Below are 112492 nucleotides of genomic sequence, written 5' to 3'. Positions count from 1 at the left end.
GCACTTCCGGTTCAGGCCGCGGTGCCGCGGGCTTGGGCTGCGGGCGCGGCGCGCGCGCGATCGGTCGTGGCTTGGGCGGCGCTGGCGGCGCCGGCGGCGGCAGCAGCACGGCTTCCAGCGTGGGGGTGTCGCTGACGTCGACCGGGATCAGCGGCCCGGGCATGCGCACCAGGCCCACCACCGCCAGCAGGTGGACCAGCAGCACCAGCGCAATCACAAAAATCCAGCGGCGCCGGCGCCAGACGCGGGGATCCGCGCCGCGCCGGGCATCAGGTTCAGGCGTGGCCGGTTTGTCCGGCCGGCGTGGCGGCACCAAGGTAGCCGAGTTCCGATGAGAGCTGTTGGGCGATGGCGCGCACGCGGCGATCCATCGTACCGCCCCATTCTGCATCGAATATGCTTTGCGCGCCCAGCACGATCAGGCCCATGGCGAGATGGCCGTTGGCGTCGAACACCGGCATCGAGAACGCGTTGATGCCCGGCAGCACGCCGCCGAGCGTGCGCGCGGCGCCGTGCGCGCGCACCTCGGCGCAGATCGCGTCGTAGTCGGCCAGCGTGCGCGGCATGTCGGGCACGCCGTCATGGCCGCGCGCGCCCAGTTCGCGCTCGATCAGCGGCAGGGTCTGCTTGCGCGGCAGGTAGGCGCCGTAGAGCCGGCCGGTGGCGGAGTTCAGCATCGGCATCACGTCGCCGAGGCGCAGGCTGACGGTCACGGGATGGCTGGACTCTTCCCAGTGCACCACCGTGGGACCGTGGTTGCCCCACACCGCGATGCCGGCGGTCAGGTCCAGCTCGTCGCGCAGCTGCGACAGGATCGGGCGCGCCTTCTTGACCGGGTCGAGGCGGTTCAGCCCGGCCAGCCCCAGCTGCAGCGCGAACGGACCCAGGTCATAGCGCCCGCTGACCGGGTCCTGCGCCACCGCGCCGAGCCGCATGAAGCTGACCAGGTAGCGGTGGGCCTTGGCCGGGTTCATGTCGGCGGCGGCGGCCAGGTCGCGCAGCATCATCGCGCGCGGCGATGCCGCCAGCGCCTGCAGCAGCCTGAAGCCCACCTCGATGGACTGGATGCCGGAACGCAGCTTGGCGTCTTCTTCTTCGATCTCTGACATGCGGGTGGCAGGGCGTGTGCTTGGTGGCTTGGGGGGAGCGAAAAATCCTAGGTAAATTTACTATAGCGAAATCGATTTACCAATTTTTAAGCGCTCGGTAGACTTTCTTCGCTACAGACCTGGCCGGCGGGCGCACGTGCAGCCCGCCATACCGGGCCCCGTTTTACCATGGAGACCCCCGATGCGCCCCACTGGCTACTTCCGCCCCGCCCTCGCCGCCCTTGCCGTTGCTCCCCTGCTTGCCGTGCTGTGCATCGCCAGCGCGCCCGCGCGCGCCGACAACTGGCCGTCGCAGCCGATCCGCTGGGTGGTGCCCTACCCTGCCGGCGGCGGCACCGATGTGGTGGCGCGCACCGTGGCCCAGGCGATCACGCCGGCACTGGGCAAGCAGGTGGTGATCGACAACCGGCCAGGCGCCGCCACCATCGTCGGCGCCGATGCAGTGGCGCATGCCAGGCCCGACGGCTACACCGTGCTGACCGCCGATACCGCCACGCTGGCCGCCAATCCGTCGCTGTACAAGAAGCTGCCGTACAACGCCGACAAGGACTTCGTCTATATCGGCCAGCTGGCGCGCTTCCCGCTGGTGCTGGTGGCCAACCCGAATTTCCCCGCGCGCACGCTCAAGGAAGCGATCGACTATGCGCAGAAGCATCCGGGCAAGGTCAACTTTGCCTCGCCGGGCGCCGGCAGCCCGCACCATCTGGCGATGGAGCTGTTCATGGACCAGACCCGGGTGAAGATGACGCACGTGCCGTACAAGGGCGCCGCCCCCGCGGTGCAGGACCTGCTCGCAGGCCAGGTCGACCTGATGTTCCTGGACCTGGCCTCGGGCCAGCAGAACGTGCAGGCCGGCAAGCTGCGCGCGCTGGGCGTGGCCACGCCCAAACGGCTCACCGTGCTGCCGAGCGTGCCGACCGTCGCCGAAGGCGGCGTGGCCGGCTTCGAGGCCTACGCCTGGCAAGGCATGGTGGCGCCGGCCGGTACGCCCAAGGCCGTGGTCACGCGGCTGAACGCCGAGCTGGTCAAAGCACTGAAGACGCCCGAGGTGCAGAAGAAGCTGGAAGGCGTGGGCGTCGAAGCGGTGTCGAGCACGCCCGAGGAATTCGCCAGCTACGCGCGTGCCGAGGCCGAGCGCTGGGGCAAGCTGATCAAGGCCAAGGGCATCACGGTCGACTGAGCGGCGCGCGCGCCGCGTTAGACTAGCGCCCACACTAGCGCCCATCGCGCCTGCCCGGCAGGCGCCCCCGATCCCTACGTATCCCATGAAACTCGCAACCCTGAAGGACGGTTCGCGCGACGGCCAGCTGGTGGTCGTGTCGCGCGACCTGAAGACCGCGCACTTCGCCACCGACATCGCCGGCAAGCTGCAGACCGTGCTCGACGACTGGCAGTTCTACGCACCGCAGCTGCAGGACCTGTACGACGCGCTCAACGGCGGCCGTGCGCGCCATCCGTTCCCGTTCGCGCCCAAGGACTGCATGGCGCCGCTGCCGCGCGCCTACCAGTGGGCCGACGGCTCGGCCTACGTCAACCATGTCGAGCTGGTGCGCAAGGCGCGCGGCGCCGAGATGCCGCCCGAGTTCTGGACCGACCCGCTGATGTACCAGGGCGGCTCCGACGATTTCCTCGGCCCGCACGACGACATCGTCTGCGCCAGCGAGGCCTTCGGCATCGACTTCGAGGCCGAGGTGGCGGTGATCACCGGCGACGTGAAGATGGGCGCCACCCCGGAACAGGCCGGCGAGGCCATCCGGCTGGTGATGCTGGCCAACGATGTCTCGCTGCGCAACCTCATTCCGGCCGAACTGGGCAAGGGCTTCGGCTTCTTCCAGAGCAAGCCGGCGACGGCGTTCTCGCCGGTGGCGGTGACCCCCGACGAGCTCGGCGAGGCCTGGCGCGAGCGCAAGGTGCACCTGCCGATGACCGTGCACTGGAACAGCAAGAAAGTGGGCCAGCCCGACTGCGGCACCGACATGGTGTTCGACTTCGGCCAGCTGATCGCGCACATCTGCAAGACCCGCAACGTGCGCGCCGGCAGCATCGTCGGCTCGGGCACGATCTCCAACGTGGATCGCAAGAAGGGCTACTGCTGCATCGCCGAGAAGCGCATGCTCGAGACCATCGACGAAGGCAAGCCGGTGACCGAATTCATGAAGTTCGGCGACGCGGTCAAGATCGAGATGTTCGACGCCCAGGGCCATTCGGTGTTTGGTGCGATCGACCAGCTGGTGGCGGCCGCCTGAGGCACGCCGGGCCGGGGGCGCAGCCGCGCGCCGGATTTGCATATAATTAACCGACCGATCAGTCGGCAAATTAATCGTGCTTCCGGCGCTCGCGCTGGCATCCACTTCAAAGGCCCTCATGACCACGTCCTCCGCAGACACCTCTACCCTTTCGCCGCGCTACGAGCGCTACCGCGCGCTGACCCTGCGCCGCCACGGCCCGATCCTGGAAATCGTCATGGGCGCGGCCCAGTCGGCCAACCAGAAGCTGGCCACCGCCGACGCCAGCATGCACCGCGAGCTGGCCGAGATCTGGCGCGACGTGTCCGCCGACCCCGAGGTGCGCGTGGCGCTGATCCGTGGCGAGGGCAAGGGCTTCTCCGCCGGCGGCGACCTGGCGCTGGTCGAGGACATGGCCAACGACTTCGACACCCGCACGCGCGTCTGGCACGAGGCGCGCGACCTGGTCTACAACGTCATCAACTGCGACAAGCCGGTGGTCTCGGCGATGCACGGGCCGGCGGTCGGCGCCGGGCTGGTGGCGGGCCTGCTGGCGGATATCTCGATCGCGGCGAAGACCGCGCGCATCGTCGACGGCCATACCCGGCTGGGCGTGGCCGCCGGCGACCATGCCGCGATCGTGTGGCCGCTGCTGTGCGGAATGGCCAAGGCCAAGTACTATCTGATGCTGTGCGAGTCGGTCAGCGGCGAAGAGGCCGAGCGGATCGGCCTGGTCTCGCTGGCGGTGGATGAGGACGAACTGGTGGCACGCGCGTTCGAGGTGGCCAACCGGCTGGCGGCAGGGTCGCAGAGCGCGATCCGCTGGACCAAGTACGCCCTCAACAACTGGCTGCGCATGGCCGGCCCCGCTTTCGATACCTCGCTGGCGCTGGAATTCATGGGTTTTGCCGGCCCCGACGTGCACGAAGGCATGGCGAGCCTGCGCGAAAAGCGGCCGCCTCAGTTCAGGTAACGACGACGCAGCCGCGCTCCCGGAGGTCCGGGCACCGGGCTGCGCCGCACACGGAGCGCGCGACCATGTTCGGACAGATTCCCGATTTCACCAACGGCTTCGACTTCATGCGCCGGCTATGGGGCGGCGGCGCGGGCATGCCTGCCGGCCTGATGCCCGGCCTGCAGGCGATGACGCCGCCGATGGACCTGGAAGACCTCGACAAGCGCATCGCCGACCTGAAGGCGGTGGAAAGCTGGCTGCAGCTCAATACCAACCTGCTGCGCACCACCATCCAGGGACTGGAAGTGCAGCGCGCCACGCTGGTCGCGCTGCAGACCTTCGGCAACGCGCTGTCGCCCGAGGCGATGCAATCGGCGATGGAGAACGTCGCGCGCGCGGCCAACGCGCCCAGCGCCGAGGCGCCGCAACGCACCGGCGCGGATACCGGCGCCGGTACCAGTGCGGACACGGGCAGCGCCGCGCAGCCCGAGCCGCCGGCCGCCGAGCCGGCGCAGGCAGCCTCCAGCGACGCCGATGCAGCCCAGGCGCCCAACGCCGCGCTGTGGTGGGACATGCTGCAACAGCAGTTCAACCAGATTGCCAGCAGCGCCGCGGCGGCCAGCATGGTGCCGTTCGGCATGGGCGGCTTTGGCGCCGCCGCGCCAGCTGGCACCACCCAGTCCGGCGCAGACCAAGCGAAGACCGCGGCAGCCGGCAAGTCGCCTTCAACAGGTACCGCCAGCCCCGCCGCGAAGCAGGCGCCGGCAAAGAAAGCGCCGGCGAAGAAAGCGGCTGCCAGGAAGCCGCCCAAGGCCACGCCGGCGCGCGAGACCGAGGATGGCAATGGCGGCAACGGCAAAGGCGGTGGCAGCAACGGCACCGGCGGCAGCGTCACCAACTGAGCCTGCCGCTGCCTGACGCCCCTATCCAGCCATGCATCGCGATTCGCTGCCGCTGCCCCCTGCGGCGCCCGCTTCCGCGCCGAACCCCGCTGCCACCGCGCTGATCCTGATGGGCGGCGGCGCGCGCGCCGCCTACCAGGCCGGCGTGCTCAACGGCGTGGCGCGCATCGCCGCGCGCCATGGCAAGGCGCAGGCCGCGCTGCCGTTCGGCATCATCGCCGGCACCTCGGCCGGGGCCATCAACGGCGCCGGCCTGGCCATCCATGCCGGCGACTTCGAGGCCGCCACGCAGAGCCTGGGGGCGCTCTGGCACAGCATCCATGCCGACGAGGTCTATCGCACCGACGTGCTGCGCGTGGGCGTGTCCGGGGCGCGCTGGCTGTCGACGCTGGCGCTGGGCTGGGCCACGCAGCGGCGCGCGCCGCGCGCGCTGTTCGACAACACCCCGCTGGGAAGCATGCTTGGCGAGCTGTTCGAGCCCGCGCGGGTGCAGGCCAGCCTCGACAGCGGCGCGCTGCAGGCCTTCGCGGTGACGGCGCTGTCGTACAGCACCGGGCGCCATGTGACCTTCTACCAGTCGCACCACCGCATCCATCCGTGGCACCGCAGCCAGCGCATCGCGGTGCCGGCGCAGATCACGGTGGACCATCTGCTGGCCTCGTCGTCGATCCCGTTCCTGTTCCCGGCCATGCCGCTGGAGCTGGACGGCCACCATGAGTGGTTCGGCGACGGCACCATGCGCCAGATGTCGCCGCTGTCGCCGGCGATCCACCTGGGCGCGTCGCGCATCCTGGCAATCGGCGCGGCCTCGCGCCAGCGCTCGGGCTGGTTCGACACCATGCCCGGCGGCGGCTATCCGTCGCTGGCGCAGGTGGGCGGCCAGGCGCTGGCCAGCATCTTCCTGGACGGCCTGAACGCCGACCTGGAGCGGCTGCTGCATATCAACCGGCTGCTGGCGCGCATGCCCGAGGTGGCCGGCGACCGCGAGGGCTGGCGTCCGGTGCAGGTGATGACGGTGGCACCCAGCGAGCCGATCGAGGCCATCGCCGCCGAGCACCAGAAGCAGTTGCCGCGCACCGTGCGCGCGCTGCTGGCGCCGCTGGGCGGCACCGAGGCGCGCGGCGCCGCGTTCGCCAGCTACCTGCTGTTCGAGCCGGCCTTCACGCAGGCGCTGATCGCGCTGGGCGAGCGCGACGCCGAAGCCCAGGCCGACGAGCTGGCGGCCTTTCTCTACGGCATCGTCCCAGGCACGGCGCCGGCCCCGCCGGGCACGGACGACCACGCGGCCGCGCAGGCAATCTCCCCCTGAGTTGCCGCCGTCACATGACGGTCTCAGAGGCGCCCGCGCTGGCACTTTGACGCGCCGCCGCGGCGCTGATCGCCCGGAAAAATGCAGAAGACGCCGGCAATCCCCGCGGAGCGTTGCATATTTGCCCCGATCCGGCCTAAAAAAGGAGAGAAGAGAATAATTCGCATCTGGTAGAATCTGCCCGTAATTTCAAAGGCTTACCATGCTCTACCCCGAACTGTTCAAATCGTTGGAAGCCGTCCGCTGGCACATGGACAAGGACATCCCCTGGGATACTTTCGACGCCAGCATGCTGACGGACGACCAGGCCAAGACCATTCGCATGAATGCGATCACGGAATGGTCCGCCCTGCCCGCGACCGAGATGTTCCTGCGCGACAACCGCCACGACTCGGACTTTTCGGCGTTCATGAGCATCTGGTTCTTCGAGGAACAGAAGCATTCGCTGGTGCTGATGGAGTACCTGCGCCGCTTCCGCCCGGACCTGGTGCCGACCGAGGAAGAACTGCACGCGGTGCGCTTCGAGTTCGACCCGGCGCCGCCGCTGGAAACGCTGATGCTGCATTTCTGCGGCGAGATCCGCCTGAACCACTGGTACCGCCGTGCCGCCGAATGGCACACCGAGCCGGTGATCAAGCATATCTACCGCACCCTGTCGCAGGACGAAGCCCGCCATGGCGGCGCCTACCTGCGCTACATGAAGAAGTACCTGGCGCAGTTCGGCGACAGCGCGCGCGCGGCCTTCGCCAAGATCGGCGTGCTGATGGCATCGGCGCGCCGTACCGAGAAGCCGCTGCACCCGACCAACCTGCACGTCAACAAGGCGCTGTTCCCCAACGACACGGTGCAGTCGCGGCTGCCGGACCCCGACTGGCTCGAGAAATGGCTGGACGAGCAGATCCGCTTCGACGAAGGCTGGGAAAAGAAGGTCATCGAACGGATCCTGCACAACATGTCGCTGCTGTTCGAACGCACCTTTGAAAGCGTGCAGGACCTGAACCGCTACCGCAAGGAGCTGAACGCCAGCCTGCAAGGCGCCGGCGCGCCCCGCCCCGCGCAAGCCTGAGCGGCCCGGTCCGGATAAAAAAATGCCCCGCCGAAGCGGGGCATTTTTTTGCCTACTTTTTTACCTTCACGCATTCCCGACAAATGCGGCCCGCGGCGGCGCGCCGGATCGGGTCCGGCCTGGCGGGTGGGGTACAACGCCGTTTTCCTGTTCCCGGAAATACGGTGCCGCGGATGATAAGCGCGCCAGCGGCTGCGCAGGTAGTAGCCGGTTACTACATCCTTGCCTGGCCGACGCCTGTGCCGTGCCGCGACGGCATCAGCCAGCGCGGCAAGAACAGGTACCATTCGGGCAAGCGCGCCGGCTCCGCCATGGTGCCGGCCTCCACCTATCCCATGTCCCGATCCATGTCCGCACCCGCCTTCGAATCCAAGCTGACTCCCCCCGACGACACCGCCGCGCTGGCCGCGCGCATCGCCACACTGCCGCGCCCGCTGGTATTTACCAACGGCGTCTTCGACATCCTCCATCGTGGCCATGCGACCTACCTGGCGCAGGCGCGCGCGCTCGGCGCGAGCCTGGTGGTCGGCGTCAATAGCGATGCCTCGGTGAAGATGCTGGGCAAGGGCGACGACCGCCCGCTCAACCATGAGTCGGACCGCATGGCGCTGCTGGCCGCGCTGGCGTCGGTCGACCTGGTGGCCATGTTCCGCGAACAGACGCCGGTGGAGCTGATCCGGCTGGTGCGCCCCGATATCTACGTCAAGGGCGGCGACTACGATATCGACACGCTGGAAGAAACCCGGCTGGTGCGCAGCTGGGGCGGCCAGGCCTATGCCATCCCCTTCCTGCACGACCGCTCGACCACCAAGCTGCTGACCAAGGTGCGCCAGGCCGGCTGAGCCGCCGCGCCTGCATTATTTGGCCCACTAAGCGCCCGGCGCCGACGCCGGCGTGGCCGGCGGCGGTTGCAGCCGCATGCGCTCGCCCCGCACCTGCTGCTCCAGCCGGTGCGGCTCGCGCGGCGATTCGAACCAGCCCGACAGCGGCTGCGCGCCGAACGCGCCCAGCACCGCGGCCAGCAGCACGGCGTTGGCGAGCAGCAGCAACAGCAATGCGATGCGCAGGGAGCGGGGGATCATGGGGAATCGGATGGAGGTGAGGACGTAGCGTCGGCCATCGCCATCGCATGCAGGCCGAGCAGCACCAGATTATCGTGCATGTCGAATGGCACCGTGAGCGCCCCGGCCAGCGCGTCGCGGGCACCGCCGGACAGCAGGCAGCGCGGCGGGCGCGCAGCATCGCCGCGCTCGCTTAGCGCGCGCCAGGTGCGCTCGATGGCGCCGGCCTGCGCCGCCAGGCAGCCGGCGGCAATGGCGTCGTGGGTGTTGTCGGCCCAGCGCCGCTGCGCGCCCGCCACGCTGCCGGCCTCACCGACATCCAGCGCCGGCAGCTGCGCCGTATTGCGCGCCAGCGTGCCCAGCATCAGCGCCAGCCCCGGCAGGATCAGCCCGCCTTCGAAGCGCGCGCCATCGTCGGTCACGGTGACGATATCGAGCGTGGTGGCGGTGCCGGCGGTGACCACCAGCAATGTCTCGCGCGGCAGCCAGCGGTGCGCGCCGACCGCGCCGGTCCAGCGGTCGACGCCCAGCTGGGTGGGTTCGCGATAGCCGTTGGCAAGGTCGCCATGGGCGGCGCTGCTGCGTACCCACTGCACCGGCGCGCAGCCGCCGAAGGCGTCGGCCAGCGCGGCATCGACGGCGACGGCAATCACCGGCCCGGCCACATTGCTGATCCACACCGACGGCATCGGCCCGCTGGCGCGCAGCGCGCGCAGTTCGGCGGCCAGGGCCTGCAGCGCGCCGTCGTCGGCATGCGCGACCGCACCGGCGTGCTGCCACGGCGTCGGCAGCGCAGAGATGCCAGCGGTGGCGGGCAGCGCCGCACCGGCGTCGCACCACGCCCACTTGAGCCGGGTATTGCCGATATCGACCAGCAGGCGCGGCGCGCTCATGCGTGTCCTTCCTGGCCGGGGACGGGCCGCAGCGACAGCTCGCCGCTGGCGATGCGCTCCAGGCCGGCGGGTGTTTCCAGCAGCAGGTGGCCGGCCTCGTCGACGCCGCGCGCCATGCCTTCGGCGATCACCTGCCCGTCGTGCAGCAGCCGCACCGGCTGGTCGCGGTAGGCATCGGCGGCGGACCAGCGCCGCGCCATCGGCCCGAAGCCATGCGCGAGGAAGTCCGCACGCATCGCCGCCAGCCGCTCCAGCACCGCAGCCAGCAGGCGCGGCGCATCGCGCCCGGCATCGAAGCCGGGCATGGCCTCGGCCACGCCGGCCAGTTCGCGCCCCAGCGCGGCCTCCATCTGCGCATCGCGCACCAGGTTCAGGCCGATGCCGATCACCGCCCAGACCCGCTGCGGCCCCGCCGGCACCGATTCGATCAGGATGCCGGCCAGCTTGCGGCCGTCGATCTGCAGGTCATTGGGCCATTTCAGGCCCACCCGCGCGCCCAGTGCCGGGGCCAGGTCGCCCAGGGCCTCGGCCAGCGCCAGGCCCACCGCCAGGCTCAGCCCGCTCAGCTGCGCCGGCGCCAGCGCCAGCGGCAGCGCCACGGAAAATGTCATGCCGGCCTGCCCCTGCCACGGCCGGCCCTGGCGCCCGCGCCCGGCGGTCTGGCGATAGGCCAGGCGCAGCGTGCCGGCGTCGGACCACGGCGCCTGGCGGCAGCGCGCGGTCAGGTCGGCATTGGTCGAGCCGGTTTCCTCGACCAGTTCCACGGTCCAGTCGCGCAGCGCGGGCGACAGCATGGCGCGCAGCGCGCCGGCATCGATGCGCCACGACGTGACGGTGGAAGGATCGGGCGGAGTCGGAGGAACGGGGGACATGCGCGGCAATGGACTGGGATGAGCGGGATCGCGGTCGGCACAGGCGGGATTCCGGCGTGTAACCGGCGTCCGCGGCAGATGCCGCATTGTAGCCGTGCCGCGCGCCAGGGCATGCGACCGGCACGGCGTAGGTCGCGCCAGCCGGGCGCGTGGCTTAGAATCGAGACTCGGCCATCACATCGCTAGCCCTTGGAACGCCAGACGACGCCAGACTTCCAGATCACGCGCGGGGACGGAACCGTCAGCGTACAGCTGCGTGGCGACTGGACCGCGCTCGCGCTGGCCGGCTGCCGGCAGGCGCGGCAGCTGCGTGCGCAGCTGCACGAGCTGGCGCAGGCCCCGGATAACGCGCAATGGTCGCTGGCCGGCGTCGAGCGCCTCGACCATATCGGCGGGCAGCTGCTGTGGCAGGCCTGGAACGGCGCGCTGCCGCAACGGCTCGAGGCCAGCGAGGGCCAGCGCCGCGTGTTCGAGCGCATCGCCGCGGTGCAGGACGAGGGCTGGAAAAAGCACATGGTGGACCGCTTCAACCCGGTCACGCTGTTCGGCGCCAACGTGCTGTCGTTCGGCGCGCAGCTGGGCAACGGCATCACCATGCTGGGCCAGCTGGCGTTCGACCTGCTGCGCTTCGCGCGCATGCCGCAGCGCGGCCCGTGGCGCGAGATCTCGGCCAACATCTACAACGTCGGCTACAAGGCGCTGGGGATCACGGCGCTGGTCGGCTTCCTGATCGGCATCGTGCTGTCGTACCTGTCGGCCAACCAGCTGCGCACGTTCGGCGCCAGCACCTTCATCGTCAATATCCTGGGCATGGCGGTGATCCGCGAACTGGGGCCGGTGCTCGCCGCAATCCTGATCGCGGGGCGCTCGGGCTCGGCCATCACCGCGCAGATCGGCGTGATGCGCGTGACCGAAGAGCTGGACGCGATGCGCGTGATGGGCATCTCGCACGGCTTCCGGCTGATCATGCCACGGGTGATCGCGCTGGCCATCGCCATGCCGCTGCTGGTGGCGTGGACCGACGTGATGGCGCTGGCCGGCGGCATGCTGGCCGCGCGCATGCAACTGGGCATCAGCGCCACCTTCTTCCTGCGCGAGCTGCCCGATGCGGTACCGGTGGCCAACCTGTGGCTGGGGCTGGGCAAGGGCGTGGTGTTCGGCATCCTGATCGCGCTGACCGCGTGCCACTTCGGGCTGCGCATCAAGCCCAACACCCAGAGCCTGGGCGAAGGCACCACCGCCTCGGTCGTGACCGCGATCACCATCGTGATCCTGGCCGACGCGATCTTCGCCATCCTGTTCAAGGACGTGGGCCTGTGAACGCGCCAGCGAACCAAACCCCGCCAGGCGCGCCGCCACCCGCGCCGGAGCGCACCCCGGTGATCGAGGTCCGCAACCTGGTCAAGCGCTTCGGCAAGGCGGTGGTGCACGACCATGTGGACCTCGACGTCTACCGCGGCGAGGTGCTGTCGATCGTCGGCGGCTCGGGCAGCGGCAAGACCGTGCTGCTGCGCCAGATCGTCGGGCTGGAGCGCCCCACCTCCGGCACCATCAAGGTCTTCGGCGAAGACCCGGCGCGGCTGCGGCCGGCCCAGCTGCAGGCGCTGCGCAGCCGCTGGGGCCTGCAGTTCCAGCGCGGCGCGCTGTTCTCGGCGCTGTCGGTGATCGACAATATCGCGCTGCCGCTGCGCGAACTGCGCGCGCTGCCCGACAACCTGATCTGCCAGGCGGCGCTGCTCAAGCTGCAATTGGTGGGGCTGTCGGCGCGCGACGCCGACAAAATGCCGTCGGACTTGTCCGGCGGCATGATCAAGCGCGTGGCGCTGGCGCGCGCGCTGTCGCTGGAACCCGAGCTGCTGTTCCTGGACGAACCCACTGCCGGCCTGGACCCGATGGCGTCCGACGACTACGTCGCGCTGATCCGCGAGCTGCGCCGCGAGCTGGGCCTGACCGTGGTCATGATCACGCACGACCTCGACACGCTGGTGGCGCTGTCCGACCGCGTCGCGGTGCTGGCCGACCACAAGGTGATCGCGGCCGCGCCGATTGCGCAAGTGGTGGAGGTGGACCATCCCTTCATCCGCGAGTATTTCCTGGGCGAGCGCGCCCAGCGCGCCCTGCAGGCGCTGCCCCAGCCCGGGCAGCCCGCGGCGCCGCCCCCTGGAGAAGCATGATGGAAAACAAGTCCCACGCCTTCCTCGCCGGCGTGTTCACCATCGGCCTGGCCGTGCTGGTGCTGTTCGCGATCTTCTGGTTCAGCAGCGACCACGCGGTGCGCGTGCCGTACGACCTGATCACCCGCTCGACCGTCAACGGCCTCGGCCCGCAGGCCGACGTCAAGTACCGCGGGCTGGCGGTGGGCAAGGTCGAGTCGATCAAGTTCGATCCGCAGGTGCCGGGCCAGATCATCGTGCGCGTCAACGTCAACCGTGAAACGCCGATCACGCGCACCACGTACGCCACGCTGGGCTTCCAGGGCGTGACCGGGATCGCCTACGTCCAGCTCGACGACTCCGCCGCGCACGATGGCACCGCCGCCTCGCCGCCGCTGCCGACCTCGCCGCGCGCGGTGGCGCGCATCGCCATGCGGCCCGGCTTCTTCGAGGAACTGGAAAAGCGCGGCGATTCGCTGCTGACCCAGGCCGAGACCCTGATGGGCTCGCTCAACGACATGTTCCGCGGCGCCAACCGCGACGAGCTGATGGCGGCGATCCGCTCGGTGCGCAAGACCGCCGAAGATTATTCGCGGCTGTCCGATTCGCTCGCTCCGGCCGCGCAGCGCCTGCCGAAAGTGGCCGAGAACCTGAACGCGACGCTGGAATCGACGCGGCGGCTGACGCAGGAACTGGCCAACCCCAACGGCACCGTGATGCGCACCGTCGACAGCGTCGGGCGCGACCTGCAGTCCGCTTCCGCATCGGTGCAGTCGGCCGCGGGCACCTTCAGCGAAGAGACCCTGCCGCAGCTCAATGGCCTGGCCCGCGACGCGCGCCAGACCGCGCGCAGCTTCGAGCGCGCCGCCGGCCAGTTCAACGAGAGCCCGAGCAGCGTGCTGTTCGGCGGGCCGGCGCCCACGCCGGGCCCCGGCGAGCCGGGCTTCAGCGCGGCGCCGTAGCGCGTCCGGCCTGCGACAAAGCCCGCCCCATCGATCACGCCACACGCCAACCGCGAGAATCCGCCGTGAACCCTGCAACCGAGATGCCACGCTTGCTGCGCTCCGCGCCCGCCCGCCTGCGCGCGGCCCTGCTGATTTTCTCCGCCGGCCTGGCGCTGTCGGGCTGCGCGCTGACGCGCGGGGAACCGACCATCACCTATGACCTGGGCCCCGCCCTCGCCGCCGGCGCGGCCTCCGGCAGCGGGAACCCTGCGCCCGCCGCGCTGCCCAAACTGCGCGTGGCGCAGACCGACGGGCCCAACTGGCTGGAAGGCAATGCGCTGTTCTACCGGCTCCAGTACGCCCAGGCGCAGCGCCTGCAGGCCTATGCCACGCAGCGCTGGGTGATGTCGCCCACGCGGCTGTTCGACGAGCGCCTGCGCGAGGCCGTGGCCGCGCGCGGCACGCTGGGCTGGTCCGGCGACAGCAGCGTGCCGGCGCTGAAGGTGGACTTGCTGGAGTTCGACCAGGTGTTCGACAGCGCCACCACCAGCGAAGGCGTGGTGCGGCTGCGCGCCACCGTGTACCGGCACGGCATGCTCGGCCAGCAGACCTTCGAGGCGCGCCGACCCGCGCCCAGCGCCGACGGCGCCGGCGGCGTCAAGGCGCTGGCCGAAGCCAGCGATGCCGTGATTGCCGCGCTGCTCGACTGGATCGGCACGCTGCCGCTCAAGTAACGCCACAGGAGATTTGCCATGGAGCCGGCTCCTCCGCCGCTCTCCGCGCCGCCACCGGCGGCTCAGCCCACGCCGGCCGCCACCGGTCCGCAGCACTCGCCGCTGGCGCGCGTGGGGCTGCTCTGCTTCACGCTGCTGGTGATCTATGCCAGCCTGTACCCGTTCTCCGGCTGGATCGACAACGGCATCTCGCCCTTTGCCTTTGTCAGCGCGCCCAAGCCGCGCTATATCACTGACTTCGACCTGCTGACCAACGTGCTGGGATATTTCCCGTTCGGCGCGCTGGTGGTGCTGTCGCTGCATCCGCGCGTGTCGGGCGGGCGCGCCACGCTGGTGGCGCTGGTCGCCGGCGCCCTGCTGTCGGCGTGCATGGAGGCCTTCCAGACCTGGCTGCCCAGCCGGATATCGTCCAACATCGACCTGATCACCAATGCGCTGGGCGCGCTGCTCGGCGGTGCCGTGGTGGCGCCGTTCACGCGCGCGCTGATCGATGATGGCCGGCTGACGCGGCTGCGCCATGCGTGGTTCGAGCCGCATGCCAGCTTTGCCATCATCCTGCTGCTGCTGTGGCCGTTCGCGCAGGTGTTTCCGCAGGAGCACCTGTTCGGCATGGGCGGCATCGTGCGCGAATGGCTGACCGACCCGGAATCCTGGCCGATGCAGGTGCTGCAGATGGTGTTCCCGCAGCTGGAGGCGTGGCAGGACCATATCGGCCTGCGGCCCGAGGACATGCAGAGCCAACAGTTGCTGGAATCGCTGGTGACCGCCAGCAGCTGGGTCGGCACCGGCCTGTTCGCCTCGGTGGCGATGCGCCGCAGCGCGCCGATGCTGCGCATCCTGGCCGGGCTGCTGGCGGCGGCGCTGCTGCTCAAGGCGACCGCGGCCGAGCTGCAGTTCCCGACCGAAAGCGCCTTCGTCTGGCTGTCCGAGGGCGGGCGCTTCGCGCTGCTGACCAGTTCGCTGGTGCTGGCGCTGCTGCTGTACCTGCCGCGCTGGCTGCGCGCGGTGTTGGCGATGGCGGCGCTGATCGTGCTGGTGGCGCTGACCAACGTGCTGCCGTCCAACCCCTATGCGTGGATCTCCGAGCAGGGCTGGCGCATGGGCCGCTTCATCCACTTCAACAGCCTGGCGCAATGGCTCGGCTGGCTGTGGCCGTTCCTGGCGTTCTGCTATGTGATCTGGCGCTTCGAGCAGGTCAGCCTGCGCCGCCATGCGATGAAGAAAGCCGCGGCGCGCCGCGAGGCGGCCGCGGCCAACCTGCAGGAGTAAGCTGGCGCCGAATTGCGCGCCGACATGCGCGCCGGTGCTCAGTGCAGCTGCCCGCCCTGTTCGCGCACATCGGCGCGGGTCGACAGCGCCGTCGCCACCGCGGTGCGCAGGCCCTTCACCAGCGTCTCGTGCGCCAGGCTCGGCTGGCCCGGATGGCGCGCGGCCTGCTCGGGCAGATACGGAATGTGGATAAAGCCGCCGCGCACCGCGCCATCCGGCTGCCGCGCCAGCCGGTGCATCAGCCCGTAGAACACATGGTTGCAGACGAAGGTGCCCGCGGTCTGCGACACCGACGCCGGCACGCCGGCCGCGCGCATGTCGCGCACCATCGCCTTGATCGGCAGCGTGGCAAAGTAGGCGGCCGGGCCGTCGGCGACGATGGCGGTGTCGATCGGCTGCGCGCCGGCGTTGTCGGCGATGCGCGCATCGTCGACATTGATCGCCACGCGCTCGACCGACATCTCGGCGCGCCCGCCGGCCTGGCCGACGGCGATCACCAGGGTCGGCCGCAGCGCATCGAGCAGTTCGGCGATCGCATCGAGCGCCGCGCCGAACACGCACGGCAGCTGGCGCGCGACAATCACCGCGTCGCCGACGCGCTCGCCGTCGAGCGCGCGCACGGTTTCCCACGACGGGTTGACCGGTTCATCGTCGAACGGCTCGAAGCCGGTCAGCAGCACGGTTGGCATGGCGGGTCTCCTGCGCTTACATCAGCCAGTACAGCAGCACGATATTGGCCGCCAGGATCGCCAGCGCGGTCGGCACCTGCGCGCGGATCACGGCGTTCTTGTCATCGAGTTCCAGCAGCGCCGCCGGCACGATATTGAAGTTGGCCGCCATCGGCGTCATCAGCGTACCGCAATAGCCCGAGAACATGCCGATCGCCGCCATCACCGCCGGATTGCCGCCGAACATGCCGACCAGGATGGGCACGCCGACACCGCCGGTCATCACCGGGAAGGCGGCGAAGCCATTGCCCATGATCACCGTGAACAGCGCCATGCCGACGCAGTAGACCGCCACCGCCACCAGCTTGTAGTCCAGGTTGATATAGGCGGTGGTCAGGTGGGCCACGGCCTTGCCCACGCCTGCGTCGGCAAACACCAGCCCCAGCATCGCCAGCATCTGCGGCAGCACCAGCGCCCAGCCCAGCGACTCGGTCAGCCGGCGCGATTCGCGCAGGCCCTGCGCCACAGTGTCGCGCGTGAGCCAGCACACCACCGCCAGCGAGATCAGGCAGCCGATCCCCAGCGAAACGAAGGTCACGTTCTTGGGATCGAGCAGCGGCACGCCGGCGATCCTGACATCCTTGAACAGCATGGTGCCGATCACGGTCACCAGCGGGATCAGCAGCGCCGGGATGAACAGCTTGTTGCCGAGGCGGCTCGCACTGGCGCGGCGCTCGGCCTCGGGCAGGCTTTCGTGCTTGCCGTGGCCGACGCCGCCGAAGCCCGCGATCAGCGCCATCACCACCGCGCCGATGCCGACCGCTGCCGGCGGCAGACGGTCGCCGGCCAGGAACACGATCGCATATAGCAGCCAGAACAGGCCGGTGCTGAGGCGGCGCGGATGGGCGCGGTCGGTGAAGGTCATCAGCGCGGTGATGGCCAGCACCAGGCCGGCGAGCCAGTACAGGTATTCGATCGAAATAATCATGGCGCGTTCCTTACTCGGCGCTCTGCGCGGGCATGGCGGCGCGGGCGGCGCGGGCGGCGCGGGCGGCGCGGGCGGCGTTCGGGCCCAGCTCGCGCTCGAGCCAGCCGTCCAGGCGCTTGAGGCGCACGGCATGGATCAGGAAGGCGCAGATCGCGGTGGGGATGCCCCACACGGCGATATGCAGCGGCTCGACCTCGATGTTCGACGACAGCAGGAAGGTATGCATCAGCGCGATCGCGCCGAACGCGACGAAGATGTCCTCGCCGAAGAACAGGCCGACGTTGTCGGTGGCGGCGCAGAAGGCCAGCACGCGCTGGCGCACCGGCTCGGGCAGGTGGCCGAAGCGGTTCTCGGCCGCGCCCTCGGCCATCGGTGCCAGCAGCGGGCGCACCATCTGCGGATGGCCGCCGAGGCTGGTCAGGCCGATCGCCGCGGTCAGTTCGCGCACCCCCAGGTAGACGATCAGCAGGCGGCCGACCGTGGCCGAGGCAATGCGCGCGATCCACGCCTGCGCATGCTCGCGCAGCCCGTGGCGCTCCAGCAGGCCGATCACCGCCAGCGGCAGCAGGATGATCAGCGGCAGGTTGCGCGCTTTCACGAAGGCGGTGCCGATCGCGGAGAAGATCTGCATCAGCGGCATCGGCGCGGCCAGCCCGGTGGCCAGCGCGGCGAGCACCACCACCAGCATGGGATTGAAGCGCAGCACGAAGCCGACGATGATGACGCCGACCCCGACAAGGGGCCAGAGATTGACTGCCTGTTCCATGGAAACACCAAACGAAGATAACGAAGGCGCGCGGACAGCAGCCGTCGTGACGCGTGACGGGGCAGGCCGCGTGGGGGAAATGCCGGCGTGAAGGCGCGGGAACGCGCTCAGTCGCCGGCGCGGATCGCGATGCCTTCCGCGCCCAGCCGTTCCCGGATGCGGCGCGCGAAGGCCAGCGCGTGGGCGCCGTCGCCGTGCAGACACACGGTTTCGGCCTGAATCGGTACCCAGGTGCCGTCGATGGCGCGCACGCGCCGCTCGCGCACCATGGTCAGGGTCTGGGCGAGGGCAACTTCTTCGTCCTCGTGCAGCGCGCCGGGCGTGCCGCGCTTGACCAGCGTGCCATCGGGGTTGTAGCCGCGGTCGGCAAAGACCTCCTGCCTGACGCGCAGGCCGGCCTCCCTGGCCACGTCGATCATCTGGCTGCCGGCCAGGCCGAAGAACACCAGGTCGGCATCGAAGTCGCGCACTGCGCGCACGATCGCACGCGCCAGCGCCGGGTCGCGCACGGCCTGGTTGTACAGCGCGCCATGCGGCTTGACGTGGTGCAGCACCCCGCCCTGCGCGCGCACGATCGCATCGAGCGCGCCGATCTGGTACAGCACGTCGGCGTAGACGTGCTCCGGGTCGCGCTGCATCTCGGTGCGGCCGAAGTTATCGCGGTCCGGGTAGCTCGGGTGCGCGCCGATCGCCACGCCATGCGCCAGCGCCCACTGCACCGTCTGCACCATGGTGGGGGCGTCGCCCGCATGCCAGCCGCAAGCGATATTGGCCGAGCTGATCAGCGCCAGCAGCGCCTCGTCATTGCCACAGCCTTCGCCAAGATCCGCGTTCAAATCGATCTGCATTGCCATTCTCCTGTGCGGCGCCCGGGCGCCTTGCTCATGCGGCCGCCCGCGTGCGGGTCCGCCGGCGCGCGGCAATGGGCATGCCATCGCCCTGCCACTGCAGCGCCTGCTCGATCTGCCGCAGGTAGCGCGACAGCTCCTCCTGCGCCGCCTGCGCCTGCGCCAGCGTGACCTGCACGAAGCGCACCGGCGCGCCCAGCGGCACCTGCGCCAGCCGCCATAAATCCGCTTCGATCACCACGCCGATCTTGGGATAGCCGCCGGTGGTCTGCGCATCGGCCATCAGCGCGATCGGCTGGCCGCCCGGCGGAACCTGCATCACGCCCGGCATCACGCCGTGCGAGAGCAGGTCGGCGCTGCGCTCGGGACGCCGCGCCAGCGCCGGGCCGGCGAGGCGCAGGCCCATGCGGTTGCTGTTGGGCGTGATGGTCCAGTCGGCCTGCCACAGCGCGGCCTGCGCGGCGGCGTCGAAATCCTCGTATTCCGGCCCCGGCAGCATGCGGATCGCCGTGGCCTTGCCGTCGACCGCGGCGGGCAGCGCCCACGCCGGCGCCTGCACGCCGATCCAGTCGGTCTCGGCTTCCAGCCCCGGGCGTCCTGCGGGCAGGCGGTCGCCCTCCTGCAGCGCGCGGCCGCCCAGCCCGCCGAAGCCCGACTTCAGGTCGGTGCTGCGCGAACCCATCACCGGCTCGACCGCAATCCCGCCCGCCACGCACAGGTACACGCGCGTGCCGCCGCGCGTCGACGGCAGCGTCAGGGTCTCGCCCTTGTGCGCGTCGAACGCATGCCACGACCACACCGGCATGCCGTCCAGGTTGGCGCCGCATTCGGCGCCGGCCAGCGCCACGCGCATATCGGCATGGAAGCGCACCGCGGCGCGTCCCAGCGTGAATTCAATGGCCGCGCAGCCGGGCGCATTGCCGAGCAGGCGGTTGCCGACTTCCACCGCCAGCATGTCCATGGCGCCGCAGCGGCCCACGCCAAAACGGCGGAAGCCGGTACGGCCCAGGTCCTGCACCGAGGCGAGCGCGCCCGGACGAAGGATCTCGATCACGCGATGATTTCCTCGGCAACGAAGCGCACGGTATCGCCGGGCGCGAACAGGGACGGCGGATCGCGGTCCGCCACGAACAGCTCGGCGTCGGTGCGCCCGATCAGCTGCCAGCCGCCCGGCAGCACCGCCGGATAGATGCCGGTCTGCTCGCCGCCGATGCCGACCGACCCGGCCGGCACCGCCACCCGCGGCTCGCGCCGCCGCGGCGTCGCCAGTTCCGGCGCCAGCCCGCCCATATAGGCGAAGCCGGGCTGGAAGCCGAGGAAGTAGACCACGTACTCGCCCGCCGCATGGCGGCGCACCACTTCCTGCGGCGTCAGGCCGGTATGCGCGGCGACGTCGCCCAGGTCCGGGCCATGCTCGCCGCCGTAGCGCACCGGGATCTCGACCAGCTTGCCGGTCGCATTGCGCGCCTCGCCCGAGGCCCACGCCAGCTTCAGGTTGCGCTCGAGCGCGTCGACGTCGGCACTGCCGTCGAAGATCACGGTCAGGTTGTTCATGCCGGGCACCACGTCGACCACGCCGCGCCAGTCCGCGGCACGCGCGGCCATGGCCCAGATGCGGCGCTGGACTGCCAGCGATGCGGGCGGCGCGACGCTGTACAGCAGCGCCTGCTCGGCAAGTCGGTGGACGGTGCAGTTCATGAGATTCCCGGTAGCGCACTAGCTACCCAGTGTAGGCAGACAAGCCGGAATGTGACGTCTTTGTATTTCATCGATAATTTATCGATGAATTCATCATATCGAAATGGACCGGGCGGGGACAGTCGGGGTTGACCCTAGGAGGGCACAGGTCGGCGGGTGGACGGCACCAATCGACGCGAGTAGGATTAAATCCTACCGATGGGAGATCGTCATGCGAACCACGCAACAATTGAGCGTCACGCTGCCGACCGAGATGGCTCAGGCGGTCAAGGACAAGGTGCGGTCGGGCGAATACGCCAGTGAAAGCGAGGTCATTCGCGATGGCCTGCGTGCGCTGCTGGCGCGTGACCGGGCCGTGGACGCGTGGCTGCTGCAGCAAGTTGGCCCTGCCTACGATGCGCTCCAGACCGATCCGTCCCGTGCCGTGACCGCAGATGACGTTCGTGCTCGTCTGGCAGCCAAACAGGCTGGGAAAGCCAAAGGCCGATGAGAACCTATCCCGTCGTCTTTGCGCCGGAGTTTGTGGAGCAACTTGAGAGCTTGTACGACTATATCGCCGAAGAAGCGTCGCCCTACATCGCGGCCCGGTACACATGCTGAACGAGTCAGATTGAGTCGACGATGTCCAATGGCGCCTGGCAACGAGGCGGGCACGAGCGAAAACAAAAACGGCCGGGGAAATCCCCGGCCGTCTTCTTATTCCCAACCAACCCGCTCAGGCAAACCCCGCCTGATGCGCCTGCTGGTCGGCATGGTAGGAACTGCGCACCATCGCCCCCACCGCAGCGTGGGTGAAGCCCATCTTGTAGGCCTCTTGCTCGAACATCTTGAAGGTGTCGGGATGCACGTAGCGCAGCACCGGCAGGTGGTGGTTCGACGGCGCCAGGTATTGGCCGATGGTCAGCATGTCGATGTCGTGCGCGCGCATGTCGCGCATGACATCCAGGATTTCCTCGTCGGTCTCGCCCAGGCCGACCATCAGGCCGGACTTGGTCGGGACGTTGGGATTGCGGCGCTTGAATTCCTGCAGCAGCTTGAGCGAGTGCGCGTAGTCGGCGCCCGGGCGGGCCTGCTTGTACAGGCGCGGCACGGTTTCCATGTTGTGGTTCATCACGTCGGGCGGGCACGCCTGCAGGATGTCCAGCGCCTTGTCCAGGCGGCCGCGGAAGTCGGGCACCAGCACTTCGATGCGGGTGTCGGGCGACAGCTCGCGCGTCTGCGAGATGCAGTCGACATAGTGCTGGGCGCCGCCGTCGCGCAGGTCGTCGCGGTCGACGCTGGTGATCACCACGTAGTTCAGCTTGAGCTGGGCGATGGTGCGGGCCAGGTTGCCCGGCTCGTTCACGTCGAGCGGATCGGGGCGGCCGTGGCCGACGTCGCAGAACGGGCAGCGCCGCGTGCACTTGTCGCCCATGATCATGAAGGTGGCCGTGCCCTTGCCGAAGCATTCGCCGATATTCGGGCAGCTGGCTTCCTCGCACACCGTCACCAGGTTGTTGGCGCGCAAGATGTCCTTGATCTCATAGAAACGCGAATTACCGGTGGCGGCCTTCACGCGGATCCAGTCCGGCTTCTTGAGCTTCTCGGCCGGCACGATCTTGATGGGGATGCGCGCGGTCTTGTCGGCCGACTTCTGCTTGCGGGTCGGGTCGTACTGCTCCGCGGGGGACTGCGGGGCTTCGCTGGAAGAGGCGTTCGGGGCGATCAGTGCGTCGCTCATACATTTCTCCGCACGCGCTCGGCGTGCATTTCGCTTTTGACTAGGAGGCCAGGGCCGGGGCGGCAGGTTCTTCAGCCGCCAGCACGCGAGCCTCGTGCGCTGCCAGCACCTCGCACAATGCAGCCGCCAGGCGCTGTGCGATCTCGGGTTGTGTTGCCGCGGTCACGGGCACCGGAGCGCCGTCGGCATCCGCCACCGGGCAGGTGGCGCCCGCGGTGGCCATGTCGACCGTTTCCAGTCCGGCATAGCCGCAGGGATTGATGCGCAGGAACGGAGACAGGTCCATCTGCACGTTGAGGCTGACGCCGTGGTAGCTGCAGCCGTTGCGGATCTTGAGGCCGAGCGCGGCAATCTTGGCGCCCTGGTGCGTCCCGCCGGACAGGTAGATGCCGGGGGCGCCGGGCTTGCGTTCGGCTGCGAGATTATACGCCGCGAGCGTGTCCAGCACGGCCTGCTCGATGCCGTGCACCAGCTCGCGCACCATCAGCCGGCGGCGGCGCAGGTCCAGCAGCAGGTAGGCCACCACCTGCCCCGGGCCGTGATACGTGATCTGTCCGCCACGGTCGATCTGCACCACCGGAATCCGCTCGTCCGGGGCCAGCAGATGCGCGGGGTCGCCCGCCTGGCCCAGCGTGTAGACCGGCGGATGCTCGACCAGCCAGACCTGGTCGGGCGTCTCGGGGGTGCGTGCGGCGGTGAAGGCGCGCATCGCGTCGAAACACGGCTGATAGTCTTCGCGGCCGCGTTCGATGACTTGAATCGGATGCATGGCGAGAGTGTAACGAAAAGGGCCGGCTTGCGCCGGCCCCGACTTGGCCCATTCAGCGTGCCCCAGGCGGGCAACCGTCCGATGCGTCACGCGACCAGACCAGGCGCAGATGGCCCCGGTCCCGGTGCGATACGGACGTTGTCCCGCCCGGCCCCGCTTCAGGAGGCGGTGACCCGGTCCTGGTTAGGCGTCCACTCCGTGCCTCGAACCAGCCGGCGCAGGCTGCGGTACACCAGGTGCGGCAGGTCGGCCAGCGTCAGCGCCGGGCGGCGGGCCTCGGCAATCAGCGCCAGGCGCACCGGATGCAAGGCGCGCGGGTCGATGCTGAGCACCACCTCGTCCCCGGCACGCAGCAACAGGCTTCCGCCACAACGCAGCCAGTAGTCCTCCGAATCGTTCTCGCGGGTCAGCCAGACATCGGTACCACGGGCCTCGGCAATATGGAGGCGCTGGGCCGCATGCACCGACAGCGTGGTGACTTCGCCAGGATTCAGGGTGAACTCGGTCGTTGTGAGCACGGTTTTCATGGTGGTTCTCCGTTCAGCCGGCCCTGGCGGGGATACGCCAGACGCAATACGGATTCACGGCGAGTCGCGGAAATTGGCCCGGCAAGGGGACCAGGCCAGTTAAATCCTGCGAACATCGCTGCGAAGACGGGGGCAACTGCGGGGGCCGGTGATGGAATATTAGTGATTGCCCGACCACTATCAAAACGATATATTTTCTTTGTTCTTGTTAGCCAATCTCACATAACCCCGATCGTCTGGAGGCGGCCATGGCCTGGAAAAGCGCCTGGGAGAAAGACCTGCCGCGCGGCTGGCACCGCGAATTGCCGCGCCTGCCGGCGCTGACCGCGCTGCGCGCGTTCGAAGCCGCGGCGCGGCACGAGAGCTTTTCGCGCGCCGCTACAGAGCTGTTCGTCACCCACGGCGCGGTCAGCCACCAGATCCGCGCGCTGGAAGAGGAACTGGGGATGCCGCTGTTCGAGCGCCACGGCAAGCGCGTGGCGCTGACCCCGGCGGGCCGGCTCTATGCCGAGCGCGTGCGCGACGCGCTGCTGCAGATCGCCGATGCCACGCGCGCGCTGCAGGCCGGCAACCGCGACAAGCGCCTGACCATCAGCACCATGCCGTCGTTTGCCGCGCGCTGGCTGACGCCGCGCATCGGCAGCTTTATCGAGCGCCACCCGGAACTCGATGTCGAACTGCTGTCGTCGAACACGCTGGTCAACTTTGCCCATGAAGAGGTCGATATCGCGCTGCGCATGGGCAGCGGCGACTATCCCGGCCTGTATGTGGAGCGGCTGCTCGACGACGTGTTCTTTCCGGTGTGCAGCCCCGCCTTCAACGGCGGCCGGCTGCCGGAACGGCCGCAGGACATGGCGGGCATGCCGCTGCTGCGCGGCGAAGGCGATCCGTGGAAGCCGTGGTTCGAGGCCGCGGGGCTGGACTGGCCCGAGCCGCGCAAGGGCCTGCTGCTGGAAGATTCGTCGCTGCTGCTGCAGGCCGCCTCGGAAGGCCAGGGCATCGCCCTGATCCGCTCTTCGCTGGCGTATAACGACCTGCTGTCCGGGCGCGTGGTGCGGCTGTTCGACGTCAGCATCCCGTGCCCGTGGCTGCTGTACTTCGTGTGCGCGCCAGGTTCGCTGAACCTGCCCAAGGTGCAGGCGTTCCGAGGCTGGCTGCTGCCCGAGATCGAGCGCTTCCGCGAGGTGCTGGCGCAGTGGGAGTGAGTCAGTCTTCGGGGTTGGCGTCGATCTGCGCCGCGCTGGCGGCGGCATCGGCCGCCGTTTTGGCGCGCGCGCGGCCGGCACGCGGGTGGGCCTTGTCGTAGACCTTGGCCAGGTGCTGGAAATCGAGCGCGGTGTAGACCTGCGTGGTCGAGATGCTGGCATGGCCGAGCATCTCCTGCACCGCGCGCAGGTCGCCGGAAGACTGCAGCATGTGCGTGGCGAAGGAATGCCGCAGCATATGCGGATGGACGTCGGCCGGCACCCCGGCGCGCAGCGCCTGCTGCTTGAGCCGCAGCTGCACCGTGCGCATCGACAGGCGCCGTCCGCGCGGGCCGAGGAACAGGGCATTGGCGTCCTCGGGCGCGGCGCCCGGCCGCAGCAAGCCGTCGCGCACCGCAAGCCATGCCTGCAGCGCGGCGATGGCCTTGCTGCCGACCGGCACCGAGCGCCGGCGCGAGCCCTTGCCGGTCACGGTGACCTCGGCGCCGGCCAGGTCGAGCCAGCCGCTGGAGCGGTAGCCGTCGGCATCGGCATAGCGCAGGTCCAGCTGCACCAGCTCGGACAGCCGCAGCCCGCTCGAGTAGAACAGTTCGTAGACGGCCAGGTCGCGCAGCGCCTCGGCATCGGTGCCGGCAGGGTGCGCCACCAGCGCCACCGCATGCTCGACCGACAGCGCCTTGGGCAGCGCGTGCCCGGAGCGCGGCGCGCGCACGCCGTCGACCGGATTCACGGTCACGCCATGGCCATGGCGCGCCGCCCAGAGATAGAAGCCGCGCCATGCCGACAGCGCGCGCCCGATGCTGGTGCCGACCAGCCCGGCGGCATGCAGCCGTGCGGCGAAATGGCGGATATGGTGGGTCTGCAGCGCCAGCAGCGCGACGCCCGGCGCATGCTGCGCCGCATGTGCCTGCAGCACGCGCAGTTCGCGCGCATAGCCCGACAGCGTGTGCTCGGCCAGCTTGCGGCTGCCGCGCAGCCAGTCGAGGTAGCGCGTGACCAGCGGGTCTTGTGGCGGCGCTTCGGCGCCGGCTGGAGCGGGCGGCGCGACCGCGTCGCGCGGCGGCCGGCGTGCAGTCATGCCGAGAGCCGCGGCTTCAGTCGCGCAGCCGCTTCAGCGCGGCACCCGCGACCTCGCCGATCTGCGACAGGTAGGCGGTGCCCATGCCGTCGTGGAAGCGGCGCGGGTCGGGCGAGCCCAGCACCAGCAGGCCAAAGGCGGCGCCACGCACGTCGGCGCCGGCCTCGGCCTTGCCGGCGGGCAGCGGCACGCGCAGCGTCACCATCGCCAGCGAAGTGATATCGTCGCGCTCCAGCAGGCTGGCCGCCTCGAAGCCGCTGTTGCTTCCGCAGTACGGTGCGCGCAGGCCTTCGGCAAAGATGCGCAGGTCTTCGCTGGCGCCCTGCGCGACTTCCATGTGCGCGTACTGTTCGGCGACATCCCACATCTTGAGCGCCACCGCCGGCACGTCGAACACCTGCTGCAGGCCGTCCTGCACCGCATACGGCAGCGCGTGCGAATCCGCCTCGGCCAGCAGGCGCAGCTGCCAGTCGTGCAGGCGCTGCTGGGTGCGGTCGTTCTCGTGGCCATGGCGGACCAGGTCCGCCAGGCGCAGCTCCAGGCCCTTGTTCTTCTCGCGCAGGATTTCCATCTGGCGTTCCTGCAGCGACACGGCACGATGGCTGTGCGGGCTGGTCAGCTGCACCGCGGCCAGCAGCTCGGCATGCTCTTCGAAGAATTCAGGATGGCTCTGCAGGTAGGCGGCGACGTCTTGGGCGTTCATGGGGCGTGGACCGGTAGAGGTAAAGTGGGTGGCAGTTTAGCAAAGCGGTCGTGACGGGCGCGGCGAAAGCGCTCAAGCCCGCCTCAGATTCCACCTAGGTCTGGATCAGCCGCTTCTGCCGCGAAATGCTCATCAGGATGCCGATGCCCGCGCCCAGCGTCACCAGCGCGGTGCCGCCGTAGCTCAGCAGCGGCAGCGGCACGCCCACCACCGGCAGGATGCCGCTGACCATGCCCATGTTGACGAAGGCATAGGTGAAGAAGATCAGCGTGATCGAGCCCGCCAGCAGCCGCGAGAACAGCGTCGGCGCATTGGCGGCGATAAAGAGCCCGCGGAAGATCAGCAGCAGGTACAGCACCAGCAGCACCGCGTTGCCGATCAGGCCGAACTCTTCCGAGTACACGGCGAAGATAAAGTCGGTGTGCTTTTCCGGGATGAACTCCAGGTGGGTCTGCGTGCCCTTGAGCCAGCCCTTGCCCTCGACCCCGCCCGAGCCGATCGCAATGATCGACTGGATCGTGTGGAAGCCCTTGCCGAGCGGATCGCTGGTCGGGTCCAGCAGCGTGCAGACGCGGTGCTGCTGGTAGTCGTGCAGCACCGGCCAGTTCACGCCCGGCGCGCACATGTCGTTCTGGAACGTGATCAGCAGCGTGATGGCGACCACCAGGATCCCCATCAGCGGCAGGATCAGCTTCCACGACAGCCCGGCGAAGTAGATCACGTACAGGCCCGCGGCCATCACCAGCAGCGCCGTGCCCAGGTCGGGCTGCTTGGCGATCAGGCCGACCGGGATCAGCAGCAGGCCCAGCGCGACGATGAAGTCGAACCAGCGGATCACGCCCTCGCGCTTCTGGAAGTACCACGCCAGCATCAGCGGCATCGAGATCTTCATGATCTCGGACGGCTGGATCACCATGCCGACATAGAGCCAGCGGCGCGCGCCCTTGCGGATCAGGCCGAACATGGCCACCGCGATCAGCAGCGCCACCCCCACCGTATAGATCGGCACCGCCACCCGCATCAGCGTCTGCGTCGGCAGGTAGGCGATCACGAACATCACCACGTACGACAGCAGGATGTTGCGCAGCTGGTCCTCGACCCGGCCCGGCATATCGATGGCGGCCGAATACAGCGCCACGATGCCGGTGGCGAACAGCAGGAACACGATCAGCGAGAGCGGCTTGTCAAAACCGGTCAGCGCGGTCTTGACCAGGGACATGACGCGGCGTCGATCCATGCGCGTCTCCTTCAGCGAGTGGCGTCGGCCCCGCTGGCTGCCTTGGCAGCCACGGGCCTGACGCGTGGTTTGGGTGCGGGCGCCTTGGCCGGCACGGCCGCAGCCGAGGCCGGCGCGGGGGCCTGCGGCTTGCTGTGACCCAGCGCCTGCAGCATGCGCTGGTCCAGCGTCTGCACCGCCGAGGCCGGGGCGATGGCGTCGGGGTCGAGCATCGCGGCGATCGCCTCCGGCGTCGGCACCTGCGCGGCCGAGGCGGCCGCCACCGCGCTGGCGTCAGCGCCGCTGGCCGGGGCGCCGCCGCTGGACATCACCGTGGCGCTGGCAATGCTGGCGGTCTGGCCGGTGGTGAACACGCTCGGCGTATCCACCGGCGCGCGGCCGGCCACACGCTCAGCGGCGGGCGGCGCGATCGCCTCGAGCTCGGCGGGCCACTTGCCGGTCAGGTAGTAGTCCATCACCTTGCGCGCGATCGGCGCGGCCACCGCGGCGCCGAAGCCGGCGTTCTCGACGATCAGCGCGATCGCGATCTTGGGGTTGTCGGCCGGCGCGAAGGCGGTGTACAGCGAGTGGTCGCGCTTGTGCTCGGCGAGCGCGTGGTGGTTGTACTTCTCGCCCTTGGACAGGCTGTAGGTCTGCGCCGTGCCGGTCTTGCCGGCGGACTCGTAGGCGGCACCGGCAAACACGCGCGCAGCCGTGCCCGAGTGCGTCACCGCCACCATGGCGCGCTTGATCACGTTGATGTCGGCCTGCTTGAACGGAATGGTGTAGCTTTCCTTGGGCACCGTCAGCGTGCGCTTGCGCGTGACCGCGTCTTCGATGGCTTTGACCAGGTGCGGCTTCATCACCTTGCCGTCGTTGACGATCACCGAGGTCGCCTGCGCCAGCTGCAGGATGGTGAAGCTGTTGTAGCCCTGGCCGATGCCCAGCGAGATGGTCTCGCCCTCATACCACTTCTGCTGCTCGGGCTTGCGGTAGGCCTTGCGCTTCCACTCGGTCGACGGCAGGATGCCGCGGCTTTCGCCCTCGATGTCGATGCCGGTGATCTGGCCGAAGCCGAGCGGCTTCATGAAGTCATGGATGCCGTTGACGCCCATGTCGCGCGCCAGCGCGTAGTAATAGGTGTCGCACGAATGCACGATCGAGCTGTGCATGTCGACCCAGCCGTGGCCTCCCGGCTTGTCGTCGCGGAAGGTGTGGTTGCCCAGCGTGAAGTAGCCCGGGTCGGACATGCCCCACGCCGCGGTGCGCTTGCCGGTGGTCAGCGCGGCCAGCGCCATGAAGGGCTTGTAGGTCGAGCCCGGCGGATAGGTGCCCCTGAGGGGTCGGTTCAGCAGCGGCTTGTCGGGCGAGCCGTTGAGCTCGTTCCAGGTATTGGTGTCGATGCCCTCGACGAACAGGTTAGGGTCGAAGGTCGGCTTGGAGACGAAAGCCAGGATGTCGCCGGTGGACGGCTCGATCGCCACCAGCGCGCCGCGGCGGTTGCCATAGAGCGCCTCGGCCAGCTGCTGCAGGCGGATGTCGAGCGACAGGATCAGGTTGTTGCCGGGCGTGGCGGGCGAGGTCGACAGCGTGCGGATCGGGCGCCCGCCCGCGCTGACTTCCACTTCCTCGAAGCCGGTCAGCCCGTGCAGCTCGCTCTCGTAGCTCTGCTCCAGGCCGATCTTGCCGATGTAGTTGGTGCCCTTGTAGTTGTCGGCATCCTTGCGCGGGTCATACTTGGCGCCGTCGGCATCGTTGGCCACGTCCATGGCCTCGATGCGCTCCTGGTCGCGCTGCGAGATCCGGCCCAGGTAGCCGATCACGTGCGAGGCCGACTCGCCCAGCGGATACTGGCGGAACAGCCGCGCGCGCACGTCCACGCCGGGAAAGCGGAAGCGCTGCGCGGAAAAGCGCGCCACTTCCGCGTCGGTCAGCTGGCTGCGGATCGGCAGGCTTTCGAAGCTGCGCGACTCTTCCATCAGCCGCTTGAAGCGGCGCCGGTCGCGCGGCTGAATGTCGACCAGGCTGGACAGGCCCTCGATGGTGTTGTCGAGCGTATCGGTCAGCTTGGACGGGGTGATCTCGAGCGTGTACGCCGAATAGTTGCGCGCCAGCACGATGCCGTTGCGGTCCATGATGATGCCGCGGTTGGGCTCGATCGGCGCGACCGAAATACGGTTGTCCTCGGCCTTGGCCGAGTACTGGTCATGCTTGTACCACTGCAGCCACAGGAAGCGCGAGAACAGCAGGCCGAAGCACACCACCGTAAACAGCGCCGCGGCCGCCACGCGGATGCGGAAGCGGCCGATTTCCAGTTCGACGTTGCGGATTTCGGTCATGGTACTGCTCAGCCTGGGAGAAATCGGTGGTGGGCGATGGCGGCGTCAGATCGGCCGGGTCTCGTCGACATCGGTCGAGCGGCGCTGCGGCGCCAGCAGCAGGCTGGTGGCGAGCGGCCACAGCAACGCCTCGATCGCCGGCGCCAGCAGCAGCGGCCAGCCGGGCAGCGGCGCGCCCATCGCCAGCCGGATCAGCACCGGCACCGCGTGCGCGATGAACAGCAGCGGCAGCACATGCAGCGCTTGGGTATAGACCGTGAACCACAGCACGCGGCGGTGGATGGTGATGGCGAAGTAGGCCAGCAGCGTGTACGCCAGCGCATGCTCGCCCAGCAGCCGGGCATCGTGCACGTCCATCAGCAGGCCCAGCAGGAAGGCCACGCCCATGCCGACCTTGCGCGGCTGGTGGATGTTCCAGAACACCAGCACCAGCGCCACCATGTCCGGGATCCACAGCGTGGTGCCCCACGGCATCAGGTTGAACAGGAACGCCAGCACGAAGCTGAAGGCGATGAAGGCCGGGTTGACCGGCCGCAGCAGGTATTGGGGATTGGTCACCGTGGTGCCTCCTTGGCGGGCGCGGCCTTGTCGGCCGCGGCGCTGTCGGCGGCGGCGCGCGCCGCGGCGGACTTGGCGCCCTTGACCGGCGCCTCGGGCCGGGCCTCGACCGTTTCACGCGCCGGAATGGCGGCGTCGTAACGCACCACCAGCAGCTGGCGGTGCGCGCGCACGCCGGCCACCGGCTCGCAATAGACGCGCGAAAACGCGGTATCGGCCTTGCGCTCGATCTGCACGATCTTCGCCACCGGCAGGCCCGGCGGATAGGTGCCGTCCAGGCCCGAGGTCACCAGCAGGTCGCCCTGCTGCAGGTCGGCGGCGGCGGCCATGAAGCGCAGGTCGAGGTGGCCCGCGCGCGCGCCGCCGAAGGCCACGCTGCGCAGGCCGTTGCGCACTACCTGCACCGGAATCGCCTGGTCCTTGTCGGTCAGCAGCGTCACCTCGGACTGGAACGGCGACACGCGCGTGACCTGCCCCACCACGCCGCGCTCGTCGATCACCGGGTAGCCGGCGCGCACTCCGTGCTGGCTGCCCTTGTCGATCACGATGCGCTGGCTGTACGGGTCGCGCGCGTCGTACAGGATCTCGGCCGCGGTCACCGGCGTGGCCGACTGCTGCGCCAGCCCGAGCAGCTTGCGCAGCTGGTTGTTCTCGGCCTCGAGCTGCGCCTGGCGCACCGACGCCTGCGCCTGCTGCACCGCGTTCTGGCGCAGCTCGCGGTTCTCGGTGGCGAGCGTCGCCGACGACTGGGCGTAGTCGAACATGGTGCGCAGCGCGTCGCGCGGCGCCAGCACCAGGCGCTCGACCGGCATCAGCACGGTGGCGGCCACCTGCCGGCCCACGCGCAGCGCGTCGAAACGGGCGTCGACCACCAGCAGCGCCAGCGCGATGCCCACGTACAGGACCAGCCTGGCGACGGCCGAGGTGCCTTGCTTGAAGAGCGGCGGAGGGGAGTAATCCATTTACCCGAACAAAGGCCGGAGGCCACGCGGAAACGCCCCGCCGCCCGCCTTGCCGCGCCCCGGCCCCTGGCGGGGACAGGCGCGGCACGGTCGGGCGGCGGGAGCTGCCAGGGCCGGGCCCCGGCGGATGCGGCGCCGCGACGCCGCCATGATCGGTCGATCCGGCAGGCCGCGCATCGCCACGTGAGCGTCCTTCTTACTCGTAGGAGAAGATGCTGCCGAGCTTGTCCATGCGTTCCAGCGCCATGCCGGAGCCGCGCACCACGCAGGTCAGCGGGTCTTCGGCGACCAGCACCGGCAGGCCGGTTTCTTCCGCCAGCAGGCGGTCCAGGTCGCGCAGCAGCGCGCCGCCGCCGGTCAGCATCATGCCGCGCTCGGCGATGTCGGCGCCCAGTTCGGGAGGGGTCTGTTCCAGCGCGATCTTCACCGCCGACACGATCTGGTTGAGCGGATCGGTCAGCGCTTCGAGGATTTCGTTGGACGAAACCGTAAAGGCACGCGGGATGCCTTCGGACAGGTTGCGGCCCTTGACTTCCATCTCGCGGACCTCGGAACCCGGGAAGGCCGAGCCGATTTCCTTCTTGATGGCTTCGGCGGTCTGCTCGCCGATCAGCATGCCGTAGTTGCGGCGGATGTAGTTGACGATGGCCTCGTCGAACTTGTCGCCGCCGACGCGCACCGAACCCTTGTAGACCATGCCGCCCAGCGAGATGATGCCTACCTCGGTGGTGCCGCCGCCGATATCCACCACCATCGAGCCCGACGGCTCCGACACCGGCAGGCCGGCGCCGATCGCGGCCGACATCGGCTCCTCGATCAGGTAGACCTGGCTGGCGCCGGCGCCCAGTGCCGATTCACGGATGGCGCGGCGCTCGACCTGGGTCGAGCCGCACGGCACGCAGATGATGATGCGCGGGCTCGGGCGCAGCAGCTTGCTGTCATGCACCATCTTGATGAATTGCTTGAGCATCTGCTCGGTCACGGTGAAGTCGGCGATCACGCCGTCCTTCATCGGGCGGATCGCCTCGATATTGCCCGGCACCTTGCCCAGCATCTGCTTGGCTTCCTTGCCCACCGCCGTAATGGTCTTCTTGGCGTTGGGGCCGCCTTCCTGGCGGATCGCAACCACCGAGGGCTCGTCCAGCACGATGCCCTTGTCGCGCATGTAGATCAGCGTGTTGGCGGTGCCGAGGTCGATCGCCAGGTCGTTGGAGAAGTAGCTGCGGAGAAATCCGAACATCAGGAATCCTGTCTGTGATGGTGTTCGCGGGTAGGCGAAGCGGCCGGCGCCGCGAGCGGCCCGGCCACGAAATGGCTTGTGTTGCGTTGAATACGGAATGGTTCTCGGCTTCCCGCTCCGCCCGCCGCCCGGACCGGAGGCTGTCCGGCCGGATGGGAACGGGATCGGCACCGCCGGCGCACCGCGCGCGCCGGCCCTACGGGAACCTTTGATTAGACCCCGCCGAAAAGTTCGCGGAAATGTGCAGGCGCCGGCGCATCATGCTGGCTGTCGCGCAGCATGCGGGGACCGGCGGCAAGGCCTAATCAGAGGACCCAGGTTTGCCCTTCGGGCGCCTTCGGACACCGGGCGCGCAAGCGCCGGCCGCGGGCCATGTGGCGTAGGCGTTGCCAAAGGTCGGTAACTCGCAATGATACCTTATAATTCTGGCTGCTTCGGGCGTTTACAGCCTGAAAATACCTGCAATTCTGGCGACTGCGGCGTGCCCTCCGGCGCCTGCGGTCAGGCTCCGGGCCACCCGACGCAGCGGCCCCGCAAGCCAGCCGCCGGCGCAGCCCGCGCCGCCCTTCGTATCCCAGAATCCGAGCATCCGAGCATCGACCCACCACGCCATGGCCCTCGACCTATCCGACGTCAAGCGCATTGCCCACCTCGCCCGCATCGAAACCAGCGATGACGAGGCCGCCCAGACGCTTGCGCAGCTGAACAACTTTTTCTCGCTGGTCGAGCAGATGCAGGCGGTCGACACCACCGGCATCGAGCCGCTGGCGCATCCGCTGTCCGCGGTGCGCGACATGGTCCAGCGCCTGCGCGAGGACGTGGTCACCGAAACCGACCGCCGCGCCGACTACCAGCGCCCCGCGCCGGCCACCGAAAACGGCCTGTACCTGGTGCCCAAGGTCATCGAATGACCCTTGCCCGGCCCGTGCCGCCAGCGCCACCCGGCGCGCCACGGTCCACCCGCCAGTACAACACCCCTGATGCCAACCGACTGTCATGCCCTTTTCCGCTGATTCCGTGACCTCCCTGCGCCAGCTTGCCGACGCCCTGGCCGCGCGCACCGTCTCCGCCGAGGAACTCGCGCGCGAGTACCTGGCCCGCATCGAGCAGGCCGCCGCGCTCAACGCCTTTATCCACGTCGATGCCGAGCTGACCCTGGCCCAGGCCCGCGCCGCCGACCAACGCCGCGCGCGCGGCGAGGCCGCGCCGCTGACCGGCGTGCCGGTCGCGCACAAGGATGTGTTCGTCACGCGCGGCTGGCGCGCCACCGCCGGCTCGAAGATGCTGGGCAACTATGAGAGCCCGTTCGACGCCACCGTGGTCGAGCGCATGGCCGCCGCCGGCATGGTCACGCTGGGCAAGACCAACATGGACGAGTTCGCGATGGGCTCGTCCAACGAGAACTCGCATTTCGGCCCGGTGCGCAACCCGTGGGACGCCAGCCGCGTGCCCGGCGGCTCGTCGGGCGGCTCGGCCGCGGCGGTCGCCGCCGGCCTCGCGCCCGCCGCCACCGGCACCGACACCGGCGGCTCGATCCGCCAGCCGGCTTCGTTCTCGGGCATCACCGGCATCAAGCCGACCTACGGCCGCGTGTCGCGCTACGGCATGATCGCCTTTGCCTCGTCGCTGGACCAGGGCGGCCCGATGGCCCACACCGCCGAGGACTGCGCGCTGCTGCTCAACGCCATGGCCGGCTTCGACCCGAAGGACTCGACCAGCATCCCGCCCGCGCAGGGCGGCGTGGACGAGGACTACACCCGCCTGCTGGGCCAGCCGCGCGCCGGCGCCACCGCCGAGCGCCCGCTGGCCGGCCTGCGCATCGGCCTGCCGAAAGAGTACTTCGGCAAGGGCCTGGCGGCCGACGTCGAGCAGGCCGTGCGCGCCGCACTGGCCGAGTACGAGAAGCTGGGCGCCACGCTGGTCGAGGTCTCGCTGCCCAAGACCGAGCTGTCGATCCCGGTGTACTACGTGATCGCGCCGGCCGAGGCCTCGTCCAACCTGTCGCGCTTCGACGGCGTGCGCTACGGCCACCGCGCCGCCGAGTACCGCGACCTGCTCGACATGTACAAGAAGACGCGCGCCGAAGGCTTCGGCGCCGAGGTCAAGCGCCGCATCATGGTCGGCACCTACGTGCTGTCGCACGGCTACTACGACGCCTACTACCTGCAGGCGCAGAAGATCCGCCGCATCATCGCCGACGACTTCCAGCGCGCCTTCGCCCAGTGCGACGTGATCATGGGCCCGGTGGCGCCGACGGTGGCGTGGAAGCTGGGCGAGAAGACCTCGGACCCGGTGCAGATGTACCTGGCCGACATCTTCACGCTGTCGACCAGCCTGGCCGGCCTCCCCGGCATGAGCGTGCCGTGCGGCTTCGGCGAGGGCAACATGCCCGTGGGCCTGCAGCTGATCGGCAACTACTTCGACGAAGCGCGCCTGCTGCAGGCCGCGCACGCGTTCCAGCAGGCGACCGACTGGCACCTGCGCCGCCCCGCCAAGGCCTGACCATGACCCGCTCCCTGCTCCGCCTGCTTGCCGCCGCCTTGCTTGCCTCGCTGGTGGCGGGCTGCATCCAGCTGCCGATCATCGGCAAACCCACGCCGATCGCCAGCCGTGACATCGACCTGGCCGGCGACTGCCGCCGCACCGAGGAAGACGGCTTCCGCGAAGACGCGCAGCTGCGCATCTCGGACAACAGCGTGCAGCAGTTGTCGTGGAAGCTGTGGGTGGGCAAGCGCGGCTCGTGCAGCTTCAACCTGGCGGATTTTCGCCAGGTCCAGAAGAAGCCGCATATCGAGCTGCGCGCCAACGACGGCAGCGGCTGCAAGCTGATGGTGTGGCAGGATCCGCGCCGCGTCACGCTGGCGCACGCCAACTGCCAGCAGCGCTGCACCCCCGGCATCTATGAAGAGGCCTGGCCCGTGATGTTCGAGCCGGGCACCGGCGCCTGCGCCCGCACGCGCTGAAGCCACTGCAGTACTGAAGCCGCCATGATTCGCGCACCCGCCACCCCGCAACACGCCCCGCGCGCCGCCGCGCTGGCGGCCGCCTGGCTGCGTGCCGCGGTGGCGCTGGGCCTGGGCGCATGGCTGGCCGGCGCCGCGGCGCATACGCCCGACCTGCCGGCACCCGCGCTGGACGCGCCGGCACCGCTGACGCCGGCAGGCGTGCTGGCTCCGAACGCGGTGACCCGCGCCGCGCCTGCGTCATCGGCCGCGGCCAAGGCGGCCGTCGCACCCCTGCCCGCGCTGCGGGTCCAGCTGCGCGGCGATGCCGCCACGCCGGCGCTGACCGCCTACTGGTTCCTGCCGCGCGAGGGCACCACGCCGCGCGCGCTGCCGGTGGTGGTGGCGCTGCACGGCTGCGGCGGCCTGCTGGCGCAGCGCGCCGCGCGCGACGGCACCGCAGGCGCAACCACAACGGCAGCGGGCACCGACAGCGCCGATGTAGCCGCGCTGCTGCAGCAACGCTACCGCGAATACGCGCACTGGCTCACCGAGCGCGGCTACGCGGTGCTGATGCCCGACAGCTTCAGCGCGCGCGGCAAGCCGCACGGCATCTGCGCCGAGCCCATCGACAGCCGCGCCATCGACGACCGCACCCGCCGCGCCGACGCGCTCGCCGCGCTGCGCTGGGTGGCGCAGCAGCCCGCGGTCGACGCCGCGCGCATCGTGCTGCTGGGCTGGTCGAACGGCGCGCAGGCGGTGCTGGCCACTGTCGACGCCAGCCGCCCGTGGCCGGCCGGCACGCCGCCAGTCGAGCGCGCAGTGGCGTTCTACCCTGGCTGCAAGCGCGCGGTGCAACAGCACAGCTTCCGCCTGCGCTCGCCGCTGCTGCTGATGATCGGCGGCGCCGACGACTGGACCCCGGCGACCCGCTGCGCCATGCTGCAGAGCGCGGTGCAGGCGCGCCAGCCGGGGGCGCGCTTCCGGCTGGAGATCTACCCCGGCGCCTATCACGGCTTCGACGGCACCAGCGAGCTGCATCGGCGCACCGACGTGCCCGCCGCCGCCATGCGCAAGAGCCAGAGCGTTACCGTCGGCGGCGACGCGGTGGCGCGCGTGGCCGCACTGGCGCAGCTCGACTCCTGGCTGGCCAGCCCCGACCCCTGACCGCCACGCAGGACCAGACAGAACACCGGGGCGGCGCTGCCGCTCCCTCGCAACAGACAACACCGAAAGAACCGAACAGGAATACCGCCATGCAATGGGAAGTGGTGATCGGCCTCGAAACGCACGCGCAGCTGTCGACGGCCTCCAAGATTTTTTCCGGCACCTCCACCGCCTTCGGCGCCGAGGCCAACACACAGGCATCGCCGGTGGACCTGGCGCTGCCGGGCGTGCTGCCGGTGCTCAACCAGGGCGCGGTCGAGCGCGCGATCCAGTTCGGCCTGGCCATCGGCGCCACCATCGCGCCGCGCAGCGTCTTTGCACGCAAGAACTACTTCTACCCCGACCTGCCCAAGGGCTACCAGATCAGCCAGTATGAGATCCCGGTGGTACAGGGCGGCACCATCACCATCCAGGTCGAGGGCAAGCAGGGCGAGTCCTACGAGAAGACCGTCAACCTGACGCGTGCGCACCTGGAAGAAGACGCGGGCAAGTCGCTGCACGAGGACTTTGCCGGCATGACCGGCATCGACCTGAACCGTGCCGGCACGCCGCTGCTGGAAATCGTCACCGAACCCGACATGCGCAGCGCGGCCGAAGCAGTGGCCTACGCCAAGGCATTGCATTCGCTGGTGGTGTGGCTGGGCATCTGCGACGGCAACATGCAGGAAGGCAGCTTCCGCTGCGACGCCAACGTGTCGGTGCGCCCGTACGGGCAAAAGGAATTCGGCACCCGCCGCGAGATCAAGAACCTGAACTCGTTCCGCTTCCTGCAGCAGGCCATCGAATACGAAGTGCAGTGGCAGATCGCCGAGATCGAGGACGGCCGCAAGATCCAGCAGGCCACCGTACTGTTCGATCCCGACACCGGCGAGACCCGCGCCATGCGCACCAAGGAAGACGCGCACGACTACCGCTACTTCCCCGACCCGGACCTGATGCCGCTGGAAATCGACGCCGGCTGGATCGAGCGCGTGCGCGGCGAGCTGCCGGAGCTGCCGGCGGCGATGCAGGCCCGCTTTGTCTCGCAATACGGCTTGTCGGCGTATGACGCCACCATGCTGACCGCGACCAAGGCCTACGCCGCCTACTTCGAAGCCGTGGTCGCCGGCGCGGGCGCCGCCAGCGCCAAGCCCGCCGCCAACTGGCTGATGGGGGACGTGGCCTCGCAGCTCAACCGCGAAGGCATCGCCATCGACGCGGCCCCGGTCACGCCGGCGCAACTGGCCAAGCTGCTGGCGCGCATCGCCGACGGCACGGTGTCGAACAACACCGCCAAGAAGGACGTGTTCCCGGCAATGTGGGCGGGCGAGCACGGCGGCGACGCCGACGCCATCATCGCGGCCAAGGGGTTGAAGCAAATGTCCGACAGCGGCGAGCTGGAAAAGATCATCGACGACGTGCTGGCCGCCAATGCCAGGTCGGTCGAGGAATTCCGCTCGGGCAAGGAAAAGGCGTTCAACGCGCTGGTCGGCCAGGCGATGAAGGCAACCAAGGGCAAGGCGAATCCGGCGCAGGTGAATGAACTGCTGAGGAAGAAGCTGGGGTAAGGCGCAGGCCGATCTATCCCGCTGGTTTGCTCCCCTCTCCCGCAAGCGGGAGAGGGAGCCGTCCTTCAGTCGACGAAGGTTCGCGCACGCTCAAGCGCCCTTCACATCCCCGCCCTCCCCCTCACCGTCTCCTCCAGCAACGACCTCAGCTTCGCCAGCGCCCCCGGGTCCCCGTGCGCCGCGGAGCGGGCGTACCAGATCTTCGCCTGCTCGAGGTCCCGGTCGACCACACCCGGCTCGCCGCGCTCATAAAAGCTGCCGACGATGTACTGCGCGCCGCCGTTCCCCGCGCTCGCCGCGCGCTGGTACCACGCAAACGCCTGCGCGTAGTCGCGCGGCACGCCGCGGCCGGTGAAGTAGTTCGTCGCCAGTTCCATCTGCGCCTGCACATGTCCGCCCTGCGCCGCGCGCTCATACCAGCGGTTCGCCTCTTCCAGCGATTTCGGCACCAGCTCGCCGCGCTCGTACAGGTCGCCCCAGGTGTATTGCGCATGGGTCATGCCGTTGTCGGCCGCCTTGCGCAGCCATACCAGCGCTTCTTGCGGGCGCGCGGCTGTGCCTTCGCCGCGCAGCAGCATCATCGCGTAATTGAATTGGGCGAGGCGGTTGCCCTGGCGCGCGGCGCCGGAGAAACCCTGCAAGGCCTCATCGAAGCGGCCCGACTCGTAGGCCGCGACAGCATCGCGGGTCTGCGCCTGCGCCGGGGCAGGCGGCTGCGGTGCCGCGGCGGCGGGTGGCAACACCAGCCACGCGCAAAACGCGCCGGCCAGCACGGCGGCATGCGGGGAACGGGCTTTCGACATGGCGGACTCCGGCGCGAGGCCTTCTTGGTTTCAGTGTAGGAGTCCGCCGAGGTGCCCGGTAGCGACTGGATTATCTACACGAATAATGAACCGGCAGACATTTCCGGATCCCATCATTCGTCGCGCCAATAAACAAAACCTGGCTCAGATCCACCCCGCGCGGTGCAGCCGCCGCCACAGCGCTCCGCAGGCCACCGCCGTCACGCCGATCACCGCCGGGTACGCGTAGTGGACCTTCAGCTCGGGCATGAAATCGAAGTTCATGCCGTACAGGCTGAACACCACCGTCGGGATCGCCAGGATCGCGCCCCAGCCGGCGAGCCGCTTGACCACTTCGTTCTGGCCGACGGTCACCAGCGCCAGGTTGACCTGCACCGCCGTGGTCAGCATTTCGCGCACCACGTCGAGCGTGCGCACCAGTCGGCTGGCGTGGTCCTCGATATCGCGGAAGTAGGCGCGCAGCTCCTTCGGCACCAGCTCTTCGTGCAGCCGGATCAGCTGGCCGCACATGTCCTCGACCGGGCTGACCGCATTGCGCAGGCGCAGCACCTGGCGCTTGACCTGGTACAGGCGCTCGATTGCGGCGCGGTCGAACTCGTCGCGGAAGATGCCCTGCTCGAGCGCCTCGAAGTTGTCCTCCAGGCGCGTGACGATGGGCAGGTAGTGGTCGACGACGAAGTCCATCAGCGCGTACAGCACATAGCCCGGCCCGTTGGCCAGGCCGTGCGGGTCGTGTTCGCAGCGCTCGCGCACCGGCGCATAGGTGCTGCTGGCCCCATGGCGCACCGAGACCACGTAGTTGGGGCCGACGAACAGATGGGTCTCGCCGACCACGACTTCGTCCTGCACCAGTTGCGCGGTGTTGAGCACCACGAACACGGAATCGCCGTAGGCCTCGAGCTTGGGGCGCTGGTGCGCATTCATTGCGTCTTCGACCGCGAGGTCGTGCAGGCCGAAGGCCTGCTGCGCCTGCCGCAGCAGCGCCGGGTCGGGCTCGTGCAGGCCCAGCCAGACGAAGGTGCCGGGCACCGCCAGCACCGTCGGGATTTCCTCCATGCCTACCGTGCCGAGCCGCTTGCCCTGCCGGTAGGCCACGCTATTGACGATGGCGCCCATGGAAACTCCGCTGATCAGATGGCGCAATCGTAACAAGGCTTTGCACGATGCCCGTGCCGCGCGATACCGAGGCCGTGCAAGCCGCGCCGGCCACACTTGCGCCGCGCCACCGGCGCGTGCATGGAGCCCACGCGCCACCTGCGGTACATATCGATCCAATTGTTACAGTTCGCGACAGATACGACGTTAGAATGTGGCATTTCCACGGTCACCCGGCTATGTCCCAGAAGAAAACGCCACGCTTCGAGCTGCGCAGTGGCAACGTCGACGCCCTCCTTCTCGCCCTCCAGACCGCCGACATGGCTGCGCTGCGGGATGACCTCCTCACCCGCTTCGAAGCCACCCCCGACTTCTTCTCCAATGACGTGATCGCGCTGGACCTGCGCGCGCTCGACGATGACAGCGAAGTCGCGCTTGGCACCGTGATCGACACGCTGTCCACGCTCAAGGCCCGCGCCATCGGCGTGGTGGCCCGCGCGGGCCAGCGCGAGTGGGCCGAGCGCTTCGGCCTGCCGCTGCTCGACAGCCAGGCGCGCCGCAGCGGCGCCACCGAGCGTGCCGCCGAAGCCAAGGCCGCTGCCGCCGCCGAACAGGCCGCAGCGGAACAGGCCGCGCGCGAGGAAGCCGCCCGTGCCGCGGCGCAGGCGGCCACCGACGCCGCCGTGGCCGCCGCTGTACGCCAGACCCAGACCCTGCTGATCGACAAGCCGCTGCGCTCCGGCCAGCAGATCTATGCGCATGGCGACGTGGTCATCATGGACGTGGTCAGCTACGGTGCCGAGGTCATCGCCGAAGGCAATATCCATATCTATGCCCCGCTGCGCGGCCGCGCGCTGGCGGGCGTCAAGGGCAACACCGCCGCGCGCATCTTCAGCACGTGCATGGAGCCCGAACTGATTTCCATCGCCGGCATCTACCGGACCGCGGAGCAGACGCTTCCGGCCGACGTGCACGGCAAGACCGCCCAGGTGCGCCTGGCCGATGAAAAACTGATCCTCGAAGCGCTGCGGCTCAAGTAACCGCAGCGCCCCTCGGGACCGAATCGCAGAGAGCGCAAGCTTCAACTTATTACTGGACCAAAGAGCCATGGCAAAAATCATCGTTGTGACCTCCGGCAAGGGAGGCGTCGGCAAGACCACCACCAGCGCCAGCTTTGCCGCCGGCCTGGCCCTGCGCGGCCACAAGACTGCCGTGATCGACTTCGACGTCGGCCTGCGCAACCTCGACCTGATCATGGGTTGCGAACGCCGCGTGGTGTATGACCTGATCAACGTGGTGCAGGGCGAAGCCAACCTGCGCCAGGCGCTGATCAAGGACAAGAAGTGCGAGAACCTGTTTATCCTGCCGGCCTCGCAGACGCGCGACAAGGATGCGCTCACGCGCGAGGGCGTCGAGAAGGTGATCGACGGCCTGATCGAGATGGATTTCGAATACATCGTCTGCGACTCGCCCGCCGGCATCGAATCGGGCGCGCTGATGGCCATGTACTTTGCCGACGAGGCGCTGATCGTGACCAACCCCGAAGTGTCGTCGGTGCGCGATTCGGACCGCATCCTCGGCATCCTGGCGTCCAAGACCAAGCGTGCCACCGAGGGCGGCGATCCGATCAAGGAACACCTGCTGATCACGCGCTACAACCCCAAGCGCGTGCATGGCGGCGAGATGCTGTCGCTGACCGACATCCAGGAAATCCTGCGCATCAAGCTGATCGGCGTGGTGCCGGAATCGGAAGCGGTGTTGCACGCCTCCAACCAGGGCACGCCCGCCATCCACCTGGAAGGCAGCGACGTGTCTGACGCCTACAGCGACGTGGTGGACCGCTTCCTCGGCAAGGACAAGCCGATGCGTTTCACCGACTACCAGAAGCCGGGGCTGTTCTCGCGCATCTTCGGCAACAAGTAACGGTCAAGGAGGGCTCACCCCATGTCGATCCTTTCCTTCCTGCTGGGAGAGAAGAAGAAGTCCGCGTCGGTCGCCAAGGAGCGGCTGCAGATCATCCTGGCGCACGAGCGCACCGGCCATTCCGCCCCTGCCGACTACCTGCCCGCGCTGCAGCGCGAACTGGTGGCGGTGATCTCAAAGTACGTCAAGATCGGCGACCAGGACCTGCGCGTCAGCCTGGAACGCCAGGACAACCTCGAGGTGCTCGAGGTCAAGATCGAGATCCCGCAGCATTGAGCACAGGACCCGGCGGAGCCGGGTCCATGCCCCCGCGGGGCTCTCCGCCCCGCCCCTTCTTGCGCCTTCCCGCCCTGTCGCTCCAACGCCCAGCCGCCGTGCCAGCGCGGCTCCGAGGCTTCCCCCGCTGCGCTGCCTTATCCCCCAAATGCAGAATTCTGTAGCGGCCAGACAACGGAATTGCACCAATTTCCTGCTTGAAAGCGCGGCTCCACGGAGTTTTGTGTCCTTGTTCCTTACGTTTTGTTAAATTTTCGCGGCGTTTACACGAAACGTAGACCTTATCCCCGCCGTGATCCGGCGAAGGGCACAGTACAAGACAGAAAAGGAGCACCATGAAGAAATCGGCCATCGTCCTCGCAGCCGGCAGCCTGTTGGCAGGTTCGGCTTTCGCACAAACCTCCGTCACCCTGTACGGTATCGTCGACCAGAGCATCCGCTTCCAGACGAACGCGAACGCCAACAATGACAACTCGTGGGAACTGACCAACGGCGCCGTCACCAACAGCCGCTGGGGCATCAAGGGCAGCGAAGCCCTGGGTAACAACCTGAAGGCGATCTTCCAGCTGGAAAACGGCTTCGATCCGGACACCGGCCGCGCCAACCAGAATGGCCGCCTGTTCGGTCGTCAGGCCTACGTGGGCCTGAGCGGTGACTTCGGCACGATCAAGCTGGGCCGCCAGTACACCGAAGGCTTTAATTTCTTCGGCGACTACGATCCGCTGACCATCGGCAACTACACCAACAACGCCTGGCCGTTCTTCCTGACCAACTTCCGTAACGACAACGTCGTCAGCTACGGCGGCAAGTTCGGCGGCCTGGACGTCGGCGCCAGCTACGGCTTCGGCGAGCAGGCGGGCAGCATGAGCCAGAACCAGTACTGGGGCGCTCGCGCCGCGTACACCTTCGGTCCGTTCGGCATCGGCGGCGTGTACCAGGAAGTGCGTAATCTCACCGGCGAGAAGCAGCAGATGTGGGGCGCTGCCGGTAAGTACTCGATCGGGCCGGCCAAGGTGTTCCTGGGTTACATCGGCGGCAAGGACCGCACCGGTTCGGTGGATGCCTCGCTGAACTTCACGGGCGGCGCCACGCTGAACCCGATCCCGGCTGGCGGCAGCGCCGCAGCCAACCCGCGCAAGGACACCATCGGCTACATCGGCGTGACCTACCAGGCCACCCCGGCACTGGCGCTGACCGGCGTGTTCTACGGCGACTACGTCGAAAACGTCAACGGCGTCAACGACAACAACGGCCGCCGCTACACCGGCGTGCTGCTGGCCGAGTACTCGCTGTCCAAGCGCACCCAGGTCTACGGCACGGTTGACTTCAACAAGGTTTCGGGCGGCACCATCACCGAAATGCCGGGCCGTAACAACCAGACCGGCGCTGCCATCGGTATCCGCCACATCTTCTGATCGGTACCTGATCAGCAGTCTCGGCAAAAGGCACCTTCGGGTGCCTTTTTTCATGGGCGCGGCCGGCGCCGCAGCCACAGGTACCAGCCGGCCTGCGCGGCTTGGCCCTGCATCGGTTGCAGCGGCACCAGCAGCCCTCCATGCCGTGCCACCACGCGCTGCGCGCACAGCAGCGCCGGTCCGGGCCGCGCCAGTTGCGCGGCGCCCGCGTCATCGGCGGGCTGGAACACGATCGACAGCGCCACGCCACCGGCATGGCCGCGGCACGCGGTGCGCAAGGCCGTGCCAGGCGCCGCCGCACCGATGGCGCTGGTCAGCAGCCATTCCAGCGTAGCGGCGAGCATCGCCGCGTCGCCGCCAATGCGCGGCAGGCGCCCGGCCGGGCGCTCCAGCCGGATCCCGGCCTCGCCGGCTTCGGTCCAGACGCGGTCCAGCGCTTCATCGAGCAGGGTTTCCATGGCGATCCGCCGCATCCGGTAGGCATGCCGGGTTTCGCGCAGCAGCCGGTTCAGGTCGTCGATATGGCGCAGCGCGCGGCGAGCATGGCCGCCCACCTGCGCCAGCAGCGCCGCATCGGCCTGCGAGCGGGTCTGGCGCAGCGCCAGCCACGCCAGCAGCGAGGCATTGGGTTCGCGCAGGTCGTGGCCCAGGACGTGCACCAGCATGTCGTGCACGGCGGCCGGGTCGCGCACGTCGCAGCCGCTTGCAGGCGCCGGCATCGCAGTTGCGCTGCAGCTTCGTCGCGCCAGCCGGCTGCCGCCCAGGCACAACGCCGCAGCAACCAGCGCAAGGCGCAGCGAGCGCGCCGTCATGCCGCGGCCCGCTCGGCGTGTGCCAGGCGCTCCAGCCGATAGCCGTGCGTATAGACCGGGGTCAGCCGCATGCCGTGCTCGGCCTGCAGCCCCAGCTTGCTGCGCACGCGCGATACGTGGGTATCGATGGTGCGCGACATCGGCGAGATCTCGCGGCCCCAGACCGCGGCGGTGATGTGGTCGCGCGTGACGATGCGGCCTTCATGGCGGAACAGCAGCACGGCGAGGTCGAACTCCTTGGGCGTCAGGCCGATCGGCTGGCCGTTGCAGGTGACCCGGCGCAACGCGCAATCGAAGGCATAGTCGCCCAGCCGCAGCGGTGGATGGGGCGAGGCCTGCGCCGGATACGCGCGCCGCAGCAGGCAGTCGATGCGCGCGGCCAGCTCGGACGGGCGGATCGGCTTGACCATGTAGTCATCGGCGCCCGCGGCGAGCGCGCTGACGATATCGTGCTCGGCATCGCGGCAGCTCAGGAACATGACCGGGATGCGCCGATCCAGGTGGGTGCGCACCCACGCCAGCACTTCGCGCCCGGAAAGGTCCGGCATCTGCCAGTCCAGCAGCAGCAGGTCGAAGCCCGCGTCGCGCAGCGCCAGCAGCAGGCGCCGGCTTTCGCTGAAGCTGACGCATTCGAATCCCGCGCCGGCGACGACCTGGCGGATCAGCGCCGCATCCGCGGGCGCGTCCTCGAGCGATGCAATGCGCGTTGCCGTTTTCTTTCCCATGTTGCCTCCGACGTGACTGGCCATCAGCGGGACATTTAATCCGGTGCCGCCGCCCGCCCGAATAGGAAAGCGCTCAATCTCGCCTTTCAACAATCTTTTACTTCTCGCCTCAGCGGGCCGCTCCTACCATGGGCTTCGCTGCGGGCCTACCCGTGCCCGCGCTCACCATGTTGTCAAGCTGTGTCCACCCGGCGGCGCATTGCGGTGCGCCCGCGCACAGGAGCCACGTCCGTGAAGATCGCCGCGCTGCAGGCGGACCCCACCCTCGCCGTCAGCATCGAACAGACCCTGCGCCTGAACGGCCACCAATGCACGCGCTACCTCAGCGGGCGGGCGCTGATCGGCGCGCTGCGCGGCAGGTCGTTCGACCTGCTGATGCTGGATTGCGATACGCCGGGCCTCCCGGCACTGGAAGTGCTGGCGTGGGTGCGCCGCACCTTGGGCCACGAGATGCCGGTGATGCTGACCGGAACCTCGAACAAAGAAGCCTTTGTCGCAGCCTGCCTGGCGCAGGGCGCGGACAGCTACTTGCCCAAGCCGCTGCGCACCGCGGAACTGGCCGCGCGCGTACAGGCGCTGCTGCGCCGCGCGCGGCCGGCGAGCGCAGACTGCGACCTGGAACACGGGCCGTTCCGCTTTGCCACCGCCGAGCGGCAGGTGTGGGTGCAGGGCAAGCCGGTGCTGCTGGCCCCGAAGGAATTCGACCTGGCGGTGCTGCTGTTCCGCAACCTGGGTTCGCTGGTACTGCGCCAGACCATGGTCGACCAGGTCTGGCGCTACCACATGGACGCGGCCTCGCGCACGGTGGACAGCCACCTGTCGCGCGTGCGCACCAAGCTGGCACTGTGGCCGCACAACGGCGTGCGGCTGTCGTCGGTGTATGGGCTGGGGAGCCGGCTCGATGCGGCATAGCGCGGCGGCGGTGCCAATACGCGCCGCCCAGCTCTTGAATCAGTCAGCCTTGATGCCGGCTTCCCTGACGATGCGCGCGTTCTCCGCGGACTCTTCGCGGATGGCCTTGGCAAACTGCGCCGGCGTGCCGCCGGTCGGCACTTCGCCGCCCTTGAGCAGGCGCTCATGGACTTCCGGCTCGGCCAGCGCCTTGTTCAGCTCGGCGTTCAGGCGGTTGATGATGGCCGTGGGGGTCTTGCCCGGCGCAAAGATGCCGAAGGTGGAGGTCAGGTTGGCCTTGGGGTAGCCCAGCTCGGCCAGCGTCGGCACGGCGGGCAGGCTGTCCAGGCGCTTGGGCGCGCCCACCGCCAGCGCGCGCAGGCGGCCTGCCTGCATATGCTGGCTCAGCACCGGGCTGGCGTTGGTGCTCATCACCTCGAACTGGCCGCCGAGCGCATCGTTCATCTGCTGGCCCGCGCCCTTGTACGGGATCAGCACGATGTCGGCCTTCGACTTCTGCTTGACCTGTTCCAGCACCACATGGCCGACCGTGCCCAGGCCCGACGTGGCCCAGCGTACCGAACCCGGTTTGGCGCTCGCCTGGCCGACCACGTCGGCAAAGCTCTTGCCGCTGAAGGCGGAAGTACCCACCACCAGCACCGGCGAGTACATCACGCTCATCACCGGCGCCACGTCCTTGTGCGGATCGTAGTTGACGCGTCCCACATGCGGATTCAGCGTCAGCGGGCTGGTGGCGGCAAAGCCGAGCGTGTAGCCGTCCGGCGCAGCCTTGGCCACCGCATCGATGCCGATGCTGCCGCCCGCGCCGGCCTTGTTCTCCACCACCACCGAGGTACCCATCTGCGCCGACAGGCGCTCGCCGAGCGCACGCGCGACGGTGTCGCTGATGCCGCCGGTGGGATAGGCAACGATCAGGCGGATCGGGCGGCTGGGATAGGCGTCGGCCGCGGCGGCCGTAACGGGGGCCAGTGCGGTGCCAGCAAAGACGCACGCTGCGGCCAGCAACGACGAGCGGAAGGGAAAGGCCATGATGGGAAAGCGGGAGAGATTCGACGGAAGCGGCCGCGCGGTGGCAACGGGCCGCGGCGCGGAACAGCCGCTATCTTAGCCGATCATGCGGCGCGCTCAGCGCTCCAGCGGCCGCTCCGGCACCCACGAGACAAAGAGCTCGTTGGCGCGGTCATAGAGCCGCCAGCCGGTGCCGCAGTCGCGGCAGCAAAACGACAGCATGCTGTACGGCACCCCGGCGGCACTCTGTGTCACCACCGGGGCCGTGCCCCGCAGCGCCAGGCAGGCCGGCGGCTCGCGCCGGCGCGGATCGTCGGCCAGCGCCAGGCAGCGCTCGCAGGGCGGCGTGGCGGGGGCGGCGGAAGGGTCTGGGGCGGCTGGCATCGTCGGCGGAAACGGGGCAGGTCTGACTCGAGTGCCCGCCATGATGCCGCAAAAGTCCGCGCGGCAGCAGCACCCTTCGCGGATGACATCAGGCCGCCTGCGCGCGCGCCGCGGTGGCGGGTGCGGCCGCGCGCTGGCCAAGCCACACGCTGCCCAGCACCAGCAGCGCGCCGGCCGCCTGCACCGCGGTCAGTGCCTGCCCCAGCACCAGGAAGCCGAGCACCGTGGCGCTGACCGGACTGAGCAGGCCCAGCGCCGCCACCGCCGACGACGGCATGCGCCCCACCCCGCGGAACCACAGCACGTAGCTGAAGCCGGCGCCGACTATGCTGAGCCAGGCGTAGCCAAGCCAGTTGGCCAGCGTGAAATGCCCAGGCAGCGGTTCCAGCACCAGCGCGAACGGCAGCAGGAACAGCCCGCCCGCGCACAACTGCCATGCGGTCAGCACCAGCGGCGAGACCGGCGGCTGCCAGTGGCGCGTCAGCACCGTACCCACTGCCATCGACACCGCCCCCGCGGCCGCCGCCGCCACGCCGACGGCATCCAGCCTGGCGGCCGGCCCGAGCACCAGCAACGCCACGCCCAGCAAACCGCCCGCGCCGGCCATCCAGGCGGCTGGACGCGGTCGCGCGCCCAGCCAGGCCCATGCCAGCACCACCACGATCAGCGGCTGGATCGCGCCGACCGTGGCCGCCACGCCGCCCGGCAGGCGGTAGGCGGCGATGAACAGCATCGCCTGGAAGAAGCCGATATTGAGTACGCCAAGCACCGCCGCGCGCCACCACCAGCCGCCCTGCGGCAACTGCCTGCCGAAGGCCAGCAGCGCCAGACCGGCCGGCAGCGCGCGAATCACGCCGGACAGCAAGGGCTGCCCCGGCGGCAGCCACTGGCTGGTGACGAGATAGGTGCTGCCCCAGATCGCGGGGGCCAGGCCGGTCAGCAGGATGTCCCTCAGGCCCGGGCCGGATGCCGCGCCGGCGGAAACTCGGTTCGCCTTCATATCGATATTCTTGATGTCAAGATAAATCACTTTACGAAGGGGATTGGTTGATGTCAAGATACTTCGGTCCACCTCGCATCTGCCTGCACTGCCCCAATGACTTCTCGCCGCAAACCCGAAGACGCGCCCGACCATGTCGACGGCATCCTTGCCCAATGGGCGCGCGAACGCCCGGATCTCGATGCCTCGCCGATGGGCATCCTGGGGCGGCTGGGCCGGCTGAACCGCCATACCGGCCGCGCCATCGAAGCCGCGCTGGGCGCAACCGGGCTGCAGCCGTGGGAGTTCGATGTGCTGGCGACGCTGCGGCGTGCCGGGCCGCCCTATGCGCTGTCGCCGGGCGCGCTGATCGGCTCGCTGATGATCACCTCGGGCACCATGACCAACCGGCTCGATCACCTGGAGCGGGCCGGGCTGGTGCGGCGCGAACCCAATCCGGATGACCGACGCGGCCTGCTGGTGGCGCTGACCGACGCCGGCCGCGAGCGCGTCGACCACGCGGTGGAGCTGCACGTGGCCAACGAGCACCGCCTGCTGGAAGGGCTGACCGCGACGGAGCGCGCGCAGCTGGCCGCGCTGCTGCGCCGCTGGCTGCGCATGTTCGAGCCGCCATCGGGCGATGGCGGCGAAGGCAAGTCAGGCGACTGAATCAAGCAACTGAATCGTCGACTGAGCCGCGCTTCAGGCGCGCTGCGGCTCCTCGCGCAGGTCCGGCAGGAACACCGTCAGCAGCCCCAGCAGCGGCAGGTAGGCGCAGTACTCGTACACCGCGCGGATGCCGTGTGTGTCGGCCATGCCGCCCAGCACCGCGGCGCCGATGCCGCCCATGCCGAAGGCAAAGCCGAAGAACAGGCCCGACACCATGCCGACCTTGCCGGGGATCAGCTCCTGCGCGAACACCAGGATCGCCGAGAACGCCGAGGCCAGGATAAAGCCGATGATGAAAGTCAGCACCGTGGTCCAGAACAGACCCACGTGCGGCAGCATCAGCGTGAACGGCGCCACGCCCAGGATCGAGGCCCAGATCACGCGCTTGCGGCCGATCCGGTCGCCGATCGGGCCGCCCAGGATGGTGCCGGCGGCGACCGCGAACAGGAACAGGAACAGGTGCAGCTGCGCGTCCTGGCGCGCCAGCGCAAAGCGCTCCATCAGGTAGAAGGTGTAGTACGAGGTCAGGCTGGCCATGTAGAAGTACTTGGAGAACACCAGCACCATCAGCACCACCATGGCCCGCACCACCACGCGCGTCGCCACCGGTCTGGCCGTGGCGCCGGCCGCCTTGCGCTTGCGCGCGCCCTGCGCCAGCTGGCGTGCGTACCAGCCGCCGATGCGCCACAGCACCACGATGCCCACCAGCGCCGCCAGCGAGAACCACGCCAGGCTGGCCTGCTGGTGCACGATCAGCGCCGCCAGCAGCGGACCCATGGCACTGCCGCCATTGCCGCCCACCTGGAAGATCGACTGCGCCAGCCCGTGCTGCCCGCCCGACGCCATGCGCGCCACGCGCGACGACTCCGGATGGAAGATCGACGAACCGGTGCCGACCAGCGCCGCGGCCACCAGCAGCACGCCGTAGCTGGGCGCCACCGACAGCAGCAGCAGGCCGGCCAGCGTAAAGGCCATCGCCAGCGCCAGCGAATGCGGCTTGGGATGCTTGTCGGTGTACAGCCCCACCACCGGCTGCAGCAGCGACGCGGTGACCTGGTAGGTCATGGTCAGCAGTCCGATCTGGGTGAAGCTGAGGTTGAAGCCGCCCTTCAGCATCGGATAGATCGCCAGGATCAACGACTGGATCATGTCATTGAGGAAGTGGGCGAAGCTGATCGCGGACAGCACGCGGAAACCGGTGCGTTCCGCCTGTGGGGACGGGGCAAGCGAGGGGGTCGCGGGGGCTGCGCCAGCCGGCGCGGAGTCGATGGTTGTGCTCATTGGCGGCTCTCGACAAACGGGAAGCGGCCAGCGGGGGCGCCGGCCGGGAAGGATCTGAGCACCGATGCTAGCTGGCGGGCCAGCGCCTGTCCTGCGAGAATAGGTCCGCAACCTTGGAGAAAAGGACATGGCGCGCGCCCCCCGCCCGCATCTTGCCGCCGCCGCGGCCCCCGCCCGCCGCCGCTCGCGGCAGCCGCTGCCCGACCCCACCCCCGAAACGCTGGCGCTGGGCGACACCTACGCCGATCCGCCGCCCTACTTCCGCTTCGACCGCAGCCCGCTGCCGGTCACCGCGATGGCGGCCGACTACCTGCCCGGCCACGTGACCCAGCCGCACCAGCACCCGCATGCGCAACTGATCCATGCAGTGCATGGGGTGATGGTGGTGGCCACCGCCGAAGGCCAGTGGATCGTGCCGCCGACGCGCGGCATGTGGATGCCGGGCGGCACCACGCACTGGATCCGCATGGTGGGACGCGTGCAGATGCGCACCGCCTATATCCGCCCCGATGCCGCGCCCGACCTGCCGCAGCGCTGCACCGTGCTGGGCATCTCGCCGCTGCTGCGCGAGCTGATCCTGGCCGCAGTGGAGATCGCGCTGCCCTATGCACCCGACACACGTGACGCACGGCTAATGCGGCTGCTGCTCGATGAAGTGATGCTGGTGCCGTCGCTGCCGCTGCACCTGCCGCGTCCGGCCGATGCCGGCCTGCGCCAGATCTGCGACACCATTGCCGGCGCGCCCGACACCGCGCTGACACTGGCCGACTGGGGCGCGCGGCTGGGGCTGGACCCCAAGACCATCCAGCGCCGCTTTGCGCGCGAAACCGGCATGACCTTCGGCCAATGGCGCCAGCAGGCGCGCCTGCTGGCCGCGCTGGAAAAGCTGGCGGCCGGCAGCAAGGTGGTGGATGTGGCGCTGGACCTGGGCTACGACAGCCCGAGCGCGTTCGCGACCATGTTCCGGCGGCAGTTCGGCGTGCCGCCGAGCGCGTTCTTCCGCTAAGGCCCTGGCGCGCGGAACCCGTGCTCAGTTGCCCAGGTAGCGCTCCACCAGCCGCGTCCAGTAGGCGGCGCCGACGGTCAGGTTGTCGTCGTTGAAGTCATAGCCGGCGTTGTGCAGCAGCGGCTGGTTGGCGCCGTTACCCAGCCGCACGAAGCAGCCGGGGCGCTCTTGCAGGAAGTAGGCAAAGTCCTCGCTGCCGGCGATGCGCGCGGCCTGGTCCACCACCTTGCCGCCGCCGACCAGTTCCTCGGCCACCTGGCGTGCGAACTCGGTCTCGCGCTCGCTGTTGACCAGCACCGGGTAGCCGCGCACGTAGTCGATCTCGGCCACAGCGCCGTAGCCTTCGGCGTGCGACGTGGCGAGCTGGCGGATGCGCTGCTCCAGCGCGGCGCGCACGTCAGGGCTGAACGAGCGCACGCTGAGCTCCATGCGGGCGCTGTCCGGAATCACGTTGGGCGCGTGGCCGGCGTGCAGCGTGCCGATCGTCACCACCGCAGTTTCGTTCGGATCGACATAGCGCGACACCACCGACTGCAGCGCCATCACCAGGCTGCCCGCCACCAGGATCGGGTCGACCGACTGGTGCGGCCGCGCGGCGTGGCCGCCCTTGCCGCGGATGGTGATGGTGACGGTATCGCAGGCCGCCATGAACGGCCCCGAGCGGAACAGGAACGTGCCCTGCTCCACGCCCGGATGGTTATGCAGCCCGAAGATGGCATCGCACGGAAAGCGCTCGAACAGGCCATCGGCCAGCATGCGCTCGGCGCCGCCGCCAGCGCCGATTTCCTCGGCCGGCTGGAAGATCAGGTGCACGGTGCCGTTGAAATTGCGCGTGCGCGCCAGTTGCCGCGCCGCGCCGAGCAGGATCGCGGTGTGGCCATCGTGGCCGCAGGCATGCATGCGGCCCGCGTTGACGCTGGCGTACGGCAGCGCGGTGCGCTCATGGATCGGCAGCGCGTCCATGTCGGCGCGGATGCCCACGCTGTGGCCGCTCTCGCCACAGCGCAGCGTACCGACCACGCCGGTGCCGCCCATGCCGCGCGTGACGGTGTAGCCCCAGCCTTCGAGCAAGGTCGCGACCAGGCCGGCGGTGCGGACCTCTTCGAAGGCCAGTTCCGGATGCTGGTGGATATTGCGCCGGATCGCTTCGAGTTCGGCGCGGCTGTCGAGGGTATCGGCCAGCGCGCAGTAGCGGTGCTTCAGCGGCGACTTCAGCGATGAGGCGGGGGACTGGAGGGTGGTGCCGAGATAAGACTCGATTTCGGGGGCGTGCTCGGACATGGCGTTTTGCTCTCTGGCGAAACCTGTATAACCAGTATTTCACGCAGATAACGCGAGCGAAACGCCAGGCCCCGGATTTCCTGTAAAACCATGTAATCCGGCCACTTTCCGCGCCAGAACTGTTGCCCTAATCGTACGCTTTGTGTGGAAACCCAACGCTTTGTATAAAAGCGTATCGATGGGGAACCCTTTAAGCGGCTGTGATCAGCGTTCGCCGTACGCCACTACCCGCTGCACTTGCTCGCCCAGTCCGTCCACGCCCAACCGCATGGAGTCGCCGGCTTTGAGGAAGCGCGGCGGCTTGCATCCCATGCCGACGCCGGGCGGCGTGCCGGTCGCGATCAGGTCCCCTGGCAGCAGTGTCATGAAGCGGCTGATATAGCTGACCAGCGTGGCCACGTCGAACACCATGGTCGCGGTGGTGCCCTGCTGCACGCGCTCGTCGTTGACCTCCAGCCACAGCCCCAGCGCCTGCGGGTCCGCCACTTCGTCGCGCGTCACCAGCCACGGGCCGGCCGGGCAAAACGTATCGCAGCCCTTGCCCTTGTCCCACGTGCCGCCGCGCTCGATCTGGAACTCGCGCTCCGAGACATCGTTGACTACGCAGTAGCCGGCCACGTGCTCCAGCGCCTGCTCGCGCGAGACGTTGCGCGCAGTGGTGCCGATGACCACGCCCAGCTCCACTTCCCAGTCGGTCTTGTGCGAGCCGAACGGCAGCATCACCGCGTCGTTGGGACCATTGAGCGAGCTGTTGGCCTTCAGGAACACGATCGGCTCGGCCGGCAGCGGCATGCCGGCTTCGGCGGCATGGTCGGCATAGTTCAGGCCAATCGCGACGATCTTGCCGATACCGGTCCAGGGCACGCCAAACCGCGCGCCTTCGATGACGGGCAGGGTCTGCGGGTCGACCTGCGCCAGCGCTTGCAGCGCAGCCGGCGCCAGTTGCGCCGCATCGACATCGTTGATCACGGCGGACAGGTCGCGCACGCGGCCTGCCGCATCGATCATGCCGGGGCGCTCGGCGCCGGGATTGCCTACTCGAACCAGTTTCATCGTCTTCGTTGGGTAGTGAGTTCTTGAAGGGTGTTCAGGCGGATTGCTTGAGCGCGCCGCTGCGCGCATTGCCCTCGGCCAGCGTTTGCGCCACCACGGTCAGCACTTCCCGGGCGGTGTTCTCGGAATGGCTGCGCAGCACCTGGGCCAGCCGGGGCCGGCCGGGTTCGCGCAGCGCGGCCATGATGGCCTCGTGTTCCTCGTGCGACTCCTGCCAGCGCAGGGTATCGGCGTTGGCGGCGCCGCGCGCGCGGTGCACCTTGCTCATCAACGCGGCGTAGACGCTGGCCAGCACCGGGTTGGCGGCGCCGTCGATGATGAGCTGGTGGATTTCCTGGTTGATGCGGAAATAGTCGGTGCGCCGGCCGGCGGCATGGGCATCGATCATGGCCTGGTGGCGCCGCTCCAGCTTGGCCATCGCCGCCGCGCCCAGCCGCTGTGCCGCCAGTTCGCCCGCGAGCGCCTCCAGCCCGTGCAGGGTTTCGAAGGTGGCGCGCAGTTCTTCCAGGTCCAGCGGTGCCACCCGGTAGCCGATGTATTGCCGGTGCAGCACCAGCCCCTCGGACACCAGCACCTTAAGCGCCTCGCGCAGCGGCGTCTTGGACACATCGAAGGTCTCGCAGAAGGCCCGTTCATCGATGCGCGCGCCGGGCGGCAGTTCGCCCTCTTCGATCATGGTGCGCAGCCGCGCCGCGATTTCGGCCGACATGCCAAGCGTGCGCAGACGCGCGGAGGGGGAAAGCGTTTGTGTCACAGACGTCACCAAAATGGGGAAATGCACCACAGCAAGGCTACCACACCCCTAAATTGTGCATTCGCAACATCGTAAAATCAATGACTTACACGCGTTGTAATTACAGATTACGTATCCTATACTCCGGCCTGTTGCGCGACACCCATTAGAACTGCCTCAACCAAAGGACGAAAACAGGAGACGCCGTCATGCAGACGACAACGCGGGCAACAGCGATGACCGAGGCCAGGACCTCGGTGCGCTGGAAGATTTTCTTGATGATGCTGTTCCTTATCGCGATCAACTACATCGATCGCGCCTCGCTGTCGGTGGCCATGCCGCTGATCGCCAAGGAGTTCGACCTCAGCCCCGCCATGCAGGGCCTGATCCTCAGCTCCTTCTTCTGGACCTATGCGCTGATGCAGGTGCCGGGCGGCATGCTGGCCGACAAGTACAAGCCGCGCATCGTGATCGCATGCGCCACCGTGTTCTGGGGCATTGCCCAGGCCGTAGCGGCCTTCACCACCAACGCCACCTCGCTGCTGCTGACGCGGCTGGGCCTGGGCGCGGCCGAGGCGCCGATCTACCCGGCCGGCGGCAAGCTCAACGCAATCTGGATGACGCAGAACGAGCGCGGCCGCGGCGCCACGCTGCTGGACGGCGGCGCCCCGCTGGGCGCGGCCCTGGGCGCGATCATCATCACCTGGCTGATCGCCTCGCTGGGTTCGTGGCGCCTGGCCTTTATCGTCGCCGGCGTCGGCACGGTGCTGGCCGGCGTGCTGGCCTGGTACTACGTGCGCAACTCCCCGCGCGAGCACCGCGGTGTCAACGAACTGGAAGCGCGCTATATCGAAGAAGCGCTGGCCAATGAACACCGCGCCGAGCCGGCCAACCTGTCGGGCCGCTCGCTCGACTTCTTCAAGTACCGCTCGGTGTGGTGCATGGCGATCGGCTGGATGTGCTTCAACACCGTGTTCTACGGCCTGCTGACCTGGATGCCCAACTACCTGAACAAGGTGCACGGCTTCGATATCAAGCAGATGGGCGGCGCCAGCTTCATCATCTTCTTCAGCGGCTTCGTGGGCGAACTGATCGGCGGCTGGATCGCCGACAAATGGAAGGAAGCCGGCGGCCGGCCCAACGTGGTGATGCGTACGCTGTTCGGCATCGCCGCGGTGGTGGCGACGGCGTCGATCTTCTCGGTGGCGTATGTCACCGACCCGGTGGTGGTGGTCGTGCTGCTGTCTTCCACGCTGTTCTTCCTGCGCTGGTGCGGCCTGTTCTGGTGCGTGCCGTCGATGCTGGGCACGCGCAACAAGGTCGGCTTCCTGGGCGGCGTGATGAACCTGGGCGGCAATATCGGCGGTATCTCGGTGCCGATCATCGTCGGCATGATCGTGCAGTTCACCGGCTCGTACTTCCTGGCGCTGATGTTCTTCGCGGCGGCCGGCGTGGGCTTGCTGCTGGCTTCCACCGCGATCGACTACGAGACTAAGATCCCCGTCTGAAGACCCGTCGGATCACCGAGTTCCGCAAGACCAAGAACCCCGCGCAAGGCGCCGGCAACGTCCCGGCGCCCGCACTCACTCCTGAGACCGAACCACAATGACCAAGCAAATCCGACTCGGCATGCTGACGCCGTCTTCCAACACCGCGCTCGAACCGATCACCAGCGCGATGGTGGCCGGCCTGCCCAATGTCAGCGCGCATTTCTCGCGCTTCACCGTCACCGAGATCTCGCTGCGCGACCAGGCCCTGGGCCAGTTCAATCTCGACAAGATCCTGGCCGCGGCCAGCCTGCTGGCCGACGCGCGCGTCGATGTCATCGCCTGGAACGGCACCTCGTCCGGCTGGCTCGGCTTCGACAAGGACGAAGCGCTGTGCAAGCAGATTACCGAAGCCACCGGCATCCCGGCCACCACCTCGGTGCTGGCACTGAACGAAATCCTGGACAAGACCGGCGCGCGCAACTTCGGGCTGGCCACGCCGTATCTGGACGACGTGCAGCAGCGCATCATCGCCAACTATGAGCGCAGCGGCTTCCATTGCGTGGCCGAAAGCCACCTGGACCTGCACGTGAACTACAGCTTCGCCGAGGTCGAGGAAGACACCATACGCGAGATGGTGCGCGGGCTGGCGCAGCACCAGCCGCAGGCCATCACCACGTTCTGCACCAACCTGCGCGCCGCGCACCTGGCCGAAGAACTGGAAGCGGAAACCGGCATCCCGCTGTACGACACCATCTCCACGGTGGTGTGGAAATCGCTGCGCCTGTGCGGCGTCGATACGCGCGAACTGCGCGGCTGGGGCCGGCTGTTCCGCGAAGTCGAGTAAGCCGCGAGCCGATAAGGCTGTGCAGATTTGCAATGCGCGTCCGCAAGGACGCGCATTGCTGCATTCAGGGCCCCGATCCTAGACTGCCTGCACGGCCGCCGCATGGCGTGGCGGCCAGGCAACCACCACAGGATCGCGATGAAGCTCTACTACACTCCCGGCGTCTGCTCGATGGCCGTCCATATCGCCCTGCGCGAAGCCGGCCTGCCGGTCACGCTGGCCAGGGTCGACCTGCACACCCACAAGCTGGCCGTGCCCGAGGACGGCACCGACGACTACTACACCATCAACCCGCGCGGCTACGTGCCGCTGCTGCAGCTGGACGACGGCTCGCGTCATACCGAAGTGGCGTCGCTGCTGCAATACATCGCTGACCTCGTTCCCGAACGCAAGCTGCTGCCTGCCGCCGGCACGCGCGAGCGCCTCGAAGCCACCGGCTGGATCACGCTGGTATCGACCGAATTGCACAAGGTCTTCAGCCCGTGGCTGTGGCACAAGGAGACCGCGCAAAGCACGCAGGACGAGTGCAGGGCAAAGCTGCAGCGCCGCTTCGCCGAACTCGACCGGCACCTGCAAACCCGCCAGTTCCTGACCGGCGACACCTTCACGGTGGCCGATGCGTACTGCTTCACCATCGTCGGCTGGGCCCGCATCCTAAAGCTGCCGCTGAACGACTACCCGGCGCTGCAGCAATACCTGTCGCGCGTGGGCGCGCGCCCTGCGGTCCAGGAGGCAATGCGGGCCGAAGGGCTGGTGCGCGACTGAGCGCAGCCGCGCGAAGGATCGCTGCTCAGCGCGGCGCGGCGAGCAACGATTCGATCTTCGCCACCAGCTCCTTGTCGTCCGGCGTGGTGCGGCTGCCGTAGGCGGCCACCACCTTGCCGTCGCGGCCGATCAGGTACTTGTAGAAATTCCATTTCGGCGTGGTGCCAGTCTGCTTCGCCAGCAGCGCGTACATCGGGTTGGCCTCGCTGCCGCGCACATGCGATTTGCCCAGCATCGGGAACTTGACGCCGTAGGTGTTGTAGCAGAAGTCCGCGATCTCTTTCTGCGAGCCCGGCTCCTGCGAGAAATCGTTGGACGGGAAGCCCAGCACCACCAGCCCGCGCGCGTTGTACCTGGCGTACAGTGCCTCGAGCCCCTCGTACTGCGGCGTGAAACCGCAATAGCTGGCGGTATTGACCACCAGCACCACCTTGCCCGCGTACTGGCACAGGTTCTGCGGCGCATCGTCCTGCAGGCGGGGGAAGGTGAAGTTGAGCGATGCCGGGCATGTGCCTGCAGCGGCAGGGACGACGGCCGGCTTGTCGGCCGCGCGCAGCGGTGCTGGCAACAGTGCCGCGCTGGCGGCTGCCAGGGTCAGGGCGGCAGCCAGGGGAACGGACAGGCGGAAAGGCAGGGGGCGACGGCTCATGGCGACGGGGCTCCGGTGGTCGGCTCGCTGGTTCGGGTACGCGTTAGTTTACGCCGATGGCGGCCAGCCGGATGCGTCCCGCGTCAGTCCATCGCCAGCGTGGCGGCGTGCTCGGTGACGCTGCTGCGCAGCTCGACGTCCGGCATGCGGCGCACGATCAGCAGCGCCAGTACCGCCGCCGCCGCGCCCACCGCGAAGATCAGGTGAAAGCCGGACTCCACGCCACCGGCCAGCACCGCGCGCACCGACGGCGACAGCTGCGCGAAGGCCTCGCTGCCATGGCGCAGCGCGCCCAGGTCCAGCGCCTGCGTCACCCCGGAAGCCGCCAGCGCCTGGCGGAACTCCAGCGTCAACAGCGTGCCGGCCAGCGCGCCGCCGAGCGCGCTGCCGAGCGAGCGCAGCACCAGCAGCGCACCGGTGCCGGCGCCCGTATCGCGGCGCTCCAGCGCGTTCTGCACGCTCATCAGCGTCGCCACCATGGTGATGCCCAGGCCCACGCCGGCCAGCGACATCGCCGCCAGCACCACGGCCAGCGGCACCGCCGGGGTCACCAGCGCCAGCACAATCAGGCCCAGCGCGCCGGCGATATAGCCCGCGGTCAGGATGCCGCGCATGCGGCCCACGCGCGGCGCCAGCCACGCCACGATAAAGTTGCCCGCCACCGTTGCCAGCAGGAACGGCATCACCAGCAGGCCGGAGGTCGACGCATCGGCGCCGCGCACCAGCTGGAAGTGCAGGGGCAGGGCGAAGATGCACAGGAAGATGTCGAGCGCGGCCAGCGCCGACGCGGCCACGCCCAGCACATAGGCGCGGTTGGCGAACAGCCGCGGCGGCAGCATCGGATCCGCCGCGCGGCGCTCCTGCCAGGTCAGCAGCAGCACGGCAGCGACGGCGGCCAGCAGCAGGGCGCCCAGTTCGGGCGAGAGCCAGTCATAGACATCGCCGCCCCAGCTCATCGCCAGCAGGAACGCGACGATGGCCACCGCCAGCAGCAGCGCGCCCAGCCAGTCCACGCGCGCACGCCCGCCGCGCGCGGGCAGCATGGCGAGGCCACGGTAGCACATGAACATCGCCAGCAGCCCCAGCGGCACGTTGACCCAGAACAGCCAGCGCCACGACATGTGGTCCGAGACCCAGCCGCCCACCAGCGGCCCGGCGATCGACGCCACGGCCCATACCGTGGCCAGGTAGCCCTGGTAGCGCCCGCGCTGGCGCGGCGCCACCACATCGGCGATCGCGGCCTGCGCCAGCGACATCAGCCCGCCGCCGCCCACGCCCTGCAGCGCGCGGAACAGGATCAGCTGTCCCAGCGTCTGCGCCAGCGCGCACGCCACCGAGGCGCCGATAAACAGCATGATCGCCACCATCAGCAGGCGCCGCCGCCCGAAGCTGTCGGACAGCTTGCCGTAAAGCGGCGTGGTCACCGTCGACACGATCAGGTAGGCCGTGACGATCCACGACAGGTGGCCGAAGCCGTTCAGGTCATTGGCGATCGCCGGCACCGCCGGGATCACCACGGTCTGGTCGAGCGCGGCCAGCAGGATGCACAGCACGATGCCGCCGATCACGCGCATCACCGCGCGGTGGTCATGGGCGGGCAGGGCGGAGGCAGGCGTGGACGAAACAGCGGACGCGGCAGAACCGGCGGAGGCGGGCGAAGACATGGGCAAGCACAAGGCCGCACGATGTGCGGCAAAAGCAACGTCAAAGCAGGGAATATCGGCCGGGAACCGCGCGAGGGAGGCGTGATGCCGGGGCGGGTGGCCTAATTCAGCGAACGCATAATTATATGCGGCCCGCGACTATCGTGCTTGCGGTCGTGCTTGGTCGTGCCTGGGGCGCGATCGGGCCGGGTCGACCAGCCCTCGCGCGCCGGCTGCTGCCTTCTCCGTCGGGCCGAGGGAAGGCAGCAACCATCAAACCCTAGTGGCCGCCGCCAGTGATGTAATGCTCCAGCTGCTCGATGATGAACTGCTGTTCGGAGATGATGTCCTTGACCAGGTCGCCGATCGACAGCATGCCGATGAGCTCGTCGCCCTGCATCACCGGCAGGTGGCGCAGCCGGTGACGGGTCATCAGCGCCATGCATTCGTCGGTGGTCTGGTTGGCGCTGACGTAGATCACCGCGGTGGTCATGATGTCGCGCACCAGCGTCTCGCGCGAAGTGCGCTGCATCAGGATCACCTTGCGCGCGTAGTCGCGCTCGCTGAGGATGCCCTTGATCTCGCCATGCTCGATGACCAGCAGCGCGCCGATGCCTTTCTCGGCCATCAGCTGCAGCGCGGCGTAGACGGACGCCGTGGGCGGAATGCTGTAGATGGCCTGACTCGGCTTGGACTCCAGAACCTGGCGTGCGGTTTTCATCACCAACTCCTTTTCCGTCGACAATGCAGATACGGCTGGCGGTGCCACCTGGGGCGCCAATGCAATCAGAGTAGCAAAGTAACGCGCCGCCTTACAGGGTGACTTACGCGAATCTTTGTAAGCAAGGTTGTGATGCGCAGATGGCAGCGCGGGCGTTAGGGGTGCCGGCCTGCCCTATTTTCGGCCAGCGCCGCCAGGCATAGCGCCTGCATTTCGGACACCCATTGGTCCGGCGCCAACGCCGCATCCCGCAGCAGGAGCCGGTAGCGGCGCGCGCCCCAGACCGCCAGCACGAGAGCCTGTACCCGCTCGGGATCCGGCTTCGCAGGCAAGTCGTGGCAGGCGTCCAGCGCCCGCTGCCAGGCGTCGCAAAATTCCTCGAATACGCGCCGGTGGTGCTTGGGCTCGGCGATGCGCGGCTCCAGCGCGACGATGTCGGCATCGAACACGATGCCCGTCGCCGCGTCATCGGCGCCGCAGGCAATGGCTACCAGCCGCCGCACCCGGGTGCGCCAGTCGGCATCGGTGCGCTGCGTGACCTCGCTGTCGATGCGCGACACCATGGTCTCGACGGTGTGGCGCACATAGCCCGACGCCAGTGCTTCCTTGCTGGGGAAGTACTCGTACAGGGTACCGACCGAGAAACCCGCCTCCAGTGCCACCGCGCGCGTGGTCACGCCATCCCAACCGTGGCGGCGCCAGATCCGAACAAAAGCGTCGTAGATGGCGTTGACGGTGAAGTGCGCGCGCTGCTGCGAAGGGCGCTTGAGCGGCTTGCTGCGCGGGGATGCGGGCCGTTTCGGGCCGCTGGCCGCGGGCGCCTCGTTTCCGAACCCGGCGGCGGCGGGGCGGCGATAGATTCTTGGCATCGGCCTCACGGAAGTCATGGCGTGTCTTGCACGCCGGACGGCGCGGCCGCGAACCAGGAGAAACCATGGCAGCAACCGAACCCACCCTTGCCGTCACGCGGCTGTTCAGCCGCAAGGATGCCCTAAACGAAAGCCGTCTGGAAGCCGCCCGGGAGCCCGCCCGCGCCGCGCCCGGCGAAGTACTGCTGCGCCTGGACCGCTTCGCGCTGACCACCAACAACATTACCTACGCCGCCTTTGGCGAGGCCATGCAGTACTGGGACTTCTTTCCCACCGGCCAGCCGCAGTGGGGCCAGATGCCGGTATGGGGCTTCGCCGACGTGGTCGACTCCGGCGTCGACGGCATCGCGGCGGGCGAGCGCTTCTACGGCTACTTCCCCATCGCCAGCCACTTGCGCATGCAACCTGAGCGCGTCACCGCGCGCGGCTTCTACGACGGCGCCGCGCACCGCGCCCGGCTGACCTCGGCCTACAACCAGTACACCCGTGTGCAGAACGACGCTGCCTACGCGCCGGAACTGGAACACCACCAGATGCTGTACCGGCCGCTGTTCATCACCTCGTTCATGCTGGCGGATTTCCTGGAAGACAACCGATTCTTCGGCGCGCGCCGGCTGGTGGTGTCCAGTGCGTCCAGCAAGACCGCCTATGGCACGGCCTTCTGCCTGCGCGACACCAGCGGCATCGCGCTGACCGCACTGACCTCGGTGCGCAACCGCGGCTTTGTCGACGGCCTGGGCTGCTATCACGACACCGTCACCTACGACCAGCTGGCGTCAGTGCCCGCGACCGAGCCCACCCTCTATGTCGATTTCTCCGGCGATGAATCGCTGCGCGCGCGCGTGCATGAACATTTCGGCGGCAGCCTGGTGTACGACTGCTTTGCCGGGTCCGCGCAGAACACCGGCTTCCTGCGCGACCTGCGCCTGCCCGGGCCCAGGCCCGAGTTCTATTTCGCGCCGGTGCAGATCCGCAAGCGCAATGCCGACTGGGGGCCGCAGGAGGTGAACCGGCGCTTCAACGCCGCGCAACGGCGCTTTATCGACCATGCGCGCGACCCGGCCAATGGCTGGCTGACGCTGGTGGAAGAGCGGGGATTCGAAGCCGCGCAGGCTCGGATCGCGCGGCTGGCGACGGGCAGCGGGGCGCCGCAGGAGGGGTATGTGGTGGTAGTCGGTTAAGCGCCGACGTTTCAAACCCCTATCTGCGCGCTCCCTCTCCCGCGTGCGGGAGAGGGTTGGGGAGAGGGCCGGTGCATCAACGAAGTACTGCTAGTGGTATGCCTGTGCCTGCCCTCTCCCCCGGCCCCTCTCCCGCAAGCGGGCGAGGGGAGAAAACCAGCGGCATGGATAGAGCCTGCGTTACTCCGTCAGCATCCGCACCTTCACCTTCTTGCCCTTGACCTTGCCGGCATTGAGCCGCTTCACCGCCTCGCGCCCGATGCTGCGCTCGACGGCGATATAGGTGGACATTTCCAGCACATTGATCTTGCCGATCTGCTCCTTGGCAAAGCCCGCCTCGCCGGTCAGCGCGCCCAGGATATCGCCCGGGCGGATCTTTTCCTTGCGGCCGCCCAGCATCTGCAGCGTCACCATCGGCGGCAGCAGGCGCTCGGTGCTGGCCGGCGTCAGCTCGGCCAGCGCATGCCATTCGAACTCGCCGCCGTGGTGCTGCTCCAGGTTACCCACGCGCCCCATCTCGTCCATGCTGACCAGGCTGAAGGCCCAGCCCTCCTGGTCGGCGCGGCCGGTGCGGCCGATGCGATGCACGTGGACTTCCGGGTCGGGCGTGATCTCGACATTGATCACCGCCTCGAGCTGGGCGATATCCAGCCCGCGCGCGGCCACGTCGGTGGCGACCAGCACCGAGCAGCTGCGGTTGGCAAACTGCACCAGCACCTGGTCGCGCTCGCGCTGCTCCAGTTCGCCATGCAGCGCCAGCGCCTGGTAGCCCTGCGCGCGCAGCAGCTCCACCAACTCCCGGCAGCGCGCCTTGGTGTTGCAGAACGCCAGCGTGCTGGCAGGCCGGAAGTGGTCCAGCAGCCGCGCCACGGCGTTCAGGCGTTCACTCTCTTCCACCTCGTAGAAGCGCTGGCGGATGGTGCTGTTGTCGTGCGTGGACTCCAGCTTGAGCGCCTGCGGATTGCGCAGGAAGCGGTGGCTGAGCTTGTCGATGCCGGGCGGGTAAGTCGCGGAAAACAGCAGCGTCTGCCGGTCTTTCGGGCACCGGCTTGCGACATAGGCAATGTCGTCGAAGAACCCCATGTCGAGCATGCGGTCCGCTTCGTCCAGCACCAGCGTGTTGATGCCCGACAGGTCCAGGCTGCCGCGATCGATGTGATCCAGGATGCGGCCCGGCGTGCCGACCACGATATGCGCGCCATGGATCAGGCTGTCGACCTGCGGGCGCATCGGCGCGCCGCCGCACAGCGTCAGCACCTTGATGTTCTCTTCGGCGCGCGCCAGGCGGCGGATCTCCTGCGTGACCTGGTCGGCCAGCTCGCGCGTCGGGCACAGCACCATGGCCTGCACGTCGAAGCGGCGCGGATCGAGCCGGTGCAGCAGCGCCAGCCCGAACGCCGCGGTCTTGCCGCTGCCGGTCTTGGCCTGCGCCACCAGGTCCTGGCCGGCCAATGTGATCGGCAGGCTGGCCGCCTGGACCGGCGTCATTTCGTCATAGCCCAGCTGCGCCAGCGTGGCGAGCATGGCGGGCGACAGGGGCAGGGTGGAGAAAGCGGGGCCGGCTGGCGGCTGCGCGGGGGCTTGGACGGGGGTCGAGTTCATGCGCGATTATAGCGATCCGGCGTCAGGCATCCGCGGCGGCGGGCGGGGTCCAGCTCAGCCGCTCCAGCAAGGCCTGGGCGGCGGCCGGCGCGCGTTCCTTGGCACCGTTGATGAAGAAGATAAAGACCTCGCGCTGGCGTGCCGCGGGCTTGCGGTCCTCCAGCATCGGCAGGTCGTCCGGCTGCGCGCCCTGCGCCCATGACTGCGCGCGCGCGGCCCATTGGTCGAGCGCCTTCGGACCATAGCCGGTCTGCAGCTTCGCGTTGCTTTCCATCAGGCGCGCGTAGACAAAGTCCGCGGTCAGGTCCGCCATCGACGGGAATTTCTGCGCATCGGTGAAGACCGTGGCGGCCTGGTACTTGCGCGCGAGCTTGAGGTAGTCCGGCGACATGAAACTGTCGTGCCGCACCTCCAGCACGTGGCGCAGTTTCACGCCTTCCACGGATGCGGGCAGCAATTGCAGGAAGGCCTCGAAGTCTTCCGCGTCGAACTGCTTGGTCGGCGCGAACTGCCACACCACGGGCCCCAGCTTGCGACCGAGTTCGGCAATGCCGCTGTCGATAAAGCGCGCGACCGACTCGCCGGACTCCGCCAGCACGCGGCGGTTGGTGGCAAAGCGCGACGCCTTCACCGCAAAGACAAAGTCATCGGGGGTCTCGTCGCGCCACTTGGCGAACGAGGTGCGCTTTTGCGTGCCGTGATAGGTGCTGTTGATCTCGATGGCGCTGAGGTGTCGGCTGGCATAGGCCAGCTCACGCGCCTGCGGCAATTTGGCGGGATAGAAATTGTCGCGCCACGGCGCGTAGTTCCAGCCGCCGATGCCGACGCGCACCAAGCTGGCCGGTCCGGCGGCCTTGCGCGAGGGCGCGGTCGATGGAGCTTTGGTTGCGGCTTTTGTTGCGGCTTTGGCTGCGGCCGCAGAGGCTGCGGCAGGCGTGGCTGCGGCCTTCGCCGCGGTGCGTGCTGGCATGGCGCGATCTCCCGAGACGCGAGACTGGCAGTCTAGCGGGAAACCGCCCGATGCGGTAACGGCGCGGTGGCGATGCCGCCAAACCGGTCGCCCATAAAAAAACCGGAAGAGGGCAATGCCCCCTTCCGGCCCCGCTCCCCGATCCCCCGGGTTTCAGAACGAGAAGTTCAGCAGCACGTCCGCGATGTTGACGTCCGCGGGCTGCGTCTGCACGGCCCCGCTGACGCTGGTGGCCTGGATGCTGTACTTGCCAGCCGCGGCGCCATCCGGCGACAGCGGGATCGGCAGCGCGGCCTGGTAGGTGCCGATCACCGGCGCGGCCACCGGCAGCGCCGGTTCGGTCGCGAACAGGCTGTAGGCGCCGGTATCGCTTGCCGCTGCGGTTGCGGCGATTTCAAAGGTGCCGCCGTTGACGAGCTGCAGCGCGCGCAGCGTGGCTTCGGCCGAAGCCGGCGCCACTGCGCCCGAGACGCGGCGATAGGTCGAGGCCGGCAGCGTCATCGGCGCCGCGGCGGTCGAGATCGCCGTGGGCGTACCCACCACCACCGGCACGCCGCGCACGATGCCCGCCGCCTTGGCGTTGGCCGCACCCGGCACCACCACCACGTCGACCGGACCGGCCGTGCTGCTTTGCTCGATCGGCGACAGGCGGAAGCTGCCGTTGGCATCGGCCACGGTCGACTTCACCACCACGCCGTTGCGTTCGGCATAGACGCGCGCCCCCGGGGCCGCGGCCACCACGCCATTGACTTCGCCGCTGACGGTCATCGGGATTGCGGTCACCACCGGCTTCAGGCCATAGGTGCCATTGCCGCGCGTCACCACCGATTTGCAGGCGTCGAAGTCCAGCACCAGATCGGTCAGCGTGTCGCGCGCCACCGTGAACGGACGATTGATCTTGATGCCCGACTGCACCGCGCTGGGCGTGTCGAGCGGCTGCTCGGCGCCACCGACAGGCACGACCGAATTGGCCAGGGCCGAGGCACCGCTGCCGCGGTTGGCATCCAGCACCAGGCGCACCTGCTGGTAGTTGCCGGCCGGCAGTGCGGTCTGGCCCAGCACCGTCATCACGCCGTTGGTCAGCGACAGCAGGTCGATCCTGCGCGCGGGCACGACGTCGATATCGACCCAGCCCCCGGCGCTGGGCTCGGCGCTGGCGCTGCTGTGCACGCGCACCTTGTTGACGGTGACGAAGACATTGTTGAAACCGCAGGCCGGCGCATCGGTCATCGACACCTGCAGCGTGCCGCGCCCGGCATCGCCATCATCACCGCCGCCACCGCCGCAGGCGGCCAGCGCAAGAACGCCGCTCAACGCGAGCAGGCGCAACGGTGCAGAAGTGTTGGGAAGGAATGACACGGTGATATCTCCGCTTATTGTTTGTGGGTTGATCGGAGCATATGTCGCAGTTCGCATATCCGTTGTAAATCTTTGTAATGCGTTGTGAAAAAGTCCGTGCATAGCTTTGCATGGGCGCTGAGGGAGATCCCAGACGATCGCAACGGTATGCGGTGCATTGTCTCGTCAACGCATGACACCGCGCGCGAATGCATCACATCGCTCAAGTCGGGAGGCCGCGCTCCGTATACAGCGGAGTGGAAATCCCACGCTGCAGATTCCTGCAAACGCCCCCAATGATTCCTTACGAAGGATTCCCCTTGATGTTCACTACCATCCGCGCGCGGATCGTGGCCCTGTGCGTCGCCATCGTGGTCGCCGCGCTCGCCATCAACACAGCACTGAACCAGTTCGTTGCCAATCGCCACAACGAAGACGCCATCGACAGCAGCCTGGCCGCGGTGCAAAGCGGCCACGCCAGCGCCATCGTCGACTGGGTGGCCTCGCACAGCCGGATGATCGAGTCGCTGCAGGACGCCGTGCTGCAGCCCGAACCCGATGCTGCGCTCAAACAGATCGCCCAGGCCGGCGGCTTTACTAACGTCTACGTCGGCTACGCGGACAAGACCGCGAAGTTCTCCAACCCGCAAGGCATCCCGCCCGGCTACGACCCCACCGGCCGCCCGTGGTACCAGCAGGCTGCTGCGGCCGGCAAACCCGTGGTCACGCCGCCTTACGTCGATGCCGGCACCGGCAAGCTGGTGGTGGCGTTTGCCGCGCCGGTGGTGCGCGACGGCGCCGTGCGGGCCGTGGTGTCCGGCGATGTGGCGATGGATGCGGTGATCGCCAACGTCAAGGCGATCCACCCGTCACCGGCCAGCTTCGGCATGCTGGTGGCACGCAACGGCGACATCGTCGCCCACGCCGACGACAAGCTCACGCTCAAGCCCGTCACGGAGCTCGTGCCGGCGCTGAGCGCCGACAAGCTCGCCGCACTGGCCGGCGCAAAGACGCCGCTGGAAGTCGACGTGCACGGCAGCACCAAGCTGCTCGGCGCGCGCGCCATCCCCGGCACCGACTGGCTGGTCATCGTCGCGCTGGACAAGGCCGAGGCCACCGCCGGCATGCGCTCCGTGCTGATCGCGTCGGTGATCGCGCTGGTGCTGATCGCCGGCGTGGCCGCGGCCGTGGTGTGGGGCGTGGCGACGATGTCGCTGCGCGGCTTGTCCACCGTGCGCGATGCCATGGACGCGATCGGCTCCGGCGATGGCGACCTGACCCAGCGCCTGCCCGCCGACGGCAACGACGAGGTCGCGCAGATCGCGCGCGCCTTCAACACCTTCGCCGACAAGCTCTGCACCATCATGCGCCAGATCCGCGACGCCAGCGAATCGGTGCGCGCCGCGTCCGACGAAATCGCAGCCGGCAACATGGACCTGTCGCGCCGCACCGAGTCCGCCGCCGCCAGCCTGCAGCAGACCGCCGCGTCGATGGAAGAGATCACCGCCACCGTCGGCCAGTCGGCCAGCTCGGCGCAGCACGCCAACGCATCCGTCGCCGCGGCCTCGCGCGTGGCCGGCGACGGCGGCGTGGTGATCGGCGAAGTGATCAGCACCATGGGCCAGATCGAGACCGCGTCGGTCAAGGTGTCGGACATCATCGGCGTGATCGAGGGCATCGCCTTCCAGACCAACATCCTGGCGCTGAACGCAGCCGTCGAAGCCGCCCGCGCCGGCGACCAGGGCAGGGGCTTCGCCGTGGTCGCCGGCGAAGTGCGCGCGCTGGCGCAGCGCAGCGCCCAGGCCGCGCGCGAGATCAAGACCCTGATCGAGACCACCGTGGGCAGCGTCGCGTCGGGTTCCGAACAGGTCCGCCGCGCAGGGGACACCATGGGCGAGATCGTCAGCAACGTTTCGAAAGTGACCGGAATCATTAACGAGATCACTCACGCGACGATGGAACAGACCCGCGGCATTCAAGAGGTGAATATGGCGGTGAGCCAGCTCGACCAGATGGTGCAGCAGAACGCGGCACTGGTGGAGCAGTCGACCGCCGCGGCGGCGGCGCTGCAGACGCAGGCCGGCAGCCTTGCGGGGGCGGTGGGGCAGTTCAGGCTGGGCTGAGATTCCCGGCACTCATCGGGCTTTGGCGGGCGGCACGGGCGCCCGCTCACGCCGCCCGCCGAGCGCGCCCGTGCCCGCCGCCTGCACGATGCGCCGGAACGTCGGGCATTCCATATGGCTGGGCGCCGGACACACCGCCGCGTGCCGCAGCCCGTCGCGCATCGCCGTCAGCTTGCGGATGGTGCGGTCCAACTCGTCGGCCTTGGCGGCCAGCATCTGGCGGTCAATGCGCGGCTGGCCCTGCGGCGAGAACATGCGCGCGATGTCGTCCAGCGAGAAGCCGGCCGCCCGTCCCAGCGCGATCAGCGCCAGCCGCTCCAGCACCCCCGCATCGAACACGCGCCGCATGCCGCGCCGGCCGGTCGACGCAATCAGCCCCTTTTCCTCGTAGTACCGCAGCGTCGAGGCCGGCACCCCGGCCTGCCGGGCCACTTCCGCAATATCCAGGCTTTTCACCGCTTGACCTCAAGTCGACTTGAACTGGCACAGTGTAGCTTCCAGCCACGCAAGGGGTAAGACCATGGGTGAACAACGGCAAATCAGCGGCAACGGCGGCGAGCAGGCCGCACTGTGGAACGGCGCATCGGGCCAGGCATGGGTGGAGCACCAGGGCCTGCTGGACGATATGTTCCGGCCTTTGGAGGACCAACTGGTCCAGGCCGCCGGCGCCGCCGCGGCGCAACGCATCCTCGACGTCGGCTGCGGCACCGGCAGCACCACGCTGGCGCTGGCACGGCGCTTGGGCGAGAATGACCACTGCACCGGCATCGACATTTCCGCGCCGATGCTCGCCGCCGCGCGCTCCCGCGCGCAACGCGAGGGCATCAACGCAAGCTTTGTCCACGCCGATGCGCAGGAACACACTTTCGCGCCGGCAAGCTTCGACATGATCGTGTCGCGCCTGGGCGTGATGTTCTTCAGCGATCCGGTGCGCGCCTTCGCCAACCTGCGCTGGGCTGCGACATCCGACGCCACGCTGCACTGCATCGCCTGGCGCAGCGCTGCCGAAAACCCGTTCATGACCACCGCCGAGCGCGCGGCCGCGCCGCTGCTGCCGAATTTGCCCGCGCGGCAGCCAGACGCGCCCGGGCAGTTTGCCTTCGGCAACCGCGAACGCGTACTGTCGATCCTGCAGGCGAGCGGCTGGGGCGATATCGAGATCCGTCCGACCGACGTGATTTGCACCCTGCCGGAGCCGGCCCTGGCCGGCTACCTGTCCCGGCTCGGGCCGGTCGGGCTGGCGCTGCAAGGCGCCGACACCACCACGCGCGAGCGCGTCGCCGCCACCGTGCGCGCCGCGTTCGAGCCTTACGTGCAGGGCGACACCGTGCGCTACACCGCGGCGTGCTGGACCATCACGGCGCGCGCGACGGCGGCCGCGTCGCGCAATGGCCCGGGCTCGGACCATGCCTGATCACACCACGCAGTACCAGCCTAACGCCTGTGCCACTCACTCCGGCACCGGATACTTCCTCGCATTGATTTCCATCTTCGCCCGCACCGCGGCGTCGAGGTCCACGCCGAGCGCCGTCACCAGCTGGGTCAGATAGATGGTGATATCCGCCAGCTCCTGCTCAACGTGTTCGCGCTTGGTCGTGGACATGATGGCGCGCGATTCGTCCTCGGTCTGCCACTGGAAGATCTCGACCAGTTCCGAGACCTCGACGCTCAGCGCCATCGCCAGGTTCTTGGGGCTGTGGTACTTGCCCCAGTGGCGGGCTTCGCCGAAGTCATAGGCGGCTTGCTGGAGGTTGTTGATATCGATCAGGGGCATGGTGGTGTGGCGAAGGCTTTGTCTAACAGCACGCACGAGCGGGAAGGGATGGCTTCGGCGGTTCAAGCGCCGAGCAGTCGGCGCGCCAGCAAGGCCTGGAGGTCGCGCCGGCCATCGGCGATGACATAGATGATCACGCTGTCGTCCACCAGGCGGTAGATCACGCGATAGGGCTTGAATGCGGTCTGGCGATATTCCCGGATACCCAGCGCGATCACCTCGGCAGGGTAGCTCCCCTTCTCGGGGAAGCGCGAGATCTGATCCACCACCTCCAGCAACCGGTCCAGCACGTAGTCTGCATTCTCGACACAGTCGAATTCCGCAATGTAGTCGTGGATGGATTCCAGATCCTGTTCGGCCCCGGCGGTAAGCAGGACTTCATGGCGCTTGCCGCCCGCCGCCATCAGCCGGCGGCCCGCTTGCTGCGCAGGCGCGCGACCACGTCCTTGACAGGCTTGAGCTTGCCGGCGGCGATTTCCTGGTTGCCCAGCGCCAGGATCTTGAGCAGGGCCAGGGTTTCTTGCGTCTGCTCGAACGACGCAACGTCCTGCAGTACCGCGCGAGCCTCGCCGTTCTGGGTGATCACCAGCGGCTCGCGCCGCTCGTTGACCTGCTCCAGCACCTCGGCGGCATTGGCCTTCAGGTAGCTGATCGGCTTGACCTGGGAAGAGTAGCGCATGATGTGAGCCTGATTGTGCAATGGACCGAATATAGACTTTATTCGGTCCTGCAACAACCGGCGCCAGCCGTGCGATTTTTGCCCAACACGAAGCGGCGCCTCACGCACCCGCCCTCACAATTTCCGATCCACCAAGGGTTATCCCTAGGCAATCATTCCCATTTTCCGGGACTGGCGGTTTTGATTTCCGGGAATCCGGTCCTATTCTTGGGCCCCATGTTGAATGCTGTCGACCCAACCATCGCCCAGGAGCCGGCGGCTCCCACTTCCGTCGAATCCGCCCAGCCCGCCGGCGGCGCCGATCGCGTGCTGTTCGTGCTGGCCGCTCTGGCGCACCACGGCGCGCCGATTACGGTGCGTGAGCTGGTAGCCCGGACCGGCCTGCCCAAGAGCACGCTCTACCGCCAGCTGATGCTGCTCAAGCGCTGGGGCTTCGTGCTGGAATCCGACGGCGAATACGCGCCAGGCCCGATCAGCCTGCAGCTCGCGCTGGGGTTCGACATGGCCTCGCACCTGGCCCGCGAAGCGCTGCCCGACATGCGGTTGCTGGCGCAGCAGTCCGACGAAAGCGTCGGACTGGTGGTTGCGGTCAAGGACCACGCGGTGTGCCTGGAGATGGTGGAAAGCCGCCAGTCGCTGCGCTGCTCGTTCGAGAAGGGCCGCGGCGTGCCGCTGCGCGCGGGCGCATCGGCCAAGTCGCTGCTCGCCTTCATGCACGACGATGCGCGCGAGCGCGTGGTCCGGGCCCAGTGCGAGCCGGCCGAAGCCGAAACCCTGCTGGCAGAACTCACCGCGATTCGCGGCACCGGCTATGCCGTCAGCGAAGGCGAGGTCGATCCGGGCGTGTGGGGCGTGAGCGCCCCGCTGTTCTCGCGGCGCGCCAAGGCCGAGGCGCTTGGCGCGATCACGCTGATGGTGCCGGCGACGCGCCGACAGGGGCGCGAAAGCGCGCTGATCGACATGACCGTGGCGGCAGCCATGCGGATTTCCGCGCGGCTGCAGTCGTACTGAACACAGCCAAGCAATTTTTACCGCACCGTCCGCAGCCTGCGCGACGGCAGATTTCCCGTTCCCGGAAAAAAGGAGACCCCATGAACCTTCGTCGCAAATGCCTGATCGCCGGCCTCTCGGCCGTGGCCGGACTGACCTTCGGCACCGCCGCGCATGCGCAGGACAGCAACGTGCTGCGCGTCGCCACCGACGCCACCTTCCCGCCGATGGAATTCATCGAGAACGGCAAGCGCACCGGCTTTGACGTCGAGCTGGTCGAGGCCATGGCCAAGACCATGGGCAAGCAGGTGGAATGGACCAATATCGACTTCAAGGGCCTGATCCCGGGCCTGGTCTCGCGCCGCTTCGACATGGCCGTGTCCGGCATCTACATCACCCCCGAGCGCCGCAAGGTGGTGGACTTTACCGAGCCTTACTACACCGGCGGCCTGGTGGCGCTGGTCAAGAGCGGCAACACCGCCATCAACAAGCCGGAAGACCTGAACGGCAAGAAGGTCAGCGTGCAGGTAGGGACCAAGTCGGTCAGCTTCCTGCGCGACACCTATCCGCAGGTGCAGCGTGTGGAAGTCGAGAAGAACCAGGAAATGTTCAACCTGGTCGAGATCGGCCGCGCCGATGCCGCCGTGACCGGCAAGCCAGCGGCGATGCAGTACGTCAAGACCCGCGGTGGCCTGCGCATGGTGGAGCAGCAACTGACCACCGAGGAATACGGCATGGCCGTGCGCAAGGACACGCCCGAGCTGACCCGCGCGCTGAACGCCGCGCTGGCCAAGGTCAAGGCCGATGGCACCTACGCGAAGCTGACCCAGAAGTGGTTCGGCAGCGCCGCCAAGTAAGCCACGCGGACCGAGATCATGGAACTGGATTTTTCTCCTGTCTTCGCCGGGTGGTCTGACATCCTGCACGGCGCCGTCATCACCGTGCAGGTGACGGCCTGCGCGCTGGTGCTGGGCTGCGTGATGGGCCTGCTGGTCGGCATCGGCCGGCTGGACCCGAAGCGCCGCGTCATCTACAGCATCTGCACCGCCTATGTGACCTTCATTCGCGGCACGCCGCTGCTGGTGCAGCTGTTCCTGCTGTTCTTCGGGTTGCCGCAGTTCAACATCCTGTTGCCGGCCTTTGTGTGCGGCGTGATGGGGCTGGGCATCTATTCCGGTGCCTATGTTTCAGAGATCGTGCGCGGCGCGATCCAGTCCGTCGACAAGGGCCAGATGGAGGCGGCGCGCTCTATCGGCATGTCGTCCGGCCAGGCCATGCGCGCGATCATCCTGCCGCAGGCCATCGTGCGCATGATCCCGCCGCTGGGCAACGAATTCATCGCGCTGATCAAGAACTCGGCGCTAGTGTCGTTGCTGACCATTGCCGACCTGATGCACGAGGGCCAGAAGATCATCAGCGTGTCGTACCGGTCGCTGGAGGTCTACCTGGCGATCGCGCTGGTGTATCTGATCCTGACTAGCGCGGCCGGGCTGATCCTGCGCCGCGCCGAACAACGGCTGCGCATGGGAGGCATGGTGCAATGAGCGATTCCGCAATCATCCGGATCCGCAACCTGGGCAAATCGTTCGGCAGCCATACGGTGCTGCGCGGCATCGACTTCGATGTGGAGCCGTCGCAGGTGGTGGTGGTGATCGGCCCCAGCGGCTCGGGCAAGAGCACCTTCCTGCGCTGCTGCAACGGCCTGGAGCAGCCCGAGGCCGGCACCATCGATATCGTCGGCAAGCGCCTGGTGACCGATGGCCAGCTGATCGACGAGCAGGGGCTGAACCAGCTGCGCACCGAAGTGGGCATGGTGTTCCAGTCGTTCAACCTGTTCCCGCACCTGTCGGTGCTGAACAACGTCACGGTAGGGCCGCGCATGCTGCGCGGCGTCTCGCGCGAAGACGCCGAGCGCAAGGCAATGAGCCTGCTCGAGAAAGTCGGCCTGGCGCACAAGGCGCACGCCATGCCGGCCAGCCTGTCCGGTGGCCAGAAACAGCGCGTGGCCATCGCCCGCGCGCTGGCGATGGAGCCCCGCGTGATGCTGTTCGACGAGCCAACTTCCGCGCTGGATCCGGAACTGGTCGGTGAAGTGCTGCAGGTGATGAAGGTGCTCGCCGCCGAGGGCATGACCATGGTCGTGGTCACCCATGAAATGGGCTTCGCCCGCGAAGTGGCCGACGTGGTGGTGGTCATGGACGGCGGCGGCATCATCGAGGCCGGGCCGCCGTCGGTAATCTTCTCCGCGCCGACGCAGGAACGCACGCGCGGCTTCCTGCAGGCGGTGCTGACGCGGTCGTGAGGATGGCAGTGACGCAAAACCCCTGGCAGGGCCGTATCGACCACGGTGAACAAGGCGACACCACGCGGCTGTTCCGCATCGTGCAGGCGCTGGATCCCTCGGACACCGCGCCGCTGGGCCACGCGCCGGTATTGCTCGGCTTCCGCTGCGATGCCGGCGTGCTGCGCAACCAGGGCCGCCCCGGCGCTGCCCACGGCCCCGACGCCATCCGCCAGGCGCTGGCCAATGTGCCGGCGCACGGCCTGTCGGCGCTGTTCGACGCCGGCAATGTCAGCTGCGACGACGGCGAGCTGGAGTCGGCCCAGCAGGCGCTGGCAGATGCCGTCAGCGCCGTGCTGGCGCGCGGCGGCTTTCCGCTGGTGCTGGGCGGCGGGCATGAAGTGGCGTGGGGCACGTGGCAGGGCCTGCGCGCGCATCTGGACGCGCAGCAAGACGCCGGCCGCGTGCTGATCGTCAATATCGACGCCCACTTCGACCTGCGCACCAGCCGGCCCGCCAGCTCCGGCACGCCGTTCGACCAGATCGCCCATGCCTGCGCCGAACGCGGCCAGCCGTTCGACTATGTCTGCCTGGGCGTCAGCCGCCTCAGCAATACGCCAGCGCTGTTCGGCCGCGCCGAGGCGCTGGGCGTCTGCTACGTTGAGGACGTCGACATGCAGGAACGCCACCTCGCAGTGCGGCTGGCGGAGTTGTCCGCCCGCATCAATGCCGTGGACCACGTGTACCTGACCATAGACCTCGACGCGCTGCCGGGCGCGGTGATGCCGGGCGTGTCGGCGCCCGCGGCCTACGGCGTGCCGTTGTCCGTGGTGGAGGAAGTCGTACAGCTGGTCCGCCGCAGCGGCAAGCTGCGCGTGGCTGACCTGGCGGAGTACAACCCCCAGTACGACCGCGACCACCTGGGCGCGCGCGTGGCGGCGCGGCTGGCCTGGCGCCTGCTGCGCTGAAGCGCGGGCCATAGACCCTGCCGGCAGTTGGCAGGCGCCGCGCGCGGCGATAGTATTGCCCTTCGCTAGATTTAGCGATTCTGATCAGAATTGATAAAGCCAGGCAACGGCAGTCCTGCGCCGGCGCGGCCGCTACCGCGTCTGGGGACCGCCGCTTGCCGTTTCTCGGGCGGAAGGGTCTGCGTGATCGAACAAATCGTCATCGTCGGTTTCGGCTGCATCGGCCAGGCCGTGCTGCCGCTGCTGGAGCGGGCCTGGCCGCGGGCAGCGATCACCGTGGTCGACCGCGTGCTGGACCGCGCGCGCCAGGAACTGGTCGCCCGGCATGGGCTGCACGCCATCCAGGCCACCATCACTGCGGCCAACTATGAAACCATGCTGGTCCCGCTGCTGCGGCCCGGCGCCTTCCTGCTGAACCTGGCGCCGTCCGTCTGCAGCCGCGACCTGATCGCACTGGCGCAGGGACGCGGCGCGTTCTATGTCGATGCCGGCATCGAGCCCTGGGACTATGCAGCCGATCCGCAGGCCTCGCACCTGAGCAACTACGCGCTGCGCCACGAGATGCTGGCCTTCGCCCGCGGCCGCGAGGCGCTGCCGACCGCGCTGGTGGCGCATGGCGCCAATCCCGGACTAGTTTCGGTGCTGGTAAAAGCCGCACTGATGGCACTGGCCGGCAAGGCCGGATTGAATCAGCCGGAGCCCAGCGATCGCGCCGCGTGGGCCGCGCTGGCCCACACGCTGGACGTGCGCGTGATCCAGGTCGCCGAATATGACAGCCAGCAGGCCCCCGGTTACCCGCGCGACGGCGAGTTCGCCAACACCTGGTCCGCCGAAGGCTTTATCACCGAATGCCTGCAGGACGCCGAACTCGGCTGGGGCAGCCATGAGCCCGCGCTGCCGCCCGACGGCTACCGCCACGGCTACGGCGACGCGGCGATCGCGCTGGACCGGCCGGGCCATCGCACGCGCGTGCGCTCGTGGTCGCCGGTGCATGGCTCCTTCGACGCCTACCTGATCACGCACAACGAATCGATCTCGATCGCCGAGTACCTGACCGACACGCGCGCCGGCCAGCTGCTGTATCGCCCCACCGTCTACTACGCCTATCGCCCCACCGCCGCCACGCAGGCCTCGATGCAATGGCTCGACGACCGCGCCGCGCCGCGCGTGCGTGGCGAGCGCATCCTGCGCGACGAAATCCAGTGCGGTGAAGATGAGCTCGGCGTGCTGCTGATGAGCGGCCGGCACGGCGCGGTCTGGCATGGCTCGCGCCTGTCGGTGCAGCGCGCGCGTGCGCTGGCGCCGTACAACACCGCCACCAGCCTGCAGGTGGCATCGAGCCTGGTCGCCGGCATGCAATGGATCCTGGCCCATCCGTCCCGCGGCGTGGTGGAATCCGATGCGCTCGACTTCCGCCCCGTACTGGCCGATGCCGCGCACTGGTGGGCGCCGCTCAGCATCGAATTTACCGACTGGCTGCCGCGCCCTGGCGCCGCCACGCTCGCCTTCACCGACTTCCTGCTGGACGACACCAAGGTCCGGCCCGATCCCTCCCTGCTGGCCCTTGCCTGTTGATGCAACGCATCCCGCAAACCCCGCGCCGCAACTGGCCGCGCGAACTCGAGAAGGTGGGCTTCCACTTCCATTCGCTGGACGAGTTCAACGTCCCGCGCGAAGTCGATGACCACACCTTCTTCTACTGGCGCGAAGACGCTGCCTACGCCTTCAGCAAGCAGGAGGTGGAAACGCTCTATGCCGCCGCGTACGACCTGAACCAGCGCTGCCTGGAAGCCGTGCAGCACGTCATCGACCACGACCTGTTCGCGCGCCTGGCGATCGACCAGGACTTCGCGCAACTGATCCGCACCTCGTGGGACCGCGACGAGCCCACGCTGTTCGGCCGCTTCGACATGACGCTGGACCAGCACGGCGTGCCCAAGCTGTACGAGTTCAACGCCGACACCCCGACATCGCTGATCGAATCCGCCGTCGCCCAGTGGTACTGGAAAGACGCCGTGCAGCCGCAGGCCGACCAGTTCAACAGCCTGCACGACGCCCTGGTGGCGCGCTGGCAATGGCTGCGCAACCACTACCGCAACGCCAGCCTGCTGCACCTTGCCTGCATGTTCGACAGCCAGGAAGACGTCTGCAACACCGAGTACCTGATGGACACCGCGCTGCAGGCAGGCTGGTCCGTCAAGCTGATCGACCTGCAAGACATCGGCACCGACGGCCGCGGCAACTTCTACGACGCCGACAACGTGCCCGTCGAAGTCATGTTCAAGCTGTATCCCTGGGAATGGATGGCCACCTCCGACTACCGCGACCAGCTGGCGCACAGCCCCGTGCGCTGGGTCGAGCCGCCGTGGAAGGCGGTGCTGTCCAACAAGGCCATTCTGCCCATCCTGTGGGAACTGTTTCCCGGACATCCGAACCTGATCGAAGCCAGCTTCGACGCAGGCCACTTCGCCGGCCGCCCTCATGCGAAAAAACCCTTCCTGTCGCGCGAAGGCGAAAGCGTGACGCTGCTCACGCCGGAAGGCGATCACGTCCACAACCCTGGCGAGTACGGCGAGGAAGGCTTCATCTACCAGGCCTACGAACCGGCGCGGCGCTTTGACGGGCGCTACACCACGCTGGGCGTCTGGATCGTCGACGACGTGCCCAGCGGCCTGTGCGTTCGCGAAGAGTCCGGGCCCATCGCCAAGAACACCAGCTTCTTCGTCCCCCACTACTTCACCCACGCGTAAGCCATGGCCAACAAGAAGAAGGGCACCAAACGCTCCAAGTACGGCAGCCCATACATGCCCGGCCGGGGCGGGTCCGGCGGCCCGTCGCCGCGCATCGCCGCCTACCAGGCCGAACAGAAGAAGCAGGGCGGCTCGCCCGCGCTGTGGATCGTCGGCGCCTGCGCCGTGGTCGCCGGCGTGGCGGTGCTCGGCTCCTGCAGCGACGACGCCGACGACGACCCCGGCGTGACCGTGCGCCGCGCCAGCTACGCCACGCTGGAAGACTGCGAGGCCGACTGGAACACGCCCAACGACTGCGAAAGCGTGCCGCTCGACGACCCCAGCACCATCTATAGCTCCAGCCTCAACGCCCCGGCCAGCGAAGCCGCCGGCTCCGGCACCACGCACGGCAGCAGCGCGTACTACGCACGCTGGTACGGCCCGTACTACACCACCAGCGGCACCGTCTACCACCCCAACGGCACCCAGACCCAGCGCGATATGACGGCCGGCCCGCTGCGCCCGATGCAGGTCTACGACCGCAACGGCACGCCCACGCAGTCCTTCACCAATGCCACGCCACGCGCCGCCATGGTCGAAGAAGCCACGGTGCGCCGCAGCTCGCTAAGCGGCGGACGCTCCATGGGCCTGACCATGCGCTCCGCCGCCGTCTCCCGCGCACCGGTGGTATCGCGCGGCGGCTTCACCAGCCGCTTCGGCAGCTCCGGGCGCTCCGGCGGCGGCTGAATGCCGTTTGCCCAACGCCATCCCGCACGCAAACCCCTGACAACTGACAACGAGTCCATCCAATGGTCAATACCATGCACCCGGCGCTTGCCTACCTGATCTACATCGTCACCAGCTTTGCCATGCTGGGGTTGTTCCTGCTGGTCTATACGCGGGTCACGCCACATCGGGAATTCACGCTGATCCGCGAGGGCAATATCGCGGCGGCATTGTCGCTGGGTGGGGCGGTGCTGGGGTTCTCGCTGACGCTGTCGTCGAGCATCCAGCACAACGCTACGTTTGCGATGTTCTTGCTGTGGGCGTTTGGGGCGTTTGCGGTGCAGGTCGTGGCTTACCTGGTGGCGGCGCGGGCGCTGGGGGGTGTCAGTGAGGCGATTGCCAGTGATAACCGGGGGGTGGGGGCGGTGATGGGGGTGATTTCGTTGTCGGTGGGGGTGGTTAATGCGGCTTGTTTGACGTGAGGCGAACCGAGTTTCGAGACTCTGCTCCCCAATATTCCCTCTCCTCGCTTTATACGACCTACTATCCCCAGGCGCCCGCTGCAGACCCTGGGGAGAGAGGCCGCGCCGCTTACTTTGCCGGGGCCTTGACTACATCGCCCGTGTAGCTCAGCGATGCGAGATCTGCCTTGGCCTTCTCAGGCGTCTCCAGTTCCAGCACGACGCGGCCCACCATCAAGCCCATCGACGGCGAACTGCGCACGTACTTCGTCTCGCCGGCGTCAAGAACGAAGCTCAGCGTCTTTTCGGTTTCAGTCGAAGCCGAGGCCACGTACTTGCCGGCAGGGCGATCCACAAAGAAGAAGCCACCGGGCTTGGACTCGCCCACTACCTCGTTGTTCAGACGCAGATCCGGTTGGATCGCCGCGCCGAACATCGATGCCGAGCGCAGGAAGTAGACCCGGCCGTCACCTTGCTTCAGCGTCGGAATCGACGCCTCCATGTCGGCGTGTTTTACGCCGGAAGCACACCCGGCCAGCAGTGACGACACCGCCAGTCCGGCGAACAGCATGCGTGCGACCCGTTTCATTCTGATTCTCCCAAGTTCAAAGGTACTGCTGTGGATAGCGGGGAATAGTTCTGTTCCCCGGGCAAATAGAAGCCCATCAGGGTCTGGTTATGGATGACCAGGTAGGCTTCGTGTACCTGGCGGCCTTCGATTGTGAAGATGGTGCCGACGGGCCGGAATACATCGCCCTGTGGAATGCGGCCTGCTTTCGACCAGACTGACTTTTCAGGCAGCGTGCGGGAATAGCCAGTGTCAAGTTTGATGGTGGTGGCGCTCAGGATCTGGATGCGTCGGGCGGCCGCGCTTGGTTGGGTGACCTCGATAGCCGATGGGGCCGTTGCAATCATCGGGGCACAGGCAGCAAGCGCTAAGCAACATCCAGCAGCAAGTCCATATCGCCGCATGTGGTGTGGGAATGACAATTTCACTCGGGTAACCGTTTGAATCGATATTTTGAAAAATGCTTGGCCGTGCCAGTAGGAATCCCGGCCTCAGCTTCTGGTCACTACGGAGACATCTCGATTACTTCAAGGCGTCCGTAGCGCTATTCGCAGCGCTAACTTTGGGGCAAAAGTAACAAGCGGACTCCAGGGCAAATATAGGGCCCTTCTTAATTCTTATCGAACCTTACATTTCGTTGGCTGACTTCAACGGATTCACGCAGAAACGGCAGCATCGAAACATATCAGCTGAACCTTGACGTAGGCCATTTTTATAGCCCCGCCGATATGGATGATGAGACGACATGGCGTACCGCGAAGCCTGCTCAATCGGCTCCCGCCCTACTATCGCTATCGAATCGGCGTCAGTAGCGCCGGAGCACCGAACCCATCGAGCCGGGCATTGCTTTTTCCAAAGAAGCTTTCCCAGAACGCCTTCAACGCCTCAATACTTTGTGGCGAACGATAAGAGGCTGCTGCGTTTCGCGCTCCCTTCGGCTCTGGAACAATCCCGGCGCCCATCACATATACGGATGCCCCACCAAAGTCCGCACGCACGTTCGCCTTCTCGACCTTGCGCAACTCCTGCGCAGGGTCGATATGCCGCATGCGTTCCTGGCTGTAGAAGCTCGATACCGAGGAGTTCTCCAGCATGTCCGACACGATCAGTACAGTCTTCTGCTGGGCCGGCACCTCTCGTACCGCCTGCGATACCGCGGCAACGCTTGCCAGCACGTCGGACCGAGCCAGCGCTTCGCTGCTTCCGTGCAGGGCTGCCCGAACCGAGTCGGCCACCAGCCTGGTGCCGTAAGCGTATTGCGACTTCAGGCACGCATCGAAGCTCTTTAGCGTCTTGACCGCCGTGGCATCCCGCACGGACTGGTCGAGCAGCGGTGCCTCTAAAGTTCCGGCCGCCAACTGCTGCAGGTATCGGCCTTGCGAATAAGCGGAGAAGCTGTAGACACGGAATGACGTTCCTGGTTTCAGCAGGCCCTGCAGGTGGCGGCCCAACTCCGCAACGAGCTTGTCGTCCAACACCGTAGTCTGGTCGATCATCAGGAACAGGGCGCGCTGTGCCGATGCCGGGACGCCGAGCTGGTTGGCGGCATAGCAACTCGGCATGTCCGGTGCGGCCAGAGCGGGTCCGCACAGCAGTGTGGTGGCCAGCGCAAGCCATGCTGCGCAGCCTCGCATGCCTGCGACGGATACTTTCGCCATGTCAGAGAAGGGCTTCCAGGCGTGCACGTTCGGCTTCCTTGTTGCGTTCTTCTTCATCCTTGCGGGCTTGCTCGTCGGCGAGTCGGGCGGCTTCCTGTGCCGCCTTGCGCTCGGCAAGACTCGCCGTGACGTCGTCGCGCACATGGTCCGGAAGGCTCTGGAGCAACGCCACGGCGTCCGCCTTGCGCCCGGCGGCGGTCATGGCATCGATGCGCGCGAGCACGCTCGCGGTATCGGCGAGGTTTTCAACCGCCGGCGGGATGGTGGCCTGCGACGGGACGCCGGCAGCAGTGACGCGCGAGCGCGACGTGCGCGCATCCATCAGGTAGTCGTCGAAGGTATGCTCGAGCCGCAGGCCATCGTTGGCGCGCCGTTCGCTCATTTTCTGCTGCAAGGTCTGCAGCTTCGACTGAGCGACCTGCATCAGCGGTGTGAAGAATGCGAGGTAATCGTCATAGGTTGAGAGGCCACGCGTGCCGCGGTAGGCAGCCTGGCTTTCCTTACCGGCGAAGCCCCACTTATAACCGCCGGCGATGCCGACCAGCTGCGTGATGGCAAAGATGAACGCGAGCATCAGGAAGGCGGCGAGGCCTTCGTCGGCATAAGCGGCATGGCCATCGGCCATGGCCTTGTCATCAGCCTTCTGCTGTTCCTGGCGAAGTTCGTCCGGCAGCGACTGGCCGAGCTTGTCGAACGGATTGCCCGCGCCGGGCGCTTCGGAGACGAGGGCGGTTTGTGCAGTGCGCTCGGCCTCCAGGTGTTTGACACGCATCACGGTGGAAACGACCGAGACAAAGACGATGATGACCGCCGCCACACCCACCATGAAATAGCTCCGACTGGTGCCCACGCGGTTCACGCACTGCTTGTACTCGGGCTCAGCATCATCCTTCTCTTGCGGGTCGTTCAGCTTGATGTTGTGGCTGGCAAACTTGCCCGGCTGGCCCTCGCCGCGCCACTCCGAGTCGGCCTTGGCGATCAGGTTGCTGCGGTAGAGCTGGTGGCCGGCACTGTGCATCACGAACACAAAGATCACGCACAGCACGAACACGATCGCCCACATCAGCAACTGGCGCGCGTTCTCGCTACCGCCTTCGCCGGCCATCCACGTGCCCAGCATGTACGAGAAGCCGAGGCCTTCGGCAAGCACCAGCACGCACAAAAGCCCCATCATCCATCCCGGCGTCGGCGAACGCCCCAGGTCGTGCGCCTTGGACAGATAGGTCAGCCGCTTATTGAACTCTTCCTCCGTGGTGAAATGGATGAACTGCTTGTAGGCGTCGCACAGCGTGCGCTCGGACAACGTCCAGGACTTGTCCTTGGCGAAGCGCGTGGTGTCGCGGGACAGCCGCGCGATCTTGCCGATCAGCGGCAGGCTGTACCAGAGGTTCATCAATGCGAAGTCGATCCGAAACTTGTTGCCCAGGTACACCACCAGCAACACCGCGAGAGCGAGCGCCGAGTTCAGCGCCGCAAGGTTGTCATTGATCCATTGACTCATTGTCTTGTTCTTTGTGGATTGTTAATCAGATCTTGCCTCCCGCCATGCGCGGATTGAACGCGGCGGAGTAGCTGTTGCCGTCTTTGTCGTAGCGCAGCCACGAGCCACGCGCCTGGTCAGGCGAGGCATGCGGGATCACGATGTCGAGGCATTGCAGCGGCGCCTTGTTGACGAAGACGCGATAGAGCAGGCCCTTGTCGCCACGGTAGGTGTTCACCTGTGCTTCGGTGCGCAGGTCAGCGGTCTGTTTCGCGTCGTGATAGTCCCGATAGACCAGCACTTCAGGCCGGCGCGCCGGCGCGCCACCGTCACGCAACACCGCCACGCCTTTCAGCGCTACCAGATGACCGTTGACGGTATCCGTCCAGATGGTGTTGTACAGACCGGGCATGTAGTCGGCAGTGCGATAGGCCTTGTCGTCGCTGAGCGACTTCACTGCGCGCGCCTCGCGTGGCCGGTCCTGGTCGCAGCGAGCCAGCGGCGTGTCGGCTACCGCGGACGAGATCAAGGCGAAGCCGCCTTGCCGGTCAAGCTTGCCGAGATCTGGCACCATCGCGCTGCGGCCCGAAGGGGTGCCACCGAAGTCAAACGATGGCGTGCTTGCCGTAGCGGTCTGCGGCGCGGGACTCTTCTTCTGCGTTACGGCAGACGGGACCGAGGTAGTACCCGAGGCCATGGCTGGCTGTTTATCGTGCCGCGCCTTTGCTGTGTCGCTGTGCGCCCCGCTTTGCCGCATCGGGCGGTTGGAAGCGGTGCGTGCAGAGGGGTGTGATTTCTCTCGGTCACCCTCGCGAGTAGTCGCTGCCGATTTTGATTGCGTTGCGCCGCCCGATGCGCCGCCTTCCATGCCAGGCTGCACTCGCTCAGCGGAGGATTCGCGATAGAAGGCCACGTTGGGCCGGCGCGCGTCCAGATACTTCGCGAAGGCCGCTTCGTCGGTCACATCCACGATTTCGACGCGGCGATTCTTTGCCCGTCCCGCTTCGTCGCGATTGTCGGCCAAGGGCATCGTTTCCCCGGCGCCCTGGTAATAGAGCTGCGCTTCCGCGACGCCCGCATCACGGAACAGCGCGGCAACGGTACGCGCTCGCTGCTCCGACAACTCGGCATTAAGCCTGGAACTACCGGTATCGTCGGTATGCCCGATCAGCAGGATGCGCCGCGACTTCAGCGCCTCGACGGCCTGCCGCTCCTGTGTCGTGGATTTGGGGCCAAGCTGCCTGGCCTGCGCCGCAAAGGCGTACTGCTGGGCAATCTCTGTGAAGGCAACCCGAGCTTCCGGCGCGAGCGTGCTGGACCCCGAAGCAAACTGGGCGGTGCCGCCAGTACCCGTATCCCGCACCGACACGGACATGCCGATGCCGCCCTGTTCAGGCTCGCGCGATGCCGCCGCCATCGCACTGCCATCGGCTGCAATGTCGACCATTGTGACATCCAGCCCGTGCTTCTTTGCAATGCGCGACAACTCACAACGGCGGCGATCCATGTCCGCCCCGATCAGCCCACCCAGCGCCGCACCGACACCCGCGCCAACCAGTGTGCCGACCTTCTTGTTGCTCGATACGACATTACCAAGCACGGCTCCCGCGATAACACCCGCTGCGATCCCGATATTGCGGGCGTTATTGGAGCAAGGGTCATCGCTGGCAAAGGTTTCCTTCAGATAAGCTCCCGGGGCGGTAGCGCATCCGGTAACCATCGAACAGGCAACCGCCAAGCTGGTCCACCGCCACAGGGTGGCTGCCTTTGCCGTCCTTCGTGTCGCGCGGTGTGAGCCGCCAACCGTTTTCTTGTTCTCGTTGTGCATCGATGACCTCTGTTTCCTGGAACGCCTTGCCCGATCCAATGACAGGCACAATGGGGCGCCACGAGAATATCGGCGGATGCTGGGGAAACTTGAGGGCAGGTCCGACCGCGGAGGCGGTGGCACTCTGATAGGGGAATGGGCGGGCATCGGCCCGGCGTCGATGTTAGTGGCCGGAGGTGTGCGTGCCAACCCTCCAAGGGCCATGCTTGAGTGGGGTGCGAGCCGAAGGCCGGTACAACGTCGCGACCCACGCCCCCCGGTTTTCTACTCAAGCTCTTCCTCTACGAGTACGCCGGAAGGCGCGGTCTGTTGACGTTTTCATCGGCAGGCGGCGGCGCAATTGTGGCCCGGAATGGCGACCGTTGGATAATCCAGCAATCAACGATCTGGAGATCCCTGCATTGAGACGAAACACACGCTGGATTCGCCTTACCCTGGCGCTGGTCGGTGCCATCCTGCTCGGCGATGCCGTCGCACTGATGAGCATGGGGCTGTTCAACTTCGGCATCACGTTGCCGGCGTGCATTGGCATCGCGTTCCTGCTGCTCGCGTTGTGCTGGGACGGCGTCGCGCGATGGCGGAAGGCGGATCGGCGGCGACAGTGGCTTTGGCGTGCTGGATGGTTAGCGTTTGTTGTGTGGCTGGTCACGGTCGGCGTTTTCTTTTATGGCGTCCGCAGCGGCATGGGCGCTTCCGTGCCCGCGGGGACGGCGGTGAAGGCGATCGTCGTTCTTGGATCTGGTACCCCTAACTGCAAGGCGTCGCCAACGTTGATTGCGCGACTGGATCAGGGACTGGTGCAGGCGCGAAGGTGGCCGGACGCCAAGATCGTAGTGAGCGGTGGTCAGGACTTTGGACTGCAGTGTGTCGAGGCGGACATCATGGCCGACTACCTCGTTGCGCGTGGCATCGCGGCCGACAGGGTGATGCGCGAAGGACGCAGTACCAGTACCGAGGAGAACCTGGTGTTCAGCCGGCGGTTGCTGGAGGGCCAGGGCGTTGATGCCACCGACCCCATCGTGGTGGTGACCAGCGACTTCCATGTACGGCGCGCGGTGCAGATTGCAGGGAAGGCAGGCTTCAGCAAAGTCGCCGGAGTCGGCGCTGGAACGCCGATCTACCTTCGATATAACGCCTGGCTTCGCGAGTACTTCGCTGCGATCAGCGGATGGGTGTTGAGGGAGTATTGAGGCTTCCGCGTCCCAGCGGGGCATGATCACGACGTGACGCTTTCGGCGCACGCTGGCCCTGACTCCACGCGGTGAGCACGGGACTAAAGTGCGTGCTGCTTGTCGGGTTCGCTGACCTCGACTAGCCTGCTATGGATGTCAATCCTTCGCCGCGCGGCGACACCCATTTGATGCCAGAACCCTCGACCACCCGCTATGACAAGGCGCTGCAGCGCCTGCGCGCGGTCTTTTCACCGTTGAACCTGGCGGCGGCGGCGTGGCTGATTGCAACATGGGCGTTCGTGGCGTATCAGCTCGTGAGCGAGCGGGACCGCTTGCTGCACGACGCAGCCAAGCGTACCCAGACGCAGGCCCAGGCGTTCGGTGCGTACTCGAAATCCAGCATCCTGCGCCTGTCCGAGTTCCTGCTGGACCTGCGGGCCAGTTGGCTGGCCGGCCAGCCGGGATTTATCGAGATGGTGCGTGAGCGGGAGAACCTGGTGGTGGACCTGTCGTTCCAGGTGTCGGTGATCGACAAGCATGGCCTGCTCATCTACTCGTCCATCGCCCCGCCCACGCCCGGCCAGAAGGTCGACCTGAGCGGGCGCGAGCATTTCCGGGTCCATCAGAACGCGGGCGGGCGCGACATGCTGTTCATCAGCGACCCGGTGAAGGGCAAGGTTTCGCGCAAATGGTCGATCCAGTTCACGCGCCCCATCCTGCGCGCCGGCAGCTTCGACGGGGTCATCGTGGTCTCGGTCAGTCCGGAGCAGTTCGCCAGCTTTGCGCAGACGTTCACTGACCGCGATGGCGAGGTGGCATCGGTCATCAAGACTTCCGGCCAGGTCATTGCGCGCGTGCCGGCCCTGGAGGGCACGCTGGCCAGGGCGGTCAGCAACCGGCCGTACCTCGCCAGCGGGTCGCCGCCGTCCGGTAGTTATCGGGCGGTGTCGGGCTCCGAAGGCGTGGAGCGGGTCTTCGGCTATTACCGTTTGCCGGAGTACGGGCTCAATTTCGTGGTGGGCGAGTCGGTCAGCCTGGTGCTGGCGCCCTACGTGGTCTATCGCCGCGTTGCCCTGGCCGGTGCCATCGCTTCCACGCTGCTGCTTGCCCTGTTGTACTACAGCCTGCGCCGCTCCATGGCGGAGCGACGGCGCCATATGGAGGAGATGCGGCTGGCGTCGCTGGTCTATTCGTCCAGCAGCGAGGCGATGATGGTGACGTCGCTCGATGGCACCATCATCGACGTGAATCCGGCCTTTGCCGCGGCCACCGGCTATACCGCCGAAGAGATTCGAGGGCGCCCGGGCTATAGCGTCAGCGGAGCAGGCAATGCGGCAGGACTGGTCGATCGCCTGCGGGCCACCGTGGCAGCCAAGGGCAGCTGGAGCGGCGAACTCTCGATCCGCCGCAAGGACGGCAGCGAGTTTCCCGCCTACCTGACCGTGGATACCTACCTGGCCCACGCGTATGGCGAGCGCCGCCGCGTTGCGCTGATCCATGACATGACCGAGAAGCGCCAGGCGGAGGACGTCATCCGGCACCAGGCGAATTTCGATGCGCTCACGGACCTGCCCAACCGCCGCCTGTTCTTCGACCGGATGGAGCAGGAGATCGAGCGTTCGCGCGGCACGCAGGACGTGCTGGCGCTGCTGTTCATCGACCTGGATCGCTTCAAGGAGGTGAACGATACCCTGGGCCACGACCAGGGCGACCAGTTGCTGCTGGAGGCGGCGCGGCGCATTGCGGCATCGGTGCGCGCATCGGATACCGTGGCGCGGCTGGCCGGCGACGAGTTCACCGTGATCCTGCCCGCGGTGGGCGATGCCGGCGTTGCCGGCGACATTGCCCAGGCGATCCTGGAGCGGATTGCCGCCCCTTACCACCTGGCCGGCGAGCTGGTGGTGGTGTCGGCCAGCATCGGCGTGGCGACCTGGCCCAACGACGCCGACAACGCCGAGGCCCTGCTGGTGTGCGCCGACCAGGCGATGTTTGCCGCCAAGGCAGAGGGCCGCAATCGCTGGAAGGTCTTCTCGCAGGCGCTGCTGCAGGTGGAGCGGGAGCGCCTGCGCATCACGCAGGACCTGCGCACGGCGCTGGCGGCCGGGCAGTTCGCGCTGCACTACCAGCCCATTGTCGACCTGCGCACGGGCAAGATCTGCAAGGCCGAGGCCCTGATCCGCTGGGACCATCCGGTGCGCGGGCCGATCCGCCCGGCTGATTTCATTGCCGTTGCGGAGGAATCCGGCCTCATCATCGACATTGGCCGCTGGGTGCTGACCGAAGCGCTGGACCAGCTTGCGCGCTGGCAGATGCTGCTGGGCAAGGACTTCCAGATCTCGGTCAACAAATCACCCGTGGAGTTCTGCGCGCCGGCGAGCGGGCCCGAGTCCTGGTCCAGCATGATCGAGCGCAGGAACGTGCCGGTGGGCAGCCTCGTCATCGAGATCACCGAAGGCTCGCTGATGGAGCAGAACGCCGATGTCATGGACCAGCTCTCCCGCTTCCAGGCGGCCGGCATCGAGATCGCGCTCGACGACTTCGGCACCGGGTATTCGTCCTTGTCGTACCTGCGGCGGCTGGACATCGACTACATCAAGATCGACCAGTCCTTTATCCGCTCGCTGACGCGGGGGCCGGACGACGTGGCTTTGTGCCGCGCTATTATCAGCATGGCGCATGCGCTGCGCATCAGGGTGATTGCGGAGGGTGTGGAGACGGAGTCGCAGCGGGACATACTGGTGGCGGCTGGCTGCGATTACGGGCAAGGGCACTTCTTTTGTCCGCCGGTGGAGGCTAGGGCGTTTGAGGCGTTTGTGAGTGCGGTGACTTGAGGCGGGTGGCGTCTTTCAGTAGCTCCAGGCCACAACCAGAACGGCGCGAGACCAGCTCACGCCGTTTTACTGTCAGGCCTGCATTGCGCAGGCCTGCCCTCGTCAAGCAAGCGCCTGCAGGCGATCAGCGCACCGGTCGATCTGCCGCTTAAGCGGCGAAATCAGGGCGTGCAGGCCGATGCTGTCAGGGATATCGCCGGCCTGCAGGTCCAGCAAGGTCAGGACGGACTGGAAGCCGGCGCTGACGCGCAGAAGGTCGTCGCTGACTTCGAGGATGTGGTCCTCGAGGGTGACGGCTTTGCTGGGTTGCGGTGGGGCAGCCTTGGCGCGGCGGCGGAACTGGGCGCGGTCGACTTTGGCCAGGTTTTCGGCTAGCTGGGCTTGTTTTTGGGCGAGGGTGGGCTCTTGGGGAGCTGGGGTGGTGGGTTGCATTGCGAACCTCCTTGCATCGGTGATAGAGGCCCGCCGTCCGCTGTCAATCGGGTGGGCGAGCACGGAGCAGGGTTGACAGACCGGATGCAAGGACCGGCGAGCCCGGGGGGCTCCCCCGCCACGGCTCACCCGTAAGGGTGTGCATAGGCGAAAGACGAGAGGATACCGCCTCTTGGTTCGTCCGGCTTGCATGGATTCAGGCTGTCAAACCTGGTCAACCATTGTGCTGGTGACGCGACCAGTCTCCACCGACAGCGCTTCCGGACCAATACGGCAATTCTCAAAGATCCTCCCGGCCGCAATTGGCAAAGCCCAAGTACAGGCCTGCACATTCGTTGCCAGGACGAACCTCACTGCCGGATTCCTTATGTAGAGAATGGGATAGGTTGGATTTGATGTCACGACTGAACCCCTGGGCCGTTCAGTCGCCCGGCAGACATGCCTCCGCCCCTCTAATTCGAGAGGCCCTCCAAGCCATTGCTTGCTGGCGTCGCGCGCTACATAATGACCAAAAATATCAGAAATTTCTGATTGCAGTCATCGGTAGACGTCGCAGTCGCGGGGGAAAAATTGCACATTCCACATGTCACGCAGGCGACCATCAGGTCGGCATTAGACGAGTTCGATCGGGTGCTGCGTGGTACCCGGAAATGGGAAGATTGGGAAACCAAGAAGTCGCAGCTTTACGCGATCTCCGATCAAGGTGAGCTGTATCCGCCTAAGCAAATTCTATCGATGGCGACAGGCGTGCCCGTTTCACGCTTTAGCGGGGGAGAGCAAACAAACGCTTACCTTGAAAACCTGGGCTTCAGCATTGTCCGGCTCCCTAACGGGAGCTCCCCGTTCGCGGTGTTCGAACCTCCAAAATTCGCGCTGGGACAGGTCTACCATCGGCAAACGGAGATTCACGATCGCTTTGGCGGCAGCCGCCAAAGCGGCATAGCTGCGTCCAGCAAAGTACCAGCCATCTTCATCTTCACAGGCGAAAGCGGCGAGCAGTATGGCTACTTTGACGGCCGCGACGAGCTCGGCATATTCTCGTACACAGGGGAAGGGCAAGTCGGCGATATGGTATTCAAACGCGGGAACCTTGCCATCCGAGAGCACGCCGCTAACGGGCAGGCGCTGCACCTCTTTAAGTCGCTGGGGAAAGGGAAAGGACAGGAATATCTAGGCGAGCATACCTACGCCGGCCACACGATCCGCCGTGGTCCCGACAGGGAAGGGACGCAACGAAACATTATCGTCTTTCAACTTGTTCCTGTCGCGCTATTCGACGAGGAGAGCAATGCGCTGCCCGAAGACGAGGCGATGGATGATCCAGCGCCAACCAGTTTGGAAGAGGCCCGTAAGCGCGCCATCGAGGCTGTTCACGATTCCGGCAATGACGTGGGTGAGGCCACACTGCGAAAGCTCTATCGGCGCAGCAAGCGAGTAAAGGACTACGTACTACTGCGGGCTGCCGGCATTTGCGAGTCATGCCAGCAGCCGGCACCGTTCAAGCGAAAAGACGGCTCAGCCTATCTTGAACCACATCACACTACACGCGTGTCAGATGGGGGACTTGATCATCCACGTTATGTTGCAGCCATATGTCCTGCCTGCCATCGCCATATCCATCATGGCATGGATGGAGATGAGAAAAATATCGAGTTGATTTCCGCTATCACGGCCAAGGAACCTGAGACTTAAAAGCGTTCGTGGCAATGCCAAAGGGGTTGCGCGGGCACGTCAGAACTTAAGCGGAGAGTCTCCCGCGCGCAAGTCTGCCAGCCTGCTTTGAATCGCCCGCCCAGCGACCTCCCCGTATTTCCGCTTCGCCGAAACCGGACTCTCACACACCGTGCGGAGCTTCTCGTCTTGAAACGCTAGTTTTATGGGCATCGTATGGACTATGCCGGCGGCCGCGAAGCTGGCCAACCAACGTAACGCTCACATGGAGAGCGTTATGGTCTTTATGGATTGCGCGAACCTCTACGGGATCGCCTTGTCCTGCGAAGAGAAGGTGTTTACCGGAAGAGGGCAGGGCGGCTGGAGAGGGTTCGAGCCCCGGTGAATTAACAAGCTTAACCGGGTTGCTTAGCGCAAATCCATCTTCTTCGTATATCGCAAGTACCTTTTTAAGAAGCTGCTCAAAAATTTGCGTGGCGAAGAAATCGTCGTACTCGCCTTGATCCTGGTGTGTCAAAACGGCGTGGGCCGACTATCTCAACATCCTGCGCAACCAAAATCTTGCCGAAGACGAGAAACTAAGATCCCCCGGCTATCAGAGGTACCGGTTCGGCCAACCAGCGCTGCCTATGGCTTTCGCATGCGTAAGGCTTTCGCGAGGTGGTGCGAAGGCGAGGACAAATACGCGGGCATCATATCAACGACCACCTCAAGCTCATTGCACCGGGCGGCGAATTAACCAAAGCAAACGGAGCGCGGGCCGCTTTACCCTTTGATGGCCCTGAAGCTGTCCAGCCTTACGGCCAAAACGGTTGGCGCATGGCTGGAATTGTGTAACGCGCGGACTGCGGAGAACCACGCGGCGAGTTGTTCTCTTTGCAGGCTGTCACCGTCGTTGGTGTTGGTGCCTGGCAATGCCCTGTGACCTTGGGGGACGTGCAGCAATCCGATGGAATGGAACTCTCTTGGAGTAGGCTCCATCTGGGGAGTAACGATCTGCCAGTAGGTGCCAGCCACTCCCCCGACACCGACCTCGCTACACGGGCCATTGGGGAACAAACAGCGGCCGGAGTGGCCGCAACCGTTCAGGTAGATCACCCCGACACACCATGCCTAGGTACGTTGCCGCACGCGTAGCACCGACATAAACGAAACGGTCGAAGATCTCGGTCTTGGTTTCAGCCAATGCGTCTACACCCACGAAGAACACAGCTTCGAATTCCAGCCCCTTGATGTGCTGCACGTCGAAAACTCGGATATCACCTTGATCGCCCAACACTTGACCATCCACACAGGCGACAGCCCGCATGTTGATTTCTTCCAACCGCTGATTTAGTGCTTCAGCCACTAGCTTGACTTGATCCTCTGACGGCACAAGTATGGCGATGCTGGGCATGTCCTTGACTGTGTTCTCGATCTCTTTGATGCGCGCCAGCAACCAAGACGCCGTATCGGACTCTTGAATCAGCTCGGCAAGTACTGGCGCAACGCCCTCATGATTTGAATGTTCGGGCAACTGCGCTTGAGCCGAGACATCGCCGCCCATAAGGGCCAGCAGTTCAGCGGCAAAGGCGTTGAGCTTGCGGCTCTGACGATAGACGGTATTGATGCTACGCGCCTCCAGCCTCGCCGAGATCCAGCTCAGTTGTTCTCGGCTGCGCACGCCATGACTTGTGATACGTTGATTGAAGTCCCCGCACGCGAAGAACGACTGAGTCTTCAGATCCGTCAGTGCCTCCATGCAGGCCAATTGCAGCACCGAGAAATCCGTTGCCTCATCCACCAGCACCTGCTGCTGGAACTGCCCGGCTATTCGTTGCAACTCACCGAACTTCGGTTCGTCGAGTCTGCGTTGCACAAATCCCAGCATCATGAGTTCACGGGCTGAGCGAAGCATCAGCAGCAGGATAGCATCCAGTTCCGTCGCATCGACATGTGCCACTGCCTCCGGACGTCGATACTCGAAACCGCCTTGTGCGAGGCACTGCCGCCGGAATGCACGGTAGCTGAGAGGCACCTCCAGGAGGTAGCGCTTCCACGCATTTCGGAAGCGCCGCAATGCATTCTGAAAAGTCATCTCCTCGCCGAGGGCCTTCAATCGTTCATTCTCGGGCAGGCGATCCCCCACCCAATCCCGAATTCGAGCAGCACGCGACGCCTTGCTAGGTTGCCGGCCTTTGAATCGGCTCCGAGCATATGACTGCAGGAAGCGCCGGTACGCCTGGAAGCCTTTCTGGGCGGGGTTGCCGCTTGGCTGTTGGACGACTGTGTCGCCGACATCATCGTCGAACTCGTTCTCCTCATCCTCATCTTCGTCAGACTGGTTGAGAGATTCGAGAAAATCGTTCAAGTCATTGAAAACCGACTTGTTCTGCCGGTACAGGACACCACCCTGCTCTTCGATCCACTTCTCCGTTTTTGCCTTGCTCTGCTTGAGGAGCGGCTCGATGTCCTCCTCTAACTCGTGAAGCCTAGAGTAGACGTTCAGAATTTTCCCATCCTTCAATGCTGGTAACAGGCCCGAAATGCGTTGCAACAGGGCACCAGCACTTCCGGGCGACACATCATGCAATGTCGCCACCCCTTGTTCCAATGCAGCGGCTACCCGCTGCTGGTGGAAAATGCGGAACTGATCGAACCAGGAACGCGGATCCTCAATTACGACTGCCGGCAGATGGTCCTTGTCCTCCTTGAGGATAAGTGTCCCGCCAGTACTGGTCTTGAGGATGCCAAAGACTTGTCGAGCAAGTTCGTGACGCCGCTTTGCCCACGTCTTGATCCGCTCGTCCGGTGCCGCTATTCCTTCGCGACCGAATGCCTCCTTTAGGTATTGCTTGAGTAATTCCGAGGGTGTGAACATCATCCACCGGCCCTTGCGAGACTCAGCCGCTCCATCACGGTCTACAGCGGGGTCCTGATCCAGCTTCTGACCTAAGCGCTTGATCAGCGTCGTAGTCTTGCCCGTCCCGGGCGGGCCCAGAATGATGAGCCGACGGTCTAATGGCAAGCGGAAAATCTCATCCTGAAACTTATCGAGAACCGCTTGATCCCGCAAAGTCATGGCTGTGCGGATCTGGTGGGTCAGCCCTTCGACCACATTGCTATCGATTCTCCCGGCATCAAGAATGGCCATGAAACCGGCATCTTCCGCAGGGGGTTGAATCAACTCTCTGAGCGACTGAATGGTCAATGGAACTTCAGACTCCCGGCGCCACACGGAAGGTAAGGAATCCCATTCGTCCTGAGCCTTATGAGGCTGGAGTTCCAGCTTTTCCAACACCTTCAGCCAGACGAGCCGCTTACCGATCGCGAATTCTTCCTCGTCACCAACATTCAGCGATGCGAGCCTACCGAGATCGGTCCGATAGCCTGCCAACTTGATGCCCGGGACCACAATGCCCGTACTACGGCAGATGTAGTAGGTGTCCGGTTGGCCATCTTCGCCTGCTACGACCACGCGAGCAATTGCCGGCGTTCGGACCAATGCCAAGAGCGCGCGTGTATTGCTATCACCGATAGATGTCAGATTTTCCACTGCAGCCCGGTTATTCAGTGACTGCTGAATCGCTAGACTATTGCGGGGGTCCGAGCGCTGCGCAGATGTCAGTTGCTCTTGCGCTAGTGACTCCACCTTTCCGAAGGTCTCCAATGCCTCCTGGGCCACAACATGAATCACCTCATCGGTCATGCAACGCTCCCTGTTTTCTCTTGGTAGTTTGTAGGGCACCGTTCGCCTCCTCTCGTCGCATCTCTATAAACAATAGGAAGGTCTAGTATTAGAAAAGCTTCCGAACTTCGGCCGAGCTGAGATGCCGCTTGACACTTGATCCACGGCTCACTCAATTGACCTCTCGATCTTCAACCCGCAGTTTGTCTCATAACTTTTTCCGGACACTTTGGGGCCGCGCCAGCCCCCAATATCTCCTCGCTACAAATCAGACAGTCATCAATCGCTGACCGCCACCCGTGTGGCGCCACCGTGCTGCGTCACACGGGGCCTGCACCGCAGTTTGACAGCACCCTTTGAGAACGACTCGTCAGTGGCCTTGCTTGACCATATGTAGGCCTCACCGGCCTTAAGCTGAGCCATGCGCTCAGGCGTCAAATTACCGAGTGCAGCGTTGGCTTTCTGGATGTGTTTCAGCCAGGCAGGCGAGTTGAACTTGTGCATGATGATCTGACTAGACAGCTCGATCAGGCTGACCGGCACAGATGGTGGGTCTTGGCTGGCCACCATGATGCTCACGCCCTTGTGCCGCATTTCCCGAACCACCTCGATCAGCCCGGCAACCAGGTCTGGGCTTTCGATGTACTTGTGGGCCTCATCGAACACCACTAGCTTGTTGAAGCTGCGCCCATCAATCCGAGCATCTGCAAACAGCTGCAACAGCACAACGAAGAGCCCAAGAGCTTCATCCTTTTCGATGAACTCGTCTCGAAGGTCCACGATGATCAAGCGCCCAGGCTTAACTGCCTCGGTGAGTGAGGTCGAATCGTTGATGTACTCGGCGGCCAAGTCTAGGCGCATCTTGGCCAGCTCCTTCAAGTGATCAGGGACGGACGAAGCTTCGATACCGGCACGCAGCCCTTCCAGGCTGATGTCGTCGCGCATGGACTTCATGATGCGCATGATTTGGCGGATGTAGGTGGCCTGATTGCCCACGGCCCCCATCAGGAACTTCCAGTGCGAGGCCTTCAACTCCGACGCAGAGAATTGCAGCGACGACACCTCTATATCCGGATACTCCGCCCGCCGTTCTTCGATCTTGTCTGCTGGCACAAGCAGCAATACATCGGCCAGGGCCTTCGGCTCTGCGCCGTACACCTCCTTCAGCGCACGAATCTGGTCCTCAACGCTATTGGCGCCCACCATCGACGTAAACTCTGGCTTGTAGTCCATGGTCGGGCTGTAGTGGAAGATCACCGTGGACAGCGGCTCGGGCAGGCAGTTGATGCCAGGTATAGCCAGCGAGGCCATTTCCGCAACGCTACCTAATGTGTAGCTCTTCCCGCCCCCTTGAACACCGAACAGACTGATGGTGTGAGTCTGATTGAGGTCTAGCGCAACCTTGCGCCCAGACACCTCACCAAGTAAGCCGTACTGAGGAGTTGATCCGGTCGCGCCGAGCATGATGTCGTAGGCAACCCGACTGCCGAGGGCTGCAACTGCCTCAAATGCAGGCGCGACGGCGGGGACAGTCCCAGCCAATACCACTTCGTCCTCCTGCACCTGAGTCAGCTTCTGATTATCCGCTGCAGATGGCGTCGGCTCTGGCGTAGCGATTGGCGACTGAGCAGGTGCAATCACCACAGGGGCCACCACCACTGCAGGCTCCGGTTCGCGCGCCTGCGCGGCAGGGACAACTTCGGGTGGCTGGTAGGTAACCCGTGGGCCGTCATCCCAAGCCAGCGTTCGATCACGAGGTGGGCTCAGGAAGGCTGCAGTCTCAAAGGTCGGGACGGCTGGAGCCAGTTCCCTGCGGCGCAGCAGCTCCTGAGTGACTTCCCGTGCCGTATCTGCGGACCGGGCGACCTGCAAGCTGGCGATAGTCTCCGTGTCGGTGACCGCCGACTCAACCAATTGCCGAATCAGATCACTGCCAATTCGGTAGAACTCTATGCCGTTCTCATGCTCGGCCGGTTCTGTGCCTGGCTTGCTGAAGTCAAACACCACAGCGCTTCGCGTGAACTTCAGCGTGTAAGGACGCTCATCCAAACGCCGCAAGAAGTAGTGCGCCTCTTTTGCTGCCTCAGGCAGGACGACGCCGTACCGCTCTGAGCGATCCAGATAGAAACCCAGCAATGCAGCGAGGTCACGGTTTTTGATCGGGCGATCCGGGCGATCCACCTCACCGTGCTTGGGGTCGAAGTGGTATGCGAGAACCTGTTCCGTCTGCGCGATTTGCTCAGCAATGGACGCCTTCAATTGCGCGTAGGCAGCTACATCACCAACCTGGCTGTAGCACTTAACCTCGACCAACCTGCAAGTCAACTCGCGGCTGGCCGGATCAAGATCGAACAGGGCAAGATCAGTTCGCCGGAAGCTAACCTCATCCCCCATCTCTTCGGCGCTCTGCCGAAGGGGCTTGTACAACTCCAAATGCGCATCCAACGGCACCACGACCTGGTTCTGGAAAACACCTTGATGTTCGAGAAACAAGCGGGAGAGTGCGAGCCCCATCGCCTCAGCTCTTTGCGATGACGACGACAACAACTTCAGGGCCAAGCGGCCAGACAGCGAGCGCAGCTGATCCAGCATCACCAAGGCATGGCGCCCCGTACTTGGCAGACCGTACTCGCCCAGAATGGGCACCAACAACGACTCCAGCTCAGCCACAGAGCGCGAAGTAATTGCCAACCGATGGCTCATCGCATTGGCCATGTCGGGGGAGTGATCGATCAGATAGTCAGGGCGTGTGGAGTGCCGCCGATGGTCAAAAAACTCGATGCCCAGGTTTCGGTCAATCGTGAGCACCCAATCACTGACCTCGTGCACCTGATGAAGCATTGCTCGCTCGTCTGCCGACAGACTCAACGCCACTACAGGCCGCGCATGCGGTAAGTACTGGCTACGTGCCACGGTTGCCACGGCAACCGATGCTGCACGTGAAATGCCCCCCATCAAATCGGACAGTGCCTCCGCCCCCTCAATCGGCTCCGCGACACCGTGTAGCGGGCGACGAAGCCAGGTAATAGACTGCTCGTCCTCCAGGTAGTCCACTTCAAAGGGCTGAACCAGGCCATGGACGAAGGAGGCATCATCCGAGTCAAGAACGTCTATGGCACGAATCTCTTCGGCAGGGAACAAGTCAAACAGGAACGACAGATGTGCCGAATGTAAATCCGGGTCGTCTCGAAACTCCTTGATCGCTCGGATTGCCAATCGCAGCTTCGGGTGTAGATGGCTGTCAGTCGGCGTTGAGAATGCATCAGCCTCCTTTGCGCTCGTTCCAGAATCCGGCGCCAACAGCTCTAGCAAAGCTTCCCCTGTCGATGGCGCAGCCGGATCGAGCACGAACAGCCTAATGTCGTACCGAATATCAGCAAACTCGGGATGACGCTGCAGTGCCAGCAGCACTTCGGCCAAGGCCCCCGCTCGCCCCGCATTGAACGCGTTGATTGTCAGAGTCTCAACATACGGGTGTTGAATTAGATAGCGCTGTACCCGAGCTGCCAAGTAGGCGCTGTCGATGGTCGCGCCGCCGATGGCAGGCTCCGGCAGGCCGAGCGCGGCACATACCTCCCCAACCAAACCACGAGGGTCTTTCTCGTCAGTCGCTGCATACAGTGACCAGAACGGGTTGATGTTGTCCACTGCCAGCGCTGTGCGCCCAAGCTCCTCACCGAAGGGCAGCACCGGAGGAAAAGCGGCAGGCGCAAGCTGCTTGATCACCGCGTCGCGGGTTGGGACCACAAACTCACGGCCACTCGACTGAGTGCGCTCCACCCAGGTCTGTCCAAGCTGGCTCCACGCAGCATGCCAGTTCGCACGCAGAGGATGTGTCGGGCCCAATAAAACAGCGTCGCGTCGCCTACCTTGATAGTCCTCCAGCGCCAAAGCCACCGAATCGATGGTGAGTGCGCAACGCAACTCGTCCACCGCTTGGCGAACGACGGCGGCATCGGTTGAGCCGGATCGAACCAGTACCGCATCGATCCAAGTCAGATAGGCAGCCGCATAGTTCTGAACGGGCTCCTGCAAGCTCAGAAGATCGCTGGCCTGCATGATCAGACGCTGATCGCCCTGCAAGACAGCACCAAAGAGTGTTGCCCGAGCTTCACGGAATCTTGTCGCCTCGTCGGAGACGGGCCATTTGAAGGAGATCGTTGAGCGCGTAGCAACGCCAGATGCGCTGACCGACAGCCTCAATCGATTGATGCCGTCCGGGTCGTCAAGAAACGCACGTTCCAGGCCGGCCAATACACCAGACACCAAGACGTTCGCTTTTCCTTCTTTGCCCAGGCGAACCTCCAAGGTCTCGCCACTGGCCGCAGCCTTGCTGCTTCGCTCCACCCAAGCACAGCCCGTGATCGAAACTGAACTGGGGTCTCGATCCTGCGCCACAGCCGCAAATCGCGCGCGTAGCAAGGCGTGCATCAGGCTAGGCTCTCGCGGTACCGCGCGTTGCGGGGGCTCAACCTCCACCTCATCATCGGCGAGCACATAGAAGAGATCGCTGTCGTTGGGATTGGCGTGCGCTTCCGATGCATCGCTGTTGAAGCGAACAGGATTGCCCTCGCCATCGGCGAGCGGAATGCGGTCACCATCCTCGGTTTCCGCATACACACGAACGAAGTGCCAGCCTTCTTCCCAGTCGATCTTGCCAATCGACGAAAAGGCGATCACCCCTGAATCGGTGCCTTTGGTCCATGCCGCTTTGCGGCGGCGCAGGCCTGTTGGGCCGTTGTCACGCGACACCACCTCCGCCACAAACCGGGACAAGCCCTCCACCTTTGATGGCACGGGATCGACTCTGAACGAGACGCTAAACTTCTTCAATCCGGTCTTCGAGATGGGCAATACTCTATGCCCAATCAGCTCTGCCAAACGGGGGTCTTCGTTGTCATCCTTCACCACCGGCAAGTCTGGCAGGACAACATCGCCAATGTAGATAGTATCGGGGTTGACGCCCCCGTCCTCAAACAGCCACTTGTTGAAGGCTAGTGGCCAATGCACACGGTCACGGACGACCAGTTGCGTCCACTCCCTTGGATTGGCAACGCCGACCCGCGAAAAGAACTCGCCCAACTGCTTGCAGAAAGCTGGATCAAGCAAGCCCAACTCAAGGGCGCGGACGCGCTCCGTCTTGGTGGACCACGTGACCCGCTCGACACACTCGCGGTTGCGCCCTACCCGCACAGGCGCACGTTCGGCCTGCTGGAACAACTCAAAATCAGGCACGAGGGCCAGTTCGAACAGTGCCGCGCCCATGGCTTCCTGATCAAAGTCGTTGACCTGACAGGTGAGCAGATACCGGGCCACTGCGGCATCATCGGCATATCGCCAACGGGCATCACCACGGCGCAGCTCACTCAAACATGCCTCGACTGCAACTCGGAGATTGGCTGGAACCTGCGTAATCAGCTGCGCATTCAGCTCGGCGTAGGAGCCGTCAATTGACACCTCTTCAAACGTCGCGACCCCAAAAGAGTCCTCCGCGGAAGCACGCAGATCGTTTGGCACAAACACGAGCAGCGGTGGCCGAAGCTCGTCGTTGGGCAGCGGGTTCCGTAGCTCGACCAGCTTGGTGCTGCTGACGGCCAAATCCGGCGCCAGTGCACGAAGACTATCGTCTGCCAATACCACCACGTTGGCAGAAGGAACGGCCGCCCGAAGGCCACCGGCCAAACGAATCATCAGCTCACGGTCCAGATCCGTGACACGCATGCAATGCCCAAGGTCGCGGGCAGCCAGAAGCTTGGACAGTCTCGGCAGCAAGACGGACTCAAGCGCCGCGTTCAGTTCTTGACTGGTGAGTTCACGCAGACCCTGGCTCATGTGCGCGCTCCTTCTGCTCGTTCTGCAATCGTGTAGCGCGGCACAACTGTCTGGGTTACATACGCGTCGGACAAGTCTCGATAGAAACCAATCTCTCGGAGGCGTCCGGTGAAGGCCTGCACATTGCTTCGCAAGGCTTTCCGCTCGTCGATAGTGGGCGTTGCGAACCCTTCGCCGGGCGGCAGCTGATCGATGTAGAGGCCGTAGCGCTCACGCAGGAAGTACAGCAGATCATCGATCCGCATCTCACCTGTGAAGTAGCCTTGCTCCCCTCCTGGGCGCAAGACTGCAATCTGCAGAAGCACTTCCAGCAGGCGGCTTTCAAGCGCGAACCGTCGGGGCGCGTTCCGTGCGCGGGTCTGAGCGAGCAGCGCTCCCGACTTGTTCTTCAGCATCGTCGCGTCCAGCGACTCAATGATGTACTTCCTGTGGAAGGAGCCACGAAGGGCCACCAAAATTTCGATGTATGTCTCGAAATCCGAGAGCCCCATCTTGGTGATGGCCGCTACTTCGGCATCCAACCCCGCATCCCCTTCCGAGAGGGACTCCAGAAGCCCGGCCAGGCGCTCGCCGAAGAACTTGTTACGCTCTTCCGCGAAGGGTTCACCTTGCAGCCCATAGAGTTCGCCAACGGAGAATACTGAGTTCAAGGGGCGGATCAACTTGCCACGTCGGACCAGATGCTCTGAGAACTCGTCGAGCTTTTTGGCAACGAAGTACGCGCGGACGAAACTTGGGATGCGCCGGTAATACCCATCGGCACTGCGCTCAGCGAGCGTTGCCGTTGCTGACTCAGCGCTGCCGGAGAGGTCAACAAACAATCCCAGCTTGTAGGGGCAGTCCCCCTGCGGATCACGCTGTTCGCGCGGCTTCATGGGGCACGCCAACTCTGCGCACAGCGAATTTGCGCCCTCCAGCTTCTGCCAGGCAGGCAGCAGTTTCAACAAGCGCAGGTGATACAGCGCCAGGTGGAACGAGAGCAGCACCTTCAGGTACTCCACCATCACCGAGCGCGGCATGAAGGGCTTGTAGAACAGCAGTCGCTGAATGTCCTCCGCCATCAAGTCTGCCGATCCAATGCACACCGGCGCAAAGCGGTCGCCCCCTGCACGCGTGTCTGCCGTGTCTTTACGCTGAGACAAGAAGTGCAGCAGCGTGGCCGTCTCGATGTCCGTTAGTGCCTTGTCGTTCAGCTCGCGAGTTAGCTTGTCGAAACCATCAAAGAAGAAGGCCTTCAAGTGCTCAATGGCTTTGTGGCCTGAAAGATTCCGAGCGTGGTGCAGCATCTGATAGAGGTGCTGGGCCGCGCCGTAGTCACGCGAATGCTTGGGGTTGCGAAAACGGTAGGTGTAGCCATGCAGGGGTCGAGGGCCAGCCACAGCCGCATTCTTCTTGCCCCGGTTCACGATGTCCATCAGGTGGGTTTCCACCCAACGCTCCACCATGTCCCGGTGCTGCGTGAAGCCCAAGAATTTGTCGCTGGCGTCGAGGATATCGTCCACGAACTTGCCCACAGTCAGTTCACGCTTGTCACGAAACACGCTGGGATAGCCGCCGTGTTCCAAGCGCTCAAACAGGCCCGTGAGCACCCGGTCCATCTCGATGGTCTTGAAGTCGAGATAGCTGATCTTCGGGAGTCGGAACTCCCTGTCCTTCTTCTGCAATGCCATCATTTCCCCCTGACGCCGTGTTCTATGACCTCTTCTTTACGCACATCCGCTACCGGCCCCCGCAGCAAACGCATCTCCACACGGCCATCGTCATGGCGAGCAAGGCGATAGAAGTCATGGCCGGTCGTGGTCAGCAGAATTTCCCGATAGGGCTGTGCGTTGAGGCTGTTCTTGAAGACGCCGAGACAGAGATAGAAGCCCTGCATTTCCTCGACGCTGGGCCGGTAGCCTTCATTCAGGCGCACCAACATTTCGAACACATCAAGGTTGATGATCAGTTCACTGGTGATGGCACCGGCCCCCTGACCCTGGAACTTCAACAGCAGGCCTGTCGGCAGATGCTCAACGAAGCGAGCCTTGGGCGCAAAGTCTTGCACCTGAAGCCCAAAGCCCTCCACCGGGAAGAGCCGGTAGCTGCGAACCGTTCCGTGTTCGACCTGTCGCAACTGCAAGGCCAAGCTGGCACCTAGGCGCTCCGGTCGCTGCAGCCCCTCGCCTCGGTTGATGGCATGCAGAATTTCGCTCGTGAGTTCATCAATTGGCGTAGCGCCACGAACGATCTCCACCATGCGTTTGGCTGAGCGGTACGGCAGCATCTTTTCCCAGCTTGTGTCGCGCCTCTCGAAGAAGTGCTTGCGGCGAGCCATCGCCACATACCCCCGATGCTTACGCGCACGATGTCGCATAGACGAATCTGACAAGCCGCGCGGCAGCTCTCCGAACAAGCGCTTCAACACCTCGAAATCGAACTGGCCCCGACGCTCAAATCGGAACAAGGCGCGGTCATCCGGCTGCACGAAATCCAGCCCTCGGTCAAAACGCGGGTCTTCCTGCTTGCCTACATCAAGATCCCTCAACAAGGTGAGCAAGCGATCCGATGTTGGCTGCCCGCCGCCCATCCAGCTATTGAAGTAGAAGCTACGGGCGACTTCATCATGTTTCCCGGCCGAATACAGCGCATGAATCTCGCCGCAGTCGCGGTTGCCAATCAGCATGAACGACAGGGCCGAGCGCAGATCGCGCATCGTGATGTGCAAGCGCCCCCGCAGGTGCGCCATGGTGTAAAGCGTCTTGAGCCGCTCCAGCAAGCGAGGGCCAGCGATTTCGTCCTGGAAGCTACGCGCGTTGTAAAGGGCATAGCAGCTGTCCTTCAAATCACAGCGCTCACAGGCCGACCAGTTCTTGGGCTGCACGATGCTTTGCAGCGTACGCTCCAGAATCGAACCGCCATCAGCATCGGCCACGACACTCCGCAGGTTCAGGTTCACCACCGCCACGCCTGACTCGGCCTCACCCGTTGAGAACGCCCGCCGAACCAGCGCTGTCAGTGCCGGGAAGTCGCCCTCATGCGTCGCCAGGAAGTCCACCAACCGGCCTTCGTTGATCGCAATGAGGCGGGTCTCTTGAGGCTTCCAACCGCTGGTATCACTGCCTTTGAACGGGGCCAAGAAATCCAACAAGACCTGGTTGTTGTCCTTGTTGCCCTCATCCTGACTACCGTCGTAGTTGATCAGGTAGCGCTTGCCGTCCAAGGTCAGCTCGCTGCCGTTGGGCAGGCCGCGATTGGCCGCCCCCCCACGGGCTTCGACTTCCTTCTCCAGGCGCTGCAAGAAGGCCGTCTTGCCATCACCCGCATTGCCTGATATCAACACCAAGCGGAACTCACCCAGCAGCACGGCGGGCAACAGCGCTCGATCCAGTGCCGTGTCCACATAGGCGGAGAAGCCCAGGGCATCCATGCCGCGCGTACCAGCATTGCTGCGGCGGCTCTGGCTATAGAGCGTCAGCAAGTGCGAGACGAAGGCGTTGCTGTTGGGTTCGGATTCGAACAGCACCGCATTGCCACTACTGGCTGCGGCAGCCATCGCCGTCAGGCTCACCGTTTGAATGCGCCTTGCGTGGCGCACCTCTGCCAGGGCATCACGAAAATCCATGGCGGAGTGGTAGCGCTCTGCCCGACGCGGGGCAATGGCCTTCAGCACCACATTCACCAACTCCGGCGCCAGGTCGGCAAAGCCTGACAACTCCCGCGGGTCTGGCGCAGGCTTGTTGATGGGAGGCTCGGTCGTGTCCCAGGGGTAGCGGGAGGTCAGGGCCTCATACAGAGTCAAGCCCAAAGCGTACAGATCGCGGTCCGCGCGCTCGCCATTGTGCGGAATGACTTCGGGGTCAAAATCTGGAGGCAGATAGCGGCGCGAGCCTCCGCCGCGCGAATCTTTGTCATCGGCACGCACCGAGACGTTGAAGTCGATGATCTTCGCGCCCTTCTGTGTCCACAGGAGATTGCGCGGCTTGATGTCGCAGTGGTGGAAGCCCTGTGCATGCAAGTGCACCAAGCCTTCAATCACTTGCTTGCCCAGCTCCAGAGCGTCTTCGGGTGACAGCAAGCGATCCTGAAGATGCGAAGACGTATCTGTTCGCGCCCAGCGGGTTCAAACGGCTCAAACGGCCCCACCCAAAACCGACGCGCAGCATTGGGCTGCTGCTCGTCATACATTTTGCAAAAGATGAGATAGAGGAACTGCCAGAAGGCGGCATCCTTGGGCATCCCTTCGTTGCCATGGATGTAATTGTGGCAACGGCGGAAAGCGGTGCGCAACATCACCGGGTCGGCGCGGCGCAAGCGCCCCATCGAACGGCCTTCAACGCTGAAGGTGTCGTCACCCATTGGCCAGTCGCCGATGGGCTTGAACTTGGTGTCGAAGCGGGTGACTTCCTTCTTGAAAAAGAAGAACTCCAGGCCGTTAGTCCAAAGGCCGTAGTCGCAGCTCTCGACTCCGGCCATCACAGTTTCCAGCACCTCAAATTCTTTGCGCGCCTCTTCCGGGTCGCGCATGCGATATGCCCCCTTGGTGCCGAGCTTGGGCTCCTTCTCGACAACTACGGCGCGAGAGAGGTTGTCTCCCGTGTGAGCCTGTCCGGGCTTGAAGATGGCGATGTCGAGCCTACGGTTCTTGCCCTCCACCTTGACCTTGAAGTCGGGCTCCATATCTTCGGCCGCAATGCCATACTCGTGAATGACGGCACGTGCGATACGCTGGCGAACCTGTTCTTTGTCGCTGTCTTTCACCGGCTTGCCGGTGATGTAATCAAAGACCTTGCCCTCCTCGAGGCCGCTATCGGGCACTTGAGCATCTTGATCCAGGGCGCTCATTTCATTGTTGTCGTGTGTTGAGCGCTGCTTACGCATTGCGCGGCTCCTTGTCGTCAAAGTCATGACTGATGGCGGCAGCACCACCTTCTCGCACCCACGCGTCTACGTCTTCCTTCTTGAATTTCCAGAAGCGCCCGACTTTGTGCCCTGGCATGCCTTTAGAGGTCACCCAGGTATAGATGGTGTCTTTGGCGACACCGAGGTAATCGGCGATTTCATCGACGGAGAGCCAACGGTCGTCCATGTCTGCATCCAAACGAAATGCACCGCCAGAGTGGCGGCAACTGACCACAGTCTACGCGATTTCCAATGGGTTAGGTATGGTTTTAACCCGTTTTGACCGGGTTAGCCCCTGTCGGGATGGCCTGGGTTCGCTGAAGGCCATGCTTTGGCCTCGTCTTCAAAGTGAGTTTCAGGCCTCCTTCAACCTTGACCTACGAGGTACGGACGGTAACGGGAATGCCCGATATGCGCGCGGTTGTTTGTTCTTATTTGGAGTGTCAGAAGCCAACCGAGAGCTGCCTCATCACAGCAACTGACTCAAAATTCGCTCGCTCAGATCAGCACGCCGCGCGAAGTTCGCATCGCCGGAATAGCTCTGACAGAAAATCGCACCCTTACCCACCGGGTACTTGAACCGCAAAAAGCACAAGGGGTTACAGGAAGAAACCTGTAACCCCTTGATTTTATTGGTGCCGGCTGCATGTGATGATTACAAATCATCCGAGCTGACTATGGTGCCTCTGCCCGTGAGTGTGCTGCGTCAAGGGAGGACGCAATTCCCATCCCAGGCTGAGTCACTTATTTGTGGATTTTTCTCAAATATTTTGAGACCTACCCCGGCACCATCAGACATCAATATTCCGCGCCACCAGCGCATTAGACTCAATAAAGTTCCGCCGCGGCTCCACCTCATCCCCCATCAGCGTGGTAAAGATCTGATCCGCCGCAATAGCATCCTCAATCTGCACCTTCAGCAACCGCCGCTGCGTAACGTCAAGGGTCGTCTCAAACAGCTGCTCAGGATTCATCTCCCCCAGCCCCTTATACCGCTGCCGAGAAACCCCACGCTCAGCCTCAGCCAACAGCCACTGCATAGCCCCGTGGAAGTCGTTGACAGTCTGATCGCGCAGCTTCTCGCCTTCACCACGCTGTACCTTGGTACCTTCCGGAGTCAGACCTTGGAACGTCTTGGCCGCATTGGACAGGGCAGCATAGTCAGCCCCATGAACAAAATCAGCATCCAGATGGGACAACCTCACGTTGCCGTGGTGGCGGCGCGCAATCATCAACCGATGCTTGTCAGTCTTCTCATCAAACTGCGCGTAAACGTCAGCGGTACCGTCATCATTGACGGCCGCCCCGATCAACGTCTTGGCATGCATCTCAGCCAACTTAGCCTTCAGCGCCACCGCTGAAGCCTCCGCCGCAGCAGCACTATCCAGATCCAGCGTCACCCCATCCGCAATAGCCCGCAGCGCATCGGTATCCACAACCCGCGACAAGCGCCCAATGACACCTTCCGTCAGCTGGTACTGACGAGCCAACTCAGTCAGCGCATCCCCACTGATCTCCGACCCATCCGGCCGAACCAGCGACGCCTTCTCCATCGCCAACTTCAACAGATAAGCATTGAGTTCGACATCATCCTTGATATACCGCTCATCCTTCCCATGCTTGATCTTGTACAGCGGCGGCTGCGCGATATACACATAACCCCGCTCGATGATGTCAGGCATCTGCCGGTAGAAGAACGTCAGCAGCAGCGTGCGGATGTGCGAGCCGTCCACGTCAGCATCGGTCATGATGATGATGCGGTGGTAGCGCAGCTTGTCCAGGTTGTAGTCGTCCTTGCCGATGCCGGTGCCCAGCGCGGTGATCAGCGTCAGCACTTCCTGGCTGGAGAGCATCTTGTCGAAGCGGGCGCGCTCTACGTTCAGGATCTTGCCCTTGAGCGGCAGGATGGCCTGGAACTTACGGTCGCGGCCCTGCTTGGCGGAGCCGCCTGCGGAGTCGCCCTCGACCAGGAAGAGTTCGGACTGGGCGGGGTCTTTTTCCTGGCAGTCGGCGAGCTTGCCGGGCAGGCCCATGCCGTCCATCACGCCCTTGCGGCGGGTCATTTCGCGGGCCTTGCGGGCGGCTTCGCGGGCGCGGGCGGCGTCGACGATCTTGCCGCAGATGGTCTTGGCGTCGGCGGGCGTTTCCAGCAAGAAGTCGGTCAGGGCCTTGCTGACGAGTTCTTCCACGGGCAGGCGCACTTCGGACGAGACCAGCTTGTCCTTGGTCTGCGAGCTGAACTTGGGCTCGGGCACCTTCACGGACAGCACGCAGGCCAGGCCTTCGCGCATGTCGTCGCCGGTGGTTTCTACCTTGGCTTTCTTGGCGACTTCGTTTTCTTCGATGTACTTGTTGATGACGCGGGTCATCGCGGCGCGCAGGCCGGTCAGGTGGGTGCCGCCATCCCGCTGCGGGATGTTGTTGGTGAAGCAGAGCACCTGCTCGTTGTAGCCGTCGTTCCACTGCATGGCCACTTCCACGCCGATGCCGTCTTTTTCGGTGTTGGCGTAGAAGATGTTGGGGTGCAGCACGCTCTTGGCGCGGTTGATGTACTCGACAAAGCCCTTCACGCCGCCGGAGAAGGCAAAGTCTTCTTCCTTGCCGGTGCGCTGGTCGACCAGCTTGATGTGGACGCCGTTGTTCAGGAACGAGAGCTCGCGGATGCGCTTGGACAGGATCTCGTAGTGGAACTCGACGTTGGTGAAGATTTCTTCGTCGGCCAGGAAGTGGACTTCGGTGCCGCGCTTGTCGGTGGCGCCGGTGATCTTCATCGGCGAGACTTCAACGGGCTGGCCGTCGGGGCCGGGCACGGTCTCGATGATGCGGTTCTGCACTTCGCCCTTGGCGAATTCGATCAGGTGGACCTGGCCGTCGCGGCGCACGGTCAGGCGCAGCCACTTGGACAGCGCGTTCACGCAAGACACGCCCACGCCGTGCAGGCCGCCGGACACCTTGTAGCTGTTCTGGTTGAACTTGCCGCCGGCGTGCAGCTCGGTCATGGCGATTTCGGCCGCGCTGCGCTTGGGTTCGTGCTTGTCGTCGAACTTGACCAGCGGCGGGATGCCGCGGCCGTTGTCGACGATGGAGATCGAGTTGTCGCTGTGGATGGTGACCTGGATCTCGGTGCAGTAGCCGGCCAGCGCTTCATCGATGGAGTTATCCAGCACCTCGAACACGAGATGGTGCAGGCCGGTGCCGTCCGACGTGTCGCCGATATACATGCCCGGGCGCTTGCGCACCGCCTCCAGGCCTTCCAGGATCTGGATCGAGGAGGCTCCGTAGGTGTTTTCCTGTTGCGGATTCTGCTGTTCGGTCATGTCTTTCCTACTTGCGGCGAATGCGGGATCGGGGCCGGGCGGGCATGGCTGGCATGCCGGCGGCGGGGCGCGATGGGCCCGCATGGCGGGTTACTAAAAACGGCAAAAGGGGCGGATCGTCGTAACGATCCTGCCCCCGCGGCGGGATGGTCATCCCCTGGACGTTCCGGCCGGGGCCGGGTGTCGTAGCGTGCCGTTTGCTGCTCCGGTTGCTGTCTGCGCTGGTTGTGGCACAGGTCCTGTCACCGGATCATCAGATGCGCATCGGCATGACGACGTACTTGAAGTTGTCGTCGTCCGGCACGGTGATCAGCGCACTCGAATTCGAGTCGCCGAGGCTGACCTGCACCTGCTCGGTCTTGAGGTTGGCAAGCACGTCGAGCAGGTAGGTCACGTTGAAGCCGATATCGAGCGCGTCGCCCGAGTAATCGAGTTCCAGCTCTTCCTGCGCCTCTTCCTGGTCGGCGTTGGTGGAGCTGATCTTGAGCATGTGCGTGTCGAGGATGCAGCGCACGCCCTTGAATTTGTCGGTGGTCAGGATCGCGGTGCGTTGCAGCGCCTGCTGCAGCTGCACGCGGTCGATCGCGAAGGCGTTCTTGTAGCCCTTGGGAATCACGCGCTGGAAGTCCGGGAACTTGCCTTCGACCAGCTTGGAGATCAGTTCGATATTGGCGAACGTGAACTTGACCTGGTTGGCGGCCAGCTGCACCGTGACCGGATCGTCGTTGTCTTCCAGCAGGCGCTGCAGTTCCAGGATGGTCTTGCGCGGGATGATGACTTCCTGGCGCGCGCCAACACCGGCGGCTTCGGTTTCCAGCTCGACGCCGCAGTACGCCAGGCGGTGGCCGTCGGTGGCGACTGCCATGACCTTCTTGCCTTCGACCACCAGCAGCATGCCGTTCAGGTAGTAGCGGATGTCCTGCTGCGCCATGGCGAAGTGGACCATCGCCAGCAGGTGCTTGAAAGTCTTCTGCGGCAGGCTGACGCTGGCGTTGAATTCGCTGGCTTCAGCCACGGTCGGGAATTCTTCGGCGGCCAGCGTTTGCAGTGCGAAGCGGCTCTTGCCGGATTGCACGGTCATGCGCTTGTCGTTGAGCGACAGGGCCACGTCGCCGTCGGGCATGGCACGCAGGATGTCGAGCAGCTTGCGTGCGGCCACGGTGGTGGCGACGCTGTCGCTGCCCACGCCGCATTCGGCGTGCGTGGTGATCTGGATCTCGATGTCGGTCGACAGGAAGGATACGTTCGACCCGGACTTGCGAATCAGCAGGTTGGCCAGGATCGGGAGGGTGTGGCGGCGCTCCACGATGCCGCTCACGATTTGCAGCGGACGCAGCAGGTTGTCTCGCGAGGTTTTGACCAATTGCATTGAATTTATCCTTCGTCGTTTGTAATCGGCGACCGCAGAACGCAAACAACTCCAAATTCACTTAGGAATCAAGGAGTTAATGTGCCATTGTACCAAGGATAAGCCGCTGCGGTGAAGCGGGGCGGGACCGGCCGTCGGGCCAGCTGTGCCCAAAAAGCCACGCTGGCGCCAATCGTTCTTGCCATCCCGTCCCGACTCACCGCAAAGCCTTATCAGTGGCCACTTTCCGGACACTTGCCCCGGCGACGCTGACGTTAATTCCCCAGGCGCCACGGGATGTCCGTGGCGCGCACCCTACAGTATGCCAGCCCGGCGGGGCTGGCCCTCCAAAACTGCCTGCCTGTCGTTCCCGCGTAGGCGGGAACCCAGCGTCTTCAAAAGTCACTGGATTCCCGCCTGCGCGGGAATGACATGCAAACCATGCATCAGCCCTTGAGCGTCTGCTCCAGCACGTGCAGCTCGTGGTTGAGCTGCGCGTCCTTGCTGCGTTCGTCGGCAATCTTGCGCACGGCGTGCAGCACGGTGGTGTGGTCGCGACCGCCGAAGAGTTCGCCGATCTCGGGCAGGCTCTTCTGCGTCAGCTCCTTGGCCAGGTACATGGCGATCTGGCGCGGCCGGGCAATATTGGCAGGCCGCTTTTTCGAATACATGTCAGCGACCTTGATGTTGTAGAAATCCGCGCAGGTCTTCTGGATGTTCTCGACCGAGATCTGGCGGTTCTGCACGGTCAGCAGGTCCTTCAGCGCCTCGCGCGTCACCTCGATGGTGATGTCCTTGCCGTGGAAGTTGCTGAACGCCAGGATCTTGCGCAGCGCGCCTTCCAGCTCGCGCACGTTGGAGCGCAGGTGCTTGGCGACGAAGAAAGCGACTTCTTCCGGAACGTTGACGTTCTCGGCGGCGGCCTTCTTCATCAGGATCGCCACGCGCATTTCCAGCTCGGGCGGCTCGATCGCCACGGTCAGGCCGGAGTCGAAGCGCGAGATCAGGCGGTCGTCGATGCCGGTGATTTCCTTGGGGTAGGTATCGCTGGTGATGATCACCTGGGCCCGGTTGGCGATCAGGGCCTCGAAGGCGTAGAAGAACTCTTCCTGCGTGCGGTTCTTGCCGGAGAAGAACTGGATATCGTCGATCAGCAGCAAGTCCAGCGAATGGTAGTAGCGCTTGAATTCGTCGAAGGCCTTGCGCTGGTACGCCTTGACCACGTCGGACACGTACTGCTCGGCGTGGATGTAGCGGATGCGCGCGCGCGGGTTCTCCATCAGCATGTGGTTGCCGATGGAATGGATCAGGTGGGTCTTGCCCAGGCCGACGCCGCCATAGAGATACAGCGGGTTGTACGACTTGCCCGGGTTGTTGGCGACCTGGATCGCGGCGGCGCGCGCCAGCTGGTTGGCCTTGCCGGTGACGAAGTTGTCAAACGTCAGGATCGGGTTCAGGCGCGAGCGCTCGTGGACCGTGTCGCTGGGCTGGTGGCCGGGCATCTGGGCAGCGTTACCCATCGCGGCATGCGGATGCTGGCCCTGCTGCGGCGCGCGGTAGGAGCGGGCGCTGGCTTCGGCGGGGTCCATCTGGACCACGTCGATCTCGCCCAGGTCGGCGTTGTGGTGCGGGTGGTGCTGGCCGGGATGCTGGCCCATGCCCTGGCCACGCGCGCCGGCCGGAACCGGGGCGGCGGAGGGCATGCCGGCGGGGTTGCCTGTCGGGTGGCCATATGGCGGCTGGCCCAGGCCATATGCGGCCGCGGTCGGGTAGTCACCGTAGCCGGACTGTCCCGGCTGACCTGGCATGGCAAACGGCGGCTGGCCACCCATCGGCTGGGCGGACTGGGTGCCGGGATAGCCGCCCATGCCCGTACCCGGTGCTGCGTGATGCTGTTCCATGCGGTCCATGCCGCCCACGCCCATGCCGGGCTGGGCCGGCTGCATGTAGGCAGCGGCGCGGCCGGACGCGGCGGGATCGAGCACGAACTGGACGCTGACCTGCGCTTCCCAGTATTCACAGGCGAGGGCGGTGATGCGCCCCGAAAACTGACTCTTGACCCAGTCGAGCTTGAAACGGTTGGGCGCAGCAATCCGCAGCGCATGCGTTTCTTCATCGAACGCAACGGGCGCCAGCGGCTTGATCCACGTTTTGAACTGTTGCGGCGTCAGTTCGCGCTCGAGTTGCGCGGCTGCCGCCTGCCAGAAATCTTGCAT

The 112492-nt window shown here is 66.2% G+C and carries 102 protein-coding genes (1 of these 102 cut by a window edge); 44 read left to right on the top strand and 58 right to left on the bottom strand.

Going from position 1 to position 112492, the window contains the following annotated elements:
• Both ACEI37_RS11530 and ACEI37_RS11525 read right to left on the bottom strand, forming a co-directional pair.
• A protein-coding gene (locus tag ACEI37_RS11530; protein ID WP_373379004.1) for a DUF3108 domain-containing protein crosses the window boundary here: on the bottom strand, positions 1-217 show its beginning. It extends 800 nt beyond the left edge of the window; only the first 217 of its 1017 coding nucleotides appear in the window; the start codon lies at positions 215-217; its stop codon lies off the left edge, out of view.
• 58 nt (positions 218-275) lie between these two features.
• Positions 276-1109, bottom strand: a complete 834-nt coding sequence (locus ACEI37_RS11525) for an IclR family transcriptional regulator (RefSeq protein ID WP_373379003.1) — start codon at positions 1107-1109, stop codon at positions 276-278.
• Between the two features lie 181 nt (positions 1110-1290).
• Here ACEI37_RS11525 and ACEI37_RS11520 point away from each other — a divergent pair, with 181 nt between their 5' ends.
• The 7 genes from ACEI37_RS11520 (at position 1291) to rfaE2 (ending at position 8408) form a co-directional block, all read left to right on the top strand.
• On the top strand, positions 1291-2289 hold the full coding sequence (locus ACEI37_RS11520) for a Bug family tripartite tricarboxylate transporter substrate binding protein (protein WP_373379002.1): 999 nt from the start codon (positions 1291-1293) through the stop codon (positions 2287-2289).
• An 85-nt stretch (positions 2290-2374) separates the two neighbouring features.
• Positions 2375-3355: a fumarylacetoacetate hydrolase family protein gene (locus tag ACEI37_RS11515; protein ID WP_062796229.1), complete on the top strand. Its 981-nt coding sequence runs from the start codon at positions 2375-2377 to the stop codon at positions 3353-3355.
• 118 nt (positions 3356-3473) lie between these two features.
• Positions 3474-4307 carry an enoyl-CoA hydratase/isomerase family protein gene (locus ACEI37_RS11510; protein WP_373379001.1) on the top strand — a complete coding sequence of 278 codons (834 nt, stop codon included), beginning with the start codon at positions 3474-3476 and terminating at the stop codon, positions 4305-4307.
• Between the two features lie 65 nt (positions 4308-4372).
• Complete coding sequence (locus ACEI37_RS11505) at positions 4373-5191, top strand: PhaM family polyhydroxyalkanoate granule multifunctional regulatory protein (protein WP_373379000.1); 819 nt, start codon at positions 4373-4375, stop codon at positions 5189-5191.
• 31 nt (positions 5192-5222) lie between these two features.
• Positions 5223-6500, top strand: a complete 1278-nt coding sequence (locus ACEI37_RS11500) for a patatin-like phospholipase family protein (RefSeq protein ID WP_373378999.1) — start codon at positions 5223-5225, stop codon at positions 6498-6500.
• A 202-nt stretch (positions 6501-6702) separates the two neighbouring features.
• On the top strand, positions 6703-7566 hold the full coding sequence (locus ACEI37_RS11495) for a ferritin-like domain-containing protein (RefSeq protein ID WP_373378998.1): 864 nt from the start codon (positions 6703-6705) through the stop codon (positions 7564-7566).
• Between the two features lie 347 nt (positions 7567-7913).
• Positions 7914-8408, top strand: coding sequence for a D-glycero-beta-D-manno-heptose 1-phosphate adenylyltransferase (gene rfaE2, locus ACEI37_RS11490; protein WP_373378997.1), 495 nt, complete (start codon positions 7914-7916; stop codon positions 8406-8408).
• Between the two features lie 27 nt (positions 8409-8435).
• Here rfaE2 and ACEI37_RS11485 read toward each other — a convergent pair whose 3' ends face one another.
• Genes ACEI37_RS11485 through ACEI37_RS11475 form a run of 3 tightly spaced genes read right to left on the bottom strand, consistent with a single transcriptional unit; the run spans position 8436 to position 10392 of the window.
• On the bottom strand, positions 8436-8648 hold the full coding sequence (locus ACEI37_RS11485; RefSeq protein ID WP_373378996.1) for a hypothetical protein: 213 nt from the start codon (positions 8646-8648) through the stop codon (positions 8436-8438).
• Positions 8645-9520: a type III pantothenate kinase gene (locus tag ACEI37_RS11480; RefSeq protein ID WP_373378995.1), complete on the bottom strand. Its 876-nt coding sequence runs from the start codon at positions 9518-9520 to the stop codon at positions 8645-8647. The genes ACEI37_RS11485 and ACEI37_RS11480 overlap by 4 nt, the downstream gene beginning before the upstream one ends.
• The gene (locus tag ACEI37_RS11475) at positions 9517-10392 is read right to left on the bottom strand and encodes a biotin--[acetyl-CoA-carboxylase] ligase (protein ID WP_373378994.1); all 876 of its coding nucleotides are present in this window, start codon (positions 10390-10392) and stop codon (positions 9517-9519) included. Before ACEI37_RS11475 ends, ACEI37_RS11480 begins: the two co-directional genes overlap by 4 nt.
• A 189-nt stretch (positions 10393-10581) precedes the next feature.
• Between ACEI37_RS11475 and ACEI37_RS11470 the strand changes: the two genes are divergently transcribed.
• The 5 genes from ACEI37_RS11470 to ACEI37_RS11450 all read left to right on the top strand — a co-directional run bounded on the left by ACEI37_RS11470 (position 10582) and on the right by ACEI37_RS11450 (position 15492).
• Positions 10582-11712 carry an MlaE family ABC transporter permease gene (locus tag ACEI37_RS11470; RefSeq protein ID WP_373378993.1) on the top strand — a complete coding sequence of 377 codons (1131 nt, stop codon included), beginning with the start codon at positions 10582-10584 and terminating at the stop codon, positions 11710-11712.
• On the top strand, positions 11709-12566 hold the full coding sequence (locus tag ACEI37_RS11465) for an ABC transporter ATP-binding protein (RefSeq protein WP_373378992.1): 858 nt from the start codon (positions 11709-11711) through the stop codon (positions 12564-12566). Before ACEI37_RS11470 ends, ACEI37_RS11465 begins: the two co-directional genes overlap by 4 nt.
• Positions 12563-13507, top strand: a complete 945-nt coding sequence (locus ACEI37_RS11460) for an MlaD family protein (protein WP_373378991.1) — start codon at positions 12563-12565, stop codon at positions 13505-13507. The genes ACEI37_RS11465 and ACEI37_RS11460 overlap by 4 nt, the downstream gene beginning before the upstream one ends.
• A gap of 83 nt (positions 13508-13590) precedes the next feature.
• Positions 13591-14223 carry an ABC-type transport auxiliary lipoprotein family protein gene (locus tag ACEI37_RS11455; protein WP_373380330.1) on the top strand — a complete coding sequence of 211 codons (633 nt, stop codon included), beginning with the start codon at positions 13591-13593 and terminating at the stop codon, positions 14221-14223.
• Between the two features lie 18 nt (positions 14224-14241).
• On the top strand, positions 14242-15492 hold the full coding sequence (locus tag ACEI37_RS11450) for a VanZ family protein (protein ID WP_373378990.1): 1251 nt from the start codon (positions 14242-14244) through the stop codon (positions 15490-15492).
• A gap of 38 nt (positions 15493-15530) precedes the next feature.
• On the opposite strand, the gene pcp is transcribed toward ACEI37_RS11450, so the two are convergent.
• The 6 genes from pcp to pxpB all read right to left on the bottom strand — a co-directional run bounded on the left by pcp (position 15531) and on the right by pxpB (position 20460).
• Positions 15531-16181 carry a pyroglutamyl-peptidase I gene (gene pcp / locus ACEI37_RS11445; RefSeq protein WP_373378989.1) on the bottom strand — a complete coding sequence of 217 codons (651 nt, stop codon included), beginning with the start codon at positions 16179-16181 and terminating at the stop codon, positions 15531-15533.
• A 16-nt stretch (positions 16182-16197) separates the two neighbouring features.
• Positions 16198-17148 (bottom strand): DUF979 domain-containing protein, encoded by a 951-nt coding sequence (locus tag ACEI37_RS11440; protein ID WP_012351412.1) that lies wholly within the window; start codon positions 17146-17148, stop codon positions 16198-16200.
• Positions 17149-17158: 10 nt separating this feature from the next.
• Entirely contained in the window at positions 17159-17914 is a 756-nt protein-coding gene (locus ACEI37_RS11435) for a DUF969 domain-containing protein (RefSeq protein WP_373378988.1), read from the bottom strand.
• A gap of 107 nt (positions 17915-18021) precedes the next feature.
• Positions 18022-18762, bottom strand: coding sequence for a 5-oxoprolinase subunit PxpA (gene pxpA, locus ACEI37_RS11430; protein WP_373378987.1), 741 nt, complete (start codon positions 18760-18762; stop codon positions 18022-18024).
• 34 nt (positions 18763-18796) lie between these two features.
• Positions 18797-19816, bottom strand: coding sequence for a biotin-dependent carboxyltransferase family protein (locus ACEI37_RS11425; RefSeq protein WP_373378986.1), 1020 nt, complete (start codon positions 19814-19816; stop codon positions 18797-18799).
• A complete protein-coding gene (gene pxpB / locus ACEI37_RS11420) occupies positions 19813-20460 on the bottom strand; it encodes a 5-oxoprolinase subunit PxpB (RefSeq protein WP_062796198.1) in 648 nt (215 codons plus the stop codon). The genes ACEI37_RS11425 and pxpB overlap by 4 nt, the downstream gene beginning before the upstream one ends.
• Before the next feature lie 211 nt (positions 20461-20671).
• On the opposite strand from pxpB, the gene ACEI37_RS11415 reads away from it, so the two are divergent.
• Positions 20672-20950 (top strand): type II toxin-antitoxin system ParD family antitoxin, encoded by a 279-nt coding sequence (locus ACEI37_RS11415; protein WP_373378985.1) that lies wholly within the window; start codon positions 20672-20674, stop codon positions 20948-20950.
• Positions 20951-21175: 225 nt separating this feature from the next.
• Here the strand turns inward: ACEI37_RS11415 and lipA are convergent, their stop codons facing one another.
• The 3 genes from lipA to ACEI37_RS11400 form a co-directional block, all read right to left on the bottom strand.
• Positions 21176-22180, bottom strand: coding sequence for a lipoyl synthase (gene lipA / locus ACEI37_RS11410; RefSeq protein WP_373378984.1), 1005 nt, complete (start codon positions 22178-22180; stop codon positions 21176-21178).
• Between the two features lie 40 nt (positions 22181-22220).
• Complete coding sequence (gene lipB / locus ACEI37_RS11405; protein ID WP_373378983.1) at positions 22221-22949, bottom strand: lipoyl(octanoyl) transferase LipB; 729 nt, start codon at positions 22947-22949, stop codon at positions 22221-22223.
• A 158-nt stretch (positions 22950-23107) separates the two neighbouring features.
• Positions 23108-23476 (bottom strand): DUF2917 domain-containing protein, encoded by a 369-nt coding sequence (locus tag ACEI37_RS11400; RefSeq protein WP_373378982.1) that lies wholly within the window; start codon positions 23474-23476, stop codon positions 23108-23110.
• Positions 23477-23724: 248 nt separating this feature from the next.
• Here ACEI37_RS11400 and ACEI37_RS11395 point away from each other — a divergent pair, with 248 nt between their 5' ends.
• The gene (locus ACEI37_RS11395) at positions 23725-24681 is read left to right on the top strand and encodes a transcriptional regulator GcvA (protein WP_373378981.1); all 957 of its coding nucleotides are present in this window, start codon (positions 23725-23727) and stop codon (positions 24679-24681) included.
• Position 24682: 1 nt separating this feature from the next.
• Here ACEI37_RS11395 and ACEI37_RS11390 read toward each other — a convergent pair whose 3' ends face one another.
• The 7 genes from ACEI37_RS11390 to ACEI37_RS11360 form a co-directional block, all read right to left on the bottom strand.
• Positions 24683-25759, bottom strand: coding sequence for a tyrosine recombinase XerC (locus ACEI37_RS11390; protein ID WP_373378980.1), 1077 nt, complete (start codon positions 25757-25759; stop codon positions 24683-24685).
• 16 nt (positions 25760-25775) lie between these two features.
• Positions 25776-26462 (bottom strand): DUF484 family protein, encoded by a 687-nt coding sequence (locus ACEI37_RS11385; RefSeq protein WP_373378979.1) that lies wholly within the window; start codon positions 26460-26462, stop codon positions 25776-25778.
• A 94-nt stretch (positions 26463-26556) separates the two neighbouring features.
• Positions 26557-27699: a rod shape-determining protein RodA gene (rodA, locus tag ACEI37_RS11380; protein WP_092315232.1), complete on the bottom strand. Its 1143-nt coding sequence runs from the start codon at positions 27697-27699 to the stop codon at positions 26557-26559.
• Positions 27700-27710: 11 nt separating this feature from the next.
• On the bottom strand, positions 27711-30017 hold the full coding sequence (mrdA, locus tag ACEI37_RS11375; RefSeq protein WP_373378978.1) for a penicillin-binding protein 2: 2307 nt from the start codon (positions 30015-30017) through the stop codon (positions 27711-27713).
• A gap of 45 nt (positions 30018-30062) precedes the next feature.
• Positions 30063-30575, bottom strand: a complete 513-nt coding sequence (gene mreD / locus ACEI37_RS11370) for a rod shape-determining protein MreD (RefSeq protein ID WP_012351397.1) — start codon at positions 30573-30575, stop codon at positions 30063-30065.
• Positions 30572-31537, bottom strand: a complete 966-nt coding sequence (mreC, locus tag ACEI37_RS11365) for a rod shape-determining protein MreC (protein WP_373378977.1) — start codon at positions 31535-31537, stop codon at positions 30572-30574. The genes mreD and mreC overlap by 4 nt, the downstream gene beginning before the upstream one ends.
• 196 nt (positions 31538-31733) lie before the next feature.
• A complete protein-coding gene (locus ACEI37_RS11360; RefSeq protein ID WP_008648066.1) occupies positions 31734-32777 on the bottom strand; it encodes a rod shape-determining protein in 1044 nt (347 codons plus the stop codon).
• A 611-nt stretch (positions 32778-33388) separates the two neighbouring features.
• On the opposite strand from ACEI37_RS11360, the gene gatC reads away from it, so the two are divergent.
• From gatC to gatB, 5 genes are all read left to right on the top strand, one after another.
• On the top strand, positions 33389-33688 hold the full coding sequence (gene gatC / locus ACEI37_RS11355; RefSeq protein WP_025585501.1) for an Asp-tRNA(Asn)/Glu-tRNA(Gln) amidotransferase subunit GatC: 300 nt from the start codon (positions 33389-33391) through the stop codon (positions 33686-33688).
• Positions 33689-33773: 85 nt separating this feature from the next.
• Positions 33774-35279 carry an Asp-tRNA(Asn)/Glu-tRNA(Gln) amidotransferase subunit GatA gene (gene gatA / locus ACEI37_RS11350; RefSeq protein ID WP_373378976.1) on the top strand — a complete coding sequence of 502 codons (1506 nt, stop codon included), beginning with the start codon at positions 33774-33776 and terminating at the stop codon, positions 35277-35279.
• 2 nt (positions 35280-35281) lie between these two features.
• Positions 35282-35740, top strand: coding sequence for a hypothetical protein (locus ACEI37_RS11345; protein ID WP_373378975.1), 459 nt, complete (start codon positions 35282-35284; stop codon positions 35738-35740).
• A 24-nt stretch (positions 35741-35764) separates the two neighbouring features.
• Positions 35765-36886 (top strand): dienelactone hydrolase family protein, encoded by a 1122-nt coding sequence (locus ACEI37_RS11340; protein WP_373378974.1) that lies wholly within the window; start codon positions 35765-35767, stop codon positions 36884-36886.
• Between the two features lie 89 nt (positions 36887-36975).
• Complete coding sequence (gatB, locus tag ACEI37_RS11335) at positions 36976-38433, top strand: Asp-tRNA(Asn)/Glu-tRNA(Gln) amidotransferase subunit GatB (protein WP_373378973.1); 1458 nt, start codon at positions 36976-36978, stop codon at positions 38431-38433.
• A 101-nt stretch (positions 38434-38534) separates the two neighbouring features.
• On the opposite strand, the gene ACEI37_RS11330 is transcribed toward gatB, so the two are convergent.
• Both ACEI37_RS11330 and ACEI37_RS11325 read right to left on the bottom strand, forming a co-directional pair.
• The gene (locus tag ACEI37_RS11330) at positions 38535-39236 is read right to left on the bottom strand and encodes a tetratricopeptide repeat protein (RefSeq protein ID WP_373378972.1); all 702 of its coding nucleotides are present in this window, start codon (positions 39234-39236) and stop codon (positions 38535-38537) included.
• A gap of 144 nt (positions 39237-39380) precedes the next feature.
• A complete protein-coding gene (locus ACEI37_RS11325; protein WP_373378971.1) occupies positions 39381-40352 on the bottom strand; it encodes a magnesium and cobalt transport protein CorA in 972 nt (323 codons plus the stop codon).
• Positions 40353-40570: 218 nt separating this feature from the next.
• Here ACEI37_RS11325 and minC point away from each other — a divergent pair, with 218 nt between their 5' ends.
• The 4 genes from minC to ACEI37_RS11305 all read left to right on the top strand — a co-directional run bounded on the left by minC (position 40571) and on the right by ACEI37_RS11305 (position 43945).
• Complete coding sequence (minC, locus tag ACEI37_RS11320) at positions 40571-41371, top strand: septum site-determining protein MinC (RefSeq protein WP_373378970.1); 801 nt, start codon at positions 40571-40573, stop codon at positions 41369-41371.
• A 67-nt stretch (positions 41372-41438) separates the two neighbouring features.
• Entirely contained in the window at positions 41439-42254 is an 816-nt protein-coding gene (gene minD / locus ACEI37_RS11315; protein ID WP_062796161.1) for a septum site-determining protein MinD, read from the top strand.
• A gap of 21 nt (positions 42255-42275) precedes the next feature.
• Positions 42276-42530 carry a cell division topological specificity factor MinE gene (minE, locus tag ACEI37_RS11310; protein WP_012351386.1) on the top strand — a complete coding sequence of 85 codons (255 nt, stop codon included), beginning with the start codon at positions 42276-42278 and terminating at the stop codon, positions 42528-42530.
• Between the two features lie 335 nt (positions 42531-42865).
• Positions 42866-43945: a porin gene (locus ACEI37_RS11305; protein ID WP_373378969.1), complete on the top strand. Its 1080-nt coding sequence runs from the start codon at positions 42866-42868 to the stop codon at positions 43943-43945.
• A 50-nt stretch (positions 43946-43995) separates the two neighbouring features.
• Here ACEI37_RS11305 and ACEI37_RS11300 read toward each other — a convergent pair whose 3' ends face one another.
• Together ACEI37_RS11300 and ACEI37_RS11295 are read right to left on the bottom strand one after the other, a co-directional pair.
• Positions 43996-44757 (bottom strand): sensor histidine kinase, encoded by a 762-nt coding sequence (locus ACEI37_RS11300; protein ID WP_373378968.1) that lies wholly within the window; start codon positions 44755-44757, stop codon positions 43996-43998.
• Positions 44754-45482: a response regulator transcription factor gene (locus ACEI37_RS11295; protein WP_373378967.1), complete on the bottom strand. Its 729-nt coding sequence runs from the start codon at positions 45480-45482 to the stop codon at positions 44754-44756. The genes ACEI37_RS11300 and ACEI37_RS11295 overlap by 4 nt, the downstream gene beginning before the upstream one ends.
• Before the next feature lie 231 nt (positions 45483-45713).
• Between ACEI37_RS11295 and ACEI37_RS11290 the strand changes: the two genes are divergently transcribed.
• Positions 45714-46394 (top strand): response regulator transcription factor, encoded by a 681-nt coding sequence (locus ACEI37_RS11290; protein WP_373378966.1) that lies wholly within the window; start codon positions 45714-45716, stop codon positions 46392-46394.
• Positions 46395-46433: 39 nt separating this feature from the next.
• Here ACEI37_RS11290 and ACEI37_RS11285 read toward each other — a convergent pair whose 3' ends face one another.
• The 3 genes from ACEI37_RS11285 to ACEI37_RS11275 all read right to left on the bottom strand — a co-directional run bounded on the left by ACEI37_RS11285 (position 46434) and on the right by ACEI37_RS11275 (position 48786).
• Positions 46434-47423, bottom strand: a complete 990-nt coding sequence (locus ACEI37_RS11285; protein WP_373378965.1) for a Bug family tripartite tricarboxylate transporter substrate binding protein — start codon at positions 47421-47423, stop codon at positions 46434-46436.
• Between the two features lie 96 nt (positions 47424-47519).
• The gene (locus ACEI37_RS11280) at positions 47520-47828 is read right to left on the bottom strand and encodes a hypothetical protein (RefSeq protein ID WP_373378964.1); all 309 of its coding nucleotides are present in this window, start codon (positions 47826-47828) and stop codon (positions 47520-47522) included.
• 46 nt (positions 47829-47874) lie between these two features.
• Positions 47875-48786, bottom strand: coding sequence for an EamA family transporter (locus ACEI37_RS11275; RefSeq protein WP_373378963.1), 912 nt, complete (start codon positions 48784-48786; stop codon positions 47875-47877).
• 96 nt (positions 48787-48882) lie between these two features.
• On the opposite strand from ACEI37_RS11275, the gene ACEI37_RS11270 reads away from it, so the two are divergent.
• A complete protein-coding gene (locus ACEI37_RS11270) occupies positions 48883-49434 on the top strand; it encodes a MarR family winged helix-turn-helix transcriptional regulator (RefSeq protein WP_373378962.1) in 552 nt (183 codons plus the stop codon).
• A gap of 33 nt (positions 49435-49467) precedes the next feature.
• Here the strand turns inward: ACEI37_RS11270 and ACEI37_RS11265 are convergent, their stop codons facing one another.
• A complete protein-coding gene (locus tag ACEI37_RS11265; RefSeq protein WP_373378961.1) occupies positions 49468-50715 on the bottom strand; it encodes an MFS transporter in 1248 nt (415 codons plus the stop codon).
• 127 nt (positions 50716-50842) lie between these two features.
• Between ACEI37_RS11265 and ACEI37_RS11260 the strand changes: the two genes are divergently transcribed.
• On the top strand, positions 50843-51721 hold the full coding sequence (locus tag ACEI37_RS11260) for a helix-turn-helix domain-containing protein (RefSeq protein ID WP_373378960.1): 879 nt from the start codon (positions 50843-50845) through the stop codon (positions 51719-51721).
• Positions 51722-51745: 24 nt separating this feature from the next.
• Here ACEI37_RS11260 and ACEI37_RS11255 read toward each other — a convergent pair whose 3' ends face one another.
• The 3 genes from ACEI37_RS11255 to ACEI37_RS11245 all read right to left on the bottom strand — a co-directional run bounded on the left by ACEI37_RS11255 (position 51746) and on the right by ACEI37_RS11245 (position 54764).
• On the bottom strand, positions 51746-53002 hold the full coding sequence (locus ACEI37_RS11255) for a M20 aminoacylase family protein (RefSeq protein ID WP_373378959.1): 1257 nt from the start codon (positions 53000-53002) through the stop codon (positions 51746-51748).
• 204 nt (positions 53003-53206) lie between these two features.
• Positions 53207-54055, bottom strand: a complete 849-nt coding sequence (locus tag ACEI37_RS11250) for a fumarylacetoacetate hydrolase family protein (RefSeq protein ID WP_373378958.1) — start codon at positions 54053-54055, stop codon at positions 53207-53209.
• Between the two features lie 34 nt (positions 54056-54089).
• On the bottom strand, positions 54090-54764 hold the full coding sequence (locus ACEI37_RS11245; RefSeq protein ID WP_373378957.1) for a GntR family transcriptional regulator: 675 nt from the start codon (positions 54762-54764) through the stop codon (positions 54090-54092).
• Between the two features lie 233 nt (positions 54765-54997).
• Between ACEI37_RS11245 and ACEI37_RS11240 the strand changes: the two genes are divergently transcribed.
• The 3 genes from ACEI37_RS11240 to gstA all read left to right on the top strand — a co-directional run bounded on the left by ACEI37_RS11240 (position 54998) and on the right by gstA (position 57887).
• On the top strand, positions 54998-56296 hold the full coding sequence (locus ACEI37_RS11240) for an MFS transporter (protein ID WP_373378956.1): 1299 nt from the start codon (positions 54998-55000) through the stop codon (positions 56294-56296).
• A 97-nt stretch (positions 56297-56393) separates the two neighbouring features.
• Positions 56394-57122, top strand: a complete 729-nt coding sequence (locus ACEI37_RS11235; protein ID WP_373378955.1) for an aspartate/glutamate racemase family protein — start codon at positions 56394-56396, stop codon at positions 57120-57122.
• A gap of 138 nt (positions 57123-57260) precedes the next feature.
• Positions 57261-57887, top strand: a complete 627-nt coding sequence (gene gstA, locus ACEI37_RS11230) for a glutathione transferase GstA (protein ID WP_373378954.1) — start codon at positions 57261-57263, stop codon at positions 57885-57887.
• Between the two features lie 25 nt (positions 57888-57912).
• Here the strand turns inward: gstA and ACEI37_RS11225 are convergent, their stop codons facing one another.
• From ACEI37_RS11225 to ACEI37_RS11210, 4 genes are all read right to left on the bottom strand, one after another.
• The gene (locus tag ACEI37_RS11225) at positions 57913-58536 is read right to left on the bottom strand and encodes a glutathione peroxidase (RefSeq protein WP_373378953.1); all 624 of its coding nucleotides are present in this window, start codon (positions 58534-58536) and stop codon (positions 57913-57915) included.
• An 83-nt stretch (positions 58537-58619) separates the two neighbouring features.
• Positions 58620-60110, bottom strand: a complete 1491-nt coding sequence (locus ACEI37_RS11220) for an MDR family MFS transporter (RefSeq protein ID WP_373380329.1) — start codon at positions 60108-60110, stop codon at positions 58620-58622.
• A 349-nt stretch (positions 60111-60459) separates the two neighbouring features.
• Positions 60460-60900, bottom strand: coding sequence for a CBS domain-containing protein (locus ACEI37_RS11215; RefSeq protein WP_115702922.1), 441 nt, complete (start codon positions 60898-60900; stop codon positions 60460-60462).
• Positions 60901-61055: 155 nt separating this feature from the next.
• Positions 61056-61769 carry a TetR/AcrR family transcriptional regulator gene (locus ACEI37_RS11210; protein ID WP_373378952.1) on the bottom strand — a complete coding sequence of 238 codons (714 nt, stop codon included), beginning with the start codon at positions 61767-61769 and terminating at the stop codon, positions 61056-61058.
• A 65-nt stretch (positions 61770-61834) separates the two neighbouring features.
• Between ACEI37_RS11210 and ACEI37_RS11205 the strand changes: the two genes are divergently transcribed.
• Positions 61835-62950 (top strand): DUF2855 family protein, encoded by a 1116-nt coding sequence (locus tag ACEI37_RS11205; RefSeq protein ID WP_373378951.1) that lies wholly within the window; start codon positions 61835-61837, stop codon positions 62948-62950.
• Between the two features lie 180 nt (positions 62951-63130).
• On the opposite strand, the gene dbpA is transcribed toward ACEI37_RS11205, so the two are convergent.
• The 3 genes from dbpA to ACEI37_RS11190 all read right to left on the bottom strand — a co-directional run bounded on the left by dbpA (position 63131) and on the right by ACEI37_RS11190 (position 66881).
• Positions 63131-64552, bottom strand: coding sequence for an ATP-dependent RNA helicase DbpA (gene dbpA / locus ACEI37_RS11200; RefSeq protein ID WP_373378950.1), 1422 nt, complete (start codon positions 64550-64552; stop codon positions 63131-63133).
• A gap of 22 nt (positions 64553-64574) precedes the next feature.
• Entirely contained in the window at positions 64575-65522 is a 948-nt protein-coding gene (locus tag ACEI37_RS11195) for a DUF72 domain-containing protein (protein WP_373378949.1), read from the bottom strand.
• A 153-nt stretch (positions 65523-65675) separates the two neighbouring features.
• Positions 65676-66881 (bottom strand): DUF4382 domain-containing protein, encoded by a 1206-nt coding sequence (locus ACEI37_RS11190; RefSeq protein ID WP_373378948.1) that lies wholly within the window; start codon positions 66879-66881, stop codon positions 65676-65678.
• 302 nt (positions 66882-67183) lie between these two features.
• Between ACEI37_RS11190 and ACEI37_RS11185 the strand changes: the two genes are divergently transcribed.
• Positions 67184-68983: a methyl-accepting chemotaxis protein gene (locus ACEI37_RS11185; protein ID WP_373378947.1), complete on the top strand. Its 1800-nt coding sequence runs from the start codon at positions 67184-67186 to the stop codon at positions 68981-68983.
• A gap of 12 nt (positions 68984-68995) precedes the next feature.
• Here ACEI37_RS11185 and ACEI37_RS11180 read toward each other — a convergent pair whose 3' ends face one another.
• The gene (locus ACEI37_RS11180; protein ID WP_373378946.1) at positions 68996-69439 is read right to left on the bottom strand and encodes a helix-turn-helix domain-containing protein; all 444 of its coding nucleotides are present in this window, start codon (positions 69437-69439) and stop codon (positions 68996-68998) included.
• Positions 69440-69503: 64 nt separating this feature from the next.
• Here ACEI37_RS11180 and ACEI37_RS11175 point away from each other — a divergent pair, with 64 nt between their 5' ends.
• Complete coding sequence (locus tag ACEI37_RS11175; protein ID WP_373378945.1) at positions 69504-70397, top strand: class I SAM-dependent methyltransferase; 894 nt, start codon at positions 69504-69506, stop codon at positions 70395-70397.
• Between the two features lie 36 nt (positions 70398-70433).
• Here ACEI37_RS11175 and ACEI37_RS11170 read toward each other — a convergent pair whose 3' ends face one another.
• The 3 genes from ACEI37_RS11170 to ACEI37_RS11160 form a co-directional block, all read right to left on the bottom strand.
• Positions 70434-70757 carry a nucleotide pyrophosphohydrolase gene (locus tag ACEI37_RS11170; protein ID WP_373378944.1) on the bottom strand — a complete coding sequence of 108 codons (324 nt, stop codon included), beginning with the start codon at positions 70755-70757 and terminating at the stop codon, positions 70434-70436.
• Positions 70758-70819: 62 nt separating this feature from the next.
• The gene (locus tag ACEI37_RS11165; protein ID WP_373378943.1) at positions 70820-71161 is read right to left on the bottom strand and encodes a type II toxin-antitoxin system RelE/ParE family toxin; all 342 of its coding nucleotides are present in this window, start codon (positions 71159-71161) and stop codon (positions 70820-70822) included.
• Complete coding sequence (locus tag ACEI37_RS11160) at positions 71161-71436, bottom strand: type II toxin-antitoxin system Phd/YefM family antitoxin (protein WP_062796107.1); 276 nt, start codon at positions 71434-71436, stop codon at positions 71161-71163. Before ACEI37_RS11160 ends, ACEI37_RS11165 begins: the two co-directional genes overlap by 1 nt.
• A gap of 216 nt (positions 71437-71652) precedes the next feature.
• On the opposite strand from ACEI37_RS11160, the gene ACEI37_RS11155 reads away from it, so the two are divergent.
• The 9 genes from ACEI37_RS11155 (at position 71653) to ACEI37_RS11115 (ending at position 79612) form a co-directional block, all read left to right on the top strand.
• Positions 71653-72447: an IclR family transcriptional regulator gene (locus tag ACEI37_RS11155; protein ID WP_373378942.1), complete on the top strand. Its 795-nt coding sequence runs from the start codon at positions 71653-71655 to the stop codon at positions 72445-72447.
• Between the two features lie 80 nt (positions 72448-72527).
• Entirely contained in the window at positions 72528-73283 is a 756-nt protein-coding gene (locus ACEI37_RS11150) for a glutamine ABC transporter substrate-binding protein (protein WP_373378941.1), read from the top strand.
• 18 nt (positions 73284-73301) lie between these two features.
• Positions 73302-73970, top strand: a complete 669-nt coding sequence (locus ACEI37_RS11145) for an amino acid ABC transporter permease (protein WP_373378940.1) — start codon at positions 73302-73304, stop codon at positions 73968-73970.
• Positions 73967-74728: an amino acid ABC transporter ATP-binding protein gene (locus ACEI37_RS11140; protein ID WP_373378939.1), complete on the top strand. Its 762-nt coding sequence runs from the start codon at positions 73967-73969 to the stop codon at positions 74726-74728. Before ACEI37_RS11145 ends, ACEI37_RS11140 begins: the two co-directional genes overlap by 4 nt.
• 2 nt (positions 74729-74730) lie before the next feature.
• Positions 74731-75675 (top strand): formimidoylglutamase, encoded by a 945-nt coding sequence (hutG, locus tag ACEI37_RS11135; protein WP_373378938.1) that lies wholly within the window; start codon positions 74731-74733, stop codon positions 75673-75675.
• A gap of 183 nt (positions 75676-75858) precedes the next feature.
• Positions 75859-77250 carry a saccharopine dehydrogenase NADP-binding domain-containing protein gene (locus ACEI37_RS11130; protein ID WP_373378937.1) on the top strand — a complete coding sequence of 464 codons (1392 nt, stop codon included), beginning with the start codon at positions 75859-75861 and terminating at the stop codon, positions 77248-77250.
• On the top strand, positions 77250-78425 hold the full coding sequence (locus tag ACEI37_RS11125; protein ID WP_373380328.1) for a glutathionylspermidine synthase family protein: 1176 nt from the start codon (positions 77250-77252) through the stop codon (positions 78423-78425). Before ACEI37_RS11130 ends, ACEI37_RS11125 begins: the two co-directional genes overlap by 1 nt.
• A gap of 3 nt (positions 78426-78428) precedes the next feature.
• Entirely contained in the window at positions 78429-79151 is a 723-nt protein-coding gene (locus ACEI37_RS11120; RefSeq protein ID WP_373378936.1) for a hypothetical protein, read from the top strand.
• Positions 79152-79213: 62 nt separating this feature from the next.
• A complete protein-coding gene (locus ACEI37_RS11115; RefSeq protein ID WP_373378935.1) occupies positions 79214-79612 on the top strand; it encodes a DUF350 domain-containing protein in 399 nt (132 codons plus the stop codon).
• 109 nt (positions 79613-79721) lie between these two features.
• Here the strand turns inward: ACEI37_RS11115 and ACEI37_RS11110 are convergent, their stop codons facing one another.
• From ACEI37_RS11110 to ACEI37_RS11090, 5 genes are all read right to left on the bottom strand, one after another.
• Positions 79722-80180 carry a DUF2846 domain-containing protein gene (locus tag ACEI37_RS11110; RefSeq protein WP_265922425.1) on the bottom strand — a complete coding sequence of 153 codons (459 nt, stop codon included), beginning with the start codon at positions 80178-80180 and terminating at the stop codon, positions 79722-79724.
• The gene (locus ACEI37_RS11105; RefSeq protein ID WP_373378934.1) at positions 80177-80506 is read right to left on the bottom strand and encodes a hypothetical protein; all 330 of its coding nucleotides are present in this window, start codon (positions 80504-80506) and stop codon (positions 80177-80179) included. The genes ACEI37_RS11110 and ACEI37_RS11105 overlap by 4 nt, the downstream gene beginning before the upstream one ends.
• Positions 80507-80950: 444 nt before the next feature.
• Positions 80951-81874 (bottom strand): hypothetical protein, encoded by a 924-nt coding sequence (locus tag ACEI37_RS11100; protein ID WP_373378933.1) that lies wholly within the window; start codon positions 81872-81874, stop codon positions 80951-80953.
• A complete protein-coding gene (locus ACEI37_RS11095) occupies positions 81819-83318 on the bottom strand; it encodes a hypothetical protein (RefSeq protein ID WP_373378932.1) in 1500 nt (499 codons plus the stop codon). Before ACEI37_RS11095 ends, ACEI37_RS11100 begins: the two co-directional genes overlap by 56 nt.
• Before the next feature lie 25 nt (positions 83319-83343).
• Positions 83344-85125 (bottom strand): OmpA family protein, encoded by a 1782-nt coding sequence (locus ACEI37_RS11090; protein ID WP_373378931.1) that lies wholly within the window; start codon positions 85123-85125, stop codon positions 83344-83346.
• Positions 85126-85487: 362 nt separating this feature from the next.
• Here ACEI37_RS11090 and ACEI37_RS11085 point away from each other — a divergent pair, with 362 nt between their 5' ends.
• Together ACEI37_RS11085 and ACEI37_RS11080 are read left to right on the top strand one after the other, a co-directional pair.
• Positions 85488-86315 carry a YdcF family protein gene (locus tag ACEI37_RS11085; protein WP_373378930.1) on the top strand — a complete coding sequence of 276 codons (828 nt, stop codon included), beginning with the start codon at positions 85488-85490 and terminating at the stop codon, positions 86313-86315.
• A 170-nt stretch (positions 86316-86485) separates the two neighbouring features.
• Positions 86486-89128 (top strand): EAL domain-containing protein, encoded by a 2643-nt coding sequence (locus tag ACEI37_RS11080; RefSeq protein ID WP_373378929.1) that lies wholly within the window; start codon positions 86486-86488, stop codon positions 89126-89128.
• 102 nt (positions 89129-89230) lie between these two features.
• On the opposite strand, the gene ACEI37_RS11075 is transcribed toward ACEI37_RS11080, so the two are convergent.
• Complete coding sequence (locus tag ACEI37_RS11075; RefSeq protein WP_240073268.1) at positions 89231-89560, bottom strand: DUF1484 family protein; 330 nt, start codon at positions 89558-89560, stop codon at positions 89231-89233.
• Between the two features lie 531 nt (positions 89561-90091).
• Here ACEI37_RS11075 and ACEI37_RS11070 point away from each other — a divergent pair.
• Entirely contained in the window at positions 90092-91252 is a 1161-nt protein-coding gene (locus ACEI37_RS11070; protein ID WP_373378928.1) for an HNH endonuclease, read from the top strand.
• Positions 91253-92267: 1015 nt separating this feature from the next.
• Here the strand turns inward: ACEI37_RS11070 and ACEI37_RS11065 are convergent.
• From ACEI37_RS11065 to dnaA, 9 genes are all read right to left on the bottom strand, one after another.
• Positions 92268-94919, bottom strand: a complete 2652-nt coding sequence (locus tag ACEI37_RS11065) for an ATP-binding domain-containing protein (RefSeq protein WP_373378927.1) — start codon at positions 94917-94919, stop codon at positions 92268-92270.
• A gap of 258 nt (positions 94920-95177) precedes the next feature.
• On the bottom strand, positions 95178-100730 hold the full coding sequence (locus ACEI37_RS11060) for an ATP-binding protein (protein ID WP_373378926.1): 5553 nt from the start codon (positions 100728-100730) through the stop codon (positions 95178-95180).
• Entirely contained in the window at positions 100727-102400 is a 1674-nt protein-coding gene (locus ACEI37_RS11055; RefSeq protein ID WP_373378925.1) for a hypothetical protein, read from the bottom strand. The genes ACEI37_RS11060 and ACEI37_RS11055 overlap by 4 nt, the downstream gene beginning before the upstream one ends.
• Positions 102400-104787: a serine/threonine protein kinase gene (locus tag ACEI37_RS11050; protein WP_373378924.1), complete on the bottom strand. Its 2388-nt coding sequence runs from the start codon at positions 104785-104787 to the stop codon at positions 102400-102402. The genes ACEI37_RS11055 and ACEI37_RS11050 overlap by 1 nt, the downstream gene beginning before the upstream one ends.
• Positions 104745-105590, bottom strand: a complete 846-nt coding sequence (locus ACEI37_RS11045) for a type I restriction enzyme HsdR N-terminal domain-containing protein (RefSeq protein WP_373378923.1) — start codon at positions 105588-105590, stop codon at positions 104745-104747. The genes ACEI37_RS11050 and ACEI37_RS11045 overlap by 43 nt, the downstream gene beginning before the upstream one ends.
• Positions 105583-105798: a helix-turn-helix domain-containing protein gene (locus tag ACEI37_RS11040; protein ID WP_373378922.1), complete on the bottom strand. Its 216-nt coding sequence runs from the start codon at positions 105796-105798 to the stop codon at positions 105583-105585. Before ACEI37_RS11040 ends, ACEI37_RS11045 begins: the two co-directional genes overlap by 8 nt.
• A gap of 604 nt (positions 105799-106402) precedes the next feature.
• On the bottom strand, positions 106403-108928 hold the full coding sequence (gene gyrB / locus ACEI37_RS11035; RefSeq protein ID WP_373378921.1) for a DNA topoisomerase (ATP-hydrolyzing) subunit B: 2526 nt from the start codon (positions 108926-108928) through the stop codon (positions 106403-106405).
• Between the two features lie 253 nt (positions 108929-109181).
• Complete coding sequence (gene dnaN, locus ACEI37_RS11030) at positions 109182-110297, bottom strand: DNA polymerase III subunit beta (protein ID WP_373378920.1); 1116 nt, start codon at positions 110295-110297, stop codon at positions 109182-109184.
• Positions 110298-110722: 425 nt separating this feature from the next.
• Positions 110723-112492: a chromosomal replication initiator protein DnaA gene (gene dnaA / locus ACEI37_RS11025; RefSeq protein ID WP_373378919.1), complete on the bottom strand. Its 1770-nt coding sequence runs from the start codon at positions 112490-112492 to the stop codon at positions 110723-110725.

Origin of the sequence: Cupriavidus nantongensis (assembly GCF_041726985.1) — a bacterium.
Classification (GTDB): domain Bacteria; phylum Pseudomonadota; class Gammaproteobacteria; order Burkholderiales; family Burkholderiaceae; genus Cupriavidus; species Cupriavidus nantongensis_A.
Note: the sequence above shows the minus strand (reverse complement) of the source record. Positions and strands in the feature narration are given on the sequence as shown.

Excerpts from the sequence above, each read along its gene's own strand:
- ACEI37_RS11260 (WP_373378960.1), top strand. The coding sequence starts at position 50,843 with ATGGCGCGCGCCCCCCGCCCGCATCTTGCCGCCGCCGCGGCCCCCGCC.
- gstA (WP_373378954.1), top strand. The coding sequence starts at position 57,261 with ATGAAGCTCTACTACACTCCCGGCGTCTGCTCGATGGCCGTCCATATC.
- ACEI37_RS11480 (WP_373378995.1), bottom strand. The coding sequence starts at position 9,520 with ATGAGCGCGCCGCGCCTGCTGGTCGATATCGGCAATACCCGGCTCAAG.
- dnaA (WP_373378919.1), bottom strand. The coding sequence starts at position 112,492 with ATGCAAGATTTCTGGCAGGCGGCAGCCGCGCAACTCGAGCGCGAACTG.
- ACEI37_RS11345 (WP_373378975.1), top strand. The coding sequence starts at position 35,282 with ATGACCCGCTCCCTGCTCCGCCTGCTTGCCGCCGCCTTGCTTGCCTCG.
- ACEI37_RS11455 (WP_373380330.1), top strand. The coding sequence starts at position 13,591 with ATGCCACGCTTGCTGCGCTCCGCGCCCGCCCGCCTGCGCGCGGCCCTG.
- dbpA (WP_373378950.1), bottom strand. The coding sequence starts at position 64,552 with ATGAACTCGACCCCCGTCCAAGCCCCCGCGCAGCCGCCAGCCGGCCCC.
- ACEI37_RS11440 (WP_012351412.1), bottom strand. The coding sequence starts at position 17,148 with ATGATTATTTCGATCGAATACCTGTACTGGCTCGCCGGCCTGGTGCTG.
- ACEI37_RS11305 (WP_373378969.1), top strand. The coding sequence starts at position 42,866 with ATGAAGAAATCGGCCATCGTCCTCGCAGCCGGCAGCCTGTTGGCAGGT.
- gyrB (WP_373378921.1), bottom strand. The coding sequence starts at position 108,928 with ATGACCGAACAGCAGAATCCGCAACAGGAAAACACCTACGGAGCCTCC.
- ACEI37_RS11060 (WP_373378926.1), bottom strand. The coding sequence starts at position 100,730 with ATGAGCCAGGGTCTGCGTGAACTCACCAGTCAAGAACTGAACGCGGCG.
- ACEI37_RS11220 (WP_373380329.1), bottom strand. The coding sequence starts at position 60,110 with ATGCGCGTGATCGGCGGCATCGTGCTGTGCATCCTGCTGGCCGCGCTC.
- ACEI37_RS11175 (WP_373378945.1), top strand. The coding sequence starts at position 69,504 with ATGGGTGAACAACGGCAAATCAGCGGCAACGGCGGCGAGCAGGCCGCA.
- ACEI37_RS11390 (WP_373378980.1), bottom strand. The coding sequence starts at position 25,759 with ATGACTGCACGCCGGCCGCCGCGCGACGCGGTCGCGCCGCCCGCTCCA.
- ACEI37_RS11115 (WP_373378935.1), top strand. The coding sequence starts at position 79,214 with ATGGTCAATACCATGCACCCGGCGCTTGCCTACCTGATCTACATCGTC.
- ACEI37_RS11100 (WP_373378933.1), bottom strand. The coding sequence starts at position 81,874 with ATGAAGAAGAACGCAACAAGGAAGCCGAACGTGCACGCCTGGAAGCCC.
- ACEI37_RS11460 (WP_373378991.1), top strand. The coding sequence starts at position 12,563 with ATGATGGAAAACAAGTCCCACGCCTTCCTCGCCGGCGTGTTCACCATC.
- ACEI37_RS11090 (WP_373378931.1), bottom strand. The coding sequence starts at position 85,125 with ATGCACAACGAGAACAAGAAAACGGTTGGCGGCTCACACCGCGCGACA.
- ACEI37_RS11045 (WP_373378923.1), bottom strand. The coding sequence starts at position 105,590 with ATGCGTAAGCAGCGCTCAACACACGACAACAATGAAATGAGCGCCCTG.
- ACEI37_RS11120 (WP_373378936.1), top strand. The coding sequence starts at position 78,429 with ATGGCCAACAAGAAGAAGGGCACCAAACGCTCCAAGTACGGCAGCCCA.
- minC (WP_373378970.1), top strand. The coding sequence starts at position 40,571 with ATGTCCCAGAAGAAAACGCCACGCTTCGAGCTGCGCAGTGGCAACGTC.
- ACEI37_RS11040 (WP_373378922.1), bottom strand. The coding sequence starts at position 105,798 with ATGGACGACCGTTGGCTCTCCGTCGATGAAATCGCCGATTACCTCGGT.
- lipB (WP_373378983.1), bottom strand. The coding sequence starts at position 22,949 with ATGCATCCGATTCAAGTCATCGAACGCGGCCGCGAAGACTATCAGCCG.
- ACEI37_RS11265 (WP_373378961.1), bottom strand. The coding sequence starts at position 50,715 with ATGAGCACAACCATCGACTCCGCGCCGGCTGGCGCAGCCCCCGCGACC.
- ACEI37_RS11385 (WP_373378979.1), bottom strand. The coding sequence starts at position 26,462 with ATGAACGCCCAAGACGTCGCCGCCTACCTGCAGAGCCATCCTGAATTC.
- ACEI37_RS11185 (WP_373378947.1), top strand. The coding sequence starts at position 67,184 with ATGTTCACTACCATCCGCGCGCGGATCGTGGCCCTGTGCGTCGCCATC.
- ACEI37_RS11125 (WP_373380328.1), top strand. The coding sequence starts at position 77,250 with ATGCAACGCATCCCGCAAACCCCGCGCCGCAACTGGCCGCGCGAACTC.
- ACEI37_RS11415 (WP_373378985.1), top strand. The coding sequence starts at position 20,672 with ATGCGAACCACGCAACAATTGAGCGTCACGCTGCCGACCGAGATGGCT.
- ACEI37_RS11160 (WP_062796107.1), bottom strand. The coding sequence starts at position 71,436 with ATGCGCTACTCTTCCCAGGTCAAGCCGATCAGCTACCTGAAGGCCAAT.
- hutG (WP_373378938.1), top strand. The coding sequence starts at position 74,731 with ATGGCAGTGACGCAAAACCCCTGGCAGGGCCGTATCGACCACGGTGAA.
- ACEI37_RS11330 (WP_373378972.1), bottom strand. The coding sequence starts at position 39,236 with ATGTCGAAAGCCCGTTCCCCGCATGCCGCCGTGCTGGCCGGCGCGTTT.
- ACEI37_RS11270 (WP_373378962.1), top strand. The coding sequence starts at position 48,883 with ATGACTTCTCGCCGCAAACCCGAAGACGCGCCCGACCATGTCGACGGC.
- ACEI37_RS11140 (WP_373378939.1), top strand. The coding sequence starts at position 73,967 with ATGAGCGATTCCGCAATCATCCGGATCCGCAACCTGGGCAAATCGTTC.
- ACEI37_RS11055 (WP_373378925.1), bottom strand. The coding sequence starts at position 102,400 with ATGGCATTGCAGAAGAAGGACAGGGAGTTCCGACTCCCGAAGATCAGC.
- dnaN (WP_373378920.1), bottom strand. The coding sequence starts at position 110,297 with ATGCAATTGGTCAAAACCTCGCGAGACAACCTGCTGCGTCCGCTGCAA.
- ACEI37_RS11215 (WP_115702922.1), bottom strand. The coding sequence starts at position 60,900 with ATGAAAACCGCACGCCAGGTTCTGGAGTCCAAGCCGAGTCAGGCCATC.
- gatC (WP_025585501.1), top strand. The coding sequence starts at position 33,389 with ATGGCCCTCGACCTATCCGACGTCAAGCGCATTGCCCACCTCGCCCGC.
- ACEI37_RS11195 (WP_373378949.1), bottom strand. The coding sequence starts at position 65,522 with ATGCCAGCACGCACCGCGGCGAAGGCCGCAGCCACGCCTGCCGCAGCC.
- ACEI37_RS11475 (WP_373378994.1), bottom strand. The coding sequence starts at position 10,392 with ATGTCCCCCGTTCCTCCGACTCCGCCCGATCCTTCCACCGTCACGTCG.
- ACEI37_RS11300 (WP_373378968.1), bottom strand. The coding sequence starts at position 44,757 with ATGACGGCGCGCTCGCTGCGCCTTGCGCTGGTTGCTGCGGCGTTGTGC.
- ACEI37_RS11340 (WP_373378974.1), top strand. The coding sequence starts at position 35,765 with ATGATTCGCGCACCCGCCACCCCGCAACACGCCCCGCGCGCCGCCGCG.
- ACEI37_RS11150 (WP_373378941.1), top strand. The coding sequence starts at position 72,528 with ATGAACCTTCGTCGCAAATGCCTGATCGCCGGCCTCTCGGCCGTGGCC.
- ACEI37_RS11225 (WP_373378953.1), bottom strand. The coding sequence starts at position 58,536 with ATGAGCCGTCGCCCCCTGCCTTTCCGCCTGTCCGTTCCCCTGGCTGCC.
- pxpA (WP_373378987.1), bottom strand. The coding sequence starts at position 18,762 with ATGCAGATCGATTTGAACGCGGATCTTGGCGAAGGCTGTGGCAATGAC.
- ACEI37_RS11525 (WP_373379003.1), bottom strand. The coding sequence starts at position 1,109 with ATGTCAGAGATCGAAGAAGAAGACGCCAAGCTGCGTTCCGGCATCCAG.
- ACEI37_RS11495 (WP_373378998.1), top strand. The coding sequence starts at position 6,703 with ATGCTCTACCCCGAACTGTTCAAATCGTTGGAAGCCGTCCGCTGGCAC.
- ACEI37_RS11250 (WP_373378958.1), bottom strand. The coding sequence starts at position 54,055 with ATGAAACTGGTTCGAGTAGGCAATCCCGGCGCCGAGCGCCCCGGCATG.
- minE (WP_012351386.1), top strand. The coding sequence starts at position 42,276 with ATGTCGATCCTTTCCTTCCTGCTGGGAGAGAAGAAGAAGTCCGCGTCG.
- gatB (WP_373378973.1), top strand. The coding sequence starts at position 36,976 with ATGCAATGGGAAGTGGTGATCGGCCTCGAAACGCACGCGCAGCTGTCG.
- minD (WP_062796161.1), top strand. The coding sequence starts at position 41,439 with ATGGCAAAAATCATCGTTGTGACCTCCGGCAAGGGAGGCGTCGGCAAG.
- ACEI37_RS11110 (WP_265922425.1), bottom strand. The coding sequence starts at position 80,180 with ATGAAACGGGTCGCACGCATGCTGTTCGCCGGACTGGCGGTGTCGTCA.
- ACEI37_RS11240 (WP_373378956.1), top strand. The coding sequence starts at position 54,998 with ATGCAGACGACAACGCGGGCAACAGCGATGACCGAGGCCAGGACCTCG.
- ACEI37_RS11515 (WP_062796229.1), top strand. The coding sequence starts at position 2,375 with ATGAAACTCGCAACCCTGAAGGACGGTTCGCGCGACGGCCAGCTGGTG.
- ACEI37_RS11280 (WP_373378964.1), bottom strand. The coding sequence starts at position 47,828 with ATGGCGGGCACTCGAGTCAGACCTGCCCCGTTTCCGCCGACGATGCCA.
- ACEI37_RS11095 (WP_373378932.1), bottom strand. The coding sequence starts at position 83,318 with ATGAGTCAATGGATCAATGACAACCTTGCGGCGCTGAACTCGGCGCTC.
- ACEI37_RS11155 (WP_373378942.1), top strand. The coding sequence starts at position 71,653 with ATGTTGAATGCTGTCGACCCAACCATCGCCCAGGAGCCGGCGGCTCCC.
- ACEI37_RS11170 (WP_373378944.1), bottom strand. The coding sequence starts at position 70,757 with ATGCCCCTGATCGATATCAACAACCTCCAGCAAGCCGCCTATGACTTC.
- ACEI37_RS11485 (WP_373378996.1), bottom strand. The coding sequence starts at position 8,648 with ATGATCCCCCGCTCCCTGCGCATCGCATTGCTGTTGCTGCTGCTCGCC.
- ACEI37_RS11255 (WP_373378959.1), bottom strand. The coding sequence starts at position 53,002 with ATGTCCGAGCACGCCCCCGAAATCGAGTCTTATCTCGGCACCACCCTC.
- mrdA (WP_373378978.1), bottom strand. The coding sequence starts at position 30,017 with ATGACCGAAATCCGCAACGTCGAACTGGAAATCGGCCGCTTCCGCATC.
- mreC (WP_373378977.1), bottom strand. The coding sequence starts at position 31,537 with ATGGATTACTCCCCTCCGCCGCTCTTCAAGCAAGGCACCTCGGCCGTC.
- rodA (WP_092315232.1), bottom strand. The coding sequence starts at position 27,699 with ATGGATCGACGCCGCGTCATGTCCCTGGTCAAGACCGCGCTGACCGGT.
- ACEI37_RS11080 (WP_373378929.1), top strand. The coding sequence starts at position 86,486 with ATGCCAGAACCCTCGACCACCCGCTATGACAAGGCGCTGCAGCGCCTG.
- pcp (WP_373378989.1), bottom strand. The coding sequence starts at position 16,181 with ATGCCAACCGTGCTGCTGACCGGCTTCGAGCCGTTCGACGATGAACCG.
- ACEI37_RS11360 (WP_008648066.1), bottom strand. The coding sequence starts at position 32,777 with ATGTTCGGATTTCTCCGCAGCTACTTCTCCAACGACCTGGCGATCGAC.
- ACEI37_RS11245 (WP_373378957.1), bottom strand. The coding sequence starts at position 54,764 with ATGTCGGCCGAAATCGCGGCGCGGCTGCGCACCATGATCGAAGAGGGC.
- lipA (WP_373378984.1), bottom strand. The coding sequence starts at position 22,180 with ATGAGCGACGCACTGATCGCCCCGAACGCCTCTTCCAGCGAAGCCCCG.
- ACEI37_RS11325 (WP_373378971.1), bottom strand. The coding sequence starts at position 40,352 with ATGGGCGCCATCGTCAATAGCGTGGCCTACCGGCAGGGCAAGCGGCTC.
- ACEI37_RS11450 (WP_373378990.1), top strand. The coding sequence starts at position 14,242 with ATGGAGCCGGCTCCTCCGCCGCTCTCCGCGCCGCCACCGGCGGCTCAG.
- ACEI37_RS11285 (WP_373378965.1), bottom strand. The coding sequence starts at position 47,423 with ATGGCCTTTCCCTTCCGCTCGTCGTTGCTGGCCGCAGCGTGCGTCTTT.
- ACEI37_RS11395 (WP_373378981.1), top strand. The coding sequence starts at position 23,725 with ATGGCCTGGAAAAGCGCCTGGGAGAAAGACCTGCCGCGCGGCTGGCAC.
- ACEI37_RS11500 (WP_373378999.1), top strand. The coding sequence starts at position 5,223 with ATGCATCGCGATTCGCTGCCGCTGCCCCCTGCGGCGCCCGCTTCCGCG.
- ACEI37_RS11145 (WP_373378940.1), top strand. The coding sequence starts at position 73,302 with ATGGAACTGGATTTTTCTCCTGTCTTCGCCGGGTGGTCTGACATCCTG.
- ACEI37_RS11235 (WP_373378955.1), top strand. The coding sequence starts at position 56,394 with ATGACCAAGCAAATCCGACTCGGCATGCTGACGCCGTCTTCCAACACC.
- ACEI37_RS11400 (WP_373378982.1), bottom strand. The coding sequence starts at position 23,476 with ATGAAAACCGTGCTCACAACGACCGAGTTCACCCTGAATCCTGGCGAA.
- rfaE2 (WP_373378997.1), top strand. The coding sequence starts at position 7,914 with ATGTCCGCACCCGCCTTCGAATCCAAGCTGACTCCCCCCGACGACACC.
- ACEI37_RS11065 (WP_373378927.1), bottom strand. The coding sequence starts at position 94,919 with ATGACCGATGAGGTGATTCATGTTGTGGCCCAGGAGGCATTGGAGACC.
- ACEI37_RS11505 (WP_373379000.1), top strand. The coding sequence starts at position 4,373 with ATGTTCGGACAGATTCCCGATTTCACCAACGGCTTCGACTTCATGCGC.
- ACEI37_RS11510 (WP_373379001.1), top strand. The coding sequence starts at position 3,474 with ATGACCACGTCCTCCGCAGACACCTCTACCCTTTCGCCGCGCTACGAG.
- pxpB (WP_062796198.1), bottom strand. The coding sequence starts at position 20,460 with ATGAACTGCACCGTCCACCGACTTGCCGAGCAGGCGCTGCTGTACAGC.
- gatA (WP_373378976.1), top strand. The coding sequence starts at position 33,774 with ATGCCCTTTTCCGCTGATTCCGTGACCTCCCTGCGCCAGCTTGCCGAC.
- ACEI37_RS11435 (WP_373378988.1), bottom strand. The coding sequence starts at position 17,914 with ATGGAACAGGCAGTCAATCTCTGGCCCCTTGTCGGGGTCGGCGTCATC.
- ACEI37_RS11105 (WP_373378934.1), bottom strand. The coding sequence starts at position 80,506 with ATGATTGCAACGGCCCCATCGGCTATCGAGGTCACCCAACCAAGCGCG.
- ACEI37_RS11210 (WP_373378952.1), bottom strand. The coding sequence starts at position 61,769 with ATGCCAAGAATCTATCGCCGCCCCGCCGCCGCCGGGTTCGGAAACGAG.
- ACEI37_RS11520 (WP_373379002.1), top strand. The coding sequence starts at position 1,291 with ATGCGCCCCACTGGCTACTTCCGCCCCGCCCTCGCCGCCCTTGCCGTT.
- ACEI37_RS11295 (WP_373378967.1), bottom strand. The coding sequence starts at position 45,482 with ATGGGAAAGAAAACGGCAACGCGCATTGCATCGCTCGAGGACGCGCCC.
- ACEI37_RS11165 (WP_373378943.1), bottom strand. The coding sequence starts at position 71,161 with ATGGCGGCGGGCGGCAAGCGCCATGAAGTCCTGCTTACCGCCGGGGCC.
- ACEI37_RS11075 (WP_240073268.1), bottom strand. The coding sequence starts at position 89,560 with ATGCAACCCACCACCCCAGCTCCCCAAGAGCCCACCCTCGCCCAAAAA.
- ACEI37_RS11275 (WP_373378963.1), bottom strand. The coding sequence starts at position 48,786 with ATGAAGGCGAACCGAGTTTCCGCCGGCGCGGCATCCGGCCCGGGCCTG.
- ACEI37_RS11205 (WP_373378951.1), top strand. The coding sequence starts at position 61,835 with ATGGCAGCAACCGAACCCACCCTTGCCGTCACGCGGCTGTTCAGCCGC.